This is a genomic window from Bradyrhizobium brasilense, from assembly GCF_029714345.1.
Lineage (GTDB): Bacteria > Pseudomonadota > Alphaproteobacteria > Rhizobiales > Xanthobacteraceae > Bradyrhizobium > Bradyrhizobium australafricanum.
On the sequence record NZ_CP121669.1, the window covers coordinates 3,440,475 to 3,551,827 of the forward strand.

Consider the following 111,353-nt stretch of genomic DNA (forward strand, 5'->3'; position numbering starts at 1 on the left):
CGGCGTGGCGCTGATCCTGACCGCCGCCGACGTCGCCGAGCTCGGCGGCCTGCCGTGCCTGTTCAATCTCGAGACCGATCCGTTCACCGCGCCGCCTTATCCGATCCTCGCCAAGGACGAGGTGCGCCATGTCGGCGACGCGGTAGCCTTCGTGGTCGCCGATACCGTCGATCATGCCCGTGACGCGATCGAGGCGATCGACGTCAAATGGACGCCGCTGCCGGCGGCAGTCGGCCTCGTCAATGCGGTGAAGAAGGACGCGCCGCAGGTGTGGCCGGACAAGCCCGGCAATGTGCTGTTCGATGTCTCGATCGGCGACAAGAAAGCCGCCGAGGACGCGTTCGCCAAGGCGCATGCGGTGGCCGAGATCACCATCGTCAATCCGCGCGTCATCACCAATTTCATGGAGACGCGCGCCGCGGTCGCGGAATACGACGCCAAGAAGGATCATCTGACGCTGACGATCGGCAGCCAGGGCAGCCACCGCCTGCGCGAGATCCTCTGCGACATGATCCTGAAGATGCCGAAGGAGAACATGCGGGTGATCTGCCCGGATGTCGGCGGCGGTTTCGGCACCAAGCTGTTTCCCTATCGCGAATATGCGCTGATCTCGGTGGCCGCGCGCAAGCTCAAGAAGAGCATCAAATGGACGGCTGAGCGCTCCGACCATTTCATGGGCGACGCGCAGGGCCGCGACAACCTCACCACCGCGAAGATGGCGCTCGCCGAGGACGGCAAATTCCTCGGCATGGATGTCGACCTGATGGGCGACATGGGCGCCTATCTCTCGACCTTCGCGCCCTACATCCCGCATGGCGGCGCCGGCATGCTGCCTGGCCTTTATGACATCCAGGCCTTCCACTGCCGGGTCCGCACCGTGTTCACCAACACGGTGCCGGTCGATGCCTATCGTGGCGCCGGCCGCCCGGAGGCCGCCTATGTCATCGAGCGCCTCGTCGATGCCGCCGCGCGCAAGCTCGGCATGACGCCGGACGCCATCCGGCGCAAGAACTTCATTCCGCCGAAGTCGCTGCCCTACACGACCGCGACCGGCAAGGTCTACGACTCCGGCGACTTCGTCGCGCATATGAAGCGCGCGATGGAAATTGCCAACTGGAAGGAGTTTCCGAAGCGCGCCAAGGCCGCCAGGAAGGACGGTCTGGTGCGGGGCATCGGCATGGCGAGCTATGTCGAGGTCTGCGGTACCATGGGCGAGGAGACCGCCAATGTGGCGCTCGATCCCAACGGCGATATCTCGGTCCTGATCGGCACGCAGTCGAGCGGGCAGGGCCACCAGACCGCCTATGCGCAGATCGTCGCCGAGCAGTTCGGCGTGCCGCCCGAGCGCGTCCATGTGCTGCAGGGCGATACCGACAAGATCGCGACCGGCCTCGGCACCGGCGGCTCGGCATCGATTCCGTCCGGCGGCGTCAGCGTGCAACGGGCGACGCATGATCTCAGCAACAAGCTGAAAGAGCTCGCGGCGCAGGCGCTGGAGGCCGGCGCCGGCGACCTCGAAATCGCCGACGGCCGCATCCGCATCGCCGGCACCGACCGCTCGGTCAGCTTTGCCGATCTCGCCAAACGTCCTGGCGGCGATACGTCGAAGATGAATGCGAGCGCGACCTTCGCCAGCGCCGACGGCACCTATCCGAACGGCACCCATCTCGCCGAGGTCGAGATCGATCCCGCCACCGGCATCATCAAGATCGTCAGCTACGTCATCGTCGACGATTTCGGCGTCACGCTCAATCCGCTGATGCTGGCGGGCCAGGTTCACGGCGGCGCGATGCAGGGCATCGGGCAGGCGCTGATGGAGCAGGCGGTGTACAGCCCGACCGACGGTCAGCTCGTCACCGGCACCTTCATGGACTATGCGCTGCCGCGCGCCTCCGACGGGCCGTCCTTCGTGTTCGAGACCCATAACGTGCCCTGCACGACCAACCCAATGGGCGTAAAGGGCGCGGGCGAGGCCGGCGCGATCGGCTCGTGCCCGGCGGTCGTCAACGCGATCGTCGAGGGGTTGCATCGCGAGTACAAGATCGACCACATCGACATGCCCGCCACGCCTGAACGGGTCTGGATCGCGATCCGCGAGGCGCAGCGCCGCCATAATCTCTGATAAATTGTCGCAGGCGGAATGAAGATTCCGCCTGCGGTGTTTTGCAAACCAGGCCGGCCGCAGATCGCGGACCGGGACAAACGGAATTGAGGGGTAGCCGATGAAGCGGATCGTCGTCATTGCTGCGGTGCTGGCGTTCAGCGCCGGTGCGGTCGTCGCACAGCAGGATCAGGTCAAGCAGACCCAGGCCCAGATGAAGGACAACGGCAAGAACGCGGGCGCGCTGGCGGCCATGGTCAAGGGCGAGAAGCCCTACGATCAGTCGACCGTCAATGCCGCGTTGGCCCAGTTCGAAGACACCGTCAAGAAGTTTCCGACGCTGTTTCCCGAGAGCACCAAGGGTCTCAAACCGGAGGGCGACTACTCTGCGTCGCCAAAGATCTGGGAAGACAAGGCCGGCTTCGAATCCCATGTTGCGAGCTTCGCCAAGGCCGTCGCCGATGCCAAGGGCAAGATCAAGGATCTCGACACGCTGAAGGCGGAGCTGCCGGTGATCGGCAAGCAATGCGGCGGTTGCCACGAGACATACCGTATCAAGAAGGGCTGATCGCCGTTCGGTCAATGAAAAAGGGCGGACGCTTTGAGGCGTCCGCCCTTTTTTTGTGTCGGCCGTTTCTTGTTGGAGTGCGTTCGCGACGATTGCTTGGTGACGGATTACTTCGTCACTTGTTATTTGGTCACTTGGCCGCGGATCTCACCGCCCGGATTGGCCGCGGTGTGAACGTTGACATAGTACTTGCCGGCGAGCAGATCGGCGGCCTGCGCGTCAGTCAATGTTGCGCTGCCTTCGACCGGGCTCGATGTCGCGTTCGGGATGGCGACCGCGACACCGGAATTCTTGCCGGCCTCGGCGGGGCCGTGGAAATGCGCGGCGGTGGCCGGACCCGACAGGCCGGAATAGGTCAGTTTCCAGCTCAGCTTCTTGCTGGCGGCATCGTAGTCGATGTCGGCGGTGCCGGTGGCGGTGCTGGTATTCGGCGGCACTTCGCTCTTGCTGTCCAGCTTCGCCGTGAACTTCTCGGCAAAGGCAGGACCGGCGAAGGCGATGGCGGCGCCGAGCGTCAGCGTGGCAAGCAAGGTCTTGTTCGACATGGTTCTCTCCCCTTTGACGTCACAGGATGGTTGCAATCTTCAAACAGCAGTTTTTCGGATTTATTCCCCAAATGGATCGTGGGTGCGGCAAATTTGATGCGAGCTTGTCCGACTGGTTGCCATCATACTGGTCCATGAATTGACGCGACCAATGACGGATCAGTGAATGCTGCGACGAATTTTCCTCCTGGCGATTCTGGCCGGCGCAATCGGCTTTGGCGTGTTCTGGTGGCTGACGATCCCCGCGACCGTTGCCGCCGACGCGCTGCCTGCCTATCAGCCTGACCTTGCCAATGGCCTCACAACGTTCAATGCCGGGGGATGTTCCTCCTGCCATGCCGTGCCGAAGCAGGACGACCGCACGAAGCTCGGCGGCGGGCTCGCGATCCCCTCGCCATTCGGCACCTTCTATGCGCCGAACATCTCGCCCGACCCGAACGACGGCATCGGCCGCTGGAGCGAGGTCGATTTCGTCACTGCAGTCATGAAGGGCACGTCGCCATCGGGCGCGCACTATTTCCCGGCGTTTCCGTACCCGTCCTATCAGCACGCCAAGGTCAGCGATGTGCGCGACCTGTTCGCCTATCTGAAGACCTTGCCGCCGGTCACCGGCAAGGTGCGCAATCACGATTTGCCGTTTCCCTTCAACATCAGGCGCAATGTCGGGGTCTGGAAATTCCTATTCATGAACGGCAAGCCGTTCATCGCGGATGCAAGCCGCTCGGCGCATTGGTACCGCGGCGCCTATCTCGTCAACAGCTTCGGGCATTGCGCCGAGTGCCACAGCCCGCGCAATGTCCTCGGCGGCATCGTCACCGCGCAGCGCTTCGCCGGTGGTCCGAATCCGGAGGGCGAAGGCTGGGTGCCCAACATCACGCCGAGGGGGCTTTCGGACTGGAGTGTGAAGGATATCGCCTATTTCCTCGAGAGCGGCCAGACGCCGGACGGCGATAGCGCGGGCGGATCGATGGTGCGCGTGATCCGCAACACCTCGCAACTGTCGCCGTCCGACCGCGACGCGATCGCCGAGTACATCAAGTCGCTTCCGCCGGTCGAGGGACCGCCGAAGCCGGTCAAGAAGGAGAAGGAGAAGGAGTTGTAAAGCGGGATGGGTTTGGTTGAATCGGCTCGTCGCGGTTTCGGTTCACCTCTCCCAAGGGAGAGGTGAACTTTCGACGCCGTTCAAGCTCGACCTAATCTCATCATGCTCTCGCGGGCACGTCCTACTTCGCGCCGAACGCCTTGAAGGTGATGATCGTGAGGGTGTCCTGGATGCCCGGGATCACCTGAACCTTCTCGTTGATGAAATGGCCGATGTCGGTGTCGTGGTCGACGTAGAACTTGACCAGGAGGTCGTAGTTGCCCGCGGTGGAATAGATCTCGGACGCAATCTCGGCCTCCGCCAGCGCGTTGGCGACGGTGTAGGACTGGCCGAGCTTGCATTTGATCTGGACGAAGAAAGGAACCATCAAAGTCGTCTCCGGGGATTTCCGCGACTATAGGCCCAAAACGGGCGGCCAAGGCAAGGGGGCGAGGCAGGTGGTCAAGGTGAGGCCAACTTGCGGTAAAGTCAGGCGAACTTGCTGCCGATCGGCGGCCGGGCTAGGACAGGCCATGGTCTTGTTCGTGATGGTCTCATTCGTATCAACCGCCGGTGCTGCAAGATGACGCCGGTCGCGCTCACCATTGCCGGCTCGGACTCCTCGGGCGGGGCCGGCATCCAGGCCGACCTCAAGAGCTTTGCCGCGCTCGGGGTCTATGGCGCCTCCGCGATCACGGCGCTGACCGCGCAGAACACCACAGGGGTCAGCGGCATCCATCCGGTGCCCGCGTCATTCGTCACCGCCCAGATCGACGCGGTGTTCTCCGACCTCGAGGTCGGCGCGGTCAAGATCGGCATGGTGGCGCAGGCCGACACGATCGCTGCGATCGCCGATGGGCTGAGGCGCTGGGCGCCGCGCCATGTCGTGCTCGATCCGGTGATGGTCGCAACCTCGGGCGATCGGCTGCTTGCCGCCGAGGCGGTCGATGCGCTGAAGGTCCTGCTGTTTCCGCTGGCCTCGCTGATCACGCCGAACCTGCCGGAAGTGGCGGCGCTCTTGAACGAGCCGGTTGCCTCAAGCGAGGCCGACGTCGAGCGACAAGGCAAGCGATTGCTGGCGATGGGATGTCGCGCGGTGCTGGTCAAGGGCGGCCATGGGCACGGCGCCGAGAGCATCGACTATCTGATCGACGCCGAGCACAGCGTCGCGCTGGCTGCGCCGCGGATTGCGACCGCCAATACGCATGGCACCGGCTGCTCGTTGTCCTCGGCAATCGCAGCAGGGCTCGCGAAGGGCGAGAGCATGGAGACCTCCGTGCGCAACGCCAAGGCCTGGATCACGCAGGCGATCGCCGAAGCCGATCGCTTCGCCGTCGGCCACGGCCATGGGCCGGTGCATCACTTCCACGGATATTACTGATGCTCTTGTAGCCCGGATGGAGCGCAGCGAAATCCGGGACCAGTTCATCCGCGGATGCAGGACCCCGGATTGCGCTTCGCTCCATCCGGGCTACGCATTCGATCGCTTCGTTGTTCCATCGCGCTGTGCAGGCAACACAACGCCTCTTCCCCACAGCCGCGACCGCCGATGTCGCCAGATTGTCGCACGCTGCTGTTATCCGCAGGGCAGGGGCGTACTGCTGATTCTCGTTAACTGTTTGTGGGGCCTTGGGTCGCGGGGATCGTCATCGCCTTGTCACAGGAATCTGTTAGGTGCACAGGCATGGGAAGTGACTCCTTGAGTGAAGAAAGTCCCGAGCGGCACTTTCGCACTTTGTTTATCTCCGATGTCCATCTCGGAGCCCGCGGTTCGCAAGCCGACCGCCTGCTGGACTTCCTCCGCTCTCACGATGCCGACACGATCTACCTCGTTGGTGATATCGTCGACGGCTGGGCGCTGAAGTCGAACTGGTACTGGCCGCAGACCCATAACGATTTCGTGCAGAAGATGCTACGCAAGGCGCGCAAGGGCGCCAAGGTGGTCTACGTGCCGGGCAACCACGACGAGTTCCTGCGCAAATATTACGGCACGCATTTCGGCGGCATCGACGTGGTGGAGAACACCGTTCACACCGGCGCCGACGGCAAGCGCTACCTCGTGATCCACGGCGACATTTTCGATCTCGTGGTGCAGAACGCGCGCTGGCTCGCCCACCTCGGCGACAAGGCCTACGACTTCGCGATCCAGATGAATCGTTTCGTCAACTTCTTCCGCAAGATGTTCGGCGTGCCGTACTGGTCGCTGTCGCAATGGGCCAAGCTGAAGGTCAAGAAGGCGGTGAACTATATTGGCGCGTTCGAGGCGACGCTTGCCGGCGAGGCGCGGCGCCATGGCTGCGACGGGGTGATCTGCGGCCACATCCACTACGCGACGATTCATGACGAGCAGGGCATCCGCTACATGAATTGCGGCGACTGGGTGGAGAGCTGCACCGCGCTCGCCGAGCACGAGGACGGCCATTTCGAGATCATCACCTGGACCGACCCGGTGCGCCGGATCGCGCCGGTTCCGCGAGTGACGGCACGCGCTGCATGACGCATATCCTGGTCGCGACCGATGCGTGGCATCCCCAGGTCAACGGGGTTGTCCGCACGCTGACCATGATGGCACAGGCGGCGAAATCGCTCGGCGTCGAGGTGAGCTTCCTGACGCCGGACGAATTCCGCACTTTCGCGATGCCGAGCTACCGCGATCTGAGGCTGGCGCTGCCGTACCGGGCGAAGGTCGCAAGTCTGATCGAGGCGGCGAGGCCCGACAGCATCCATATCGCGACCGAGGGCCCGATCGGGCTTGCGGTTCGCCGCTACTGCCGCAAGCGCGGCCTCCCGTTCACGACGAGCTTCCACACCCGCTTCCCCGAATACGTCTCGGCGCGGACGCCGGTCCCGGAAGCCTGGGTGTGGCGCGCATTGCGCTGGTTCCACCGGCCGAGCCGGGCGGTGATGGCGGCGACCCCGGCGCTGGCGGCCGAGTTGCGTCAGCGCGGCTTCCGCAACGTGGTGCTGTGGTCGCGCGGCGTCGATACCTCACTGTTCCATCCGCGCGACGTCGATCTCTGCCTGCCGCAGCCGGTCTATCTCAGCGTCGGCCGGGTGGCGGTGGAGAAGAATCTCGAGGCCTTCCTCGATCTCGATCTGCCGGGAACCAAGGTCGTGGTCGGCGACGGCCCGGCGCGGGCGGCGCTGGAGCGGAAATATCCGGACGCCGTGTTCCTCGGTGCTCGTCATGGGGAAGAATTGGCTGAGATCTACGCCGCGGCCGATGTGTTCGTTTTCCCGAGCCGGACCGATACGTTTGGTCTGGTGCTGCTTGAAGCGTTGGCGAGCGGCCTGCCGGTTGCCGCTTTTCCGGTCACCGGTCCCCGCGACGTGATCGGCGCGGCGCCGGTCGGGGTGCTCGACGAGGATTTGCGCCATGCCTGCCTGGATGCGCTCAGCATCCCGCGGCAGGCCTGCGTCGATTTCGCCGCGCTCCACACCTGGCAGGCGTCGGCCCGGGTGTTCATCGATCGCTGCATGAACGTCCGCCCCGCGCCGCCGGACGGCGAGGGGGAGGCGCTCGAATTCGGTGCCGAAGAGCACCATTTTGTGGCTCTGCCGGCGACCCAGCCGACCTCACGCTAGTCAGGTCACGCTAAAGCGTCTTGCCCGCCAGCCCGGCGCCGCGATACAAATCGCGAATGACGGACACCGTTCTCAATCCACCCGTCGCTGCCGCGGACATCGATGCCGCCGCAAGGGTGGTCGCGCCGTTCGCGGTGCGCACGCCGCTCCTGACCTTCCCCGTTCTCAACGAACGCGTCGGCAGCCAGGTTTTCCTCAAGCCCGAAATGCTGCAGCGGACCGGATCGTTCAAGTTTCGCGGCGCCTTCAACAAGCTCGCCTCGATCCCGCAGGACAAGCGGAGCGGCGGCGTCGTCGCGTTCTCCTCGGGCAACCACGCCCAGGGCGTCGCCGCGGCGGCCAAGATCCTCAACATGCAGGCGACCATCGTGATGCCTGCGGACTCGCCGATCACCAAGCGCGAGCGCACCAAATCCTATGGCGCCGAAGTCGTGCTCTACGACCGCGATCGCGACGACCGCGAGGCGATCGCCAACGGCATTGCCGGCAAGCGCGGCGCGACCTTGGTGCGCCCCTATGACGATCCCTTCGTGATCGCGGGCCAGGGCACCGCCGGCCGCGAGATCGCCGAGGACATGGCCGCGCTCGGACTGACGCCCGACATCGTGGTCGCGCCGGCTTCAGGTGGCGGATTGATCGCCGGCGTCGCAACCGCGGTGAAGGCGAAATATCCGCAGGCCCAGGTGATCGTCGCCGAGCCCGCGGGCTATGACGATCACGCCCTTTCGCTCAAGGTCGGCCATCGCGAGGCGCATGCGGTTGCGCCGCGCACCATCTGCGATGCGCTGATGGCGATGATGCCGGGCGAACTGACCTTCGCCATCAACAGCAAGCTGCTCGCAAATGGCGTCAGCGCCTCCGACGACGAGGTCGGCGCCGCCGTCGCCTTTGCCTATCGCGAGCTCAAGCTCGTGGTCGAGCCCGGCGGCGCGGTCGGACTCGCGGCGCTGCTTGCCGGGCGGATCGATGCCAAGGGCAAGAACGTCGTGATCGTGCTGTCGGGCGGCAATGTCGACGCCGACCTGTTCGCGAAACTGGTTGCCTGACACCGGGTTAGGCACAAATGCTGCCGCGGTACATGAGCTGGCTCACGTTGCGTGCGCAGGTCCATGGGACATGAATGCTTCGCGCGCCAGTCGTCGTGCGCGGGTCAAGCCCGGCAATGACAGGATATGAACAGTCGAGGTTACGAGAAGAACGCGATCTTCTCGGCCTGGCTCATGCGTCGGATCGGCGCGAGTGGATCGTTGGCCGCGACGCTTGGCCTTTTCAGAAGACCACTGGCGATGATGGTCGAGCCAAGTGAGATCTCCGCTGCGGGAGCAGGGGCAGGCTCAACGGCGGACGGGAGAGGCGGCGGCATCACCAGAGTCTCGGCAATCGGCGCTGCCGCTCGCGGCGGCGGCTCCATCTTGACTTCGGCTCTGACCTCGACCTTCGGCGCGGGCGCCGGTGCAGGCTCGGGCTGAATGGCCGGCGCAGCTACTTCGGGCTCGGCGGCCATCGCTTCGGCGACGCGCATTTCCTCGGCGATAGCCTCCTCGTCGATCGGATCGGGCGCACCCATCTCCATCGCGATCAGGTCGAGCACCGCCTCGTCATGGGCGTCGGCCGTCGCTTCGTCGGTGACGCGGGCGAGTTCCGCGGCTTCGGCTTCGGCCAGCGCGGCTTCAGCTTTGATCCAGGCTTCGCTCGGCTGCGGCATCACGGCCGTAGCGGCCTCAGTGCCGGGCACGGCGGCGGGAATCGCGGCTTCGACGTTCGGCGCCGCAGCGGCCTCCTGAGGCGGCGCTGGCGGCGTAGCGGCCATATCGGGAGCTGCACTTTCGGCCACCGGTGGCGGCGCGGCGGCCGCTGCCGGCGGCTCCGCAACCGGCGCCTCGGCCACAGCAGGCTCGGCCGCAGGCGTCGCCGCCTCGTCCGGATCGAACTCGCCGAGGCGGCGGGCCAGCGCAGCGAAGGCGGCATCCAGCACGGCCTTGGCGTCGTCCATCGAGACCTCGGCGGCGCCAGCCTCGATCGCGCTGATCTGCGAATCGATGATGTCGCAGATCCGGCCGTCATTGCCGATCTCGCGCAGCCGCCAGGATATCTCCCTGATCACTCGCACGCCCTTACGCACCGGCGCGAGGCTTTGCTCGAAGCTGATGCCGTCGAGCGCGGCGATGGCGGAGGCCTGGGTTGCTTCGATCGCGCCGCGCAGGGCGGCCAGCGCCTGCGCCAGCTGCTCGTCCCTGATCGCCGCGGCGGCGGCTTGCCGCTGCGCGCTGAGGCTTTCCTCGATCCGCGCCACGGCATCGAGCACCATGCGGGTATCGGCATTGCGGTTGCGCTTGGCGTATTCGCCGAGGAACCAGCGGCCCCGCGAGGTCTCCATGAAGGCCGCGCTGATCGCGGCATAGTCCTCCTCGCTCGGCAGGGCCGCGCGGGCGGATATCGGCGATAGGGCGAATGCTTCTTCGGCCATCACAATCTCTCCGCGCAAATCACTGCGCGTTACGCTAACGATCACCACGATATCGCGCGAATCGCAATTGAATTGATGTCTTCCGAATCACAAATCCCCATTGCAGCAAGGATTGCATCGCGGCGATTCGCGCGCAGCCTAGCGGCATTCTATGCCACGCTGTTCGGCATGACCGGGGTTCATCTGCCGTTTTTCACGGTGTGGCTGAAGGCGATCGGCATCGACGCCACCTGGATCGGCATCATCACCGCGGTGCCGCCGGTGACGCGCTTCACCGTGCTGCCGCTGGTCACCGCGGCGGCGGAGCGGCGTCAGATGCTGCGCGGGGCGATCATCGCCACCGGATTCGCCACGGCGTTCGGCTTTGCCGTGATCGGCACCCAGCACCAGCCGTTCGTGCTGCTGGCGATCTATGCGCTGACCTGCTGCGTCTGGACTCCGATGGTGCCGCTCACCGACGCCTATGCGCTGCGCGGCGTCAGGCAATTCGGCCTCAGCTACGGACCGCTGCGGCTCTGGGGCTCGGCCGCCTTCGCGGTCTGCGCGCTGCTGAGCGGCTTCCTGCTCCGCTATGTCGCGGAGGTCGACCTGATCTGGATCATCACCGCCGTGACGGTGCTCGGCACGCTGGTCGGGCTGACGCTGCGGCCGCTGGGCCGTCCAGTGGCGGCCGCCGCGCCGGCGGCCGGCGCGCCAAAACTGCTGCGCAATCCCAGCTTCCTTGCCATCATCGTCTCCTCGGCGCTGATCCAGGGCAGCCACGGCGCCTATTACATCTTCGCATCGATTGCCTGGCAGCAGGCCGGCTTCAGCGGCCTGACGATCGCGTGTCTCTGGGTGCTCGGCGTGATCGCCGAGATCGTGCTGTTTGCGGCCTCGCCGCGCTTCACGCTGCCGTCGGCTGTGCTGGTGATGATCGCGGCCGCTAGTGCCGCGGTGCGCTGGGCGATCACCGCGCAGGACCCGCCGCTTGCGGTGCTTGCAGTTGTGCAGCTCGGACATGGACTGAGCTTCGGCCTGACGCAGGTCGGCATCATGGGCCTGATGGTGCATCACGTGCCGGTTCACGTGATGGCGCGCGCGCAGGGCTATCTCACCGCCTGCGGCGGCATTGTCGCGAGCACCACGGCGATCGTCAGCGGCATGGTCTATGCGCGCTTCGGGCTCGGCGTCTACGACATGATGGCCGCAATGGCGGCCACGGGCGGGCTCGTGATGTGGCTGGCGCGTAAGCGTCTCACGGGTTAGCCCCAGAGCGCGGCGTCGGGCGGATAGACCAGGCTGCCCTCGTAGCGCAGGCCGTGGTCGCGGTCCTTCGCCAGCAGCAGCGGACCGTCGAGATCGACGAAGCGCGCGGCTTGCGCGATCAGCATCGCCGGCGCCATCGCGAGCGAGGTCGCGACCATGCAGCCGATCATGATCTCGAAGCCGAGCGCACGGGCGGCGTCCGCCATCGCCAGCGCTTCGGTCAATCCGCCGGTCTTGTCGAGCTTGATGTTGACGGCGTCATAGCGGCCGCGCAGGCCGGCAAGCGAGCCGCGATCGTGTACGCTCTCGTCGGCGCAGACCGCAACCGGCCGCTTGATCCGCGCCAGCGCCTCGTCCTTGCCCGCCGGCAGCGGCTGCTCTATCAGGGTGACGCCGGCATCGGCGCAGGCCGCGAGATTGGCGGCGAGGTTGTCGTCGGTCCAGGCTTCGTTGGCGTCGACGATCAGCTCGGATCGAGGCGCCGCCTTGCGCACGGCGGCGATCCGTGCGCCGTCGCCATCGCCGCCGAGCTTGATCTTGAGCAACTGACGATGCGCGGCCTTTGCGGTGGCTTCCGCCATCGCCTCTGATGTCCCGAGCGAGATCGTATAGGCGGTGGTCCGCGGCTCCGGCGCGGGCCGGCCGAGCAGGTTCCAGATCCGTTTGCCGGCGCGTTTGGCCTCAAGGTCCGCCAGCGCGCAATCCAGCGCATTGCGGGCGGCGCCGGCAGCCATCCCGGCCTGCAAGGCGATCCGGTCCATGCCATTGGCGAGTGGCGCCTGTAGGGCCTGGATCGCCTGCAGTGTCGCCTCGGGCGATTCGCCATAGCGCGGGTAGGGTACGCATTCGCCGCGGCCGGTGAGGCCGCCCTGGCTCACCTCGGCCACCACGACGACAGCCTCGGTCTTGGTGCCGCGGCTGATCGTGAAGGTCCCCGCGATCGGCCAGCGCTCGATCCGACTGCTCAGGGAAATCGCTCCGGGAGGGGTGGAAGTCATTTTAAAGTCTACTATTTCCTGAACCGTAGCTTGCGACGCGCAACCAACTATGGCTGTTTAGCGACAGATTCGACAAGCCGATCCGGCAGCGCCAGATCAGCGTTTGCGGCAGCCAGCCGGCTTGAGGGGTGGGCAAAAGGTGAGCGGCGACCCGACACTGGAGCGGATAGCCCAAGGCGAAGGACTGGCGTTGTGCGCGGCGGGCAACTGGACGGCCCGCTTTGCTCCTGCGCTTGAGCGGATCGTCTCCGACGCCGAGAAGCTGCGCGGCAGCCGCCCGCACATCTTCATCGACGTGTCGCAGGTTGCGAGCCTCGACACCTTCGGCGCCTGGCTGATCGAGCGGCTGCGCCGCAGCCTGAGCGACGCCTCCGCCGAAGCCGAGATCGCCGGCCTCTCCGCCAATTATTCCAGCCTGGTCGACGAGGTCCGCCGGGTCGGCCCCGCGCCCAGGGTCGTCAGCGACCCGCTGTCGATATCGGGCATGCTCGAGCAGATCGGGCGCACCGTGGCCGGGATCGGCAGCACCATCATCGGCCTCGTCGACATGCTCGGCGCGGTGCTGGCGGCCGCCGGCAAGGTGCTGATCCATCCGCGCAGCTTCCGCCTGACCTCGACGGTGCATCACCTCGAACAGGTGTGCTGGCGCGCGGTGCCGATCGTGGTGCTGATCACCTTCCTGATCGGCTGCATCATCTCGCAGCAGGGCATCTTCCATTTCCGCAGGTTCGGCGCCGACATCTTCGTGGTCGACATGCTGGGCGTGCTGGTGCTGCGCGAGATCGGCGTGCTGCTGGTCGCGATCATGGTCGCGGGCCGTTCAGGCTCGGCCTATACCGCCGAGCTCGGCTCGATGAAGATGCGCGAGGAGATCGACGCGCTGCGCACCATGGGCTTCGATCCGATCGAGGTTCTGATCCTGCCGCGCATGCTGGCGCTGGTGCTGGCGCTGCCGATCCTGGCCTTTCTCGGCGCGATGGCCGCGCTCTATGGCGGCGGCTTGGTGGCCTGGCTCTATGGCGGCGTCGATCCGGAGGCCTTCCTGCTCCGCCTTCGTGATGCCATATCGATCGACCATTTCATCGTCGGCATGGTCAAGGCGCCGGTCATGGCGGCGGTGATCGGTATCGTCGCCTGCGTCGAAGGCCTTGCGGTACAGGGTTCGGCGGAGTCGCTCGGACAGCACACCACCGCGTCGGTGGTGAAAGGGATATTCTTCGTGATCGTGATGGACGGCGTGTTCGCGATCTTCTTCGCCTCGATCGGGATGTGATCATGGCGGAAGAGGACAACGACGCCATCATCCGGGTCCGTGACATTACGGTTCAATTCGGCAACACGCGGGTGCTCGACGGCCTCAACCTCGACGTCAGGCGCGGCGAGATCCTCGGCTTCGTCGGGCCCTCGGGCGCCGGCAAGTCGGTGCTGACGCGCACCATCATCGGGCTCGTGCCGAAGGTCGCCGGCCGCATCGAGGTGTTCGGTGTCGATCTCGACGCCGCAAGCACCTCGCAGCGCCGTGCCGTCGAGCGCCGCTGGGGCATCCTGTTCCAGCAGGGCGCGCTGTTCTCCTCGCTCACGGTGCGCCAGAACATCCAGTTTCCGGCGCGCGAGTATCTGCGGGTCTCGCAGCGGCTGCTCGACGAGATCATGGTGGCGAAACTGGTGATGGTCGGGCTGAAGCCGGAAGTCGCCGATCGTTATCCGTCGGAATTGTCGGGCGGCATGATCAAGCGCGTCGCGCTGGCGCGCGCACTCGCGCTCGATCCAGAACTCGTGTTTCTCGACGAGCCGACCTCGGGTCTCGATCCGATCGGCGCCGGCGATTTCGACGAGTTGGTCCGCACCCTGCAGCGCACTTTGGGGCTGACCGTTTTCATGGTAACCCACGATCTCGACAGTCTTTACACCGCGTGCGACCGTATCGCCGTTTTAGGGAACGGTAAGATCATTGCTGCAGGATCGATCGCCGACATGAAGGCGTCGCAGCATCCATGGCTGCAGCAATATTTCAACGGCAAGCGCGCCCGTGCCGTTGTGGCCTAGCCCATGATCCCGGAACCTGAAGCCGACTTTCGGACGAGATCATGCGCCAACAGGGAATTCGATGGGCTCGAGCGCAGCCGGCTGCGCGAGGGCCCAAGAGTGATTAACGCGAGCAAGTGATGGAAACGCGGGCGAACTACGTCTTGATCGGGGCTTTCACGCTGGCGGTGATCGCCGCCGCGTTCGGTTTCGTGCTGTGGTTCCAGAGCCTGCACACCACCAAGCAGCGCAGCCCCTTGCGGGTGATCTTCGAAGGTCCGGCGTCAGGCCTGCGCAACGGCGGCAACGTCAATTTTAACGGTATTCGGATAGGGGAGGTGGTCTCGGTGAAGCTCGACAACCCGCGACGCGTGGTTGCGCTGGCGATGATCGAGAACAACGCACCGCTCCGCAAGGACACCCTGGTCGGTCTCGAGTTCCAGGGCCTCACCGGCGTCGCCGCGATTTCGCTCAAGGGCGGCGAGGAGGCCGCCCCGCCGGTGCCGCTGGACGAGGACGGCATCCCGGTTCTGACCGCCGACCCGAATGCGCTGCAGGACGTCACCGAGGCGATCCGCGCCACCCTGCAAAACGTCAACCGCATCGTCGCCGACAATCAGCAGTCGGTGAAGAATTCGCTGAAGAATCTCGAGGTCTTCACCCAGGCGCTGGCGCGCAATTCCGAGAAGATCGACAACGTCATGCTCAAGGTCGACGGCGTGATGGGCAAGGCCGACAGCCTGATGCTGGGCCTCAATGCGATCGCGGGCGGCAACAATGGCAGCGAGCTGAACCTGATGGTGAAGTCGATCCGCGAACTCGCCGAGGACCTCGACAAGCGCTCCAATCTCCTGATCAACGACGGCCGCAGGACGCTGTCCGACATCAGCCGCGCGGTGAATAATTTCGACCGCAACCCGAGCCGGGTGATCTTCGGCGGCAGCAACAATGCCGCACCCGAGCCCGCGCCAGCTCCGGCCGCACCGGGGCCGCGGCGGCGGCAGTGACGTGACAGGCGACTGGTGCGTGGCGAATAGCCAACAGCCAATAGCCAATAGCCAATAGCCAATAGCCAATAGCCTTCCTTCTCTGCCAGACCCGTCATTGCGAGCCAGCGGGTCGCGCGAACGCGCGCCCGATGACAGGCTCCGCGAAGCAATCCATCGTTCCGCATGCCCGGCGCGATGGATTGCTTCGTCGCTTGCGCTCCTCGCAATGACGCCGGTTAGTTACTGGCACGCGGGTGCCACAGCGAGACTCTGCGGCGTCGCCCCAAAATAAAACGGAGGCCCTTCGGCCTCCGTTTCCGTTTCCATTTGCTATTCGCTATTCACCAGCTTACCCCAGCCGTCCCGCGGCGTGCGCGAGCAGGGTGTAGACCAACCCGGTCTCCGAGGTGAGGTGGCTGCTCAGCTCCTGCTGGCCGCGGCCGTCGCGGGCGACTTCGTCGAGCAGGCGCTCGAACTCCGCGATGTAGCGGTCGACCGTCTGCTTGAAGCCGCGGTCGGCGCGGTACTTGCGGGCCACCTCATCGAAGGCCTTCTGGCCGGCCGGCGTGTAGAGGCGCTTGGAGAACGCCTTGTTCTCGCCGCGCTGGTAGCGATCCCACATCTCGGCCGCAAGCGTGCGGTCCATCAGCCGGCCGATGTCGAGCGACAGCGACTCCAGCGGATTGACCGGCTGCTGCTGCGGACGCGGGCGCTGCTGGGCGTCGCGGCTCTGCGGGGCAGGCGGCGGTGCGTCGCTGCGGTTGAGCAGGTCGGATAGCCAGCCGTCGCCGTTGTTGTTGTTGGAGCCTGCCGGGCTGACCGACGGGGCCTCGGTGCGGCGCGAGCTCGCCATGCCGAGGTCCGGCGGCGGCAGCGTCGAGGCGCTGTTGCCGTTGTCCCGCATCCGCACATCGCCGCGGCCGCCGGCGGCAGCCACCACCGGCTCCTCGTGGCGAACGCTGGCGCGGTTGGTCGAGACCACGTCGAGTCCGCGGCCGTGATGAGCGACGATGCGGTTCAGCTCGGCCAGCGCCTCGATCTGGTCGACGATCACCTTGCGCATCTGCGCGGTGTTCTCGGCGGCCTCCTGCGGCATCTCGAGCACGCCGCGGCGCAGCTCGTTGCGGGTGGCCTCGAGCTCGTTGTGCATCTCGCTCGCCATCTGCTTCATCGCCGTGACCATCGCGGAGAACTTCTCCGTCGATTCCTTGAACATCGCATCGGTCTCGGCGTTGCTCTGCTGGTAGAGGTCGTTCATGGCGTCGACGGTCTGCTGACGCTCGTTCTCGGCCGCCTGGCGCACCGCCTCGAACTGCCTGCTGATCGCAGCCGAACCGGCGCCTGCGGTCTCCGCCACCACACGGGCGATGTCGCGGGCGCGTTCCTCGGCCGCTCCGAGCGATTCATCGAGCAGCCCGGTGAAGCGCGACAGCCGCTGGTCGAGATCGGTGGTGCGCAGGTCGATGGTCGTGACCAGCGCTTCCAGCGCCGACTTGCGCTCGCTGACGGAGGCCGTCGTCGAGCGGTTGGCCTGCTCGACCACGGCAGCCGCATCGATCAGCGCCTTGCCATGGGTCTCGAACTGGCTCGACAGCTCGCCGAGATCTTCCAGCGCCTTGCCGGTCTTGCTGTTGAACACCGTGAGCTGGTCTTCCAGCGTCTGGGTTGCCACGCCGTTGCGCGAGGTGACGTCGTTCATGGCGGACACGAAGTCGGCCACGCGGGTCACCAGCGCGCGCTCCAGCGAGTTGAGGTTGTCGTGGGCGCCGGTCAACACTTCCTGCAAGAGGATGTTGCCTTCGCGCAGCCGCTCGAACAGCGCGACCGTATCGGTGCGCAGGATCTTGCTGGTCTCCTGCATCTCCGTGACGGCCGAGATCGAGACTTGGCGCGACTGGTCGATCGCCGCGCGCGAGGCGTGCTCGAGCTCCTTGAGCGACTTCGCCACCGCGCCGGTCGCCTGATCGCCGGCCGAGGTGATGTTGCGCGCGACGTCGCTGCCGTGGGCCGACATCGTCTGCGAGAAGGCGAGGCCGCGGGTTTCGATCGCCTTCAGCGCATCCGCGGTGGCGCGATCCATGTCGCTCGACAGCTGCGTGGTCTTGGCGGTCAGCGCCTCGACCAGCGAGCCGCGGCGGCCGTCGACCATCTGCGACAGACGCTCGGTCTGCTGCTGCACATAGGTGACGATCTCGTCGGTCTTGCCGGTCATCGCCGAGCCGAAGGCGCTGGAGGCCGACAGCACCGAACGTTCGATGTCGGCGGAGGTCGTCTTGACCTTGGTCGAGACCTCGTTGGACATGGTGATCAGCGCGGCCTGCGCGTTCTGCGCCGAGGTCTGGATGTTGTCGGTGGTCTTGACCGTGACCGCACCCAGCGCGCGCTCGATATCGGTCGAGAGCGTGCGGATCTGGGCGGCGGCATCGGCGGAGGTCGCCGCAAACGAGCTCTGGGCCTCGCGGGCGCTGCCCAGGATGGTCTGCGCAGTCTCCGCGCTGGCCGTGGTCAGCGAGCGCTCGATCTCGACGGAGATCTCCCGGATCTGGCTTGCGGCCTCGCTGGAGGTTGCCACGAACGAGCTCTGGGCATCGCGGGCGCTGCCGAGGATCGCCTGCGCGGTGTTGGTGCCGACCGAGGTCAGGGTGCGCTCGACATCGACGGCCAGCGACTTGACGTGGTTGGCTGCTTCCGTCGACGCGGTGACCAGGGTGTTCTGCGCCTCGCGGGCGCCGGCCGTCAGCATCTCGACGGTGCCGGAGCCGGCCATCGACAGCGCACGCTGGATGTCGGCGGCAAGTGCCGACACCTTGGTCGCAGCCTCGGTCGACGCGTTGACCAGGGTGCTCTGGGCCTCACGCGCACCTGATGTGATCGATTCCGCGGTGGCGGAGCCGGCCATCGACAGCGAACGCTCCATATCGGCCGCGAGCGAGCGGACCAGATCGGTGGCCTCGGTGGATGCGCCGGCCAGCGTGCTCTGGGCCTCGCGGGCGGAGGCGACGACGGCTTCCGCGGTGGCGGAGCCCGCCATCGACAGCGAGCGTTCGATGTCGGCCGACAGTGTCCGGACCAGGTTGGTCGCGTCGGTCGACGCGCCGGCGAGCGTGCTCTGGGCCTCGCGGGCGGAGGCGACGACGGCTTCCGCGGTGGCGGAGCCCGCCATCGACAGCGAGCGCTCGATGTCGGCCGACAGCGTGCGCACCAGATTGGTGGCGTCGGTCGACGCGCCGGCCAGCGTGCTCTGGGCCTCGCGAGCGGAGGCGACGATGGATTCCGCGGTGGCGGTGCCGGCGGTCGAGAGCGAGTGCTGCACGTCGGCCGCGAGCGTGCGGACCAGATTGGCGGCTTCGGTGGATGCACCGGTAAGCGTGCTCTGGGCCTCGCGAGCGGAGGCGACGACGGCTTCCGCGGTCGCGGTACCGGCCATCGAGAGCGAACGCTCGACGTCGCTGGCGAGCGACTTGACCTGGCCGGTGACGTCGGTCGACGTCGAGATCAGCGTGGTCTGGGCCTCGCGGGCACCGGTCATGATCGCCTCGGCGGCGGCAGAGCCGGCCATCGACAGCGACTGCTCGACATCGGTGGCCAGCGACTTGACCTGGCTTGCGGCCTCGACCGAGGCGCTGACCAGCGTGGTCTGCGCGTCGCGGGCGCCGGACAGCACGGAGGCTGCGGTGGCGCTGCCGGCCGCCTGCAGCGTGCGCTCGACATCCTCGGACAGCGCCTTGATCTGCGAGGCGACGTCGCCCGAGGCCGAGACCAGCGACACCTGGGCATCGCGGGCGCTGGTGAGGATCGAGTTGGCGGCGCTGGTGCCGACGGCGGTCAGCACGCTCTCGACCTCGGCCGAGCTCAGCTTGAGCTGGTTGCCGACGTCCGCGGACACCGTGAGCAGCGCCTGCTGCGCGGTGCGCGCGCCGGTCTGGATGGTTTCGCTGGTGTTGACCACGAGGTTGGTCAGCGAGCGCTCGGCATCCTCGACATGGGACTTGATGCTCGACGACAACAACTCGGCGCGGGACATCAGGTCGTCGCTCGCCTGGCGGCCGCTGCTCTCGATGCGGCCGGCGACGGCCTCGACGCGCGAGCCCAGGAGGTCCTCGAACTGCGCGACGCGGGTGTCGATGTCGCCGGCGATGACGCCGACGCGGCTCTCGATGCCCTGCTGGATGTCGGCGAACCGCGCCGAGATGGTGTCGGTCAGGTTCGCGCTGTGACCATTGATGGTGTCGGCGAGGCGGGTGCTGTGGCCGTTGAGGGTGTCGACCAGGCGGACGCTGTGGCCGTCGATGGTCTCGGTGACGCCGTTGATGCGATGGTCGACCGCGGCGATCGCCTGCACGGTGCCTTCGGTCAGGGTGGTGGTGAGCAGGCCAAGCCGCGAGTCGATCGACTGGATCGCCTGGGAGGCGCCGTCGGTCAGCTGGGTCGCGAGCGTGCCGAGATGGCCGTCGATGGTGTCGGTGACCGACTTGGCGCGGCTCTCGAAGGTGACCTCGAGGGACTTCATGCGGCCGTCGATCGCATCATCGAGCGATTGCAGACGGCCGTCGAACGAGCCGATCTTGCTGGCGAGCGAACTATCGAACGACGACAGCTTGTCGGTCAGCGAAGTGTCGAGATTGGTGACGCGGCTGCCGAGCGTGGTCTCGAACTGCAGCAGGCGCTGGTCGAGTGAGGCGGTGATTTCGCCGCTGTTGGTGGTGACACGATGGTCGAAGGTGTCGACATAGGTCTTCAGGCTGTCGGCGATGTCCTGGGTCCGCTGGCCCATGCGCTCGACGATGTCGCCGCCGAAGGTCTTCACCGTGCGGTCGAATTCCGAGATATGGCGGGTGATCAGCGCGCCGAGCGTGCCGGAGTCGCGTGCGAATTTCTCGGCGAGCTCGCTGCCGTGGTTCTTCACCAGGTCGTCGAACGCGCTCATCTGCAGCGACAGCGAGTCGTGCGCGGTCTCGGTCTGGCCCACCACCTTGGCGACCAGCGAATTGACGGTGACGTCGAGCGCCTCGCTTGCCTTGTCGCCGGACGTCATGATCTGGCCGGCGAGGCGGTTGCCGGCATCGTCGATCTTGCTGACGAGGTCGTTGCTGCGCAGCTCGAGCTCGAGCAGCAGCGAGTCGGCGGAGTTCTTCAGGGAGTCGTGGACCTCTTCGGTCCGGTCGGAGATGCCGTCGACGATGACGGACGAACGCTGCTCGAACTCGCCGGTGATGCGGTCGATGCGCTCGTTCAGCAACTCGTGGACGCGATCCGCCAGATCGACGAACTCGTCATGGACGTGGCCGGTCTTGAAGTTGAGGCTGGTGGTCAGCCGCTCGGAGGCGTCCATCACCGCGCGCGTGGTTTCGGCGCTGGCTTCCTCGAGGCGGTCGAGCAGGTCGCCGCCGCGCTCGCCGAGCGCGAGGATCATGTTGTCGCCGGCATGGCTCAGCGCGGTGGTGATGTGCTGGCCGCGCTCTTCCAGCGCGCCGGTGATGCTCTTGGCGACCTCGTCGACGCGCGAGGCGATCGCGTCGGAGATCAGCGCGATGTCGTGGCGCAGGTCGATCTGCACGCCGGAGATCGCGCTGCGGACCTGCTCGGCCTGGCCGACCAGGTTGTCGCGCTGGTGGGCGATGTCCTGCAGCAGTGCGCGGATGCGCACCTCGTTGTCGGAATAGGCGCGTTCCAATGCCGCGACCTCGTTGGCGACGAGGGTCTCGAGTTCGCCGGCGCGCGCGATCGCGCGCTCGACGCCGTCGCCCATCGCCGCGACTTCGCGGCGGATCGCCTGGCCGACCGTCACCATGGAATCGGCGGCGGCGTTTTCCGGCTCGGAGAATCGCATCGCGACCTGCGCCATCGATTGCGCGATCATCTGCATGCGCTGACCGTGCGCGGCGAGGCTGGCGAGATAGTAGAACAGCAGGATCGGCACGGCGAACAGCGCGGCAAGGCCGGCGAGCACCAGGACGCCGGTGCCCTGGGCCATCGAGGCCTGCAGGGCCGGCCAGAACGCGATGGTGAGGATGACGCCGCCCAGCAGCCAGGCGCCGGAGCAGACAAAGAACAGCGTGAAGGCGTTGCGCGCGCGTCCTCCCTGCAGCGTCTGCAGCATCTGGCCGATGGTTTCGCGATCATCATTGGCGGCGCGGCGCGGCGCGCGCGGTTCTTCGATCGGCTCGAACGCCGAACGATCGGAATTACTCGGACGGGACTCGAACGATGTGGCTGAAAAATCGGCGGCGGGCGGCAGGTTCGGCGGCGCGGCGCCTTCGTTGAGGGGGCTGCGATTCTCCGCGCCCTGTTCGCTGATGTTGAGGGCTTCCTGGATGGCAGAAAGCGCGACTTCGGTGGGATCTTTGACCTTCTTGGGAGTGTTCGCCATGTTCAGTCTGAGCCCTCTCACTATTTTACGCGTCGGCGAGCCTGCGATCGTCCCCACGCAAGCTCGAAGCCGGTGCCCACAAGCGGAGCGCAAGCCGGCCCCCTGGGCGGCTTGTCCGCTACATCCGCAAACATCCTATTGGGAGAGCGATGCGAATGAAATGCTTGCGATTAATACTTTCTTAATCATCGTTAACAGCTTTGCGCCATAAGGCCTTATGGGCACTCGAAATTCCGGCTGTAGAGCGCCGATTGTGTCCGGAAATTGTCCAGAATCGGGCGGTTTTGCCGATCATCCCAACAACAATCCGTTAACCAGTTTCGTGATTGGCTGGGCCAAAGATCCGCCGGCGAGGGCCCGGCGGAGACGACAGGGACAGGCCATGCCGCTTCACCTCGAACGGGTCGAATGGACGCAATCGCCGCCGCTGGCTCCCGGCGCCGGGCCGATCGACGTCGATCATCTTCAGCGCATGACGCTGGGCGATCCGGGCCTCGAGCGGGAAGTGCTGGCCATGTTCTCGACCCAGTCGGCCCGGATCCTCGGTGAACTGGCCGCCTTGCCGCCGGAGGCGGCGACCCATGTCCACACCCTGAAAGGATCGGCGCGGGCGATCGGCGCCTTCGGCGTCGCCGAGGCTGCTGCCCAGTTGGAGACCGCGCTGAGCGGCGGTTCCGATGCGGCCCAGCCGCTTGCCGCGCTCGGCGCCGCGATCGCCGAGGCACGCACGGCGATCGAGCTGATCCTGGGCCGCTCCTAGGCGTCCGGCGTCTCGGCGGCCCGCTGCGAAGGCTTGGGCGGCTTCCCAACCGGCGGGCAGGTTTTCGGTCTCCGCGCTAGCGCTGTGCGGATCGACCCGTTATACGACTGCCCGGGACCTTTCCATCCATCGTCCGGCGCATTCCGGCAGCACGAGCAATCATGGCCAAAATCCACTTTATCGACCATTCCGGCGAGAAACGCACAGTTGACATCGAGAACGGCGCGACGGTGATGGAAGGTGCAATCCGCAACGCCATTCCCGGCATTGAAGCCGAATGCGGCGGCGCCTGCGCCTGTGCGACCTGCCATGTCTATGTCGATGAAGCTTGGCGCGAGAAGGTCGGCGCGCCGTCGCCGATGGAAGAGGACATGCTGGATTTCGGCTTCGACGTGCGTCCGAATTCGCGGCTGTCCTGCCAGATCAAGGTGACCGACGATCTCGACGGACTGGTCGTGTCGACGCCGGAGCGGCAGGCCTAGGATCCCTTATTCGCCGTCCGGATTCACTCCGCGACGGACCCAGCGGCGGAAGTTCTGCTTGACCTCCGCCGGCAGCGGCGTCGGCCGGCGCGTGGCCTCATCGATCATCACCGTGACCGCCTTCGCCGACGCCACGCATCTGCCTTCCGAAAACACCACCTGGTCGAAGGTGGTCGATGTGCGTCCAAACTTGACGAGACCGAGCCCGAGCTCGATCTGACCCGGCCAGTGCAACTCGGCGCGGAAATGGATGTCGAGGCGCACCATGATCCAGCCGAGCCCCGCCGGCATCAGCCCCATGCTGCGGTCCTTCACCAGCGTGACGCGGCCGGTTTCAAAATAGCTCGCATAGACGGCGTTGTTGACGTGCCCGTTGGGGTCGAGATCGGCAAAGCGCACATTGTCGGACAGGCGGTAGGGAAAGTCTTCCAGGCGCGGCGCATCGTCAGCACGAACAGGGGCATTCACGAGGGGGATCTCCGTCGGTTTCCCGTCCATACAGCCGACTTGCGCAGGCTCGGCAAGGGGTTGCCGCGCCAGCCGCTGTCCCTATTATGCATGTCGCGATCCGGCCCACTTGGCTGGACAGGCGAAAAAGCCGTCCAGTCGATTTCAACTGAAAAGAAGCGGACATGAGCGAAGCGATCAAGACCGATGTGCTGATTATTGGCGCGGGCCCCTGCGGACTGTTCGCCGTGTTCGAACTGGGCCTGCTCGACATGAAGGTGCATCTGGTCGACATCCTCGACAAGATCGGCGGGCAGTGTGCCGAGCTCTATCCCGAGAAGCCGATCTACGACATTCCCGGAATTCCCTTCGTCACCGGTCAGGGCCTCACCGAACAACTGCTGGAGCAGATCAAGCCGTTCAATCCGACCTTCCATCTCAACGAGATGGTGGAGAGCATCGAGAAGATCGGCGATCCCTTGTTCCGCGTGAAGACCGATGCCGGCAAGGAGTTCGAGTGCAAGGTCGTCGTGATCTCGGCCGGCGGCGGCTCGTTCCAGCCGAAGCGCCCGCCGGTGCCGGGCATCGAGGCCTATGAAGGCACGTCGGTGTTTTATGCCGTGCGCAAGATGGAGCAATTCCGAGACAAGAACATCCTGATCGTCGGCGGCGGCGACTCCGCGCTCGACTGGACGCTCAATCTGCATCCGATCGCCAAGCGCATCACGCTGCTGCACCGGCGCGACGATTTCCGCGCGGCGCCGCACAGCGTCGAGCAGATGCGTGCGCTCGTTGCCGACGGCAGGATGGATCTGAAGATCGGCCAGGTCACGGGGCTCGAAGGCGCCAACAGCCAGCTCTCGGGCGCGGCGCTCAAGGGCAACGACAATGCGGTCTCGACGATCGCCTGCGATACGATGCTGCCGTTCTTCGGACTCACCATGAAGCTCGGCCCGGTCGCGAACTGGGGCGTGGCGCTGGAGAACAATCTGGTGCCGGTCGACACCGCGGCGTTCGAGACCAACGTGTCAGGCATCTTCGCGATCGGCGACATCAACACCTATCCGGGCAAGCTCAAGCTCATTCTCTCCGGCTTCCACGAGGGTGCGCTGATGGCGCAGAAGGCGCACCGCTACGTGTATCCGGACAAGCGGCTGGTGTTCCAGTACACAACCTCGTCATCGAGTCTGCAGAAGAAGCTTGGGGTGAACTGATTTCACTCGAGCGGAGACCAGTGCCAGGGGCATGGGCCATTTCCCGCGCGGCTCCTGCGCGGCGCGGGTACTGGAACGCTCCGTGAAATGGCCGTAGTCTGCTTGTAGTCGAGTTGGTCGATTGATCAGGTGATGATGATGCGGAACACGCTATCCAGACTTCGGCTGATCCTCGCGATCGCCACGGCCTTTGCGCTAGCTGCTCCGCTTGCGGCCTCGGCGGCCGACCCGTCGGCGGCCGGCCTGTGGCAAAAGGTCGAAGACGGCAAGCCCGAGGGCTGGTTCCTGGTGATCGAGCGCAATGGCCTGTTCGAAGGCATGATCGCAAAGATGTTCTCATCGCCCGGCGATCCGCCCAATCCGGTCTGCTCGAAATGCACCGACGATCGCAAGGACATGCCGTGGCTCGGCATTCCCCTCATCCGCGACATGAAGCGCAACGGGCTCGCCTATGAAGGCGGCAACGTGCTCGATCCGCGCAACGGCAAGGTCTACAAGGCCAAGATGACGTTGAGCGCCGATGGTCAGACGCTGACGATGCGCGGCTTTCTCGGCATCTCGCTGTTCGGCAAGGATGAGGTCTGGACCCGGCTGCCTGACACCGCGGTGGCCCAACTCGATCCCGCGATCGTCGCCAAATACCTGCCGGCGCAAGCCGCGGTGGCGAAGCCGGCGGCGCCGGTGCCCGCGACGAAGCGGCACTAACACTTCTCTCTCGCTAACGCTCCGATCTGCGCACGCTCACGCTCCGCTCTTGCGTGGCAGCGGCAGCGTGAGCGTTCAACGCTGTCCCGTCGGTGCAATCGGCATCGGCAGTGGCGCGACCGGCTCGGTAATCACTTCGGGCACAGCGGTGTTCAACTGCAGCACTGTGGCGGCCGCGGGGACCGCGGCATCGGCCATCGCCGCATGGCCTTCGGCGCTCGGATGCACCGCGCCGCCATACACCGCCGACAGGATGCCCCATGTCGCGTCGTGGATGTCGCTTGGCTGCATCGAGGACGGCAGGCCCTGCGGGTAGGTCATCGCCGTGAAGTAGCTGTCATTGGCGTCGCGGATCCAGCGCGCGCGCGGCAGATAGGCGCGGTATTCGCCGGCGCTGCGGCCGCATTTGAGCGGCTGGTTGGCGGCGGCGACGATGTCCGACACGAAGCTGTCGCCATTGGCGGCGAAGCAGTCGCGGTCGAATTCCGGATCGGTCGACGCACGCGCGCAGAAGCCATGGCTCGCAAACGCGTCCTGATGCGCATCGACGAAGGTCATGCGGTCGGCCTGCGGATTGCGGCAGATGATGCCGGACTGGCACTGCGCGATCGCCTTGAGCTGCGGCAGGAACTCGTTCTGCACGAAGCTCGAGACCGACGCGAGGCGGTTGGGATCCGCATTGAACGAGGGATGGATCTCGAAGCCGGCGCGGCCGCCGGGGCAGGGCGCGCCGCCATTGGCGAGCGCCGGATTGGCATAGGCCGTGTAGATCACGTGCGAGAGATCGCCGCCGACCAGCGGCTTCAGCGCATCGCGCAGCTTGGCAAAATCGGCCGGCAGGTCGCGCGCCAGCGCCGAACGGGCATCCTCGACGCTGGCCATCGAGCCGCCGCGGCTGAACAGCGTGCGCTCGGTCGGCGTATCGACGATCACGTTGGCGACGAGGCCGGAGAAGTAGATGTCGTTGGCGCCGATCGACAGCAGCACGAGGTCGAGGGTGCGGTCGGGCTGACGGCGCTTGGCGGCGGCGAGTGCCGTGCGCAGCTCCGCGATCTGGCCGTTGACGGTGCCCGAGCAGGTGTTGGCTGTCTTCGTCGGCAGGCATTCCCGCGCCTGCTGTGAGCCGAGCAGGCCGTCGGCGATGGTGGCGCCGGTGCAGGCCAGCGGCAGATAGGTCACCGCGATGTGCGGATATTGCACGGCGAGCGCGAGCGCCGTGCGGGTCTGGTAGCTGTACAGCGACCGGTGACAGGCCGAGTTGAGCCACAGCGCGCTCTGGCGCTGCCAATTGGTCAGGGTGTCCGGTGCTTCGCAGGCGCGGCCGCCTTTGTAGCCGGCGCGGCTCGGCCGGTAATATTGCGCTCCGCCGAGATAGGAGCGGAAGCAGAACCCCTCGTCGGAGAGCGCAATCGCGCGGTCGGGATTGCCCTCGCCGGATGCGATGCTGTCGCCGAGCCCCGCGATCAGCAAGTCGCGTACCTCGATCGGCGTCGTTACGCGCTGGTTGGCGTCCGAGCCGCTTGCGACGTCGACGGTCGCGACCGTGGTGCGGCCGTAGCGGACGCGCAGGTTGATCGGCTCGGCGCAATCGAATGTCGAGGATTGCGGCCCATCGCCGTCGTCGAACGACCAGGCGCAGGTCGCGCCGACCGGAACCGGCCCGGTGAGCCGTACGACGATCGGATGATCGATCGGCGTCAGATAGCTTTCCTTGACGTTATCGCGCGTGCAGGGCTCGCTGACGCGGCCCTGCAGGTCGATGCAGAGCCGGTTCACGGTGTTGCGCGCCCAGCCGCGGCCGTCGCTTTGCAGTTCCAGCGTCTGTTCCGAGGCCAGCACGCTGCGGCCAAGCCCGCTCTCGACATGCAGGCGGAAGTCGCGTTCCTCGCGGAACAGGCGGAAGCGGTTGCGGACCTCCCAGGAGATCTGCAGCTGGTTGTCCTGCGCGTCCGCGGCCGATGCGAAGACCGCGGCCAGCGCGCTGCCGAGCAGCACGCTGCAGACCGTCACCCGAAACGAAAATCGAACCAAAAAGCCAATCATGGCGCGGTTTGACGCGAGCGGTACGGCGAAAATAAGAGAAGCGGCCGCGAGGATCGAAAATCCGGGGTCGAGGGCCCGCACAGGGGCCGATAACGTTGTCCGTTACCGTTTCAGCTGCCTGACCCGCTGCTGCCGGCTTTCGATCGGTTGCCGCACGGTCGCCGAAGCCGTGCAGGCTTGGCTTAGTCGTTTCCGCTCTTGCCAAGGCTGCACCACGTTGAGCCAGAGCTCGCGCATGCCCATGATCGAGATCGAAATCCCGAACGGGATCAGGAAGTAGAGGATGCGGAACACGACCAGCGTCGCCAGCAATTGTTCCTTGCTGAACTCCGGCAGCGCCACCAGCATCGCGGCGTCGAACACGCCGATCGAGCCGGGGGCGTGGCTGGCGAAGCCGAGCAGCGTCGCCAGGATGAACACGACCGCCAGCGAGACGAAGTCGATATGCGGCTCGGTCGGCATCAGCAGGTACATTGCGAGCGCGCAGAAACCGAGATCGACCACGCCGATCAGGATCTGCAGCAGCGTCAGCTTGGCCGAGGGCAGCACCACCTTCCAGCCGTTCTGGCCGAGCTCGCGGCGCTTCTCGCCGGTCAGGAGCCAGACGAAATAGGCGCCGATGCCGGCAAGACAGCCGAGCGCGATCAGCCGGTTCATCGCCGGCGGCAGCAGGTCCATCGCCGACGCCGCCGCCGGGTGCCAGGCCATGCCGAAGCCGAGCACGAACAAATTGCCGAGCCAGAAGGTCAGGCCCGACAGAAAGCAGATCTTGGCGACGTCGATCGCGGAGAGGCCATAATCGGAATAGATCCGGAAGCGGATCGCGCCGCCGGTGAAAACCGTGGCGCCGATATTGTGACCGATCGTGTAGCTCGTGAAGCTCGACAGCGCTGCGATGCGGTAGGGGACATGGATCTTGCCGATCGTGCGCAGCGCGAAGAAGTCGTAGAAGGTCAGCGTGCAGAACGCCCCGACCACGCAGAGCGCCGCCAGCGCGATCCGGTGCGGCGCGATGTTGGTGAGCGCGGTGAGAATGATGCCGGTATCGACGCCCTTCAGGGTGTGAACAAGCGACGTGATCGCGAACGCGATGATCAACACACTCGCGGCGATCCCGAGCCGTTTCCAGCCGATCTTTTCCTTGAAACCACGCCCGAGCGTGGTCAGCAGCCGAAGCATTCATCCTCCCGGCGGGGCGGCAAATTTCAGTGGGACCCGGTCACGGACGGCGACGGGTGACGGGCAAACGCACCGTACGCGACGACCCATAAGGCAAAACCGATGCGTTGTGCAGCCCTTGACAAGCCAACCTTCGGCCCTCGTCCAGCGTCATTGTCATATTGGCTACATATGTTCTCGCTCTGCGGAATGTGAGTCGCAGGACCGCGATGGGGCCACTGCATGTTCCGCCGTTTCAGGCGGTTTCGCCGGCTTTTTTGCCGATTTTGCGGCCGTCCCGGCGCCGATGCGGGTTCGTTGGCGCGAGGCGAATGGACGATATGCATCAGCATGGGGACGGCTGAGCCGGCTGTGACGTTTACCAAAGTGTGAAGTCGACGCGCGGATGCGCATGATCCGCCCTGCGCTCGGGCCGGTGAGCGGCGCGAGGGCGGTCCGTAGGTCTATTGAGGCAAAACGCCGCGCAAGCGGGCCGCTGTCGGACAGATCGGCCAGGCACGAGATTTCACACTTCGATCCGTGGCGAAGTGTTGCGGCGAAACGAAGGCCTATGTCTCGCATTGGTTGCCGAGAGCAAGGACGAGGCCATGCAACAGACATCCCTGAACGTCCGGCACATGCCGGACCGCCGTGCAACGTCGCATCGGCAAACGAGCGGGCTCGCGGCGACGTTGACGCTCGCCGCGATGAGTCTCGGCTATGGCGTCGTGCAGCTCGACGTCACCATCGTCAACACGGCGCTCAACGCGATCGGCGCCTCGCTCGGCGGCGGCGTCGCCGAACTGCAATGGGTGGTCAGCGCCTACACGATCGCCTTTGCGGCCTTCATCCTGACCGCGGGCGCGCTCGGCGACCGGATCGGCGCCAAGCGCATCTTCATGGCCGGGTTTGCGATCTTCACCGCGGCATCGGTTGGCTGCGCGGTCGCGCCTGATGCGGTGACGCTGATCGCCGCCCGCTGCGTGCAGGGGCTGGCCGCGGCCATCCTGGTGCCGAACTCGCTGGCGCTGCTCCGCCATGCCTATGAAGACGAGAAGGCGCGGGGACGCGCGGTCGGGGTCTGGGCCGCGGGTGCGAGCCTTGCGCTGACCGCCGGCCCGTTCGTCGGCGGCGGACTGATCGCGCTGGTCGGCTGGCGCGCGATCTTTCTGGTCAACCTGCCGATTGGCCTCGCCGGCTTGTGGCTCGCCTGGCGCTTTGCCAGCGAAACCACGCGTCATCAGCAACACCGGCTCGATCTGCCGGGTCAGGTCGCGGCGATCGCCGCGCTCGGCACGCTGGCCGGTGCGCTAATCGAAGGCGGCGCGCTCGGCTGGGGCAGCCCGTTCGTGGTCGCAGGCTTCGCTCTCGCCGCCGTCTTCTCCGTGCTGTTCGTCTGGCGTGAGGCGCGCGCGCCGCAGCCGATGCTGCCGCTCTCGCTGTTCCGCCACCGGATGTTTGCCCTGACCTCGCTGGTCGGCCTTCTGGTCAATGTCGCGTTCTACGGCCTGATCTTCGTGCTCAGCCTCTACTTCCAGCAGGTCAACGGCCTGTCGGCGTTCGCCACCGGCCTCGCGTTCGTGCCGATGCTCGGCGCCGTGCTGCCCGCCAACCTGATCGCGCCGCATGTCGCGGAGCGGATCGGCGCGCCGGCGACAATCGCGCTCGGCGCCGCTCTCTCCGCCGGCGGATGTCTTGCGATGCTGTTCATCGGCCCCGGCACGAGCTATCTCGCGATCTGCCTGCAATTGCTGGCCGTGAGCGGCGGCCTCGGCCTGCTGGTGCCGCCGCTGACATCGGCGCTGCTCGGCAGCGCCGAGCCGCAGCATGCCGGCATCGCGGCCGGGGTGTTGAACGCGACCCGGCAGACCGGCAGCGTGCTCGGTGTCGCGCTGTTTGGCTCGATGGTCAGCCGATCCGCGGCCTTCATCGCCGGCCTGCATGCGGCGCTCGTCATCTCCGCCGGCGTGTTGCTAGCGGCCGCTGCGCTGATCTGGATCGGCGCATGGTCACAGGCTCGGCGTTGAGACGAACTGCCGCGAGGGATCTCCGCTCGCCCTGACCCGATCGCCTGCATTCAAGGCTTTTTCACCATGCGTGGAACCTTGCTGCGGTGCGGTTACCGTTCCTACACGAATGCGCCTGTTCTTATAGGTCCATAAAGGGGGCCTATATGTATCGCGTTCTGACTTGTCTCACTTTGGAACATGACTGGCGGCTGGTCGTCCTCGGCGGGGTGATCTGCCTGCTCGCCAGCGCCGTCGCGATCAGCCTGTTTCACCGTGCCCGCGCCGCACAGGGGCGTGCCCGCGAGATCTGGATCGGCCTCGATGCGGCGGTCGGCGGTTGCGGTATCTGGGCCACCCATTTCGTTGCCATGCTGGCGTACGATCCCGGCATCGAGGCCGGGTACAACATTCCCATCACGCTGCTGTCGCTGGTGCTCGCGGTTGCGATCCTGGCCGTCGGATTGGCCGTCGCCACGCTCGATGGACGCTGGCGGACGGTTGCGGCCGGTGGCGCGATCGTCGGCGCCGGTGTCGCGGCGATGCATTACACCGGCATGCTCGGGCTGGAGCTGCCCGCGCGCATCCTCTGGTCGCCCGGCATCGTCGCCTCGTCGATCGCGTTCGGAAGCCTGTTCGGCGCGCTCGCGCTCGTCGTCGCCACCCGTGGCGAACGTTTCGGCACCACGGCCGCCGCGACCGGTCTTCTGACCGTCGCGATCGTCTCGCATCATTTCACCGCGATGGGCGCGGTGACGCTCGTTCCGGATCCGACGATCGTTTCCGGCGGACTTACGGTCTCGCCGCGCGTGCTCTCGTTCATGACCGCCGTTGCGGCCTTCGCGATCCTCGGCCTCTCGCTGATCGCCTCGATCCTCGACCGTCGCGCCAAGACCGAGCTTCACAAGCAGAAGGTGGTGCTCGATACCGCGCTCGAGAACATGTCGCAGGGGCTTTGCATGTTCGATGCCGACGGCCGCATCATGCTGTTCAATGAGCGCTACACCGAGATGATGGGGCGCAGTCGCCTGCCGCTGCAGGGACGCCTGCTGATCGACGTCCTGCAGGACCTCCATTCCATCGGCGAGTGGGACGGCGATCCCGAGGAGTTCTGCAATGCTCTCGTCGCCGAGGCAAAGGCCGGCCACAGCGCGACGCGGATCGTCAGCCGCAACGAGCGCGCGATCCGCGTCGTCGACCAGCCGATGAAGGGCGGCGGCTGGGTTGCGACCTTCGAAGACATCACCGAATGGCAGCAGGCCCAGGAACAGATTTCGCACATGGCGCGGCATGACGCGCTGACCAATTTGCCGAACCGGACGCTGTTCCGCGAGCAGCTCGAGAAGGCCTCGAGATTGGCCAAGCGCTCCGACCAGCTGGCCGTGCTCTGTCTCGATCTCGATCATTTCAAGGAAATCAACGACACGCTCGGACATCCGATCGGCGACGCGCTGCTCCGCGAAGTCGCGCGCCGGCTCGGCGAATGCGTCACCGAGCACGACACCGTGGCGCGGCTTGGCGGCGATGAATTCGCCATCGTGCAGTTCTGCAGCAATTGCGAGCCGTCCGTCGTGTCGTCGCTGGCAAGTCTCGTGGTCGAGCGGATCGCCGCGCCCTACGAGATCGGCGGCCATCAACTCGTGATCGGCGTCAGCATCGGCATCTCGCTCGCGCCCGAGGACGGCAAGGATCCCGACGAATTGCTGCAAAAGGCCGATCTTGCGCTGTACCGCGCCAAGGCCGACGGCCGCGGCACCTATCGCTTCTTCGAGACCGGGATGGACGCGCGTGCGCAGGCGCGCCGCCTGCTGGAGCGCGACCTGCGGCTCGCGCTCGAACATGACGAGTTCGAGGTCTACTATCAGCCGATCCGCGATGTCGCGGGCGATCGGATCGTCGCCTTCGAGGCGCTGGCGCGCTGGAACCATTCGCTGCGTGGCCTGATCGCGCCGAACAATTTCATTCCTGTCGCCGAGGAAACCGGGCTGATCGTTCCGCTTGGCGAGATCGTGTTGCGCAAGGCCTGCGCGGATGCCGCGGGCTGGCCCGAGGCCGTCGCGGTTGCCGTCAATCTCTCGCCGGTGCAGTTCAAGAACCCGAGCCTGGTGTCGTCGGTGAAGGCGGCGCTGCAAGCATCGGGCCTGCCGGCGGACCGGCTTGAGCTCGAGATCACCGAATCGGTGCTGCTGCAGAACAGCGAGGCGACGCTCGCGGTGCTGCATGAGCTGCGCGGCTTCGGCGTCCGCATCTCGCTGGACGATTTCGGCACCGGCTATTCCTCGCTGAGCTATCTGCGCAGCTTCCCGTTCGACAAGATCAAGATCGACCGGTCCTTCGTCACCGACCTTGCGACACGCGAGGACTCGATGGCGATCGTGCGCGCGGTCACCGGCCTCGGCAAGAGCCTCGGCATCGTCACGACCGCCGAAGGGGTCGAGACCGATACCCAGTTCGATCTGCTGCGTCGGGAGGGCTGCACGCAGGCGCAGGGCTATCTGTTCAGCCCGCCGCGGCCGGCAGCCGACGTCGCCAAGATGTTGCGCAGGGTGCCGGAACGGTCGGTCGCCTGAGTTGGAAGGCTAGCTCAGCTCTTGCGCAGGGCAAAATAGGCGCCGCAGAACGCCATCAATGCGCCGAGGCACAGGGCGGCAAGGCCTGCGAGCACGGCGGATATGGTCGAGACCGTGCTCGGCGCCGACGCGGCCTGGCCGGCACCGGCCAGCATCAGCACGCCGACGACGATCAGGAAGTTACGCATCCGCTGCGGGATCTGGCCGGCCACAGCGCTGTGCATCAGATTGGCGGTGAAGTAGCCGCCCGAAAACCCGACGGTCGCGATCAGCCACCACGCAATCGCCGCGCCAGCCGGCATGAACTCGTGGCTGTCGGAGCGCCACAGGCCGCCGAGATCGAGCCCGTAGCGCGCGCCGAGCATGTGCACGGCAAGCGCCAGCAGCACGCCGGATATCATCGCGCCACCGAGGATGAGGTAACGCGGAAAATAGGTCGTCTCGGGCATGGCTCGCTTGTAGGATAGCCGTGACGTCCCGCGCAAGCGCGTGGATGGATTTGGACGGGTGGAACGGCGGCTTGCCAACAACGTTGCAGGATCGGTCGGAGGCAGGCGAGGGCACGGCAGTGCGCTATGCCTACAAGGCCTCTTTGATCGGCTCGGCGCACCAGTTCGAGCTGACCGAGGACGGGCTGTCGTGGCGGATCGCCGGCCGGTCGGGCGTGTGGGACTATGCCGACATCTCCGCGGTGAAATTGTCCTATCGCCCGGTCTCGATGCAGCAGCAGCGGTTTCGCGCCGACATCGACAACGCCAAGGGCGGGCGGATCGCGATCCTCTCGACCACCTGGCAGACCGCGACGCTGGTGGCGCCGCAGGGACATCTCTACCGCGACTTCATCGTCGAGCTGCATCGCCGGATGCAGGCGGCGGGCAGCAACGCCAGGCTGGTCGGAGGCCTCGGACCGAAGACGTACACCGCCGCGCTGGCGCTGCTGGCCTGCCTTGCGGTGGCAATGATCGGATTGCTGCTGACGGCGCTGCTGACCTCGAACTGGATGGGGGCGCTGTTCCTGGTCGGCTTTGCGGCGCTGTTCACCTGGCAGGTCGGCGGTTTCGTCACGCGCAACCGGCCGCGGCGCTACAGCTTCGATCAATTGCCCGATGCGCTGCTGCCGAAGGCGGTTCGCAATCAGTGAGGCAGCGGTTCGCGCGGCCGGACTGTAAGCGGGCTGTAAGCAACGCGCTGTAAACTCGGCGACGGATTTGCTTTTGGCTGGAGGGTCAGATGACAATCCGGACCCCATTTATGGCTCTATGCCTTGTGCTCCTGAGCATCCCGCCGGCTCTTTCCAAGGGCAGCGTGGGCAACAAACATGATCCGCTTGATCACAATCACGTCGACAATCTGCCGCCCGACGTGCGGCAATACGTTGCCGGAATTTGCAGGGGGACGCCGGTCGCGCAGCACGACCTTGCGACCTACTCGCCGCAAGAAAAGCGCTGGCGGATAAACCTCGAATATCTGCAGTGCGGCGTGATCGGTGAATATCGCAAAGGCAATCAGTGCCTGGACGTGGACTTCGTAGCCGAGGGCGCGCATTTTCGTCTCGTGAGAAAGACGTATGCGGCCTGTGGCTTTTGATGCTCCGGCGCTCACTGGAAATGGGCCGCTGCGAGTGCCACTCGTATCCAATTCTGGACTGCGGCGCCGCTTCGGAGTGAACGTGCGATGTCACTCCGTCGAGTCAAAATCCTCTTCGGTCGCGCTCAGCATTCCCGCCAGTGTCCGCAGGCCGAGGTCGAGCTGCTCCATCGGCGGTGCGGCCAATGCGAGCCGCACCGCATTGGGCGCGTGCCCCGGCGTGGCGGCAAAGGTCGTCGACGGCGTCAGCGCGATGTCGCGGCGCGCCGCGGCGGCGACCAGGGTCTGCGAGCGCCAATGCGGCGGCAAGGTCAGCCAGAGATGATACGACTTCGGATTGGTCTGGATTTCGAAATCGGCCAGATGCTTCGCCGCCAGAAGCTGGCGGCGGCCGGCATCGATCCGCTTCAGCCGTGACAATTCGGCAGCGGTGCCGTCGGCCATCAGCCGCTGCCCCGCGGCGAAGGCGTAGCCCGACGCGGTCCAGCCGCCCGAGCGCACCGCGGCCATGATGCTCTCGCGCAGCCGCGGCGGCGACACGATGAAGCCGAGCGCGAGGCCCGGCGCGACCTTCTTCGACAGGCTGTCGAGCACGATGCAGCTGTCGGGCGCGAGCGCGGCGAGCGGCGCCTCATCGTCGAGGAATCCGTAGACGCCGTCCTCGATGACGACGAGGCCGAGCTTCTCCACCACCCGCAACAACTCGGCGCGGCGCTCCGGCGGCATGGTGATGCTGAGCGGGTTCTGGATCGTGGGCTGGACGTAGATCGCGGACAGATGCGCCTCGCGATGCGCTTTCTGCACCGCATCCGGTCGCACGCCGTGTTCGTCCATCGCGAGCGGCACCAGCGAGATGCCGAGCCGCGCGGCGATGCCCTTGACGAACGGGTAGGTCAGCGCCTCGACGCCGCAGCGTCCGCCGGGCGGCACGACGGCGGCGAGCGCGGCGGCAATGCATTGCCGGCCATTGGCGGTGAACACGATCTGGTCGGGATTCGGTGTCCAGTTCTTGCGCGCCAGAAATTCCGAGGAGATGGTTCGTGCCGCCCGCGTGCCAAAGCTGGTCGCCGGCCGCAGCGCGCCCTCGAGCACCTCGGGCCGCTCCAATCCTTCGAGGCTCTTGGCGATCATCGTCGCCTGGTGCGGCAGCAGCGGGTAGTTGAACTCGAGGTCGATGCGGGCCCCGCGCGGCTCGGTCGGGGCCGTGATGCCGCGGCGTGCCTCGCCGGACACGAAAGTGCCGCGGCCGACTTCACCGACCACCAGCCCGCGCCGCAACAGCTCGGTGTAGACCCGGCTCGCCGTCGAGACGGCGATGTTGCGGTCATAGGCGAAATGACGCTGCGGCGGCAGCCGGTCGCCTGCCTTCAGCGCGCCGCTGGCGATCTCGGCGGCCACCGCATCCGCCAGCTTCAGATATTCGAACCTCGACATTATTGCACCGAGAGCAATGTTTTACTTGCTCCGAGCAATGTACCGGATCATTTAGGAGGGAACAAGCCCATGATTGCACCGAGGAGCGCGCAAGCAATCCGAGGTCCCGACGGCGCAGGCGCTGAAACAGCATTTGCGTCAACGGCGTAGCTTTGTCTATGGGCAGCGAAGGAGATGACAATGTCAGCGATATCCTCAGCCGCCGCGGCGCCCGCGCGGTCCAGTACGTTGGGCGGATTGCTCCGATTGCTCCGAGTGTGGGGCGATGCACTCGCGACCTATTGGGTACGCCGCGAGGCGATCAAGACGCTGCGCCAGCTCGATGACCGGGCGTTGCGTGATATCGGACTCTCGCGCTGCCAGATCGAGACCGCCGTCACCGGCGACTTCGACCTCGAGTTGGTGCGGATCCGTTAAGATGCCGGTGCTGCGCTAAAGCATGATCCGGAAAAGTGCGAAGCGGTTTTCCCTCGGGACAAACGCGGGACGCGTTTGCGCGGAGATCATGCTCAAACAAAGAGCTAAAGCGCGATGACGATTCAACCCAATCACGTCGCGCTTTAGAGCCGGGCGCCGACCGCCGGTTGCAGAATTCACCGAAACTACACCAAAGAAGCGGAAGAGTCCCGTCTCGTCACCGCCGTCGCTCCAAGGTTGTGACGCTCTATGCTAGCCTGTTAGCTGCGTACGCTAGCGTTGAGTTGGGGACCGATGGCCGCTCGCAAATTGTCGCAAGGGCAGGCCCCGACCCGGGAAGCGCGTCGCCGCTGGCATGAGGAGCGATCGCTGCGCTGTGCGATCCGGTTGGCCCGCATGGGCTACTGGGAGTCGCAGAGTGCCGCCGCGACCGATCTCTGGATATCGCCCGAGCTCGCCGCCTTCTACGAATTCGACACCGCCGACGGCTACATCCCCATCGCCACGGTGCGCGAGCGCTATCTGCCCGAAAGCCGGAAGCTTCTGGAGGCGCATTACGCGGCCTGCTGGGCGGAGGGGCGGCCCTATGCGGTGCGGACGAGACTCCGCAGTTCCGATGGCAGCCTGCTTGACTGCGTGGTGCATGGCGAGCCGGAATTCGACGCGGACGGCCAGGTCCGACGCGTGTCAGGCATCGTCCGCGACGTCACGGAGGAGACCTCCGCGCTGCGGCGCCTGGCGGAGAGCGAGCAACGGCTGGCCGATTTTGTCTCGACCGCCTCGGACTGGTGCTGGGAGAGCGACGCCGAACATCGGCTGCTGCCCTATCCCAAATCGCTTGCCGGCAATGCGGCGTTCCAGACGGTGGCCGCTGGCAGGAAGGCGCGCTGGGAACTGACTTATGCGCCCGAGGACGGGGAGGCGATGGCGCGGCACCGGGCCGATATGGAGGCCCATCGCCCTTTTCGCGACTTCACCTATACGCTGATCGGCAAGGACGGCTCGCGCGTCAGCATCTGCACCAGCGGCAAGCCGATCTTCGCCGATGACGGCAGCTTTCTCGGCTATCGCGGCACCTCCAGCGACATCACCCAGCTCAGCGCGGCCAAGGCGCTGCTCGACCAGCGCACGCGGGCGCTGGAGGAGGCCCACCGCCTCGGCAAGATCGGCACCTGGAGCTTCCGGCTGGACAGCGGCCGCACGATCTGGGCGCCCGAGCTCTACCAGCTTCTCGGCTTGCCCGACACGTTCGAGCCGACCGATGAGAACATGAGGCCTTATTTCCTGGACGGCGACGCCGACCGCTTCCGGGACGTGCAGAAACGGGTGCTGCGCACCCGCCGGACCGAGGCCACCGACCTGCGCATCCTGCACGCGGACGGCATGCCCCGCGATCTGGCTGTGATCTGCAAGGCGGAGGTTGCCCACGACAAGGTCATCGGCATCATCGGTACCGTGCAGGACGTCACCGAGCGCAAGGAAGCCGAGCGCCAGCTCGAGCAGCTCGCCTACAGCGATCCGCTGACCGGCCTTGCCAATCGCGCGCTGTTCACGCGCCAGCTCGCCGCCTTGACCGAAGGCTGCTCCCAGGGAGGCCGGACTGGTGCGCTGCTGCTCATCGACCTCGATCGCTTCAAGGAGGTCAATGATTCCCTCGGCCATGCCGCCGGTGACGAATTGCTGATCAAGGTGGCGGCTGCGTTGCGGCAGGACTTGGGGCCGCGCGCCTTCATCGCCCGGCTCGGCGGCGACGAATTCGCCGTGCTGGCGGATGGATGCGACACGTCCGACGCCGCGCTGACCGGGCTTGCCGATCGGCTCGTCGGCAAACTGTCCGGCCCCGTCGATCTCGCCGAGGGCGAGGCCTCGGTCGGCGCCACCATCGGCATCGCCCGCCTGCCGGAGCACGGCGCGACGGCGGAGACCGCCGTGCGCAACGCGGACCTCGCGCTCTACATGGCCAAGGAGGCCGGGCGCGGCCGGGCGCAACTGTTCGAGCCGGTCTATGCGCAGGCGGTCGATGAAAGGCTCGATCTCGGCCGCCACCTGCGCCACGCGGTAGAGGCCGGCGCCCTCGATGCCCATTACCAGCCGCAGGTGGATCTGAAGACCGGCCGCGTCACCGGCTTCGAGGCGCTGCTGCGTTGGGCCCATCCCGAGCGCGGGCCGATCTCGCCGGCGGAGTTCATCCCGATCGCCGAAAGCTCCGGCCTCATCGTCGACCTCGGCCTGTGGGTGCTGCGCGAGGCCTGCCGGCAGGGCCGCACCTGGCTGGATGCCGGGCTGCCGCCGCGCTCCATCTCGGTCAATGTCTCGCCGGCGCAGATCTGGAGCGTGGATTTCGAGACCGCAGTCGCGGCCGTGCTGGCGGAGACCGGCTTTCCGGCGAAGCTGCTCTGTCTGGAGCTCACCGAAAGCCTGTTCGTGGATCATACCGAGCAGCGGATCAGTCGCACGCTGACGGCCCTGTCGGGTCTCGGCGCCCGGCTGGCGCTCGACGATTTTGGCTCGGGCTATTCCTCGCTCGGCTATCTGACGCGCCTGCCTTTCGACTGCCTGAAAGTGGACCGGGCCTTCGTGGATGGCATTTCCACCGCGCCGGAGAAGCGCAAGCTGCTCGGTGGCATCATCGCCCTGTCGCACGGACTGGGCATGACGGTCGTGGCGGAGGGCGCCGAATTGTCCGCCGAACTGGACGTGCTCGGCGGGCTCGATTGCGATGTGGTGCAGGGCTTCGTGTTTTCTCCGCCCATCGCCGCCGACAAGGCGCCGCTGGTGGCCGCCAGCATCGAGCGCGAGGCGCGCCGGATGCAGCCGAAACGGAATCGCCTCTAGGCGAACACCGCTTTGGCAGCATTCTTTTTGTGCGCGGCTTTGCCTCGATGGTGGCAGCTGACCAATCAGCTGGGCCGTGTACTCACAAATCGGAGTTGGATGAGGGGCGCTTGATGTCCGCTCTCACCCTGACAGCCGCGAGAAGGCGGACCTCGCCGGAGGTTCGAGAAGGCCTGGAAGGCTGCGATCGGGCCCCGTCCGCTCTTGGCCCGCTCCACTCCCGGAAGCGGATTTCGGTAAACCGATCTGCGATATCGAAAGGCCGGAGGAGACGGTGTTGGGCGGCATGGACGCCGCCCAACACGATCATGAATCTCATTTTGCCATTGCCGTCCTGGCGGCCTCGATTTTCGCCTTCACGGAATCGAGGTTGAAGCTCGCGCCCTTCTGCATCGGTGGAAACTCGACTGCGGTCATGGCCAGCTTCTCGACCTCCTGTTGAACGAACACGAAGCGCCAGAACTCATATTTGAACCAGTCGAAGTACTGTTGCGCGCCGTATTTGGTCCCGCTATCGGGCCAGCCCGTTCGCTCGAACGGATCCAGGCGAAGGTTGGTCAGGTAGGGCACGTCAACCTTGCTTTTTTCGCCCAGCCAGCCCCCCGGTTGGTCGATGAAACGATACTTGTAGTCGTCGATGCGCACAGCCCCGAGTTCGCTCTCGCCGAAGTACCAGATTTCGTGTCGGTTCGACGGCCCCTTGCCGGTAATCATGTCCATCTGATTATAACCGTCCAGATGGCACTTGTAGGTACGGTCCCCGATGTGCTTGCCCTTCTTCAGTTCCTCGACAATGTTCGGGTTGCCGGCAGCGGCCAGCAAGGTCGGGAACCAGTCCAGCCCGGAGATGATGCCGTTCTCGACCTTGCCGGCCGGCACTTTGCCCGGCCAGCGGATCATCGCGGGCGCGCGAAAGCCGCCTTCCATGACCGTACCTTTGCTTTGAGCGAACGGTGTCTGTCCGCCATCCGGCCAAGTGAAGACCTCGGTGCCGTTATCAGTGGTGAAGATGACAATGGTGTTGTCATCCACGCGCATGTCCTTAAGCTTTTGCATTACGATGCCGACATCGTCGTCAAGCTGTGCCATGCCGGCTTCATGAATCGACCAACCGTTCTTGGAGTTGCGCATTGCCTGATACTTTGGCGACAAATGCGTGACGATGTGCATCCGAGTCGGATTGAGCCACAAGAAGAACGGCTTGTTGTCGGCTTTAGCCTTTTCAATGAAACTCAACGCAAAGTCTCGAATTTCATCGTCCACAGTTTCCATCCGCTTGGGATAGAGCGTTCCGGCGTCCTCAATTCTTTGCTTGCCGACCTTGCCCCAGCGCGGATCCACGGTGGCATCGTCCACATTGGTTGCCCACGAATGGATCATGTTGCGCGGACCGACGGTGTTTAGCAGCTCCTGCGGATAAGCGGGGTGGGCCGGGTCTTCCATCGCGTCGAGATGATACAAATAGCCGAAGAACTCGTCGAAGCCGTGCACTGTCGGCAGAAACTCGTTCTTGTCGCCAAGGTGGTTCTTTCCGAATTGACCGGTGGCATAGCCCATGCCTTTGAGCGCGGTGGCAATGGTCACGGCCTCCGCCGGCAAGCCTGTGGGAGCGCCGGCCTGACCGACCGTTGTCATGCCGGTGCGGATCGGTAGCTCGCCGGTGATGAAGTTGGCGCGGCCTGCGGTGCAACTCGCCTCGGCGTAATAATCGGTAAACAGCATGCCTTCTGCGGCGATCTTGTCGAGGTTCGGCGTCCGGCCAGCCATCATGCCGCGATGGTAGGCACCGATATTCCAGATGCCGATATCGTCCCCCATGATGACGACGATATTGGGCCGCTGTCCGGCCGGTGCGGGCGCCGGAGCCGGCGTTGGTTGCTGCGCCTGCGCGAAGCTTGTCGCCGCGACGGCAGAGAGTGCTGAAGCGGCGACCAGCGAACTACCGCTCAACAAGAGATCGCGGCGTTTCAACCCTGCGCTGTTCGGCCCCATATTCATCTCAGGCTTTTCCGGAATCGTGTCGTTACTCATGACGTGATCCTCTTCCTGGTGATGCACCTGAAGCCGACACGGCTTGCTGAGGTGTCGATCGGCTCGGCATGACGCGCGGCCGGACGATAGCGGCGGCATTGGCTGGAAGTGCAAAGATGCGAGCCGCCTTTAAGCATCTTGCGTGGAATCCTCAGGTTCGGCTGATGAGAGCCGTAGCTCGCGCCCTCGGACCGGCCGCGAGGATCTTGCGGGATGAAGCAGGCTTTCGGGGCGTCTGCGTCGTGCTTTTGGTGGACGCCAATCGGCGGCCCATTCCCAAACACTGCCGATCATCTCATGAGGGGCGTGGCCATTGACCGGGAATGCGGTGGCGGGCGAGGTGCGTTCGAAGCCATCAGCCACCAGATTGGGTACGCCTGCCGCAACGCCAACGTCGTGCATGGGCTACTCGCAGTGACCGAGTTTCAAAGTTACGAGCGCCGCCCGAGCAAGAATCTATCGGCAGCTTTCTAGTCCGCCGATGCTGCGGGGACGTGTTTAACGCCTTGGTCAGTCAAAAGACGATCGAGTATCTGAAGTGCGGGGCCGACAATGCAGCGTCTACGAACCAGACAAGACAAGATGCTTCCTGCAACGCATCGTTCTCATGTTGATCTAGATCAATCGAGCCAGGTCGCCTCTTCCTTGTCGAGAGCCTCTGACGACTATGCAGAAAGTGCCAACTGTGGCGTCGTGAACACAGCCTTTCAATAAATGGCCGACTGAACGCAAGTATGCTGATTTCACATGGACCAACGGCGGCGTCAGCTTATTCTTTCCGAGTTTCTACCCCGCCGGAGCAATGGCGGGATCGCGAGAGTCGGGGGCGGCGATGCGGTACCTTGGACCGGGCTTGGGACGCAGATTTTTCTCGCAGTGGCATTTGAGTATTGGGGCGCTCGCCGCTCTGCTGGTGCTATCCACCCAAGCGGCACGCGCCGATGAAAATGGCATCAGCTTTTGGCTGCCCGGATTTTTTGGCAGCCTCGCGGCTGTTCCTCAGCAGGCGCCGGGCTGGTCGGTGACCACGGTTTATTATCACACCTCTGTTTCCGCCGGCGGCGACGTGGCGCGGTCGCGCGAAATCACGCTTGGCCGCTTTCCCGCGAATCTGACAGCCACCGTGAACGCGAACGTCAATGCGAATGTGAATCTTGGACTTGTCGCCGGGACTTACACCTTTGCAACGCCGGTGCTGGGCGGTCAGGCCTCTGCCAGCCTGTTGGCGACCTACGGCTCCAACTCCACGTCGCTGGCGGGATCGCTCGTTGGGACATTGACGGGACCGGGCGGCGGCACGTTCCCCTTCTCCCGGTTTGACAGCATCGACAGCTCGCTCATTGCATTCGGCGACCTGATCCCGCAGTTCGCGCTGCGCTGGAATGCCGGTGTCAACAATTACATGACGTACATTACCGCCGACCTTCCGGTCGGCGCCTATCAGTCGGACCGCCTGGCGAATTTGGGGATTGGGCACTGGGCGGTCGACGCGGGCGGCGGCTACACCTATTTCGATCCAAAGACCGGGCATGAATTTTCGACGGTGCTGGGATTCACCTACAACTTCGTCAACCCCTCCACCCAATATCAAAGCGGCGTCGACATGCACCTCGACTGGGGCGCATCGCAATTCCTGACCAAGCAGTGGCAGGTTGGCCTCGTCGGTTACCTCTATCAGCAGCTCGGCTGCGACAGCGGCTCCGGCGATCGCGTCGGCTGCTTCCGGTCGCGCGTGGCCGGTGTCGGCCCGCAGGTCGGCTACATTTTTCCGGTCGGAGACATGCAGGGATATCTGAACCTGAAGGGCTACGGCGAATTCGCCAATGAAAATCGGCCAGCAGGCTGGAACGTCTGGCTGACGTTCAATCTTCAGCCCGCGGCGCCAACGCCGCCGACATCCACAAGGCCCAGATTCACGAAATAGCAGTGCCGGTGACGCTGCCACCGGCGCCGTGCTGAAGGCTCAATCTCGCGCGGCGGTAGCGACGCAATCAGCCAATGGACACTCCGCGAGCGTGCGGACATGTCCGGGTTGGAGCCAAAAGGCGAAGAACTCTACGCGAGCACAATGCGTCCGCTTCCGGGTGCATCGCGACCAATCGCCGTCGGTCAGCGCTTCATCGAGCCTGACCGCCGAGCCGTAGTTTCAGCGCCTGACCGAAGTAGGTAGTGGCACTGGAAGAAATCCACGCCTCATCCTAAAATGAGATCATGTACCCACGCTGGATGGAAATCGCTGGATACGTAGCTCTCGCCTTCGTCGGGACAGCGGTGTTGGCTGCTCACATTTTGATTTTCATGCCTCACCCTTAAAGGCATGTGCTGTATCAACAGGCTTGTGGCGTTTGGGCCATCATACCGGACAAACGCGCTGCCAACTGCTTCGCGTTCATCCAACTCGCGTCAATCCGGCTGTGGCTACGCGCTAATGAGTCCACGTCCTGGTTGGATTAAAGCAGGCTGAGATTAGGCTGCGCCCGCAAATTGGGCGCGTTCCCTTTCCCGCCTGCGACGTGTAGGGCGAGGGGACGTGGGCGCAATTTCGGAATATTGGAAGAATATTCCTGAGTTGCCCGACGTGTCAAGTCGCCCTGGCCGAGCGCCGGCAGCCGCCGGCTGCTTTGCATGGGGTTGTTTTCGATATTTTGGCAGCGCCGCCTGCGGCGGCCCCGTAACTCATCCCGCTTTAGTGCCGCACCACCAGCACCGAGCATTTGGCGTAGCGCACCACGTGCCCGGCATTAGAGCCGAGGAAGTAGGTGCGCATCGCCGGCCGGTGCGAGGTCATCACGATGAGGTCGGCCTTCATGGCCGCCGCCTCCTCGAGGATCTCGTGATAGATGCCGCCCTGGCGGACCACGCCCGAGATGCGGGAGGGCGCGATGCCGGATTCGCGCGCGACGATCGCAAGCGCCTCTTCCGACGTTTCGCGTTGCTGGCTGTCGAAATCCGCCGGCACATATTCGGCGAGCATCACCGGCGTCATCGGCAGCACGTTGAGCAGACGCACCGCCCCGTTCCATGTCTGTGACAGCGTCGCGGCGGTTGCGATCGCCGGCTTCGCCAGATCGGTATCGGCGAGGTCGATCGGAACGAGAATGGACTTGTACATCTGCGCCTCCTGTCCGCGATTGGTCTGGAGCCGTTTGGTCCCTGTGCCGGGACGCGCGCCTTCTTTTTCTTGAAGTCGGTCTGGTATCGACGCGAACCGGTCCCCCTGTCGCGCAGAGGTCAATATAGCATGGCGGCGCGGCGCTGTCCGCTTGCGTCAGCTGCGCGAGGCCTGCTTCAACAGTTTAGGGCTGACGAACAGGACGAGCTTGCCGCGCCGGAACGAGACGTCGTTCCAGTCGTCGGTCGCGAAGTCGAAGACGGCGAGCCCCGAGGTCGGCAGATTATCGCCGAGCGCGCGCTTCGCGGCCTCGTCGCCGCTGCCGGTCAGGGTCAGCGCGAGCTCGTGCATGCCGGGGTTATGGCCGATCAGCATCAGCCGCTTCGGATCGGTGACCGAAGCCATCCGGATCGCGGTCAGCAATTGCGCCGGATCGGCGCCGTAGAGGTCCGGCACGAATTCGACTTTCGGCGCAGGCCCGGCGCCCTTCAGCGCCTCGCGCACGATCTCCCAGGTCTGCCTGGTGCGGGCTGCCGGCGAGACCAGCGCCAGATTGGGCAGGGGCGGATGACGGGCGATCCAGCCGCCGATCTCCGCCGCGTCGCGGTGGCCGCGCTCGTCGAGACGGCGGTCCTGGTCGTGCCCCGAAGGCGCGTCGTGTTCGGTTTTGGCGTGACGCAGCAGCAGCAAACGGCGCATGGACTTCCATTCTCGATTCGGTCAGGTCGAATTAATTCTACAGGCTCATGCCCTGGACAAGGTGACAAGCGCCGCAGCGGTCCGTAAGAAACGCCATGAGCGAGAGTTCCACAAGTGCGGCAGACGGCCCCGATCAGGCGGCCTCGCCGTTCCGCGACCGTCTGGCCTTCGACCTCGATGTCGATATTTGCGTGGTCGGGGCCGGGCTGGCCGGCCTGACCGTGGCGCGTGAGGCGGCGCGACTCGGTGCGAGCGTTGCGGTGCTCGAGGGCCGCCAGATCGGCTGGAACGCCTCCGGTCACCATCTCGGCACCGTGATGCCGGGATTCGGCCTGCCGATATCAGATGTGATCGAGCGCGTCGGCCTCGACGATGCCCGCGAATTGTGGGCGCTGTCGAAGGAGGGCGCCGACTATGTCCGCGCCACCGCTACCGAGGATTTGATCCCGGGCATCAAGCCGAGCGATGGCGCGCTGGAAGTCTCCAATGTCGATGTCGGCGAGGCGCTGATCGGCCGTCTGCAGACGCTCGGCGAGGATTTCGCGACCGAGGTCGAGGGCTGGCAGGTCGATCGCGTGCGCAGCGCGCTCGGGACCGGCCGCTATTTCCACGGCATCTATTATCCGAAGGCGTTCCAGATCGATGGCCGCAAATATGTGCACGGCCTCGCCGCGCTGGCGACGCGGGCGGGCGTGCGGATCTTCGAGGAGACGCCGGTCGTCAGCATCGATTTCTCGGGCATCCGCAAACGCATCGTGACGCCGACGGCGCGGCTGCGGGCCAACCACATTGTCCTCGCCGGCAATATCCATCTCGGTGCGCCGTTGAAGCGGCTGTCCGATACGCTGCTGCCGGTGTGGCGCTACGCGGCATTGACCGAGCCGCTCGGGGAGCGGTTGGCCGAGACCATCGCCTTTCCCGGCTCGGTCGTCGACAGCGACGGCATCGACCATTTCCGTGTCGTCGATGGCGATCGGCTGTTGTGGGCCAGCCCCGAAACCACCTGGGACGCACGGCCGGAGCGCCTCGGCTCGGCGGTGCAGCGCCGCATCGCCACGGTGTTTCCGCAACTCGGCAAGGTTCCGGTCGCGGAGATGTTCGGCGGCGCGGTCGGCGTCACCGTGCACGGCATGCCGCAGATCGGCCAGTTGCGCCGGGGCCTGTGGGTGGCGAGCGGCTTCGGCCGGCAGGGACTCAACACCTCGGCGCTCGCCGGGCAGCTGATCGCGCGCAGCATCCTGTGGGGCGACGATCGCTGGCGGCTGTTTTCGCCGTTCGAGCTGGTCTGGGCCGGCGGCACCACCGGCCGCGTCGCCGGTCATTTCGTCAGCCTGTGGGCGAGGGGGGCCTCGTCCGTGGCGGGTGTTCTGGCGCGCTACCGCGAGGGTGCACGTGCGAAGGAGCGCCTGCGCGAGGCGCGGCTCGCCGAGGCCAATCTCAGGGCGGGAACCCGGGGACCGGCACCCCGCCGTCCACCCCCGTCGGCAGTCCGGCCGGCGCGTCCGCCCGCGCCCAGGCAGATCGAGGACGGCGAGGCGGCGTATCCGGATGCCTCGCAAGAAAGTGAGCGGATCTCCGACGGGCGGATGTAACGTCCGCCGGCGGGGTTCGTATCTGTTGCAGAACCTCGGGGCGCGCCCCCGTGAGCCGTCCGCACCGGAGATGATTGATGATCGATCGCCGCATCCTGCTTGCTTCCGCCGCCGGCCTGTTCGGCTTCGCCGCCTTCCGCTGGCTGCGCGCCTCGCCGGCGCAGGCCGCCGAGAAATTCGAGATCGAGAAGACCGACGCCGAATGGCGCGCCCAGCTGACGCCGCAGCAATACGAGATCCTGCGCAACCAGGGCACCGAGCGGCCGGGATCGAGCCCGCTGCTCAAGGAGCACCGCAAGGGGACATTCGCCTGCGCCGGCTGCGACCTGCCGCTGTTCTCGTCCGAGACCAAGTATGAGAGCGGCACCGGCTGGCCGAGCTTCTACAAGCCGCTGGACAATGCGGTCGGCACCACGTCGGACCGCACCTTCGGCATGGTGCGCACCGAGGTGCATTGCCGCCGCTGCGGCGGCCATCTCGGCCACGTCTTCGACGACGGCCCGAAACCGACCGGACTGCGGTACTGCATGGACGGATTCGCGCTGGTGTTTCACCCGGCGGCGCCGTCGGCGACCTGACATTCCTTCCCGGCAATTGTTGCCGCTCCCGGCAAATGTGCCCCGGTCGAACGACCGAGGCATTTTTTTCAAGCGGATGATTTTGTTACGTTTTGTTTCGTGGCACGACCTTTGCGACATGCTCCGCCGATGCGGCCATTCCTGTGATTGCCAGCCGCCGGGAATCGAATTGGAGAACATGTCATGGGTATCTTCGGCGCTCTCACGACGGCTGTCGGTGGCTTGCGCGCGGGGTCGTACGCGCTCGAAAACATCTCCGGCAACATCGCCAACTCGCAGACCACCGCCTTCAAGCGCATCGATACCTCATTCCTTGACCTCGTCCCGCAGACCGCCCTGACCGCGCAACTCGCCGGCGGCGTCACCGCGCAGTCCCGTTCGACCAACTCGGTGCAGGGCGACGTCCAGTCGGCATCCGTCGCGACCTTCATGGCGATCAACGGCAACGGTTTCTTCGCGGTGCAGAAGCCCGGCAGCTTCACCGACGGTGCCCCGGTGTTCGACGGCGTCGACCGCTATACCCGGCGCGGCGACTTCCAGCTCAACAAGGACGGCTATCTCGTCAACGGCGCCGGCTACTATCTCGAGGGCGTGCCGATCGACCCGACCACCGGCAACCCGGCAGGCTCATCGCCGCAGGTGCTGCAATTCAAGAACGACTTCCTGCCGGCGCAGCAGACCACCAAGATCGACTATCGCGCCAACCTCGCGTCCTATCCCTTGACCACCGCGCACGACACTTCGGTTCCCGGTTCCGAGCTGATCCGGCCGGGCGCGTTCAGCAGTGGAAACAATCCGTTGGTGCTGGGCACGCCGGCTGCGCCGTATACCGATTCCGCCATCACCGGCACCGCGCAAAACAACAAGGCGACGCCGTCCGTGGCCATTACCGCCGCGACCCTGCTTTCGGGCGCAGCCGGCACCGATTCGATCAATACCAACTTCAGCGCCGGCTCTGCGGGCCCGCCCGTCGTGCCCGCCGACACGATCACGGTCAACGGCACCGTCATCACCTTCGTGGCGTCGGGGGCGACCGGCAACCAGCTCAACGTCACCGATAGCATCGGAACGCTGCTTGCGAAGATCGACGCGATTACCGGTACCACGACGTCATCGACGATCAGCGGCGGCAAGATCACCTTGCACTCCGGCAAATTGGCCGATCTCAACGTGACGAGCTCGAACGCGACCGCCTTTGCGGCGCTCGGCTTCACCGGGTCGGCGGTTGCGGTTCGCGGCGGCGGCGGCACGGTCGGCACCGGCCAGGTCATCGGCAACGACAACTCGACCTTCCTGAACGAATCCGTCTCGGGTGGCGCCGTCACGGCCTACGACGTCTCGGGCGCGCCGGTGAACCTGCAATTCCGCTGGGCCAAGACCGACAGCTCCTCGCTGGGCAGCGGACATACCGACACCTGGAATCTGTTCTATCAGGTCAATCCCAATGCGACCGGCACGCAGGTCTCCTGGCAGAACGTCAACGTCAACTTCACCTTCGCCTCGAACGGCCAGATGTCGCCGGCGATCTCTTCGGTGGCGCTCACCAATGCCGTCGTCAACGGCGTGTCGCTCGGCAGCCCCGTGATCAATTTCGGCTCCGGTGGCGTGACGCAGTTCGCCGACGCCAACGGCAACGTTCAGGTCAACCAGATCCAGCAGGACGGTTTCCCCGCCGGCCAGCTGCAGTCGGTCAGCGTCTCCACCAACGGCCGCATCGTCGGCAACTACACCAACGGCCGCAACATCGACCTCGCCGAAATCTCGGTGGCGACCTTCAACGGCACCAACTTCCTCAAGCGCATCGACGGCGGTGCGTTCGAGGCGACCGACGAGTCCGGCGCGGCGCTGTTCGGCAAGGCCGGCACCATCGTCGGCTCCTCGCTCGAGAGCTCGAACACCGACATTGCCGACGAATTCACCAAGCTGATCGTGACCCAGCAGGCCTATTCGGCGAACACCAAGGTGATCACGACGACCAACTCGATGGTGCAGGACCTCCTGAACGTGGTGCGCTGATCGCGTCGTTGCTGCACGTGTGAAGAAGTAAAGGCGAGTACACATCATGGGTTTGAGCCAAGCCCTTTCCACCGCGATGTCGGGCCTGCGCGCCACGCAGGCCTCGCTCTCGCTCGTGTCGTCGAACGTCGCCAACGCGGAGACGCCCGGCTACGTCAGGAAGACGCTGAACCAGACTACCGGCACCACCGGCCAGTTCGGATCGAGCGTCCTCATCGCCGGCGTCAACCGCCAGCTCGACGAATTCCTGCAGACCCAGCTTCGCACCGAGACGTCGGGCGCGGCCTATGCCGACGTCCGCTCGGATTTCCTGGCCAATCTGCAGGGCGTGTACGGCAATCCCGACTCCACCGGCACGATCGAGGACGCCTACAACAAGTTCCTGACCGCGCTGCAGGGGCTGTCGACCAGCCCGGAATCGCAGTCGGCCCGCATCGGCGTGATCAATGCCGCGCAATCGATGGCGCAGCAGCTCAACGCGACCTCGCAGGGAATCCAGACGCTGCGCGCCAACGCCGAGGCCGGCATCAGCGACTCCATCAACAGCGCCAACAATGCGTTGCAGCAGATTGCTCGCCTCAATGTCCAGCTGGCGGCCAATGGCGGCACGACCGACGCCTCGACCGCGGCATTGCTCGATCAGCGCGACCGCTACGTCACGCAGCTCTCGCAGCTGATGGACATCCGCACCGTCACCAACAGCCAGAACCAGGTGAGCGTGTTCACCAATTCCGGCGTGCAGCTGGTCGGCACCGAGGCCGCGACGCTCAGCTTCAACGCCCAGGGCACGATGACGCCCAACACGTTGTACAATACCGACCCGACCAAGAGCACGGTCGGCACCATCACCATCACGTTCCCGCATGGCGGCACCTATGACATGGTGTCGACCAACTCGATTCGCTCCGGCAAGATCGCCGCCTATCTCGAGTTGCGCGACAACACGCTGGCGCAGGCCCAGACACAGATCGATCAGTTCGCCGCCGCGATGTCGAGTGCGTTGTCGGACAAGACGACCGCGGGCACCGCGGCGACGGCGGGGGCGCAGTCCGGCTTCGACCTCGACCTCTCGGGGCTGCAGAACGGCAACACCATCCACGTCTCCTACAAGGACAACACCACCGGCCTCACGCACAATCTGTCGATCATCCGCGTCGACGATCCGAGCGTGCTGCCGCTGAGCAATACCGCGACCGTCGATCCGAACGACGAGGTGCTGGGCATCGATTTCTCCGGCGGCATGAGCTCGGTGCTGTCGCAGCTCAACGGCGCACTCGGCGGAACCGGCCTGCAATTCTCCAATCCGTCCGGGTCGACACTGCGCGTGCTCGACGACGGCGCCGCCAACAAGGCCGATGTGACCGCGGCGTCGGTCACGTCGACGGTTTCGTCGCTGACCTCGGGCGATCCGCACCTTCCGCTGTTCACCGACAATGGCGGGCTCTACACCGGCGCGATCACCGCGAACGGCTCGCAGACCACCGGCCTTGCCGCGCGCATCAGCGTCAACACCGGCCTGATCGGCGATCCCTCGCGCATGGTGGTTTACTCGACCAATCCGCAGACGCCGGCCGGCGACACCACGCGCGCCAACCTCGTCCTGAACCAGCTGTCGAACGCCTCGTACAGCTATTCGCCGCAGACCGGCCTTGGCACGTCAGGCGCGCCGTTCACCGGCACGCTGCTGAACTTTGCCAAGCAGTTCATCAGCCAGCAGGGCGAGTCCGCGACCGCCGCGAAGCAACTCGCTGACGGCCAGGACGTCGTACTGAACACGCTGCAGACCAAGATGGACTCGACCTCCGGCGTCAACATGGACGAGGAGATGGCGCATCTGCTTTCGCTGCAGAACGCCTATTCCGCCAATGCGCGCGTGATGTCGTCGATCAAGCAGATGTACGACGCGCTGCTGCAGCTCACGTGAGGGTAACATGTCGATCGACGGCGTCAGCGGCAGAACTTCCTATATCGGCACCACGATCCTCAACCTGCGAAATCAGCTCAATGACCTGACCACGCAGCTTGCGACCGGCAAGGTATCGACCACCTATGCGGGGCAGGGGCTCGATCGCGGTTTCGCGCTCAGCCTGCGCGCGCAGATCAGCGGCATCAACGCGTTCTCCGATACCGCCACCAACCTCAACACGCGCCTGAGTGTCGCGAACCTCACCTTGCAGGGCCTGTCCGACGTCGGGACCCAGGTGAAGAACGCCGCGACGACGGCGACGCTGACGCTCAACGACAGCGGTCAGACCTCGGGCCAGATCACGGCGCAGGCGGCCTTCGCCAACGCGGTCGCGATGCTGAACAGCCAGTCGGGCGACCGCTATCTGTTTTCCGGCCGTGCGATGGATACGCCGGCCACGGTGTCCGCCGATACCATGCTCAAGGGCACGGCAACCCAGGCCGGGCTCTCGCAGCTCATCAATGAGCGCAAGCAGGCCGATCAGGGCGCCGGCATGATGGGCCGCCTGAGCGTCTCGTCGCCGCCGGCGACCACGACGGTCACGAGTATCGCCGAGGACGGCTCGCCGTTCGGCCTGAAGCTCTTGTCGGTGCAGTCGTCGTTGACGGGCGGCGCCACGGTGACGCAGCCGACCGGCACGCCGAAATCGGCTTCGGTCGATCTCGGCGCCGTCAATCCGAAGGACGGCGACAAGATCAAGTTCAACTTCACACTGCCCGACGGCACCACCGAAGCGATCGAACTCACGGCGACGACGACGAACCCGCCGCCCGCCGGCTCGTTCCTGATCGGTACCGACACCGCGGCGACGACGGCCAACCTGCAGTCGACGCTGACCTCGTCGATCAAGACGTTGAGCGACACGTCGCTGGTCGCGGCGTCCGCGGTCGCGGCATCGAACAATTTCTTCAATCCGGTCGCGACCGTCTCGGGCGCCGCGGTCAACAACCGGAACACGCCGCCGGCGCCGATCAGCGGCGCCACGGCGCTGTCGGGGGCGGCGGGCACCGACTCGCTGTCGACGAGCTTTGCCGCCGGCGATACCATCACGGTGAACGGCACGCCGATCACCTTCGTGGCCTCGGGCGCCACCGGCAACCAGGTCAACGTCACCGACAGCGTGCAGACGCTGATGGCCAAGATCGACCAGATCAGCGGCACCAAGAACCCGTCGACCATCAGCAACGGCGCGATCACCCTGCACGGCGCCGACGGCGAGAGCCTGTCGATCTCGAGCTCCAATACGGCCGCACTCGGCGCGCTCGGCATCGCCAACAACACCACCGCAGCGCCGGCGCCGCTGAGGGTAGGGGGACCGCCGTTCGACACCGCCACCAACCTGGTCGCGGGCACGCCCGACAACACCGTCTACTGGTACACCGGCGAGGATGGCCCGGGGTCGGCGCGCGGCACCGCGGTCGCCCAGGTCGATCAGTCGATCACCGTGCAGTATGGCGCGCGCGCCAACGAACAGGCCTTCCGCTATTTGCTGCAGAACGTCGCGGTGTACGCAGCCGTCACCACCAACGCCAGCAACCCGAATGCGAGCGCGCAGGTGACGGCGCTCGCGCAGCGCGTGAGCGCCAACCTCGCCCCGCAAAACGGTCAGCAGCAGATCCAGGACGTGCAGGCCGAATTCGCCGGTGCCCAGACCGCGACCAAGGCGGCCACCGATCGGCAGACCCAGCTCAAGGGGATGGCGGAAACGATGCTCGACTCGGTCGAGGGCGTCAATCAGGACGAGGTCGCGACCAAGATCCTGGCGCTGCAAACCAGCTTGCAGGCGTCGTACCAGACCACGTCGATGCTGTATCAGACGACGCTGCTGAAATACCTGCCGATCAGCTGATCGCGCGCCCCTGAACTCCAGCCAGCAAAAAGGCCTCCGCGCGGAGGCCTTTTTCGTTCAGGCGAGTGGGGCTGGAGCGTTCTCAAGCGAAGCGGACGCCGGTTCGCGTGAAGAAAGCGCGTCAAAACAAGAGGCTTTACGCGCTCTTGCGTGTGTCGTCGCGCTCGGCGTTCTGCTGGTCGCGCGCGGTTTCCAGCAGCTTCTCTTCGTGTGCGATCAGCTTCTTGGATTCCTTCAACGCGTGATAGAGGTCGCCGTTGAGGATGAAGTTGTTGACGCTTTCGATGAAGGGCCACGCGCTCGGCATCGCGGTGATGATGTCGCGCACCAGACTGAAATAGGTCGGGTGGTGCGCCATCGGGTCCGGCGACAGATACATCAGCTGCACGGCCAGATAGATCAGCTTCGCCGGCGTGTCCGCGGTCTCGGGCGTCAGGATATCCTTCTCGCGCAGGATCGGGATGCGGTCGCCGTCGATCAGCAGGCGGGCGCGCTGGTCGGTGTTGGTGATCACGCAATTGCCGACGATGATGCGTTCGTTCGGTTTGAGTTCGACCTTCAGGGCCATGACCGTTCTCCTTTGCCTGCAGTCGCGCGACGTCTTCGCTGGCGGAGCGAAGTGGTTCGGCACTGCTTAGCAGCCGCCGTTGCGGGCAGGGGCCGATGCGACAGTGATCCTTTCCCATGATGGTTAATGCTTGGTGAACGAGAGGCGGGCGCTGGCGTCGTTATCTGGCCGGAATTGTCAGTCGTCTCAGTAGTTTTCAGGGTGAACCTCGCCCAATGGCGACAATTTTATTCTTCGGCCTTTGTCTCAAATGCCGCGCCGGAGATTTCGTTTTCCTTCGCGGCCAGACCGCAGGATCGGCCATCCGCCCGATCAGAAAGGATTGGAGCGGCTTTTTCCTCAGTTTCACACCAGAAAGGTATGAAAATGTCCGATATCATTCTCTCCTCCTCGGTTCGTCAGAACCTCCTCTCCCTCCAGTCCACCGCCGATCTGCTCTCCACGACGCAGAACCGCCTTGCCACCGGCAAGAAGGTCAACACGGCGCTCGACAACCCGACCAACTTCTTCACCGCGCAGGCGCTCGACAACCGCGCCAGCGACATCAACAACCTGCTCGACGGCATCGGCAACGGTGTGCAGGTGCTGCAGGCCGCCAACACCGGCATCACCTCGCTGCAGAAGCTGGTCGATACCGCGAAGTCGATCGCCAACCAGGTGCTGCAGAGCCCGACCGGCTACACCACCAGGTCGCAGGTCACCTCGACTGCGGCGCTCGGCGGCACGTCTGCCAACCTCGTCGACGGCACCACGATCAAGAGCGGCGACGTGCTGGCGATCGCGGCTTCGGCCGGCCAACCCGCCTTCAGCTTCACCTTCGGGGCGAGCACGTCGCTGGCGCAGCTGAACACGTCGCTGGCGGCCAGCAACCTGACGGCGAGCCTCGACAGCTCCAACAAGCTCGTCATCACCACGACCAATGACGCGGCGTCCTCGACGATCGGTGCGGTGACCTTCACCAACACCGGCGGCGGCACCGCGACCTTCAGCGCGGCCGGCACGGCCCCGGTTGCCGACCAGGCGTCGCAGTCGGCGCGCGCCGCTCTGGTGACGCAGTACAACAACACCATCGCGCAGATCACGACCACGGCGCAGGACGCCTCGTTCAACGGCATCAACCTGTTGAACGGCGACAGCCTGAAGCTGACTTTCAACGAGACCGGAAAGTCGACGCTCAGCATCACCGGCGTCACCTTCAATGCCAGCGGCCTCGGTCTGAAGGCGCTGACCGCCGGCACCGACTTCCTCGACAACAACTCGGCGAACAGCGTCATCTCGTCGCTGAGCTCGGCGAGCTCCGCGTTGCGCAGCGAAGCCTCGACGCTCGGTTCGAACCTGTCGATCGTGCAGATCCGTCAGGACTTCTCGAAGAACCTGATCAACGTGCTGCAGACCGGTTCGTCCAACCTGACGCTGGCCGACACCAACGAGGAAGCGGCCAACAGCCAGGCGCTGTCGACCCGCCAGTCGATAGCGGTCTCCGCGCTGGCGCTCGCCAACCAGAGCCAGCAGAGCGTGCTGCAACTGCTCCGCTAAGCGCGCCGGCAATTGCTTCGAGAACGGCGGGGGAAACCCCGCCGTTTTCTTTTGTCTCCGGGATATTACGGTGTCTGTCCATGCCGTCAGAACGACGCATTTCGTAACGCCTGCTAACCATATTTAAAGGCGCCGGATGCATAAATATCGGGCGCTAGAATTGCGTCTTCGCGGCTCGAGAAATCCGCATCCCATCGAGGTCATTGAATGTCGAATGCAGCCCAGGCCTACGCTCGTACCTCCACGACGACGGCGTCCCCACGTGAAATCGAAGCGCAGGCGCTGTTGAAGGCCGCGCGGCAGCTGCAGGAAGTCCAGACGAACTGGAACGGTCCCGACAAGGCGCTCGATCACGCGTTGCTGTTCAACCGCCGGCTGTGGTCGATCTTTCTCAGCGCCGCGCAGGGCGACGACAATCCGCAGCCGCTCGAGATTCGCCAGAACATCGCCAATATCGGCGTGTTCGTGATGAAGCAGACCGTCGACATCCAGATGAATCCGGATCCGGCGAAACTGAAGTCGCTGATCGATATCAACTGCAATATCGCTGCCGGCCTCTCGGGTCGCGGCTGATCGATCGATTCCTGACGGAGCCCTCGGCATGGCCGACGTGTTGAGCATCCTGTCGGCCAACTACAAGGCCGCCGGCCTGACGGTCCCGTCGAAGACGCCCTATGTGGCCGTCGATCCGAACCTCTATGAGGGCAGCTGGAGCGGCAAGTACGCCAACAACAAGTCGTTCAACATCTCGGTGTCGAACGTCGATGGCTTCCGCGCCAAGGTCCACTACCAGAGCGACGGCACCAGCAAGTATCAGGACGTGCTGATCAAGGATGGCGGGTTCAGGATCGGCGATACCAAGTTCGCGCTGGTGCAGCAGGGGACGGCGTTGATCGCCAACGTCGTCACCGATCCGGCCACCGGCGCGACCTATCTCGACAAGGCCTACGCCACGCAGAAGACCTGAGCGGTCGTTGCTCCGCGCCTAGGCGCGGCGATCGGTGGCGCGCACCCGCGTCGGCGCGTCCTTGCTGAGATCGAGCGCGTGGAAATAGGCGCGGCGGCGCAATACGGCTTCTTCCGGAAACTGCCTCACCACCAAATTCGTGCGATTGTCGACCACCTGATAGACCACGGCGCGCGCGTCGCGGTCGATGATGACCTGGTCGCTGACCGACGGAGCCTGATTTGAAATCGATGCGTTGACGGCGTTGGGATCGATGGTGACGCGCACGCTCGGCTCCGGAGCGGTGACGCTCTGGCTCGCCGGCAGTTCAGTCTTGACCGCCTTCTGCGCCGTATCGCTCGTGGGAGAGACCATCGGCGCCGCGACCGGTGCCCCCACCGGCTTGATGTTGAAATCTGTACTCATGGCAGCCTCGTAGTGCACAAGCACTAGTTTGCTTGAGTCAAATCCCAACCCCTCACGATCCGCAACTCTACGGGGAACCTCTCAATAGGCTGTTAGAAAACACGCTGAATGCCGCGCTGCCGGGGCGGCATCGAATTGAGCTAAATTGTAGGCGTAGGCGTCAGAGCGTGCGGCTGATCGCGATCGGCGTCATGTTGCGGGGGCCCGGCGTGGCGCGCTGTCCGCTCGCGGTATAGGTGTTCGGAATGTTGCGGCGCTGCACCTCGGCATTGACGCCGCGCACGATGCCTTCGGAGACGGCATGCGCCGTTGCAAGCACGGTCAAATTGACCTGCAGCATGGCGCGGAACGTCTCGTGATGACGGCGCAGCGTCGCGAGCAGCTCGGGATCGGTCTGCGACAGCATCTTCTGCATCGATTTCAGATGCTCCACCGCGAGCATGTAGCGCCGCGACAGCTCGGACTTCTGCGGCTCGAGCCGCATGCCCTCGCGGATCTTGCCGGCGCGGACGAACTCGGTCTCCTGCTCGATGACGGCGAGCAGGCCGCTCATCACTTCGGTCAGCTCGTTGGCGAGACGCGCGACGTCCGGCGGCGTCGACGTCGCGGACCGCGCGGCGGAGGCGGATGCTGCTGGCCGCGGCTGCTGTGGACGCTGGTTCATCGCACTGCTCCTTGAAACCCTAGCTCTTGTTCGCCTGCTGCAGGATCAGCGAGCGGAACACTTCGTTGGAAATGCCGACGCCGCCGGCCTTGGCGAAGTTCTTCGAGTATTCGTCGGTCAGCATCGACCGCCATGCGCCGGTGCCGACGGTGTCGCCGTACGGGCCATCGCCCTTCAGGCCGGTCGTCATCTGCGAGAACATCGAATTCAGGAACATCGATTCGAAATCGGTCGCGGTCGCCTTCGCCTTGGCGGCCTGCTGCGGCGTCACCTTCTTCAGCGCGTCCTGCAGCACGGGATCGGGGCGGCCGTTGAACATCGGCATCAACGCCTTGTTCGGCATGCTGCCGGTGGTGCTGTCGATCAGACTCGCCATCACATCACCTCGATGTCGGCTTCGATCGCGCCGGCGGCCTTGATCGCCTGCAGGATGCTGATGAGGTCGCGCGGTCCGATGCCGAGGCCGTTGAGGCCGTCGACCAGCTGCTGCAGCGAGACGCCGTCCTTGACCACGGCGAACTTCTTGCCGTCCTCGCTGACGCCGACGCTGGTGCGCGGTGTCACGACTGTTCGGCCGCGCGACAGCGGATTGGGCTGGCTGACCTGCGGACTCTCGGAGATCGAGACGGTGAGATTGCCCTGCGCGACGGCGACGGTGGCGACGCGGACGTCGCGGCCCATCACGATGATGCCGGAACGCTCGTCGATCACGATCTTTGCCACCAGATCGGGATCGACCTGCAGCTGCTCGATCTCGGTCAGGAAGGCGACGACGTTGCCCTTGAACTCCGTCGGGATCGCAAGCTGCACCGTGGAGGGATCGATCGGCTCGGCGGTCTTGACGCCGAGATAGTCGTTGACCGCAGCAGCGATCCGCTTGGCGGTGGTGAAGTCGGCGTTGCGCAGCGCGAGGCGCACATTGGGCAGGCGGTTGAGCGCGAACTCGATCTCGCGCTCGATGATGGCGCCGTTGGCGATCCGGCCGACGGTCGGCACGCCGCGCACGACACTGGCGGCGGCACCTTCGGCCGCGAAGCCGGCGACCGCCACCGATCCCTGCGCCACCGCATAGACATTGCCGTCGGCGCCGAGCAGGGGGGTGACGAGCAGGGTGCCGCCCTGCAGGTTCTTGGCATCGCCGAGCGCCGAGACGGTGACGTCCATGCGCGTGCCCTGGGTGCCGAACGCCGGCAGATTGCCGGTCACCATCACGGCGGCGACGTTGCCGGTGCGGATGGTGGCGCCGCGGATGTTAACGCCCATGCGCTCGAGCATCGCCTGCAGCGATTGCTTGGTGAAGGGGATGTTGTTGAGCGTATCGCCGGTGCCGTTGAGGCCGACCACGAGGCCGTAGCCGATCAGCTGGTTCTGGCGCACGCCCTCGATATTGGCGAGATCCTTGATCCGCGACGTCGCGGCCGCCGGCATGACGGAGGCCGCCAGCGCCAGCAGCGCGGCGCAGGCCACTCCGAACAGATTTGCGATGCGGATGCCGGGCATCCCGATGCTCCCCTCAAACTGAACTCGCGGATTGCGCGACACTCCCATGACGGCGATCCGCCATTAACCATGCGAGCTGCGTGCCACTCCGCTTCGCTTCGGCAATGTGTTGATATATTTATCGAAATTGTCTGACCGTCGTTTTGCTCCGGTTCGCCAGGGAGCGCGAAACTGCCGCGCGGCGGCAGAAATTGCCGGGTCGTTTACGCGTCGTTAACCATAAAACAGCGATGCTCGGCCCATTCAGGCCTGCGGGATCATCACGACGATGCGCATCTACGGACCGAACGGCACCACGCTTGGCACGTCCACCAGCGCCACGCGGCGCACCTCGTCGAGCGGCTTCTCGCTGCCGGATGCGACGACCGCGCAGGAGGAGGTGCGCTCCACCGCGGCGCCGAAGGCCGCCGCCAGCCTCGATGCGCTGCTCGCGCTGCAGGGCGTCGAGGACCCGACCGAGCGCCGCAAGCGCTCGGTGGCCCGCGGCAAGGGCGCGCTCGACGTGCTCGATGCGCTCAAGCTCGGTCTGCTGTCCGGCAATTTCGATTCCTCCACGGTGAACCGGCTGCGTGACGCCGCGGCGAGCCTGAAGGAATCTTCCGGCGATCCCGGTCTCGATGCCGTGCTCGGTGAGATCGAACTGCGCGTCGAGGTCGAGCTCGCCAAGGCCGGGCAATACTAGGCTCCTCCCGATCAACTCACCTGTCCCACGCCGCCATTGCCTGCGGTGCCTCAGGCCGCTAGCGCCTTGCGCTGCGCGTCGTAGCGGCGCTGCGCGGCCAGCACGTCCTTCAGATTCCGTTCGGCCCAGTCGCGCAGCGGATCGACGGCTTCGGCGAGCGTCGATCCGAGCGGCGTGATTGAATACTCCACCGTCACCGGCACCGTTGCGATCGCCCGGCGACGCAGCAGCCCGTCGCGCTCCAGGCTTTTCAGCACCTGCGACAGCATCTTCTGCGAGATGCCTTCGATCGCGCGTCGGAGCTGGTTGAAGCGCATCGGCTCGCTGCGCAGCAGCAGCAGGATCAGCACCGCCCATTTGTCGCCGACCCGGTCGAGGATCTGGCGCGTCGGGCAATTGGCGGCATAGGCGTCCGGCTTGAGGCTCGTGGCTTTCATCGCGGTTACTCCGGCGTGATCAGGTGAGACGAGAGTGCCTTCTTCACACCTACATCCATTTCGCTATCTAGTCACCATTGGAAACCATCAATCGGAGACTTGAGATGAAGATCGCCATCGCCGGCGCGTCCGGCCAGGCCGGCTCGCGTATCACCGCGGAACTCGCCCGCCGCGGCCACGCCGTCACCGCCATCGCCCGCAACCCGGAGAAGATCGCCGGCCTGCCCAATGTCACCGCCCGCAAGGGTGACGCGAACGACCAGGCCGCCTTGGCCGCGCTGTGGGCCGGCCACGATGCCGCGATCAGTTCAATCCATTTCCTGGTCAGCGACCCCGCCAAGCTGATCGGGGCTGCCAAGGCATCCGAAGTCGGCCGCTATCTCGTGGTCGGCGGCGCCGGCAGCCTTGACGTGGCGCCGGGCGTCCGCCTGGTGACCACCCCCAACTTTCCGCCCCAATACAAGGCCGAGGCCTCCAAGGGGGCTGAATTCCTCGACCTGCTGCGCCAGGAGAAGGACCTGAACTGGACCTTCTTGTCGCCCTCGGCGCTGTTCGTGGCGGGCGAGCGGACCGGCAAGTTCCGCCTCGGAACCGACCAGCTCCTGACCGCAGCCGACGGCAAAAGCTCGATCTCGTTCGAGGATTTCGCAGTTGCACTCGCCGACGAAATCGAGCGTCCGGCCCATATCCGCCGGCGTTTCACGGTCGGTTATTGAGGGGGCAGGGCCGTCCCCGGGCAGGCCGGATAAGTTTGCCTGTGCAAGGCCTTGGGGGCGGCCCTCCTTTCGCGGTGGCAGATATTGTCTGTCACATGACGTGGCTATATAAGGCGCCGCGCGGAAGGGTTGTGTTCCCTCCGCCTGACAGGGACATGGCTGCCTTTGGAAAAGCTGAAGAACTACCGGCCGACTGAAAAAGAGCCTTTCATGAATGAGCGGCAGCGCGACTATTTCCGCGCCAAGCTGCTGGCCTGGAAGGATGAAATCCTCCGCGAATCGAAGGTCACGTTGCAGACGTTGCAGGAAGAGAACGTCAATCATCCCGACCTCGCGGACCGAGCGTCCTCGGAAACCGACCGCGCGATCGAACTTCGTGCCCGCGACCGTCAGCGCAAACTGATCTCCAAGATCGACGCGGCGCTCCAGCGCATCGAAGACAACACCTACGGCTATTGCGAAGAGACCGGTGAACCGATCTCGCTGAAGCGGCTCGAAGCCCGCCCGATCGCAACGCTGTCGGTGGAGGCGCAGGAACGCCACGAGAAGCGCGAGAAGGTCTATCGCGACGAATAGTGGCGACGGATCGCCACGGATTGCTACCGGCGCGTACCGGTTGTACGTTCGCGCCGCTATGATGACACGCACTCTCAACATCGCTTCGGTGTTTTTCCTGGGCTGATCCCGCTTCCTCCTGGAAGCGCTGAGCGGCCCCACGAGCTTTCGCTCCTGGGATTCCAGTGAAACCGAATGAGCCGGTCAGGTTCCGCGCAGCGCGGAGCATCGATGGCTGGCGACAGTTTGAGAGACAATCATGACCCATCGAAACGACGCGCGTGCGCTTGACGGCGCGCAGATCGAGCAATTCATCCAACAGGGCTTTGTCCGGATCGACAGCGCCTTTCCCCGGGAACTCGCCGACCGGGGACGCGCCATCATGTGGCGCGACTTGTCGCGCAGCGAGCACGACCCTTTGACTTGGACCCAACCGGTGATCCGGTTGCCGGGGTACGGCGGCACGCCGTTTCGCGAAGCGATCAACACGCCGCTGCTGCACCGGGCGTTCGACCAGATCGCCGGTCCCGGCCACTGGCGCCCGCGCGCCGACATCGGAACCTTTCCGGTGCGCTTCCCGCATCCGGACGATCCCGGCGATGCCGGCTGGCACGTCGACGTCAGCTTCCCCGGCGAGGATTGCGACCCGAACGAGCGCAGCGACTTCTCCGCCTGGCGGGCCAATGTCGTCTCGCGCGGCCGGGCGCTGTTGCTGCTGTTCCTGTTCTCCGACGTCGGCGAGGACGATGCGCCAACCCGGATCAGGGTCGGCTCGCATTGGCCGATGGCCCGCTACCTCGCGCCGGCGGGCGAGGCCGGGCGCGCACGGATGGTGCTCGACGATGTCGGCGCCGACTGCGAGGTCGCGCTCGCGACCGGGGAGGCCGGCACGGTCTATCTGTGTCATCCGTTGCTGGTGCATGCCGCGCAGAAGCATCGGGGCACGACGCCGCGCTTCATGGCGCAGCCATCGCTCGCTGCCGGCGAACCGTACCGGCTGGAACGTGCGGACGGTGCGTATTCGCCGGTCGAGATCGCGATCCGGCAGGCGCTTGGCATGAAGTGAAGTCCGATGATGCGCCTCGGACCCGCAAGCGGGAGAGGGAATGTAATTCCTATGTCGAAACGGTTTATGGCGAGACGACGTTCAGGTCAGTCCGGCTCCGAGCGTCGTCGTGCTTGCCGCGCTATTGCGGCGCGGGCCGAACGTCTTCGACCATGCCAGCAATTCGCGGAACGCCGGCGTCAGGCTCCAGGCCGAATCCGTCAGCTCGTATTCGACCTGCAGCGGCTTCTCGGCGAGCACCTTGCGCGCCACCAGGCCGTCGCGCTCGAGCTCGCGCAGCTGTGCGGTCAGCATGTGCTGGGTGATCGGCGCGAGCGCGCGGCGCAGCGCGCCGAACCGCACGCCGCCATTCATCAGCGTGAACAGGATCTCGAGCTTCCATTTTCCCCCGAGCGCGTGGATCGCGTGCTTGAATTCGATCAGCACATTGGGGTCGGTGGGGCAGCTCTCGCATTCACCGCCGTCACACATATCGCTGGTATTGTTTTCCATACCGGTCTCGAATTTCATCCTACTTGTCCAAGGTCAGATAGTGACCAGATGCGGCCTGTGCAGGGCGGGCAGTGCAATGTTGGGCCCATCCGCCGAACCATGAAGAGGGCAGGGACATGAGCACGGTTTTGGTCACAGGCGGATCGGGTTTCATCGGCGCGCATACCATCCTGCACCTGCTTGCCGACGGGCATGCGGTGCGAACGACGGTGCGCAATCCGGGTCGCAGCAACGACGTGATCGCGATGCTGCGCGAGGGTGGCGCGCTGGCGCCCGACCAGGTCGGCTTCGTCACCGCCGACCTGCTGCGCGACGACGGTTGGCGCGAGGCGGCCACCGGGTGCGACTACGTGCTGCATGTCGCATCGCCGCTCGGCGCCTATGTGCCCGAGGACGAGAACGAGTTGATCGTCCCGGCGCGGGAAGGCACGCTGCGGGTGTTGCGCGCCGCGCGTGACGCCGGCGTCAAGCGCGTGGTCGTGACGTCGTCGTTCGCGGCAATCGGTTACGGCCATCCGCCGCAGGCAGCGCCCTTCAACGAGACCGTATGGTCCAATCTCGATGGCGAGGGCGTGCAGGCCTATCCGAAATCCAAGACGCTGGCCGAGCGCGCCGCCTGGGATTTCGTCGCGCGCCAAGGCAATGGCCTCGAGCTTGCCGTGGTCAACCCCACCGCGGTGTTCGGCCCGGCGCTCGGTGCCGATTTCTCCGAGTCGATCGGCATCATCAAGGCGCTGCTCGACGGCGCGATGCCGGCGGTGCCGCGGATCCATTTCGGCCTCGTTGACGTCCGCGATGTCGCCGACCTGCATCTGCGCGCCATGATGTCGCCCGAGGCCAGCGGTGAGCGCTTCCTGGCGGTCGCCGGCGAGACCATGTCGATCCTCGGGGTCGCCCGGGTGCTGCGCGCAAAGCTCGGCAGCAAGGCGCGGCGCGTGCCGCGGTTCCAGGCGCCGGACTGGATGATGCGGCTCGCCGCACGGCGCAACCCGATGGCCCGTGCCGCGCTCCCGCTGCTCGGCAAGGTGCGCCGCGCGACCAGCGCCAAGGCGCAGCACCTGCTCGGCTGGCGCCCGCGCGGCAATGAGGAGATGATCGTCGCGACCGCCGAGAGCCTGATCCGGCTCGGCCTCGTCAAGGGCTGACGGCAGCTCCCGTGCAGCGTGCTTGCCAGACGCGTCGGCGAGTGCTGAATTGCAGCCAGCAGACGGAGGCGCCACCGCGCCGCCGAGAACACCAGGGAGGCTGCGCAGATGGATCGGGTCCTCGCGGCCGCAAAGGCGATTGCCAGCGCGCGCCGCAGCCGGGCGCCGCTCAAGGCGCTTCCGAAGGACGTGGTGCCGCGCGACGAGGCCGAAGGCTATCAGGTGCAGTACGCGCTGCACGCTCTGATGCAGCCACACGTCGGCAGCCTCGTCGGCTACAAGATCGGCTGCACCAGCGCGGTGATGCAGGAATATATCAACATCCCGCACCCCTGCGTCGGTGGCGTGTTCGAGAAGGTCGTGCATGACAGCGGCGTGCGGCTGCCGGCGGCCGAGTTCGTCCATGTCGGCGTCGAGTGCGAGATCGCGGTGCGGCTCGCCCGCAATCTCGCTCCCAGCGAGGCGCCGTTCACCGCCGAATGGGTCGCGGAAGCGATCGATGCCTACTATCCCGCGATCGAGATCGTCGACGACCGCTACGTCAAATGGGAGACATTGGGCGCGCCGACGCTGATTGCCGACGACTTCTTCGCCGCCGGTTGCGTGCTCGGGGAGGAGGTGCCGCGCATCACCGTGCCCGATCTGCGCGCGGTCGCGGGACGCGCGATCGTCAACGGCAAGGAAGAAGGCCGCGGCACCGGCGCCGACGTGCTCGGGCACCCCCACAACGCGCTCGCCTGGCTCGCCAATCATCTCGCTACTGAAGGCCGCGGCCTGCATGCCGGCCAGATCGTGCTGACCGGCAGCCTGGTCAAGACGGTGTGGCTGAACGCGGGCGACACGGTCGTGATGGAGCTCGACGGCCTCGGCAAGGTGGAAGCGACATTCACCTGAGGCGACGTTGTGCGAGCCTGGCTCCACATAAAGATGTCGTCCCTGCCTAGTGCGCAATTGCGCACGGGAGCAGGGACCCATAACCACGAATGCTGATTGTTGCACGGCGCGGGAACGACGAGCGCGGTTCACGACAACCGCCGGGGGGTATGGGTCCCTGCTTTCGCAGGGACGACACCGAGTGTGCAGCGCGACCTTGACCTGACTTTTACTGAATTCACCTGACTTTCAAGTCGCCGGACGTTTGACGTCGGTGACGAGCTCGACCTTGCCGTCGGTCAGCCGATAAACTGCGCCGACCACCCTGAGCTTGCCCTGATCGACCGCGGCGCTAAGGATCGGCGTCGCCGATTTCAGCTTCGCGACGTTGTCGATGACGTTCTGCCTGATGGCGTTGGCAAGGCGGTCGCCTCCCTTGCCCTCGGTCGCCTTCACCGCCGGTGCGATCGCATTGACCAGCGAGGGCAGATGGCCGGGCAGGGTGGTGTTGTCCTTCAGCGACTTGATGGCGGCGTCGACCGCCCCGCAGCTGTCGTGGCCGAGCACCATGAACAGCGGCACGTTGAGCACGGCCGATGCATATTCCAGGCTCGCGATGGTCTCGTCGCTGGCGAAATTGCCGGCGATGCGGCAGACGAACAGATCGCCGCGGCCGGTGTCGAAGGCGTATTCCGGTGCGATGCGGGAGTCCGCGCAACTCAGGATGCCGGCGAACGGATTCTGTCCGCCGGCCAGCGCCTCGCGCTCGTGCTTGAAATCATGCCGCCGCGAGACGCCTTCGACATAGCGGTGATTGCCCTTCACCAGCCGCTCCAGCGCCGCGTCCGGCGCCAGCACATTCTGCGGCTTCGGCGGCGATTTGGTTTCCTTGGCGGAAACCGGCGGGGCAAGGGCGAGGCTGGCGGCGGTGCAGGCCGCGGCAGCGAGGAAGCGGCGCCGGGAGGTCTGGGTGGGAGCTGTGATTTCGCAAAGCTGGCACATCAAAAATCTCCGTAAAATTATCCGGGAATAGCGATCGCGTCCGTGCAAAGGTTGTAGATCATGCGCAGTGCCACCGCAACGACACGGTTTCATGCTCGGTCCCTGCTCCCATGTGCAATTGCGCACTAGGCAGGGATGACGGTGAGGACGAGTCGCAATTCAAGATGTCAAACAGCGCGGTGTGATGACCCGCTAAAGCGAAAGCGGGTGATCCAGTATTGCAGAGACGGCTGTGCTTGAGCCGAGAGGCCGCGGCGTATTGGATCGCCCGGTCCCGTCTTCGCCAAGGCTTCGGCGAGGCCATGCATCCTTGGCGCGCCGAAGCTTCAGCGGAGGCGGCGAGCCGGGTGATGACAGAGCGGATTCCACACACACGATCGTCGTCCTGGCGAATGCCAGGACCCACCACCGCACCTGATGATGAAAGGGATCGTGGCTCAGCATCGCGCAACAACTCTCATTTGGGGTAATGGGTCCTGGCTTTCGCCAAGACGACATGGAATGTGTTGCGCGTTGTGAGTCAAACTTCCGCATTCTCGCGACATGATTTGCCCGAGCTTTGCTCTTCGTTCCGCCCGGATTTGCCCGACGGGCCGATCGGCGCCGCCGGATAACCTGCGGGTTATGAAAGGCGCGGGCGGTCTTGTCGTGCCATCGCGCCGGAAAAACTCAGGTGGCGCGGCCGCTGTCGAGCCGCCGAAGTTTGCGATTGACTCATCCATAGCTGGCTGGCTATACGTCAATCCATAACCAACGGGTTATTGATCGCAAATGCCGGACGCTCATGACATCCTGTTTCGAACCCTCGCAGACCCGACCCGCCGGGCCATCTTCGAGCGCCTGTGCCGCGAGGGCGAGCAGACCGTCGGCGCGCTGACGGCCCGCGCCAGGATCTCGCAGCCGGCGGTGTCGAAGCATCTCGGTGTGCTGAAGCAGGCCGGACTGGTGCGCGACCGCCATGAAGGCAGGCAGACCCATTACAGCGCGCAACTCGGCGCGCTGGCGCCGCTGATCGACTGGACCAGCCAGATGGCGGGCTTCTGGCAGAACCGGTTCGACCACCTCGAAGATCTCCTCAAAAGGATGGACCAATGAACAAGACCACCGCTGAAACGCGCTCCGCGATCGTCGAGCGTGAATTTCCTCATCCGCCGGAAAAGCTCTGGCGCGCGCTGACCCAACCGCATCTGATGGAGGAGTGGCTGATGAAGAACGATTTCAAGCCGGAGGTCGGGCACAGCTTCAACCTGCGCGGCGAGTGGGGCGGCGTGCTGGACTGCAAGGTGCTCACTGTGGAGCCGCACAGGACGCTGTCCTACACTTGGAATTTCGCGCATGCGGATGCCGCCTACAATCTCGAGAGCGTCGTGGTCTTCACGCTGACGCCGACGGCGACCGGCACCCATCTGCGCGTCGAGCAGTCCGGCTTCCAGCCGCATCAGAAGCAGGCCTATGGCGGCGCCCATGCCGGATGGAAGCAGTTCCTCGAGAATCTCGATCAGCTGATGGCGCGGGAAGGTTGACGGTCTCTCTCTCGTCATTGCGAGCCAACGGGCCGGCGCATAGCGCCGCCCGATGACAGGCTCCGCGAAGCAATCCATCGTGCCGCATACACGGATAGATGGATTGCTTCGTCGCTTCAGCGCAAAATTGCTCTGCAATTTTGTCGCGAGCTCCTCGCAATGACGATTGTGCATACATCATCCAACAGGAGGTCACATTGAACTGGAACAACTGGATCCGGCAATCGCACCGCTGGCTCTCGATCGCCTTCACGGTTGCCGTCATCATCAACATCGTCGCCATGGTCCTGCAGCAGCAGGCGGTCTGGATCGGCCTGCTGGCGCTGTTCCCGCTGATCTTCATGCTGCTCAGCGGCCTTTATCTGTTCGCGTTGCCCTATCTGTCGCCGCGGCGGATCGCGAGAGGCTCGACCTCGGCGTCCTGAGTGTGGTTGCATGGAGGCTCAGAACGCGAGGCAAGAATAATGACGGCATCGGAACGTATCGACCGGATGATCGAGGATCTCACCGACTGGCGCGGCAAGACGCTCGCCAGCCTGCGCAAGAGCATCCTCGCCGCCGATCCTGAGATCATCGAGGAGTGGAAGTGGATGGGCAGCCCGGTGTGGTCGCGCGACGGCATCATCGCGGTCGGCAATGCCCACAAGGGTAAGGTCAAGCTGACCTTCATGTATGGCGCGCAGCTGCCGGACCCCGACAGACTGTTCAACACCGGCTTCGAGGGCAATGCGCGGCGCGCAATCGATCTGTTCGAGGGCGACAAGGTCAACGCCCCTGCGCTGAAGACGCTCATTCGTGCCGCGATCGAGCTTAACCAGGCCAAATCCAGGAAATCTGCGAAGAAGCCGGCGAAGAAGGCCGCGGGTACCCGCGCAACCGCGAAGAAGAAGGCGTGAGCTGCGCCGCCATGGTGCTGGCGATCCATCCGTGATGATCAAGACCAGGCTCGCCACATTGTCCGATGCGGCCGTCATCTCCGCGCTGTTGACGGCCGACAGCGGGGAGCACGGCGGCATGCTGCTCGGGCAATGGCCGCGCGAGGTGATCGAGACGCGCATTGCAAGCGGGCAATCGATCGTCGTCGCGACCGACGATGAGGGCAGGCTGCTCGGCGCGCTCCTGACGTCGGAGAAGGGATATGGCGAGGCGCCGCCGGTGCAGGCCATGCTGAAGGCCTGGCCGGGGCGAGAAGATGCGTATGTCTATGGTCCGGTGTGCGTTTCGCGGGACGCGCGCGGCCTTGGCGTGCTGGAGGCGTTGTACGCGAAGCTTCAGGCGACGTCCCCCGGCCGCGAGGCAATCCTGTTCATCAGGGAAGACAATCCGCGCTCGCTGAAGGCGCATCTGCGCCTCGGCATGCGCGAGGTCGCGCGATACGACTTCGGCGGCAAGGTCTTCATTGTCCTGAGCGACAGGCTGGATCTCCGTCAGTAGCCGGGCCTTCGCGCATGGGAGCCCAACTCCCCCTTTCAGAGATATAACGAAATAAACCGTTCACTATTGGACATGAAATCCATCCGGTTGTAGCGGTGTACCGACGCAACTTAACCAATGATTGCTAAACCTGTGGCTGTGGAATGAGCGGGTCTCGTGTTGAGACGCCCGCTGGAATGGCAGTCGGAATGCTCAGTCATTTGGTTGGTCCGTCACCGATCGTGTCGTCGGCGGACATCCTTGCCCTGCGAAGGGTCTCTCCAGAGGCCAATGCTGCGGCAGAGACATCTCGGGGAACCCACCTCTACAAATGGAGCATGTTCGGCTCCTGGCTTGTTGTCGTGGCGGCGGGCGGCTTCACCGGCTTCCTGCTTTGGAGATTTCGGGTCGCGATTGACGCCAGGGATCTGGCGCTGTTTTCCGGCATGATGGCGTTCCTCATCATCGTCCATGTCGTCTATGGCAAATGGCGTTCCGCGCCGACACTCTCTCATCTGGGCGGAGCTGTCGCCGCTACTTGCTGGTCAATCATGGCGGCTGCGGTCATCAGCCTCGTGGGCTTGCGATACAAGTTCCCCTTGATCGATGACGTTCTTAGTAACGCCGATCGTGCCGTCGGGGTCGACTTGCCGTCCATGATCGGGTGGTTTGCGGCTCATCCCTTGCTGTCCTATCTGCTATCTGTAGCTTACGACAGCTGGCTGCTCCAGCTTGCCGCACTGTTTCCGTTCCTGGCCATGATGGGACGCTTCAACAAGCTCTGGCAGCTGGTATTCGTGTTCAGCCTGACCGCGATTGTCGCTGCGACGTTTTCAGTGTTCTGGCCCGCCAGGGGAGCTTTTGCTTATTTCCACCATCCCATAGAGGTGCTTGCGCAACTTCCCGACGGCGCCGGAATCTATCATCTCGCGAAGTTCGAGTATTTTCGCAATGCGGCGTCTCCGAACGTGTCGTTTGGAAATCTGCAAGGCGTGGTGACATTCCCGTCGTTTCACACTTGCCTCGTCCTGATGACGATTTGTGCGACGACAGGGACGAGATGGCTGTTCGCCATCACGTTGATCTGGAATGCGCTTGTGCTGATCGCAACCGTTCCGATCGGCGGGCACTACGTCATCGATCTGTCTTGCGGTGCACTGCTGTGGCTGGCCGCGATGGCGGTTGAGGCGATGCTCGGCAGATCGTACGCCACCGTGCGCGGAATACCGGTGCCGGAGGCCGTGTCCGCCTAGCACGCGATCGCAGAGCCGGTCAGCGAGGCGATATCGCCCCTGTTTGATGCCGGCGGCGACTTGCAAGCTGAACCCGCCGAGCGTGGATCCGGCAAATCGGAGAGGGGGAGCAGACTTCAATGGATTGGGAAGCGCTTTGGGAAGCTCTGCTGGGCTCGTTTGTCCCAACGCCGACGGGCTCGAGCTTGCTCGACGCTGCCCCAACCGGAATCTTCCGCTCACCGCTTTTCTGGACGTGGATTGCGCTGCTCGCCGTTATGATCGGGCTGGCATACACGATCATTCACATCGGCATTCGGTCATCGCCGGCGTTGCTATGGCTCGTACTGCTCGTGGATGCCGTGGCTTGGGTGTTGGTGCGGCGCGCGCTCAAATGGCGCTACCCGATCTAGCGATCGGTTCGGCGATGAGGCCGCCGATGGTCCGCGTCGCGCTTGCTTGCAGCCACGCTAGGCCGAGATGTCGACCGCTTGGCCCGCCTTGCCGGCGTTCTTCTGGAACGCCTGCTCGATCAGCTCCTTGATCTTCTGCTCGACCGCGGCGCGCTGATCCGGCGTCATGTTCTTGAGGTCTTCTTCCGACATGCCCATGCTTTTGAGGATGTTCGCGCGCATCCGGTCCATCGGGCTCATCTGCGCGTATTTGAGAAACTTCTGCTCGACGGTATCGCCGAGCGAGCTGCCGCCGGTGGCGTCGGCGGTCAGCGGTTTCTTCAATGTACCAGTCGTCATGCTGGCGGTGACCGATCCAAGGCCCGAGATCGACGTCATCTGCGCGCGCAGTCCCGATTGCAATGCTGCAATCGTGGAGCAAATGGCGTGCCATCCGTTGCAGCCGTGATTTCAAGGGGATCGCGAGGCCGCCATGCGCGCACGACGCGCCGCGGGCAGCTTCTGCCGGGCGAAGTTTGCCGGGCGCTGCCGTCAGGCTATGGTGTGCACGATCACGGGACCAGCGACTGCAGTGGCCTGGCCGACCAGCAATGGGCCGAGATTGTCATCGATCCAGGCCAGCGCGCGGCGATTGGCCTCTTCGGCGCCGGCATGGTTGTTGAAGACGCTGATCGCGGTGACCGTATCGTCGCCGGCATAGACCACGTAATAGGCCATGAAGCCTTCGACGTCGCTGATGATCGGGATCGCGCCTTCCTTGATCCGGCGCGCGAGTTCCTCGGCGCTACCAGTCTTCGCCTTGGCGTGACGGATGGCGGCATACATGCGTTCCTCCTTCCGGCTGCATCGATCGGGCTGCGCTTCGCGCATGCGCGATCGTACGCCGGACCGGGTGGCGACGCCATCGGGATTGCGGACGGATTAGCTGAAACGCCTGCTCACGACCGTCGTGCGTCGGTCGGGGAGCTTTGGCAGCCTTGCCACACCGGCGCGCGTTGTCGTGGTCCTTGGGCCGGGGGCGGGCTCCGGCTCCTGTTGCTGCAGAAACAGCGTGGCTTCGAACAGCACGCCGGGGGCCTGCTTGGCCGTGCCCGAGCACACCGCCCGGTTGCCGTTGAACGAGCCGGTCAGCTGCGCCTCGACCTCGTCGCATCCGAAAACGGTGGTGAACGGGCCGTCGGCATAACGGTGCGTCGTCAGCGTCGCCGTGAAGCGGTCCTGATCGAGCTGATAGGTGCCGCCATAAATGAACATGGCGTCACCGCCCGAGATCCTGCCATTTGCAAGCTGGACTATTCCGGTGCCTTCGCCCCGCGGCGTCCGGAACCACGCCGCATATCGTCCGTCTCTTTGCATGACCGTCATACAAACAGAAAACCCTGCGTTGTCGTCTCCCTACGTTGCAAGCGCCGGGACTTCTACTGTGCGCTGCTGCGAGGGTTAACGAACCGACAAGGCGATGGCGCGACTTTCGTGAAGCGGTATCGGACTGGTGCGCGGCGACCGCGCCGGCGCACGCCACCGGTCACAAAAAGCCACGACCCTCGCCAGGGGAGCTAGCGAGGGCCGTGTTGGTACACCGCGCCGCGCCTAGGTTCGCGACGAGATGTGGGAGCTCGTAAAGGTCCTACTCAGGCATGATCCGTTTCCGAAAACCGGTTTCCACTCTTGGATCATGCCGTTAGAAGGGCAGCAGCACGTCGAGAACCTGCTGGCCGTAGCGCGGCTGTTGCACGTCGGTGATCTGGCCGCGGCCGCCATAGGCGATGCGGGCCTGGGCGATCTTCGAGGAATCGATCGTGTTGTCGCTCTGGATGTCCTCCGGGCGCACGATGCCGGCCACGATCAACTCGCGGATTTCGAAATTGACCCGGATCTCCTGCTTGCCCTCGACCACGAGATTGCCGTTCGGTAGCACTTGGGTGACGACCGCGGCGACGTTGGTCTGCAACGCTTCCTGGCGGTTCACCGAGCCCTTGCCGTCGCTGGAGGCGGTGGAGTCGGCGGTCAGGATGCGGCCGGGCAGGATCTTGTTCGGCTGCGTGATGGTCTGCGAGCCCAGGAAGTTGGTGACGCCCGAATCCTCCGAGTTGGTTCGGCTGCGCTGGGTCTCGTTGGCGATCGCGGCCTTGTCGGTGAAGTTCACCGTGATGGTCAGGATGTCGCCGACGCGCGCGGCGCGCTGGTCCTTGAAGAAGGCGCGGGAGCCGCTGCGCCACAGCGAGTTCGGGCTGTAGGAGGCGACCTCGGGCTTCGGCATCGGCATCTGCACCGGCTTGTAGCCGGGCTGGGTGGTCGGATTGTCGATCGACGACAGCTTCGGCTGCTCGCCGATCTGGGAGAGACGGTCGATCGACGAGCAACCGCTGGCGATCGTTCCGAGCGCGAGCAGCGCACCGGTCAGGACGAGGCGGTTGATGCGGTACTGGGACATGAACTTTACTCGGCGTTTGGTGCGACTGAACTCAGCTTGACGGAAGCGGCATTGGATTCGGTGGCGTCGGCGGTCGGCGCCGGGCGCGGGGTCGCGACCGAGATCGAGACCTCGCCGCGGCCGGTGACGACGCCGGAGACGGCGCGCTTGGACTGCAGATTCATCACGCTGACGGTGTCGCCCTCGGCGCCGCCATCCATCGCCTTGCCGCGGATCGTCAGGTAGAGGCCGGCGGTGCGGTAGATCAGCGTGACGTTCTGGTCGCGGGTGACGAGATCGGGCTTCGCGAGGTCGGCGACGCGCAGCGCCTGGCCGGGGCGGAGCTGGCGGCGGACCTGCATGCCGACGGCGCTGTCGCGCACCGCCGCGTCGTTGCCGATTTCGGCTTTCGGACGGCGCTCGACGATCACGTCGGAGGCCTTCAACACGTCGCCGCGCTCGACATTGCGCGTCAGCACGGCGGCCTCGATGGTTTCGATCGCGGTTCCGGTGAAGCGCAGCTTCGATGGCGCGGCGCCGGCGTCGTTGCCGATCTCGAAGGTCAGGTCGAAACGCGTCGAGCGCGGGTCGTAGCGCACGGCGATCGGCTGCATCACGCCGGTATTGGTGGCCTCGAGGCGGATATCGCCGGGATCGCGGTCGAAGGTCAGCGCGATGTTGCCGGCCCTGCCGAGCCCGTGGCGGCCCTCCAGCGCGCGCGACACCTGCTGCTCGATCTCCTTGCTGTCGATGGTGCGCGCCAGCCGGGTGACGGTGATCTCCTTCAGCTCGCGGGTATCGACGCCGATCACCTGGTGCGAGCGCAACACGTTCAGCACCTGCGCGACCGGCAGCGTGCCTGTCGTGCCGAGGTCCGGCGCGCGGTAGACCGCGACGCTGCCGGCGCTGCCGGCATTGTCGATGAGGTCGCCGACCCGCACGATGTCGTCGGCGACCGTGATGCTGGCGCGCAGCGTCGGCACCGCGATGGTCTCGCGGCGACTTTGCGCGGCAGTCGAAGTCATCGAGGCTGCAAGAAGCGCGGCTGCGATCAGGAGTGAGCGGGCGATCATCGACATCATCCTCAGCGGAACAGGTTGGAGGTCGACTGCATCATCTGGTCGGCGGCGGAGACCACCTTCGAGTTCATCTCATAGGCGCGCTGCGCGGCGATCAGGTCGGAGATTTCCGAGACCACCTCGACATTGGCCTGTTCGAGGTTGCTCTGCTGCATGTCGCCATAGCCGTCGGTGTTGGCGGTGCCGTCCTGCGGCTGGCCGGAGGCCGGCGTTTCCACGAACAGGTTATCGCCGATCGGCATCAGGCCGGCCTTGTTGATGAAGCGGGTCAGGCCGATCTGGCCGATGTTGGTCGATGCGGTCTGGCCCGGCAGCGTCACCGAGACCTGGCCCTGCGCATTGATGGTGAGGCCGGATGCGTTCTGCGGGATCGTGATCGTCGGTTGCAGCAAATTGCCCTGCGCGTTGACGATGCGGCCCTGATTGTCCATCTGGAACGAGCCGTCGCGGGTGTAGGTGAAGGTGCCGTCCGGCATCAGGATCTTGAAGAAGCCTTCGCCGCGGATCGCGATGTCGAGATCGTTGCCGGTCGGCGACAGCGTGCCCTGGGTCATCATGCGCGGCGTGCCGACGGTCTTCACGCCGCCGCCGAGGTCGATGCCCATCGGCATGATGGTGTTCTGGTCGGAGGCCTGCGCGCCGACCCGGCGCACATGGTCGTAGATCAGGTCCTGGAACGCGGCGCGCTGCTTCTTGTAGCCGGTGGTGCGCAGGTTCGCGATGTTGTTGGAGATCACCTGAACGCTGAGTTCCTGCGCCGCCATTCCGGTCGCAGCTGTATAAAGTGCGCGCATCGGTCAATCTCCCGGATCAGTTCGGCACGTCGGCGAGCTTCTCGATCGCCGATTTGTGCAGGTCGCTCTGCTGCTGCAGCAGCGAGGCGATTTGGGTGTAGGTCCGCGTGATCTCGATCATGCGGCTCATCTCGACGACGGAATTGACGTTCGATTTCTCGATGAAGCCCTGGCGGATCTGGGCCTTGGTGTCCGGCAGCGCTTGCGTGCCTTCGCCCGGCGCGTAGAGGTTGGAGCCTTCCTTGAGCAAGCGCTGGGCCTGCGCGAACGAGACGAGGCGCAGCTTGCCGCGGATCGAGTCGAGGCGGGAGGTGCCCTCCAGCACCGTGATGTTGCCGTCGGCGGCGATCGAGACGTCGTGGTCGGTTTGCTGGAAGGTGATCGGGCCGGCGGTGCCGAGCACCTGGTAGCCCGAGGCGGTGACCAGCTGGCCGCGATTGTTGATCTGCAGGCTGCCTTCGCGGGTGTAGCGCTCGCCGCCCGGCGTCTGCACCACCAGGAAGGCATTGCCGTCGATCGCGACGTCGAGCGGGTTCTTGGTCTCTTCGGTCGGGCCCTGCGAGAAATCGTGGAAGGTCGCGCGGTCCTGCACGAAGGAGACGCGTCGGTCGGAGGAGGCGAAATTGTCCTCATGCGCGTTCGAGGACAGATATTCCTGGAACAGCGACCGGTCGGCCTTGTAGCCGTTGGTGTTCATGTTCGCGATGTTGTTGGAGACGACATCCATCTGCCGTTCCAGCACCATCTGCTTCGATAGGCCGACCAGAAGCGTATTCTGCATCGGTGGTTCTCCCCTGTGAGGCGATCCGAATGCAGGTTCTCCCAAACCTTCACGCCGGACCCGTCGGTAACCATTGGGTTCTCCCAAACCCTCAGGTGACGCCGTGCTCTCAGCGAAAGCCGTGCCAACTTGGAAAATTCAAATATTTGAATGGCTTAGGTGTTTGTCTGGAGGCCCGGTAGGGCGGCAGAAAGGTCTTGTTGACCATGTTTGCCCGGCAGTTTTTTCCTAGTGGATGGTAAATCCTAAGCTTCCGTTAACCATTATGACCCTAGCGTTGCCATTATTGGGGCGCGTATGCGCCGGCGGCATTTGTATCGCGTCTTCAGGCCAAAGCTGGGGCAAATCGCGTTCGCATCCTTCGGGTTGAAGCGAGCGGACGATGGCGGACGAGGAAAAGACGGAGAGCGGCGAGGGCGCGGCCGCACCGAAGAAGGGCAAGCTCAAGCTGATCATTGCCGTCGTCGGCTTCCTCGTCGTGCTCGGCGCGGGCGCCGGCGGCTGGTTCTTCTTCATGCGCGGCCACGGCGAGGAGCAGCACGCCGAAGCGCCGCCGCCGAAGCCGCCGAGCTTCGTCGACGTGCCGGACATGCTGGTCAACCTGGTCGGCGCGCCCGGCGAGCGCGTGCAATATCTCAAGCTGAAGCTCGTGCTCGAGGTCAAGGAAGAGAAGCAGGTCGAGGCGATCAAGCCGGCGCTGCCGCGCGTCACCGACCTGTTCCAGACCTACATGCGCGAGCTGCGCCCGAGCGACCTCAACGGCTCGGCCGGCCTGTTCCGCCTCAAGGAAGAACTGACCAAGCGCGTCAATCTCGCGCTGGCACCCAACCAGGTCAACGCGGTGCTGTTCAAGGAAGTCGTGATCCAGTGACGGGGCGGATGTAAAGCCATGGCCGGCAACGACCAGATGGACCAGGACGCCATTGCGGCGCAGTGGGAAGCCTCGCTCGATTCCGAGGATCCCGCGGCGGCCGCGGCGGAAGCCGCCAAGAACGAGCTCACCGAGAACATGGCGCTGCAATGGGCCGCCATGGTCGAGGACGGCAGCCGCGACTTCGGCAGCAAGAGCACCAATGGCGAGCGCGTGCTGTCGCAGGAGGAGATCGACAATCTCCTCGGCTTCACGGTAGGCGACGTTAGCCTCGACGACCATTCCGGCATCCGCGCCATCATCGATTCCGCGATGGTGTCCTACGAGCGTCTGCCGATGCTCGAAATCGTGTTCGACCGCCTGGTGCGGTTGATGACGACCAGTTTGCGCAATTTCACCTCCGACAACGTCGAGGTCTCGCTCGACCGCATCACCTCGGTGCGCTTCGGCGACTACATGAACTCGATCCCGTTGCCGGCGGTGCTCTCGGTGTTCAAGGCGGAGGAGTGGGAGAACTTCGGGCTCGCTACCGTCGATTCCAGCCTGATCTATTCGATGATCGACGTGCTGCTCGGCGGCCGCCGCGGCCAGACCCAGCTGCGCATCGAGGGCCGGCCCTACACCACGATCGAGACCAACCTCGTCAAGCGCCTGGTCGAGGTGGTGCTGTCGGATGCCGAGCAGGCGTTCCGGCCGCTGTCGCCGGTGACCTTCACGATCGACCGGCTCGAGACCAACCCGCGCTTTGCCGCGATCAGCCGCCCGGCCAATGCCGCGATCCTGGTGCGCCTGCGCATCGACATGGAAGACCGCGGCGGCAATGTCGAATTGCTGCTGCCCTACGCCACCATCGAACCGATCCGCAACGTGCTGTTGCAGATGTTCATGGGCGAAAAGTTCGGCCGCGACCCGATCTGGGAAGGCCATTTCGCCACCGAAGTGGCGCAGGCCGAGATCTCGGTCGACGCGGTGCTCTATGAGGCCGATATCCCGCTGAAGGAGCTGATGAAGCTCAAGGTCGGCGACACGCTGCCGCTGGATATCCGCTCCGACGCGCTGGTCTCGGTGCGCTGCGGCAACGTCACCCTGACGGAAGGGCGCATGGGCCGGGTCGGCGACCGCGTCGCGATCCGCGTCACCAAGAATTTGCGTAAACCCCAAACCACCTTCGCGATGTTCGAGAAGGCGGACGAGCGGACCAAGATGATGGAGGCACCATGAGTCATGTGCTTGGACTAGCAATCGAGAGTCTGGTGGCCGTGCTGCTGATGCTGACGATCGGCTATTGCTGGCTGCTCAACAAGCGCCTGCAGCGGCTGAAGGCCGACGAGCATTCGCTGAAGGCGACGATCGCCGAACTGATCACCGCGACCGAGATCGCCGAGCGGGCGATCGGCGGGTTGAAGCACGCGGTACGCGACGTCAACGAGAACCTCGGCAACCAGCTCGATGCGGCGACGCAGATGTCGGCGCTGCTGAAGAACCAGCTGGCGGAGGGCGACCACGTGGTGCGCCGTCTGTCCAAGATCGCGATGGCCGCGCGGCCGTCCGAGCTCGCACAGGCACCGGCGGCTGCGCCCGCCGCGCCAGCGGCGCCGGCGCCCAGGGTCTCGGCCGCACACGCGGTTGCCGCGGCGGCTGAAGCCTTCACCGAGCGCAGGAGGGCCGGCGGCCTCGCTGCATGAAGTTGCTTCGTGACATCAGAGTGATGCCCGTGGTGCTGGTCGCGATCTTCGGCCTGATGGTGCTGAAGGTCGCCGGCCTCGTGCTCGATGGCGGTTACGTGTTTGCCGACGATACGCCGCCGGCCGGCCCGGCTGGCCCATCTTGGGCGCAACAGAATTTCAACTTCCCCGGCGCCGGCAAGGCGGTGGTGGACAGCAAGATCAAGGCCGATCCCGGCGACATCACGGGATCGGTCGAGCACAAGGACGCCAAGAAGGACGAGGCGCCGAAGCCGGCCGCACCGGCCGCGGAGCCGTCCAAGCCCGATGGCGTTGTCGTCAATCTGGATGCGCCGCCGCAAGTGTCGGCATCCGAGCGTGCGATCCTGGAACGGCTGCAGGCGCGCCGCCAGGAGCTCGAGACGCGCGCGCGCGAGGTCGAGATCCGCGAAAGCCTGCTGAAGGCCGCCGAGAAGCGCATCGAGGCCAAGGTCGAGGAGGCCAAGGCCAATGATGCCAAGACGAATGCCGATGCCGCGGCAAAGGCGGAAGCCGATGCCGCGCGCTTCAAGGGCATCGTCACCATGTACGAGAACATGAAGCCGAAGGACGCCGCGAAGGTGTTCGATCGTCTGGAAATGAACGTGCTCTACCAGATCGCCTCGCAGATCCAGCCGCGCAAGATGTCCGACATCCTCGGCCTGATGCAGCCGGAAGCCGCCGAACGGCTCACGGTCGAACTCGCCCGCCGTGCCAGCGGCGACAAATCGGCTTCGACCGACGATCTTCCCAAGATCGAAGGCAAGATGCTCACGCCGAAGACGAATTGATGGGAGCTATCGGAAAGTCCGCCAATTGGCGGTGGCCTGGTCAGCCGTAAGCCAGATCCGACTTAACACCGGGTTGCCTGCATCGCATCCATATCATCGCGATGAGGGTCGCGCACATGAACGGACCGACGGGCACGAGTGCGACCGGATAGGTAAACCCCGCCAGGACAAGCACGCCGAACCCGATCCGTAGTTCGGAGCGATTCGAGAGAAGCGAGCCATGTTCGGCCATGGGCGCGTTCATGAGAAAGATGAGCGCGAGAGCCAGTAGCGCCGTATCGTAGATCGCGAAGTAGGGAGATACGAGCAACGTCGCGACGAGCAGGCTCGCGGCCTTGACGGCGAAGCTGACGTTGCGGCGCCATATGATCAGCGTCCACGTCGCGGCTGCCGCAGCGACCGCGACGTGCAGTGCCATGGCCGATCCATAGCCAAAACCGGCAAACCGAAGCACGCCGTAGACGCTCTGCAGTTTGTACCAAGCCAGCGTGCCGGTGAGATGGAACTGCGTCGTTGCGAAGACGGCGGCCTCACGGAACCCCTCAAAAGTGTCCCAGCCGAAGGTAAGCCCGGTAAGCAGCAAGAGCACCGGTGTCACCAAACTGGCTGTGATGAAGACGGTCCAGCGTCCAGTAGCGATCAGAATGAGGGGAAGCAGGACGCCGTATTGCGGCTTGAAGATCAGCAGCGCAATCAGGAAGCCGCTGAAGATCGGACGCCGGTCCAGCGTCAGCAGAATGGCGCCGAGCAGCGATGCCGCGAGCAGGGAGCTCTGGCCGACGATGAAATCGTACAGGACGGCCGGCACGGCGAATGCCAGCAGCAGTACGGCGAAGCGCGGCCGGATGGCGGAAACAACGAGCGCCCAGCACAGCAGCTTTGCGGTGCTCCAGATCCAGAACGCGGTCGGAAACGGCAACAGTGCCAGCAGTGTCGCCGCAAAGAGAAAAAACGGCGGGTAGAAAAACGGTATCGGCACTTCGTAAACGGGGAACGGAGCGTCGTTCAAGCTGGGATGTATTTGAATGATCGCTTGCCGCAACCGCGGCCAATCGTAGGCGGTGGCGGCATGGCCATCGAGAGCCATTTTCCCCGCGCTCCAAAAGCACGAAAAGTCGAGCCCGGTCGCGCCGGTACCGTCAACGACTTTCGGTAACACGCAGTACAGGGTAAAGCCCAACACGATGAGGCAGGCAATGGCCAATGCACGGTCGTATCCGCTGCGCTCCGCACGGGCGCGCGCCATTCCAAATCCGTTCATGAAACTGCCAGAAACTAAGAATTGCTTGAAATGCAAGCGGTTGTATACCGCAACTGGCGGTGGCGCAAGCGAGTGGCCGATCTCCCTGCGGCGTTGGGTTAATCGCCGGGAGTTCCGCCCATGCCTGGTGGACCGGGGGTAATCCTCTCGATGCAGACGCGGATGTTCGCCGCCTCCGATGGTGTGGGCTCGACGGGGTCTCCGCGAAGCCAAACGCCTATCGACGCCGAGAAGCGTGCGCCCGTTATGGTAGCCTTAAACGGTAGCGTTAAGTTGCAACCGATTTGTCATTCTGGAATTGAAGTCGCTATGTCTCAAGGTGGTGTTTTGGGAATTGCCAATGCTGAAAGACATGCCATGGCTCACCGCGCCGCGCGCCCGATTATACGTGAGTGGCGTCGCAATTGTGCTGGTGCTGACCCTTGCGAGGTCGCTCTTGCTATTTTACCGCGATGGCGGCTATGGCGCGAACAACTTTCTGCTCGGCTCGGACTTCCTGACGTTCTGGGCGGCCTCGCTTCAGGTTCTGGCCGGGCATCCCGCCGAGGTTTATGTGCCCGAATTGCATTTGCTCGCGGAAGCTCCATACCTGCGAGAGGGCTACGAGGCGTTCTTCTATCCGCCGACGATGCTGCTTTTGTGCGTGCCGCTCGCGCTCGCGCCGTATTTCGTCTCGCTGTTCGTGTTCATTGGTATGACGGCGGCGTCGTTCGCCGCGGTGATCTGGCGTATCTTGCGTACGCCTTGGTGCCTGGTCGCGATCCTCGCTTATGCGCCGGTCTATCTTAATGCCGTGGCGGGGCAGAACGCCTTTCTGACGGCATCGATCCTTGGGTGCGGTCTCAACATCATGGACCGGAGGCCAAAGCTCGCGGGCGCGATCCTCGGGCTGATGGTGATCAAGCCGCACCTGGCGCTGGCCGTGCCGATCGCCTTGATCGTCACAGGTCGCTGGCGCACCCTGATCTGGGCAGGCATGTCGTCGATTTCGCTCGTCGTGCTGTCCGCGCTGCTGTTCGGCCTGGATACATGGCTCAACTTCCTCGACGTCTCTCACTCGGCCCGTCAGGCTCTCGAGAACGGCGACGTCGAGTTTTCATTGCTGCAGAGCGTTTACGCGACAGCGCGCCTGCTCGGCGCCGGCGTCAACACGGCCTTTATCATTCACGGCCTCGTGGCGCTGGGCATGACGTGTGTGCTGGTCTGGATGTTGCGTCAGAAGATCAGTGCTGCGACTGAACGTTCGATCATCGTGCTCGCCTGCCTCCTGATTACGCCGTTCTGCCTGTTCTACGACATGCTCATCATGGCGCTGCCGCTGGCCTGGATGCTCCGCGACTGGTTGAAGGTCGGCTTTCCGGCCTGGTCGAAAATGGTGCTTGGCGTGACGTTTCTCGCGCCGATGGTCTTCTACCTACCTGTCCTCTATCAGCTGTCGGTCGTGAAGCCGCTGCCTTTTGGTTCTCCGGTCATCATCCTGTTCTGCTGGTTGCTGGTCCGGGAGAGCACGCAGACGCGGCAAGCGGCGCATGGCGAGCGAGAGGTCGCGACGGTCTGAGTTCGGAGCATCTCACGCGAGCGCTGCGCGGCCGTCGACCTTCGCCATTGTCGTCGACCCCTTGGTGTGGCCGATGGCTTCCTGGAAGTCGTTGTGCCGCGCGCCGGCTGCTTTCGCCTCGGTGCAGCCGCAGGCGCGCATATCGCGATTCCAGATGTCCGAGGGAATGCCTGCCGTCTTCGCAGCGGCGCTGCCACACGTCGCCGAAGCGCGTTGTCCGAAACGGATAGCCGGTGTGGCTGAAGCGGATGTCCTCCGCCTTCGATGCGATGGGGCTCAACACCGTCTGACGCCGCCGAAAGTCAAACCGAGACCGAAGAGTCTCCGATCGCCCCTGTGTCCCGAAGAGGGATACGAAGGCCTTTTTGCGTTTCGGCGCCAGCTCGCAGAATCAGAATCGTCGCAGGCACCATTGCTAGGCCGATGATGACGTCGGTGAGATAGTGGCCGCCTGCGGTCAGCGCCGACGCGATCATGACGATGTTCAGCGCCAAATAGGGGATGAACAGGAACGTGCCGCGCGCGGACAAGATGAGGATTAGGCCGAGCGCGGCATGGAATGAAGGGAACTGCACGATGCCTGTGACGTGGCCTAGGTCGATGATATGCATCGCGCCGGAGCGGATCGCATAGAAGTCTGGCAGGTAGTAGGCGCTCGTCAGCCGCGCGACGCCGTAATGAGCCCACGCCCCCTCTGCTGGCAGCAGCATCGAAAGTGGGATGATCAACAGTAGTGTGACCGCGAAGAGCCGACTGAACTCCCTGGCACGCTTTGCCCGTCCGGTCGCGCCAAGCGCGACCAACAGCACCAAGACTTGAATGACGATGGTGTCGTAGATCAGATCAAGAGCCCAGCCGATGGTCGGGTTCGAAGTCTTCGTCCAATCGAAGAATGCAAGCCAATCGAAGCCGAGCGCGCGATCAGTCGCCGCGAGAGTGTCGTCGACGAGAGGAAAGTGGACCGAGGCGACGAGATAGCTCAGAACGATTGCGACGACGTTGAAGGCGGCGAGCCGTGCGGATGTCGCTGCAAAGGACGCCAGATGCCGGTCCGGCTTGACTGTGCTGTAGACGACGCCGAACGCAATCAGCGCGAGAAAACCCGTGCCCATGACGGGGCTGACCGATATCTGAAGCCCTGACAGACGCAGCCAGGTGGCATCGATCGCGGCAATGGCCGCGATAATGCGCCAAAGACCAGGATCGTTGATGGCTTCGGCTTGTCCGGAATCTGCTGATGTCGTCAGCGCCGATAGCGCGGGCGGCCCCATTCCAATCTCACTCGTCCAATTTGCTGGTTCTTGAAAATGGCGGCAGGCTATCACTACAACCGGAGCGCGATCAATGCCGATGGTTGTGCCGCGGTGGCGGCTTACCCACAGGATTAATTATCGATATTTGGGGGTTGACCGGACGTCGGAGGCTCTTTGAGATCCATCCGATCCAGGCGGTTTGTCGATGCGCCGATCAACGCTTCGACACCAAGCCCTCAAATTCTTGAACTGCCAGTAGCGCATGCGCACGCCCTGGCGCACAAAACAGCCCTGTAGACATGATCAAAGCCGGAACCTGGGGCGCACAATGCCCCGCGCACACGACAGTGACCCTCAAATGAGATCGATGGGTTTGCGTTAACAGCTCCTTAACGCCGCCCGATCCAAGATCGGGAGGCGTGGGCGAGGCGCTTCGCGCTTGGTGTGGCTGGGGTCCCGAGAAGACGTTTCGAGATGGCGCGAACCGCTGCCGCTGGAACATGGTCGCTAGGCCGCGCCTGGGCGCGGACCGCGCGTCTGTGCCTGCTTGCCGCCGGCCTTGCGCTTACAACCCTTACATTTCCGACCGCGGTGCGCGCCGAAGACCCGGTGCCCGGTGAGGCGACATTCTCTGCCGCGAACGGCTATGCCCGGCTGGTGCTGAAGTTGAAGGAGGATGTCGAGTCGGAGGTCACGACCGCCGGCTCGATCATCGTGATCCGCTTCGGGCGACCGGTCGATATCCCCGTCGAGAAACTGCAGGATGCGGTGCCCAGCTATGTCGGCGCCGCGCGCCGCGATCCCGACGGCTCGGCGATCCGTCTGTCGCTGGCGCGCCGCGTCTCCATCAACACCATGACCGCCGGCGAGCGCATCTTCATCGACTTCCTGCCCGACAGCTGGACCGGCCCGCCGCCGTCGCTGCCGCAGGAGGTAATCCGCGAGCTTGCCGAGCGCGCCCGCGCCGCCGAGCGCCTGCTGCGCATGCAGCGTGCCGCCGACGCCGCCAGGAAGAAGCCGCCGGTCCGGGTTCGCGCGCTGGTGCAACCCACCTTCGTCCGCTTCGTGTTCGAGGTGCCCGACGGGGTCAGCGTCTCCTCGGTGCTGAACGAGCAGAAGTTGACGCTGTCGTTCAATTCGGTCCTGACTTTCGACCTTGCCGATGCCAAGGTCGCCGCCCCGCCGAATGTCGCGTCGATCAGCGCGCGCGCCGATACGGACACGTCGGCAGTCGACGTGTCGCTGATTGGCGATGTCGACGTGCATTCGTTCCGCGACGAGAAGAACTACATCGTCGACGTCGCCTTCCAGCAGAACGAGCAGCAGCAGGCGGCAAAGCCCTCACTGAGCTCGTTGTTGCCGGCGCGCGCCAAACCGAAAGGCGCCGCGGCGATCGCGCCGGTGACATCGGAAAGCATCGCCCAGCAGGCCAAGATCGAGATCAAGCCCGAACAGTCCAAATCCGAACCGGCGAAGTCCGAGCCTGCCAAGTCCGAACCGCAGCACTCTGAGCCGCTCAAGCCGGAGCAAGCCACGAGCGAGCAACCGGCGGCCGCGCCCGCCAAAACGGAGCAGCCCCGATCGGAACCATCCGATCCGGAGCTGCCGAAAATCGCGGCCGCACCTGCGGCCAACGCCGAGAACGCTGCTGCGCCGAGCCCGCCGCACGATGGTGGTGCCGGCTCTGTGGCGGAACAGAACCCGGCGCCGGTGACCGACGCGCCGAAGCCGGTGCCCGCTGTCGCCGCCGCGCCGGCGATGGAAGCGCCGAAGGCGGCTGCGGCGCCATCGCCGCCTGCTGCCGAGGCCCGTGCCGGCGGCAAGCCCGCGGTCGAGGCCCAGCGGGATAGCGACGGCTTGCGCGTGACATTCTCATTCCCCGGCGCGACGCCGGCGGCGCTATTCCGCCGCGCCGACACGGTTTGGATGGTGTTCGACACGGCTGAGGCAATCGACGTCGATCCGGTCCGCGCCAAGGCCGGCTCGTTGATATCGGATGTCAGCCGGATCGCGCTGGAAAAGGGCCAGGCGGTGCGGTTCCGCCTCAACCGGCCGCAGATGCCGTCGCTCGAAAGCGACGACCGCTCGCGTGGCGTGAGCTGGACGCTGACCTTTGCCGACCGCGTGCAGAAGCCGCCATTGCCGCTCACCGTGGTACGCAACATCTCGGAGCCCTCACTCGCCAATGTCAGCGTGCCGCTCGCCAATCCGGGCCAGCTGCACAGACTGGTCGATCCCGACGCCGGCGATACGCTCTGGGTGGTGACGACGCCGCCGCCGACCCGTGGCATCATCAAGCGGCAGGATTTCGTCGAGCTGTCGCTGCTGGAATCGATCCACGGCGTCGTGGTTCATCCGAACGCGGACGACGTCAAGGCCGAGGTCGGCGCCGACAAGGTGATGCTGGGCCGGCCGGGCGGCCTGACGCTGTCATCGGCCGACGTCGCCGCCGAGCGCGCGACCGCGGCGGTGAAGCCGCTGTTCGATCCGGACGAGTGGCGCAAGAACCAGTCGGACACGTTCCTCAAGCAGCTCGACGGCCTGATTGCGGCGACGGCGTCGGCCAATGCCGAGCAGCTGCCGCAGGCGCGGCTCGATCTCGCCGACTTCTACATGGCGCGCGGCATGTACCAGGAAGCCCATGCTGTCGCCAATCTGATCCTGTCCGAGAGCAAGCGCGGCAGCGAGACGGCGTCGGTGGTGATGGTGCACGCGGTCGCCAGCATCCTGATCGGGCACCCGGCGCAGGGCCTGAAGGATCTCGCCAATCCCGTCATCGGCAACGGTTACGATTCCCAATTGTGGAAGGGGCTCGCCTTCGCCCGCGAGGGCAAATGGGCCGAGGCGCGCGAGAAGTTCAAGAACGCCGAATTCGCGGTGGCGACGCTGCCGCCCGATTTGCAGCGCATCGTCACCATGGACTCGATGAAGGCCTCGCTCGAGGTCAAGGACTATGCCGGTGCCGCGCGGCGCAAGAGCGATCTCGACGTGGTCGGCGTTCCCGGCGAGCTGAAGCCCGCGGTTGCGGTGCTGCGCGGCCGGCTCGCCGAGGCCCTCGGCCAGGAGAAGGATGCGCTCGACGCCTATCGCTTCGCCGCCAATTCGGCCGATCGCCAGGCTGCCGCCGAAGGCAGGTTGCTGGAGACGCTGCTCAAGCAGAAGCGCGGCGAGATCGGCCGCGACGATGTGCTGAAGGAGCTCGAACTGCTGTCGATGCTGTGGCGCGGCGACAATATCGAGCTGAAGACGCTGTATGTGCTGTCGAAGATCTACGCCGAGACGGCGCGCTATGCCGACGCCTTCGCGGTGACGCGTGCCGCGACCCGGCTGCAGCCGAATGCGCCGGAATCGCGCCAGGCGCAGGATGCCGCCTCGGCCTTGTTCGTGCAGCTCTACCTCGGCCCCAAGGGCGACGAGATGGCGCCGATCGATGCGCTCGGCACCTTCTACGAATATCGCGAACTGACGCCGATCGGCCGCCGCGGCGACGAGATGATCCGCCGTCTCGCCGACCGCCTGGTCGGTGTCGATCTGCTCGACCAGGCCGCCGACCTCCTGCAATACCAGGTCGACAAACGGCTCGAAGGTGCGGCCCGCGCCCAGGTCGCCGCGCGCCTTGCGATGGTCTATCTGATGAACCGCAAGCCCGACCGCGCCGTTGCCGCGCTGCGCTCGACCCGGATCGCGGATCTCTCCGGCGAACTGCGCCAGCAGCGGCTGCTGCTCGAGGCGCGCGCGCAGAGCGACGTCGGCCGGCACGATCTCGCGCTCGACATCATCTCGAACATCACCGGCCGCGAGGCAATCCGGCTGCGCTCCGATATCTATTGGGCGTCGCGGCACTGGCGCGAGGCGTCCGAGCAGATCGAGCTCTATTATGGCGACCGCTGGCGCGACTTCACCCCGCTCAACCCGGGCGAGAAGGCCGACATCATCCGCGCCGTGGTCGGCTACGCGCTTGCCGAGGACGCCATCGGGCTGTCCCGGTTCCGCGAGAAATACGCGCCGCTGATGTCCGGCGATGCCGACAAGCTCGCCTTCGACTCGGCCAGCAAGCCGGTGGCGACGTCCAGCGCCGAATTCGCCCAGATCGCGCGAATGGCCGCCAGCGTCGACACGCTCGACGGCTTCATCCGCGAGATGAAGACCCGCTTCCCCGACGCCACCGCCCGCGCGCCATTGCCCGATCCGGTCGCGACCGGATCGGTGACTGACAAGCCAAAGGTCGCGCCGGTGAGCGCGCTGCCGGCGATCAAGGGCGAGCGCCGCGCCAGCGCGGCGCCGTAGCAGCGCTGGCGCTCACGGCCCTGCAGACACCCACGCGGTCGAAATGATCCCGGTGGCGTCGAGCGCGATCCGCCAATGCGAGGCACCGTTGGCGTGCCGCACACTGTAGACATCCTCGCCCTGCGCGCCGACGCCGAGGAAGCGGGTGGATTCGATCGCGCCGAGGTCGGCGAGGAAAGGCTGCAGGTGTGGCAATTGCTCGCGGGTCGCCGCGGCGAGCGCGGGGGCCATGTCCGCATAGTCGGGCTGTCCCGATGCGACCCCCTCGATCAGGCGGCGGAGTGCGGCCTCGGTTCCGGGAGCCGGCGACTGGTTCTTCACACGCTCCGCGGTGCGATCCGCAATCTGCTTCGCGCTTGCAGCGTCAATGCGCGGCATCGGCTTGTCGCCATTTTGATGCAGGATCAGTGACGCCGCCTGACCGTCAGCCGCGATGACAAAGCTGATCTGCGCGTCGACCTCCCCGGCGAAAAATTCGGTCTGGCTCTCCGCAAAGAACGGTACGGCACGTTGCCCGGTGAGCTGCACAGCCAAGTGGTGATCCTCACGCATCACACTGAGGACGGCTTGCTCGCTGAGCTGGTAGAAGCCGGCATAGCGGTCGAGCACCGCCGCAGCGACTGCGATCTCTTGCCGCACGACGTCCGGCGGCGATCGCGGAGCGGAAGCCGGCACATCGGCGGATCCGCCGGGGGCCTGTATCCGTGCCGCCAGCGTGTTCCAGTCGCGCTGGCCGAACAGTTTGGCGATCAGCTCCAGGCTGTCGCTGTGGGTGAGGGGGATCGATTTGGCGCCGAGCGCTTCGCGCAGCGTCTGCGCCATGGCCTTGGCATCACGAAAGTCGCGCATGGGATCAACCTTTGCATCGACGAACGGAAAGCGTCAGGGGCTTGCGTTGCTGACCCGTTCGTGCGGGCAAAGGAAGCCTGAAACATGGCTTGATACCTTCACCGTCCCCGGGTGGGATGCAAGCGGCGGGTGGTATCGACCCTGCCGAATGTTCGCCGGGGACGAGCATTTTGTCAATTGCAACTGGTTGTGATCGCACGCGTGCTCTCGACATCGTGCCGTCAAATCGGCAACCATGGCGTCCGTTGCACAGCGCCGGGAGGACGTCGTTACATGAGCAAGCCGATCAAGACCGAAGCCGAACTGATCGCGATGGCGCGGGTCGAGCTGAAGGCCCATGCCGACTGCCCCGACGGCATCGACATCTCCGTGCTGCGCGACGGCGACAGCTGGGAGTTTCGCGCCAGCGCCGATGACGCCACGGTGGCGAGGCCCGGCTATCCCGAATGCGTCGCGATGCTGGTGCAGATCGGCGACCATCTCAGCAAGCAGTATGACGTGAAGGAGTAACGGCGACCGCGAAGCGGGGGGATCGATGGACCGCATCGACGCCATGAAGGTCTTCGTTGCGGCGGTCGACGAGGGCAGCCTCGCCGGTGCCGGGCGGAAACTGCGGCGATCGCCGGCGGCGGTCAGCCGGGCGATCGCTTTCCTTGAGCATCATGTCGGCGCCGAGCTGTTACATCGCACGACACGCTCGCTGAAGCTGAGCGACGCCGGCCAGCGCTATGCGGCGGCGTGCCGGCGCATTCTGACCGAGCTCGAGGAGGCCGATATCTCGGCGGGCGGCGAGCGGTCGGTGCCGCGCGGCACGCTGACCGTCACCGCGCCCGTCGTGGTCGGCGAGGATTTGCTGCGGCCGGTGCTCGATGCATTCATGACGGACTACCCGGCGGTGTCGGTGCGGCTCGTGATGCTCGACCGCACCGTCAATCTGATCGACGAGGGGATCGACGTCGCGCTGCGCATCGCCCATCTCACCGATTCCAGTTTCATCGCGATCAAGCTCGGCGAGGTGCGCCGCGTGGTGGCGGCATCGCCCGGCTATCTCGCGCAGCATCCGCTGATCGCCGAGCCGGCTGATCTGGCGAAGCACCAGATCATCGCCATGACGCATTTCGGGCTCGACTCCTGGAGCTTCCCGCCGGCCGCGAAGTCGAAGATCGCGCGCGCGGTCCAGTTCACGCCACGGCTGGTCGTCAACACGGTGCGCGCGGCGGTGGCCTCGGCCAGCGAAGGACACGGCGTCACCCGGCTGTTCTCCTATCACATCGCCGAGGAAATCCGTGACGGCCGGTTGCAGATCCTGCTCGCCGGCGACGAGCATCCGCCGCTGCCGGTGCATCTTTTGGCGCCGCAGGGCCGCTTCGACGTGCCGAAGGTGCGCGCCTTCGTCGATTTCGCGACGCCGCGGCTGAAACGCTATTTCGAGCGGCTGTCGCGCGAGGCCAGCAAGGCTGGCGCCATTCGTTCGCGGCGCGGAAGAGTGTCTGCCGAATAGCGGACATTCGCGCGGAAAGCGGATGTATCTAGCTTCTTCTCCATCGAAGCGGCGCTGGGTCGCTTCAGCAACAGATGGAGAGAGATCATGGGTGCAGAGCAGAAGGTTGCCATCATCACCGGTGCGTCGCAGGGCCTCGGCGAGGCCATCGTCAAGGGCTATCGCGACCGCAACTGGCGCGTCGTCGCGAATTCCCGCAGCATCAAGCCGTCGACCGACAGCGATGTTCTGACCGTCGCTGGCGACATCGGCGATCCCGAAGTCGCCGACCGCATCGTCAAGCAGGCGCTCGGGCGCTTCGGTCGCATCGACACGCTGGTCAACAATGCCGGCATCTTCCTTGCCAAACCGTTCACCGACTACACCGACCAGGACTACGCGCAGGTGCTGGCGACCAATCTCAACGGCTTCTTCTACATCACCAGGCGCGCCGCCAGGGAGATGGAGAAGCAGGGCTCCGGGCACATCGCGCAAATCACGACCAGCCTCGTCGATCACGCCAACAGCAACGTGCCCTCGGTGCTGGCCTCGCTGACCAAGGGCGGCCTGAACGCCGCCACCAAGTCGCTCGCGATCGAATATGCCGCCAAGGGCATCCGCGTGAACGCGGTCTCGCCCGGTGTGATCAGGACACCGATGCACGCGCCGGCAACGCACGACTTCCTCGCCAAGCAGCATCCGGTCGGACGCATGGGTGAAGCCAAGGACATCGTCGACGCCGTGCTGTTCCTGGAAGGCGCGGGCTTCGTCACCGGCGAGATCCTGCATGTCGACGGCGGCCAGAGCGCCGGTCATTAACGAGCACGATCCGGAGAGTGCCATGCCTATCGTCACCATCCAGGTCACGCGTGAGGGGACGGCGCCGGGGGCGTCGTCCACCACGCCGGAGCAGAAGGCTGCATTGATCAAGGGCGCCAGCGAGTTGCTGCGTGACGTGCTCGGCAAGCCGATGGAGTCGACGTTTGTCGTCATCGAGGAAGTCGACACCGATAATTGGGGCTGGGGCGGACTGCCCGCGCTGGACTATCGCAAGAAGCTCGCTGCAGCTGCGGCGTCCAAATCTTCCCGCTGAAGGCTTTCCCCAAACCGAATGTGCACCTCTCCCGATCGGGAGAGGTGAGCCGTGATCGCTGCGAGCGATTGCTGCGATCGCAACTAATCATTTTTCACGAACGGCCGGAGGGCCTACTGCGATGTCAATGTCAGCCAATGTCGATCATCACAGGCGCCAGCACGCCGCGCCGCATCGGGATGCAGGCGGGCCGCTGTGGCTGTCCGCGGCCGCAGGATTATGTGCCTCGCTGGTCGGGCTCGGGCTGGCGCGCTTCGCCTACACGCCGTTGATCCCGGCATTGATCGCCGCAAAGTGGTTCACGCCGGCGGAAGCGGTCTATCTCGGTGCCGCCAACCTTGCCGGTTATCTCGCCGGCGCGCTGATCGCCCGCGATCTCGGCGCGCGGATCGGCTCGGTATGGGCGCTGCGCGGCATGATGGTGCTCGCCGCGATCACCTGCTTTGCCTGCGCGGTGCCGATCTCCTTCGTGTGGTTCTTCGGTTTCCGCTTTCTCGCCGGCGTCAGTGGCGGCGTGATCATGGTGCTGGCGGCGACGGCAATCCTGCCGCATACCGCGCCGAGCAAGCGCGGCCTGATCGGCGGCGTGATCTTCGCCGGTGTTGGCCTCGGCGTCGCCGCGTCCGGAACACTGGTGCCGCTGTTGCTGCAGCAGGGCGTCAAGCAGGCCTGGTACGGCCTTGGCGTCCTGTCGGCGGTGCTGACACTGGTCAGCTGGAAGGCGTGGCCTGCCGAAGCTCCCGCCGCGCGAGGCGTTGCGGAGCAGCCCGTCGCGTCGCATGGCCTGCGCTCGCCGTTGGTGATCGCGCTGTGCCTGGAATATGGCCTCAATGCGCTGGCGCTGGTGCCGCACATGGTGTTCCTGGTCGATTTCGTCGCGCGCGGGCTCGGGCAGGGGATCGCGGCGGGATCGCATTACTGGGTGCTGTACGGCATCGGCGCTGTGGTCGGCCCGCTGCTGACCGGACATCTCGCCGATCGCGCCGGCTTCGCTGCGGCGCTGCGCGCGGCGTTCCTGATCGAGGCGGTTGCGGTCGCGCTGCCGGCCGTGACGACGTCACCGGCAGTGCTGATCGTGTCGAGCCTGATCGTCGGCGGCTTCACGCCCGGCATCGTCCCGCTGGTGATCGGCCGCATCCACGAGCTGATCCCGCATTCCGCGGCGAGCCAGCGTTCAGCCTGGGCGCAGGCCACCACGACGTTCGCGCTGTTCCAGGCGGCGGGCGCCTACGGCCTGTCCTGGCTGTTCGCGCGCAGCGGCGGCGACTATGCGCTGCTGTTCGTGATCGGCGCGGCCGGAGTGGCCGTCGCGTTGGCGATCGAACTGTTCGGCGTCGTCGGACTGCGGCACAAGTCCAGCTAACCGCGTAGCGCTTTGGTCAAGACCGCGACGAGGCGATCGACATCGGCCTCGTCGTTGAAAACGTGCGGCGAGATCCGCATCCGGCCGAGCCGCAGCGCGACATGGATGTTCTCTGCGGCGAGCCGCGCGATCAACTCCTTCGGGATGCCGCCCGCCATGCCGAGGCTCAGGATGTGCGGCGCACGCACGCTGCGCGCCGGCACGTTGAGCCCGAGGTCACGCACACGGCCGGCGATCCGCTCGTTGAGCATCGCGAGCCGCGCGCTGACGGCAGCGGCGCCCCATTCCGCCATCATCTCCATGCCGATCGAGGCCATCTCCAGCGTGATGAAATGATCGCGCTCGCCCATGTCGTAACGCGTGGCGTTGTCGACATAGTCGAGATCGCCGAAATAGACCGGGTTCTCGGAGTTGACGTTGCGGCGGCCGCTGGAGGTCTGCTCCAGCGGCACGCCGTTCTGGTGGCGTTTTGCAATGTAGAGGAAGGCGCGGCCGTAGGGGCCGATCAGCCATTTGTAGGTCGGAAACATCACGGCGTCGGGGTCGAGCCTTGTCACGTCCATCGCCACGACACCCGCGCTCTGCGTCGCGTCGATGACGAACATTGCGCCGTGCCGCCGCAGCGCGGCCTGCACCTTGTCGACGTCGATCATGCCGCCGTCCGACCAGTGCACCGAGGAGATCGAGGCGAGGCCGACCGGCGGCGCGCCTGGCCGCTCGATCGTTGCCAGCACCGCCGATGTCCAGTCGCCGTCGGCGGGCTGGCGTACAGTGTCGACGACGAAGCCCTGCGCCTCGGCGCGGGCATGCCATTCGAGGACCGGCGAGGAATGGTCATTCTCAAGCACGATGACGCGCGTGCCGCGCGGAATGCTCAGCGCCTTCGCCACCGTCGCGACGCCGTAGCTGATCGCGGGGATCAGCGCGACATCGTCTGGTGCGGCGTTGATCAGGCGGGCGGCCGCGCTACGGGCGCGCTCGTGCTGGCGGCCGGCAAATCCTGCATCGATCGTCCAGGGCTGGCCCTTGCGTCCGACCGCCGCACGGCCGGCCTCGAGCGTCTTCAGCGGCAGCGGGCTGTAGGACGCCGAATTCAGGTAGCAGACCTCGCGTGGAATCTCGAACAGATGGCGCTGGGAGGGAAGCATGTCGTCTCGTTTGCTGGAATTTGCGGATCATGACGTGGCGCCGAAGAGCGCGCGCTCAGCCGTCATACTGGTCCGGCCCCATCGCCCAAGGCGCCTGGTCGTAGCCGTTGGCGAAGGAGCGGTTGGTCTGCGCCGGGTTGCGATTGACCAGCGGCCGCAGAAACATCGGATGCGTGGCGCTGCGCACCTCGTGCTCGACGGTGAACAGATGCCGGCCGTCGGCCGGATCGACGATATCGCAGAAGCGGTACTGGTATTGATTGTCTTCGCGGGAGACCAGATTGCGTTCGCGCAGTCGCTGGTAGGGGCCCGAGAAGTCCGTGATGTAGATCTGGATGTGATGGCCGTCGAATTCGCCCTGCGCCGCGTCGCTCTCGCGGAATTGCAGATACTGATCGTTGCCGACTTTTGCGCGCGCGACGACGCCGTCGCCGTTCACGACGCTGGCGGGGATGCCCATGATCTCAGGATAGAACCGGCTGATCGCCTCAGCCGTGCCGCGCGGCACCTCGAACTCGACATAGGGCATGCCGAGGGCGATGCGCCCGAAACGTTCGGCGTCCGGTTCAAAGCAGCGTAGCCGGTTGCCCCAGGGGCAGATGGCCTCGACGTGATCATTGCGCTCGCGATAGCTGAACGCGGTGTCCTCGAGCTTGGGCGCGACCGCGGCGAGCCGCTGCAGCAGGGCCTGCCGCCCGGCGATCACGATGCCGGTGTGGCCGCGCAGCACCTGCTGGCGGCCGCTCGGCAGGTGAAACTGGCTGCGGCCGACATTCACCCACATGTTGCTGTCGGAGACCATCAGATAGGGATCGCGCGTCAGCCCGATGCCGGCGACGTAGAACAGCGTGGCGAGGCGCTGGTCCGGCACCTGCACGTTGACATGTTCGAGATGGATGGCGTTGCCGAGATCTTCTGCGGCGCGGTCGAATGGCTGCTGCACGGCGCGGCTCCCTGGATGCGGTGCCGCGCATGATAGTGCAACGGTGTGGCCGATCCAGCTGACGGGCCATGAATGTTTCGCAGGGCGCTACCCCCCGTAACTCTGCACCAGGCTGCCGGCGACCAGGGCCCAGCCGTCGACCAGCACGAAGAAGATCAGCTTGAACGGCAGCGAGACCACCACCGGTGGCAGCATCATCATGCCCATCGACATCAGGACCGAGGCGACCACGAGGTCGATGATCAAAAACGGCAGGAACAGCAGGAAGCCGATCTCGAAGGCGCGTTTCAGCTCGGAGATCATGAAGGCCGGCACCAGGATGCGCAGCGACATCTCCTCCGGCGTCGCCGGCGGCGGCTCGCCGGAGAGGTCCATGAACAGCTTCAAATCCTTCTCGCGCACGTTCTTCTGCATGAAGCCGCGCAAGGGGACCGAGGCGCGCTGCAACGCGTCCTCAACGCCGATCTGGTTGGCGACCAGCGGCTTGATGCCGTCGTCATAGGATTTCTGCAGCACCGGCCCCATCACGAAGGCGGTGAGGAACATCGCAAGCGCGATCATCACCGAGTTCGGCGGCGCGGTGGCGGTGCCGAGCGCGGTGCGCAGCAGCGACAGCACGACCACGATGCGCGTGAACGACGTCATCATGATCAGGATCGACGGCGCGATCGACAGCACCGTCAGCAGCGCAATCAGCTGGATCGCGCGCTCGGTCACGCCGCCATTGCCGCCGCCGAGATTGATGCTGATATCCTGCGCCATCGCCGGATCAGCGAGGGATCCGGCGGCGATCAGGACAGCGATGAAAAAAACTCTACGCGGGACTGCCCCTGGTCTCACGAAGGATTCTTCGGTCGGCCGAGCAGCGAGGCCATCTCGTCCTCGAGATTCTCGAACCCGCTCTTCTGTCCGCCGGCGGGCGGGGCGGGCGGCTCGTTGCGCTGCGGGCGCGCCGGCGGCGCCTCCGGCGCAACCGGCGGCGCGACGGTCTCGCCGGCGCCGGTCGGGCGGCGCAGCGCCGCTTCGAGCCGTTGCGCCATCTCGGCGAGATTGGCGTCGGCGTTCGATGGAGGCGGCGGAGCCGGAGGCGCCTGCGTTGCAGCCGGCGGCGGTGCCTGGGGAGGCGGTGGCGGCGGCGTCACGGCGCGCTCGGTTGTGCGCAGCGGTGGCGGTGCCTTCGGCGGCTCGGCGGCACGCGGCGGACGCGGGACGACCGGCTCGGAGCGCGGCGGCAGGCGTGGCGGCATCGGATCGGGCCGCGGCTCGCCGCGTTCGGGCGTGAAGCCCGCGAGCGGATCGCTGCGACGCTCGGCGATCGGCGGCGGGGGCCGGCGTAGCTCGTCGGCGAAGGAGGGCCGCGTCTGACGCGGCGGCAGCTCCGGCTCGGGAAGGTCGAAATTGTCGGAGCGGGCGGCTTCGCTCTCGTTCCAGGCTGCATCCGGAAGCGGCGCCACGCGCGGCGGCGCGGCATCGGCTGCGACCGCGGGGCGGGTCGACATTTGATCGCGCGCGGGCATCGCGCGGACGATATTCGGCTCGACGACGATATCGGTGGGGCCGCCGATCATCAGGAGATGCTCGATATTGTCGCGGCGGACCAGCACCAGGCGGCGCCGCCCGTCGACGGCGGCAGCGTCGATCACCGCCAGGCGCGGCATGCGTCCTCGGTTGGCGTTGGCCCCGAGGCGGTTTCCGGCGAAGCGGCGGACGAGCCATGCGGTCACGCCGATCAGCGCCAGCACGACAACGAATGCCAAGACGAATGTAATGACCTGCATATTGGAGTCCCCGGCCATCTTGGCCTTCCTCAGCTTTCGCCATCAACGGGCGCGGATTGATAGGTGCGGTTTGCGCAGCGAATCGCGCCCGAGATTCGCCTTATTTCTTAATTCCCAGCGGCTTGCAGCCCACTGTTCTATTAATAAACCAAGAATCGCTTGTCCCAAAACGACTTCTCAGCGCCCCACGCTGTCTTGGTTTGTGCTGGTTAACGCAGCATTCGTGGCGAAAATGCGCTCGCAGGCTGCAGTTGCGGCGTTCTCCACGGATCCGTCCGGCATTTTAACCACCCGTTAACCATACACCGGGCAAATTCTGCCTACCTCGGAAGAGCCCAGAGGTTAACGGAGCCGCGGCGATGGCCATGAACGATCTCCCGATCCTGTCGGCGTTGCGCACCAAGATGCAGTGGCACCAGGAGCGCCAGCGGGTGCTCGCCGAGAACATTTCCAATTCCGACACGCCGAACTTCCGGCCGCGCGACCTGGTCGAGCCGAAGTTCGACCGGGCCGGCGCCACGGTCGGCGGCGGCGTGGGGACGCTGCCGATGATGCAGACCAGCGCCACCCACATGGCGGCGTCCGGCGCGCCCGACAGCTTCGACAACGATCGCGGCAAGAGCGGGTTCCAGACCCGTCCGGCCGGTAACGCGGTCAATCTCGAGGAGCAGATGCTGAAAGTGTCGGCCAACCAGATGGACTATGCGGCCGTCACCTCGCTCTACAGCCGCAGCCTGCATCTGCTGAAGACTGCGATCGGCAAGGGCTAGAGCAAGGGTTAGCCCGCCTGACGGCGGCAGGAGGATCCCATGGCAGATGGAACAAGCGATTTCGCCCGCTCGATGAGCATCGCAACCTCAGGCCTGCGGGCGCAGGCGGGGCGCATGCGGGTGATCTCGGAAAATATCGCCAATGCCGATTCGACGGCGCAGACCGCGGGCGGCGATCCCTACCGCCGCAAGGTGCCGACCTTCTCCTCCACGCTCGATCGCACGCTCGACGCCCAGGTCGTGGCGCTGGGCCGGATCCGCCCCGACCAGTCTTCGTTCCGGGTCAAGCACGAGCCGGGCAATCCGGCGGCGGACGCCTCGGGCAACGTCAAATATCCGAACGTCAATGCGATGGTCGAAATGACCGACATGCGCGACGCCCAGCGCTCCTACGAGGCCAACCTCAACATCATCAGCGCGACGCGGCGGATGATCCAGCGCACGCTCGACATCCTCAAGTCCTGACGCAACAAGAACAGGGAACGTAAATCATGGCTTCACCGACAGTCGCCGCCAACGCCTACGCCAACCTCGCCAAGATGATGGAGCGCGGCGGCGCCGAGAAGGCCGGGCAGGCCGTCGCCGGCCCATCCTTCAGTGCGCTGCTGAAGGACTCCGTCGGCAGCGTCCTGGAGGCGGGCAAGAAATCCGACGCGCAGACCATGGCGATGACCTCGGGCAAGGCGAACGTGATGGATGTGGTGACGGCGGTCGCCGACACCGACGTTGCGGTATCGACGCTGGTCTCGGTGCGCGACCGCGTGATCCAGGCCTATGAAGACATCATGAAGATGCCGATCTGACGTCGCTTGCGACGTCATCCCGGGGCGATGCGCAGCATCGAGCCTCAGATGTGCAATTGCACATCAAAGATCTCGAGGTTCCGGGTTCGATGCTTTGCATCGACCCCGGAACGACGGTGCAAACAACTGACAGCGAGAACTCAACAATGACCGGCCCCGAAACCCTCGACGTGGCGCGCGATGCGATCTGGACCATCGTGGTGGTGTCGTCGCCCCTGATGGTGGTCGGCCTCGTGGTCGGCGTCGTGGTGTCGCTGTTCCAGGCGCTGACGCAGATCCAGGAACAGACCCTGATCTTCGTGCCGAAGATCCTCGCGATCTTCGTCACATTGCTGCTGGCGCTGCCGTTCATGGCGGACTCGCTCAGTAGCCACATGATGCGGATTTCATCGCGAATCATCGGCGGTTGATGCACTAATGCCGCAGTCATGCGCATCGATGTCTCCCTGCTGCCGGCGCTGGCCGCGATCTTCGTGCTGGTCTTCGCGCGCGTGGGCGCGATGGTGATGCTGCTGCCCGGTTTCGGCGAGAGCAACATCCCGGCGCGGGTCAAGCTGTCGATTGCGCTATTGCTGACGCTGATCATCCTCCCCCTGCATCGCAACGCCTATCATGTCGACCTGACGTCGATCTCCTCGCTCGGCGTCCTGATGGTGCATGAGCTCATCATCGGCATCGTGCTCGGCGCGACCGCGCGGGTGACGTTGTCGGCGCTCAACGTCGCGGGCTCCGTGATCGCGCAGCAGCTCGGCCTCGGCTTCGTCACCGCGGTCGATCCGACCCAGGGGCAGCAGGGCCAGATCATCGGCAACTTCCTCACCATCCTCGGCCTCACGCTGCTGTTTGCGACCGACAGCCACTATCTCGTCATTGCGGCGCTGAGCGAGAGCTACCGCATTTTCTCGCCGGGCGAGATCATGCCGACCGGCGATGTCGCAGCGCTTGCGACCTCGGCCTTCTCCGCCGCCTTCAAGATCGGCCTGCAGCTGTCCGCGCCGTTCCTGGTGTTCGGCCTGGTCTTCAACATCGGGCTTGGCGTGCTGGCGCGGCTGATGCCGCAGATGCAGGTCTATTTCGTCGGCGTGCCGCTCTCGATCATGGTCGGGTTCCTGATCTTCGGCGTCGTGCTCGCCGCGATGATGAACACCTATCTCGACTATTTCCTCGGCGTCATGCGCCAGCTCGCTCCGATGAATTAGGGGGAGAAGCAGTGGCGGACGATACCGAAGACAAAACAGAAGACCCTACGCAAAAACGTCTCGATGAAGCCCTCGAGAAAGGTGACGTTGCCAAGAGCCAGGAGGTCAACACCTGGTTCGTGATCGCCGGCGGCACCTTGGTGCTGTCGACCTTCTCGGGCTCGATCGGCAGCGGCATCTTGATGCCGCTGCGCAACCTGATCGCCAATTCATGGATGATCCGCACCGACGGCGCCGGCCTGCTGGCGCTGACACAGTCGCTCGGCTACGCGGTGGTCGCCGCGATCGGCGTGCCGTTCCTGTTGCTGGCGCTGGCCGCGATCGCGGGCAACATGGTGCAGCATCAGCTGGTGTGGTCGGGTGAGCAGCTGAAGCCGAAATTCTCCAAGATCTCGCCGGCGGCCGGCTTCAAGCGGCTGTTCGGCAAGCAGGCGGTGGCGAATTTCCTGAAGGGCCTGTTCAAGCTGATTGCGCTCGGCGCCGTGATGGTCGCGGTGCTGTGGCCCGACCGGATGCGGATGGAATCCTTCCTGCGGGTCGATCCGGCCGAGCTGCTGCCCGCCATCACCGGCATGACGGTGCACCTGTTGGCGGCGGTGGTCGCCATCCTCGCTGCGGTCGCTATCGCCGACTACTTCTTCCAGTACCGGACCTGGTACGAGCGTCACAAGATGTCGCTGCAGGAGATGAAGGAGGAGTTCAAGCAGTCGGAAGGCGACCCGCACGTCAAGGGCAGGATCAAGCAATTGCGGGTCCAGCGCGCCAAGAAGCGTATGATGGCCCAGGTTCCGAAGGCCTCGGTGATCATCACCAACCCGACCCACTATTCGGTGGCGCTGGCCTACGACCGCAGCATGTCGGCGCCGATCTGCGTCGCCAAGGGCGTCGACAATCTTGCCTTCAAGATCCGGGAGATCGCCAAGGAGCACGACATTCCGATCGTGGAGAACGTGGCGCTGGCCCGGGCGCTCTATGCGACGGTCGAGCTCGACCGGGAGATCCCGGTCGAGCACTATCACGCGGTTGCCGAAATCATCGGCTACGTGATGCGGCTGAGGCGCGGCCTGTCCGGCCTGCGGCAGTAAGGGGCGGAAAACCCGCTTGAAATGCGCGTAACTTGCGAAATTGCCGCCTGTTGGACTTGCGTTTTCGGGTCCGATTCAGGCACTCAGGGGCGAGGTGGCCGGCCGGTCGCCTTCGTGATGCAGACGAGCCATGTCTCTCCAGATGACCGCCGATAGCAACGATCCTTCCGTGACCGAGCCGTTCGTGGCCCACGGGCCAGCGCGGCGGAACGGCAGCATCCTGCTGGTGGTCCTGATCGCCGCCGGAATCGTCGCGGTGGCGGTCTGGCTGATGACCATCGGCCGCACCGAGGCGCAGCCCTATATCCTCGGCGTGCTGGCGCTGCTCGCCACGGTCGGGCTGTTCAACCTGTTCGCCCTTGCCGCCGGCATCATCCGCTTCTCCGACCGCGCCACCGATGATCCGGTGATGGCGCGGATCGCCGACCAGGCCCAGGAAGGGCTCGTCGTCACGGACTCCCGCGGCCACGTGGTCTATTCCAACGCCGCCTATCTCACGCTGACCGGCGCGGCCGGGCCGCAGGACGTCCGTCCGGTCGAGCGCGTCTTCATCGGCAACCCCGACGTCTCCGAGGCGGTGTTCCGCCTCTTGAAGGCCGCCCGCGAGGGCAAGCGGCAGCAGGAGGAGGTCCGCGTCGCCGGCCACGAGGCCGGGCAGGGCCGCTGGCTGCGCCTGCGGGTACGCCCGCTCGGCGAGGGCAAGCGCGATGCGAAATACGCGGTTTGGTCGATCGCCGACGTCACCCGCGACCGCGAGCGCCAGGAAGACGTGTTCCAGGAGCTGCGGCACGCGATTGAATATCTCGATCACGCGCCATGCGGCTTCTTCTCGGTCAATCCGGCCGGCGAGATCGCCTATGTCAACGCCACGCTGGCCAATTGGCTGGACTACGATCTGGCCGAGATCGGCTCGGGCGGCCTGAAACTGACCGACATCGTCTCGGGCGACGGCGCGGCGCTGTTGACTTCGATTGCGGCGGTGCCGGGCGAGGTCAAGACCGAGGTGTTCGACATCGACCTGCGGATGCGCGGCGGCAAGACCGTGCCGGTGCGGCTCTATCACAAGCTCGCCTTCGGCGCCGACGGCGCGGCGGGCGCGTCGCGCACGCTGGTGATCAGCCGCGCCCGCGACGAGCATTCCGATCCGGAGCGCGCCGCCGAGGTGCGCTTCATGCGCTTCTTCGACCATACGCCGATGGCGATCGCGACCGTCGATCGCGGCGGCAATGTGGTCGGCGCCAATGCGCGCTATGCCAAGCTGGCGCAGGGCCTGAACGGCGACGGCGGCGCCGCCAAGTCGATCTTCCGCGCGGTCAATCCGCGCGACCGCGGCCTCTTGATCGCCGCGATCAACCAGGCGGCCGAGGGCCAGGGCGACATCGCGCCGGTCGAGGTGATGCTCGACGGGCCCAAGGAGCGCTTTGCCCAGTTCTTCGTCACCACCGTCGAGAAGGATGAGCGCGACGCCGAGACCGCGATCGTCTACATGCTCGAGACCACCGAGCGGCGCGCGCTGGAAAACCAGATCAACCAGTCGCAGAAGATGGAGATGGTCGGCCAGCTCGCCGGCGGCATCGCGCACGACTTCAACAACGTGCTGTCGGCCATCATGATGGCCAACGACTTCCTGCTGAACGCGCACAAGCCGACCGACCCGTCGTTCCAGGACATCATGCAGATCAAGCAGAACGCCACCCGCGCCGCGACGCTGGTGCGGCAGTTGCTTGCATTCTCGCGCCGCCAGACGCTGCGGCCGCAGGTGCTCGATCTCGGCGATGCATTGAGCGACCTCACCATGCTGCTGCGCCGGCTGATCGGCGAGAAGGTGAAGCTCGACCTCGTGCATGGCCGCGACCTGTGGCCGGTGAAGGTCGACGTCTCGCAGTTCGAGCAGGTGGTGGTCAATCTCGCGGTCAACGCGCGCGACGCGATGCCTGACGGCGGCAAGCTGATCATTCGCACCGCCAATGTGCCGACCGAGGAGGCCGCCCAGCTCGCCAACAAGGGCATGCCGGCGGCGGACTATGTGAAGATCGAGATCGCCGACACCGGCACCGGCATTCCGGCCGAGATCATCGACAAGATCTTCGAGCCGTTCTTCTCGACCAAGGAAGTCGGCAAGGGAACCGGCCTCGGCCTGTCCACGGTCTACGGCATCGTCAAGCAGACCGGCGGCTTCGTCTATGTCGATTCCGTGCCGGGCGGCGGCACCACGTTCCGGATCTATTTGCCGCGGCATCGCCAGCAGCAGGAGGTCGCACCGGAGGCCCAGGCCGGCAACGGTGCGGCCAAGGAAACCGCCGCCGCCACGGAAGCCGCCAAGCCGAAGCCGGATCTGACCGGGCAGGGCACCATCCTGCTGGTGGAGGACGAGGACGGCCTGCGCTCACTGAATGCGCGCGGCCTGCGTTCGCGCGGCTACAGCGTGATCGAGGCGGCGAACGGCGTCGAGGCGCTGGAAGCGTTCGAGGAGAAGAACGGCGCCGTCGATCTCGTCGTCTCCGACGTCGTGATGCCGGAGATGGACGGCCCGACGCTGCTGAAGGAAATGCGCAGCCGCAACGCGGAGCTGAAGATCATCTTCGTCTCAGGCTATGCCGAGGACGCGTTCGAGAAGAGCCTGCCGGAGAACCAGCAGTTCGCGTTCCTGCCGAAGCCCTTCACGTTGACGCAGCTGGTCGCCGCGGTGAAGGAAACCATGACGGCGAACTAGCCGGTTGCCGCGGCAACCGGCTTTACTTCTCGCAAGTGCGAGGTGAAATTCCGCGGTAACTGCGGTTGAAACCGGGCCTCATCCCGCGGTAGGACGCGCCGTCGCATCCACAAGGACCATAGTGTCACATCTCCGCGACCGAGGGCCGCAGCCGCGGTTCCCGTTTCCCGCTTCACTTTTAACCGGCCCTGCCCATCTTAGGGGCGTTTCCCCATGCCGGGGAATCCTTTGAGGAAACCAACATGAATTTCTCGCAACGCACGCGTGGAATTGTTCGGGCGATCGCCGTCGCGATGGCGCTGGCGCTGCCCGTGATGATGACCGTTTCGGCGGCCGACGCCCGCGTTGGTGGCGGCGGCTCGCGCGGCTCGCGGACGTTCTCCGCGCCGCCCTCGACCAACACGGCGCCGGGCTCGGTTGCGCCGATGAACCGCACCTTCAGCCAGCCTGGTAGCCCGAACATGGGTTCGCCGGCGGCGGCGAATTCCGGCGGCCTGTTCGGTCGCGGCGGAATGGGCCGCGGTCTGCTCGGCGGCCTGGCCGCGGGCTTCCTTGGCGCCGGCCTGTTCGGCATGCTGTTCGGCGGCGGGCTGTTCTCGGGTCTCGGCGGCCTGTCGTCGATGCTCGGCCTCTTGCTGCAGATCGGCCTGATCGTGCTCGTGGTTCGCCTTGCGATGTCGTGGTGGCAGCGCCGCAACACGCCGGCGGCCGCCTATGCGGGTGGCCCCGACGTCGGCCCCGGTCCGCAGGCGAACGCCCGCTCGGGCTTCGGCTTCGGGCTCGGCGGCGGATCGAATGCGCCGGTCGAGATCGCGCCTGGCGACTATGAGACGTTCGAACGGCTGCTGGGCGACATCCAGACCGCGTGGTCGAACGAGGACATCGCGAAGCTGCACACGCTCGCGACGCCGGAGATGGTGTCGTACTTCTCGAAGGATCTCGAGGAGAACAAGGCGCGCAACGTCACCAACAAGGTGACCAATGTGAAGCTGCTGCAGGGCGATCTGGCGGAAGCCTGGCGCGAAGGCGACAGCGAGTATGCGACGGTCGCGATGCGCTACTCGCTGGTCGACACCACGCTCGAGCGCGGCACCGGCCGTCAGGTCAGCGGCGGCACGCAGCCGGAGGAGGTCACTGAGGTTTGGACCTTCGTGCGCCAACGCGGCGGCAATTGGGAGCTTTCGGCGATCCAGCAGACCAACTGATCGGTTGCCGGAGAATGACAGATACAAAGCGCCGCGGCCTGGTCCGCGGCGCCTTTGTTTTGTGCATTCATTCACATGTCGCGGCGCCGGAATATCCAGAGGGCCTGCGGGTTGATCTCAGCGGACCATAACAACCATCGGGAGGATTGAGATGAAGATCGTTGCGCAGATCGCGGTTCCAGCCTGTCTTGCGTTCGTCGTCGTGGCGGCGCCGCCGGCGGCGGCGCAGACCGCCGACACCAGCTTCTTCCTGACCAGCAACGGCATCGGCAACGGCGGCAATCTCGGCGGGCTCGCCGGCGCCGACAATCATTGCCAGACACTGGCGCAGGCCGCCGGCTTCGGTGCGCCGAAGACCTGGCGCGCCTATCTCTCGACCCAGGCGGCCGACGGCAAGGCAGCGGAGAATGCGCGCGATCGTATCGGCAAGGGACCATGGAAGAATGTAAAGGGCGTCGTGGTCGCCAAGGACGTCGCCGACCTGCACAGCGCCGGCAACAATCTCACCAAGCAGACCGCCCTGTCCGAGAAGGGCGAGGTCGTCAACGGTGCCGGCGACACGCCGAACCGCCACGACGTGCTGACGGGGTCGCAAGCAGACGGTACGGCATTTGCGGCCGGCGAGGACCGTACCTGCAAGAACTGGACAAGCAGCACACAAGGCGCCGCCATGCTCGGGCACTTCGACCGCAAGGGCCTGCGCGACGACGAGCCGTCAAAATCCTGGAACACGTCGCATCCCTCGCGCGGTCCCGACGGCGGCTGCTCCCAGGCTGACCTGAAGAGCACCGGCGGCGACGGCCTGCTGTACTGCTTCGCGGCGAACTGAGAGAGCGCATCTGCTTCGTCATTGCGGGCGCACCGACGCAATCCATCCTGCCGTACGCACGGAGCGATGGATTGCTTCGTCGCCTCGCGCCTCGCAATGACGGGATAGTGCGATCGCGCTCAGCTCTTCCTGCGCTTGACGGTCTTCTTTGCGGTCTTCTTCGCAGCCTTCTTTTTCTTCGCGGTTTTTTTCTTCGCCGCGAAATAGGCTTCGACCTTCTTCGAGGAATGTCCGACGGCTGCGACCGCGGTCTTGAGCCGGGCAGGGGTCACCTTGAACTTCTTCGACCAGTAGCGGACCTCGTAGGGCTCGCTGATCGCGATCCGCGCGCGGTCGGCGGCCTTGTGGCGCTGCTCCTTGAAATGGGCTTCCACCTTCTTGGCGGAATGCCCGACCTTCTTGACCGCGGCCTTCAGCTTCGCCGGCGTGACCTTGAACTTCTTGGACCAGTACGCAACTTCGTAGGACTCGCTCAACGCGATCAGAGCGCGATCTGCCGCGCCCCGCTTCTTCTTGCTGTCCGCCATAAGATGATCCTTCATCGAAGATTCGACGTTGGAACCTTAGCAGCCTCTGTGCGGTTCGCACAGGCAGCGGTGCGCGATGGACGATCTGACCGCAGCGTGGCTACGATCGAGGTGAAGCGAACCGATGCGGTGAAGTTTTCGGAGGTAAGTGCATGCACTATCAGCTTTACTACTGGCCGATGATCCAGGGCCGCGGCGAGTATGTCCGCCTCGCGCTCGAGGATGCGGGCGCCGGCTACACCGATATCGCGCGGGCCAAGGGCGGCATGGGTGCCATGACGAAGATGATGGAGGCACACAAGGGCACGCCGCCCTTCGCGCCGCCGTTCCTCAAGGCCGGCAGTCTCGTGATCGGGCAGACCGCCAACATCCTGCTCTATATCGGCGCGCGCCACGGCCTGGCGCCGAAGGCGGAGGGCGGAAAGCTCTGGGTGCACCAGCTGCAGCTGACGATCGCGGACTTCGTGGTGGAGATCCACGACACCCATCATCCGCTCGGGCCATCGCTGTATTACGAAGACCAGAAGGCTCCGGCGAAGAAGCGCACCGAGGAGTTCTGGGATTCGCGGGTGCCGAAATATCTCGGCTATTTCGAGGATCTCGTGCAAGCCAACCGCGGTGCGTTCGTCACCGGCCGCCGGCTGACCTACGCCGACCTGTCGCTGTTCCAGATCGTGGAAGGCCTGCGCTACGCTTTTCCGAAGCGGATGGCGGCGTTCGAGAAAAAGATCCAGCGGCTGATCGCGCTGCGCGATCGCGTCGCCGAGCGGCCGAACGTCAAGACGTATCTGGCGAGCGAGCGGCGGATTCCTTTCAACGAAGAGGGCATTTTCCGGCGCTACAAGGCGCTGGATTTGTGATCGCGGTCATTCCGGGGCGCGAAGCGAACCCGGAATCTCGCGCCACAATCTCTGGATTCCGGGTTCACGCTCCGCGTGCCCCGGAATGACGGCGTGGAAGGCTACCGGCTCCGCCCATCCACCGGCGTCATCGCGATCTTCGACAGATCGATGCCATCGATGCAGCTGACATTCAGCGCCACGATGTCGGTGCCGTCGGGCTTCTTGCCGCGCGCGAACACGTCGACGCCGCAATCGACGCAGAGTTGATGGCGGATCGCATGGCGGTTGAAGAGATATTCCTTGAGGTTCTCGGCGCCGGCGCGAAGCTGGAAGCTCGACGGCGGCATGAACACGAAGTGGAGGCCCTTCTTGGTGCAGATCGAGCAGTTGCAGGCCGTCACCATGGCCATATCGGTGGTGCATTCGAAGCGGACCTGTCCGCAATGGCAACCGCCGGTGTAGGTCTTGCTTTCTGCCATGATGATCCCTCACCACAGCCCGGGCACGAGGCGGTAGCGCACCCGTGCCGCATAATCGGCGTAGCCTGACAACCCCGTCACCAGCGCGCGCTCCTCGATCCGGGTGCGGATCGCAAACATCACGAAGAACACCGGCACGAAGGCGAGGCCCCACCAGGAGCCGAGCGTCAGCGGCACGCCGATGAAGAACAGCATCACGCTCGTATACATCGGATGGCGGACCAGCGCGTAGGGACCGGTCGAGATGACGTGATGGTCGCGCTCGGTCTGCACCTTCACGACCGGCGCGGCGAACGAGTTGGTGCGGAACACCCACAGGATCGCCACGGTCGAGACCAGATACAGCACAAGCCCGAGCACGATCAGCGGCACGCCGTCATTGACGCCGTCAAAGCGCCGGTCGAGCCCCATCGCGACGAACCACAGCACGGCAACGACCAGGAACACCAGCATGAACCGCTTGTCCTCGGTGGGCTGGCCTTCACGCGCGGTGAGGCGCATGCGCTCGGCCAGCAGCCCGGGATCGACCTTGGCGAGCCACAGCCCGCAGGCCGGGCCGATCACGGCCGAGGCGATCAAATAGGCCCATGCGCCGGGCCAGTGCAGCGTACCTGCGAAGGCAAACAGCAGCACGGCCATGGCGATGACGAAGAAGGTATTCTGCAGAAGGAGCTTTGCGATCATGAGCGGCTCCGCGCGATTCCAGTCGATATTATCGCACCGTTTTCCCGGCAAACATGCGACCGCAGCGATCAACTTTCGGAGCAGGCGAGACGTTCCAGCGTCACGACTGTCTTGACAATCATATAAGCAATTGCTTATATATTTTCATGCCCGCCGCCACGCAGCTGACCGATGTGTTGAAGACCCTCGCGGACCCGACGCGGCGGGCGGTGTTCGAGCGGATTGCGCGGGAAGGCGAGATCGCCGCGACCGGCCTGGTGCAGGGTTCAAAGGTGTCGCAGCCGGCGGTATCGCAACATCTGCGCGCGCTGCGCGACGCCGGGCTGGTCGCCGAGCGGCGCGAGGGCCGCCATATCCATTATCGCATCGCGCCGAAGGGGCTCGGCCCGCTGATCGACTGGCTCGGCCATTACGAGACGTTCTGGGCCGAGCGCTTCGCAAATCTGGAACGGCTGTTGAAGGAGAGTGAGTGATGGGTGAGACGCACGCGATCACGGTCGAGAAAATGCTGCCCTACGCGGCCGAGAAGATCTGGCGGACGCTGACGACGAGCGATCGGATCGCGAAATGGCTGATGCCGAACGATTTCGTGCCGGCCGTTGGCCATCGCTTCAATTTCCACACCAAGCCGATGGGCGACTGGGACGGTGTCGTGCATTGCGAGGTGCTGGATTGCGATCCGCCGCGCCTGTTGCGCTACTCCTGGAAGGGCGGCGCTGATACCAATCCGGAATACGGCTCGAAGCTCGATACGATCGTCACCTGGACGCTGACGCCGGTCGAGGGCGGCACCCATCTGCGGATGGTGCATGACGGCTTCGTGCTGCCGGGCAACCGCTTCGCCTTCGACATGATGAGCCCGGGATGGGGCCGGGTGCTCGACGCCATCGCGCGCATCACCAGCGAAGGCTGATCACTCGTTGTTGCCGCGACGAACCGTGATCGAGGCGTCGGTCTTGTTGCGGGTGCATTCGAGGTTGAGGCGGCGATAGCGCATCGTGATGGTGTTGCCGCGCAAGATGCCCATGCGCTTCAAGCAGCGCGAGGTGCCGGTGACGGCGTCGTCCTTCGGCACGGTGAAGATCAGCGCCGTGGCGGAGCCGACCAGGTTGAAGAACTCCGACTTCATCTTGCGATCGGTCTTGGCGTAGAGCTCGATCGAATAATCCTTGCCGCGGCAGCCGAGCGACAATTCCTTCGCCGCCGGGTGCGTGAGGTAGGTGATGTTGGCGGCGCTGAAATTCACCTTCAGCCCGTCGATCTGGCCGGCGAGCTGCTTGGCGATGTCCACGCAGGGATCGGCATGCGCAGGCGCTGCAACGAAAACCGTCGCCAGCGCGATCAGCGCGGCCGGCAGAGTGGAGCGGATGCTCAAAGGCAAGCGTCGGCGCAACGATGCTGTCACGAAATACCCCCCGCGGTACGAAAGTACGCGAAGCTACATGCAGGCTCCCGAGGAGCGCGTCAATATGGCCACGTCAGGACGCGCACCTGCCGTCCTGCGCTTTGGAAGCCCCAGCGGCCCGGCGCTCGCAATCATTGCCATAGGTCTTGCCGTCGCAGCCGCATACGGGCTTGAAGATCTTGTTGCAGATCGTCGGGCGGAACGCGCAGGTGCCGGTCTGGTCGAAGCGGCCACAGGTCCCGGGCCTGAACTGGCAGAACTGGCCGCGACTGCCGCATTGCAGTCCGGCAAGGCCGCCGCACGGCTTGCCGAGGCGGGCGGCATCGGCGCCGGTCGGGATCGCGATCAACAAGGCCAGCGCCGCGAACCAGACGAAAAGCGCTGTCTTCATGAAGGTCTCCTGATGGCTTCCTGATGGTTTCCTTGGCCGTTCCGCGGCTTGCCGGCGTTGTGGCAACCTGGGATTACGATGGCATGAAACATAGCACGTGGATTGCCAGTCCCGCGCATGGCTGGAAGGCGGCCCGCTTCCCTTTCCTTTGTCGGAAAAAGGCTTAGAACGGCTCTACATTGCCGGCGGCCCCGCGGCCGGCACCGGCCTTTCGAAACCGACGAGCAACTCATGAACGCCCCCTCAGCCTTTCCCGACCAGCAGAAGCCCGTTCCGCCCTACAAGCACACGCCTCTGTTCCCGCTTGGTGCCGACACCACGCCCTACAAGAAGGTGACGAGCGAGGGCGTCCGGGTCGAGAAGGTGTTGGGCAAGGACATGCTTGTGGTGTCGCGGGAGGCGCTGCGCGCGCTTTCCGAGGCCGCCTTCGGCGACATCAACCACTATCTGCGGCCGGGCCACCTGAAGCAGCTCCGCTCGATCCTCGAGGACAAGGAAGCCAGCGACAACGACAAGTTCGTCGCCTTCGACTTCCTGAAGAATGCCAACATCGCGGCCGGCGGCGTGCTGCCGATGTGCCAGGACACCGGCACCGCGATCATCATGGGCAAGAAGGGATGCAACGTCATCACCGACGGCGACGACGAGGCCGCGCTGTCCGAAGGCGCGCGCGATGCCTACCTGCGCCGCAATCTGCGCTACTCGCAGGTAGCTCCCTTGTCGATGTATGAGGAGAAGAACACCGCCAACAACATGCCGGCGCAGTGCGAGATCTACGCCGAGGGCGATGATGCCTACAAGTTCATGTTCATGGCCAAGGGCGGCGGCTCGGCCAACAAGAGCTTCCTGTTCCAGGCGACGCCCTCGGTGTTGACCAAGGACCGGCTGCTCGCCTTCCTGAAGGAGAAGGTGCTGACGCTCGGCACCGCGGCGTGTCCCCCGTACCACCTTGCGATCGTGATCGGCGGCACCTCGGCCGAGCTCTGCATGAAGACCGTGAAGCTCGCCTCGGCGCGCTATCTCGACGCGCTTCCGGCCCACGGCTCGGCCGACGGCAATGCGTTCCGCGATCTCGAGATGGAGCAGGAAATCCTCAAGATGACGCAGTCGCTCGGCGTCGGCGCGCAGTTCGGCGGCAAATATTTCTGCCACGACGTGCGCGTGATCCGTATGCCGCGCCACGGCGCCTCGCTGCCGATCGGGCTCGGCGTCTCCTGCTCGGCGGACCGCCAGGTGCTCGGCAAGATCACCAAGGATGGCGTCTATCTCGAGGAGCTCGAGCACAACCCGGCGCAGTATCTGCCTGCGGTGGAGCAGTCCCTTGGCGGCGAGGTCGTCAAGATCGACCTCAACAAGCCGATGAAGGAGATCCTGGCGACGCTGTCGCAATATCCGATCAAGACCCGCGTCTCGATGACCGGCACCATGATCGTCGCGCGCGACTCCGCGCATGCCAAGCTGCGCGAGCGGCTGGAGAAGGGCGAGCCGCTGCCCGACTATTTCAAGAACCATCCGGTCTACTACGCCGGTCCCGCCAAGACGCCCGATGGCTACGCCTCCGGCGCGTTCGGCCCGACCACGGCGGGACGCATGGATTCCTTCGTCGACCAGTTCCAGGCGGCCGGCGGCTCGATGGTGATGGTCGCCAAGGGCAACCGCGCGGTCGCGGTGCGCGAGGCCTGCAAGAAGCATGGCGGCTTCTATCTCGGCTCGATCGGCGGCGCCGCGGCGAACCTCGCCGAGCACTGCATCAAGAAGGTCGAGGTGGTCGAGTATCCCGAGCTCGGCATGGAAGCGATCTGGCGCATCGAGGTGGTCGATTTCCCGGCCTTCATCATCATCGACGACAAGGGCAACGACTTCTTCAAGGAATTGAATCTCGGTTGAGGATCCGGGTTGATCGCGGTCGGCCTCGACGGGTTCTCCAAAGGCTGGGTCGCCGTCACCATCGACGGCGACCAGCGTACGATTTCCTTTCACCGCGACATTGCGGACGCGCTTTCGCGTCCGTTCGATCGCGCCGGGATCGATATCCCGATCGGTCTGACCGATGACGGCGAGCGCGATTGCGACCTTCTCGCGCGCGCAAGATTGCGCCCGCACACCTCGCGCGTCTTCACCGGCGCGCGGCGCTGGCTGTGGCAGCAGTTTGACGATCCCGATCTCGCGAATGCGGAAGCACTGCGCCGCGGCCAGACCCGTGTGTCGCGCCAGCTCTGGCATCTCGGCAACAAGATCATGGAGGTCGACGCGTTCGTGCGCGCGAACGCCACGCGCGATGTCCGCGAGGTGCATCCCGAACTGGTGTT

109 protein-coding genes and 1 pseudogene (2 of these 110 cut by a window edge) are annotated in these 111,353 nt (G+C 65.1%); 68 read left to right on the forward strand and 42 right to left on the reverse strand.

Annotation, left to right across the window (positions count from 1 at the left end):
- On the forward strand, positions 1-2,122 hold the 3' portion of the coding sequence (locus QA635_RS15925) for a xanthine dehydrogenase family protein molybdopterin-binding subunit (protein ID WP_283070220.1). 188 nt of this gene lie to the left of the window's left edge; the window shows 2,122 of its 2,310 coding nt (coding positions 189-2,310); its start codon lies off the left edge, out of view; its stop codon occupies positions 2,120-2,122.
- A 100-nt stretch (positions 2,123-2,222) separates the two neighbouring features.
- Positions 2,223-2,669: a c-type cytochrome gene (locus QA635_RS15930; RefSeq protein WP_283070221.1), complete on the forward strand. Its 447-nt coding sequence runs from the start codon at positions 2,223-2,225 to the stop codon at positions 2,667-2,669.
- 122 nt (positions 2,670-2,791) lie between these two features.
- Here the strand turns inward: QA635_RS15930 and QA635_RS15935 are convergent, their stop codons facing one another.
- Positions 2,792-3,214 (reverse strand): CHRD domain-containing protein, encoded by a 423-nt coding sequence (locus tag QA635_RS15935; RefSeq protein ID WP_057016700.1) that lies wholly within the window; start codon positions 3,212-3,214, stop codon positions 2,792-2,794.
- A gap of 166 nt (positions 3,215-3,380) precedes the next feature.
- Between QA635_RS15935 and QA635_RS15940 the strand changes: the two genes are divergently transcribed.
- Positions 3,381-4,316 (forward strand): c-type cytochrome, encoded by a 936-nt coding sequence (locus QA635_RS15940; protein WP_283070222.1) that lies wholly within the window; start codon positions 3,381-3,383, stop codon positions 4,314-4,316.
- A 121-nt stretch (positions 4,317-4,437) separates the two neighbouring features.
- Here the strand turns inward: QA635_RS15940 and QA635_RS15945 are convergent, their stop codons facing one another.
- Positions 4,438-4,683 carry an Lrp/AsnC ligand binding domain-containing protein gene (locus QA635_RS15945; protein ID WP_016845986.1) on the reverse strand — a complete coding sequence of 82 codons (246 nt, stop codon included), beginning with the start codon at positions 4,681-4,683 and terminating at the stop codon, positions 4,438-4,440.
- 195 nt (positions 4,684-4,878) lie between these two features.
- Between QA635_RS15945 and thiD the strand changes: the two genes are divergently transcribed.
- The 4 genes from thiD to QA635_RS15965 all read left to right on the forward strand — a co-directional run bounded on the left by thiD (position 4,879) and on the right by QA635_RS15965 (position 8,926).
- Entirely contained in the window at positions 4,879-5,676 is a 798-nt protein-coding gene (thiD, locus tag QA635_RS15950; protein WP_283070229.1) for a bifunctional hydroxymethylpyrimidine kinase/phosphomethylpyrimidine kinase, read from the forward strand.
- Between the two features lie 303 nt (positions 5,677-5,979).
- A complete protein-coding gene (locus QA635_RS15955) occupies positions 5,980-6,792 on the forward strand; it encodes a UDP-2,3-diacylglucosamine diphosphatase (RefSeq protein ID WP_283070231.1) in 813 nt (270 codons plus the stop codon).
- Positions 6,789-7,880, forward strand: coding sequence for a glycosyltransferase family 4 protein (locus tag QA635_RS15960; RefSeq protein WP_283070233.1), 1,092 nt, complete (start codon positions 6,789-6,791; stop codon positions 7,878-7,880). Before QA635_RS15955 ends, QA635_RS15960 begins: the two co-directional genes overlap by 4 nt.
- 56 nt (positions 7,881-7,936) lie before the next feature.
- A complete protein-coding gene (locus tag QA635_RS15965) occupies positions 7,937-8,926 on the forward strand; it encodes a threonine/serine dehydratase family protein (RefSeq protein ID WP_076825738.1) in 990 nt (329 codons plus the stop codon).
- A gap of 140 nt (positions 8,927-9,066) precedes the next feature.
- Here the strand turns inward: QA635_RS15965 and QA635_RS15970 are convergent, their stop codons facing one another.
- The gene (locus QA635_RS15970) at positions 9,067-10,347 is read right to left on the reverse strand and encodes a hypothetical protein (RefSeq protein ID WP_283070234.1); all 1,281 of its coding nucleotides are present in this window, start codon (positions 10,345-10,347) and stop codon (positions 9,067-9,069) included.
- Positions 10,348-10,422: 75 nt separating this feature from the next.
- Between QA635_RS15970 and QA635_RS15975 the strand changes: the two genes are divergently transcribed.
- Positions 10,423-11,595 (forward strand): MFS transporter, encoded by a 1,173-nt coding sequence (locus QA635_RS15975; RefSeq protein ID WP_283070235.1) that lies wholly within the window; start codon positions 10,423-10,425, stop codon positions 11,593-11,595.
- Here QA635_RS15975 and dgcA read toward each other — a convergent pair.
- Positions 11,592-12,593, reverse strand: coding sequence for an N-acetyl-D-Glu racemase DgcA (gene dgcA / locus QA635_RS15980; RefSeq protein WP_283070236.1), 1,002 nt, complete (start codon positions 12,591-12,593; stop codon positions 11,592-11,594). The genes QA635_RS15975 and dgcA overlap by 4 nt on opposite strands.
- 139 nt (positions 12,594-12,732) lie before the next feature.
- Between dgcA and QA635_RS15985 the strand changes: the two genes are divergently transcribed.
- The 3 genes from QA635_RS15985 (at position 12,733) to QA635_RS15995 (ending at position 15,625) form a co-directional block, all read left to right on the forward strand.
- Positions 12,733-13,866 (forward strand): MlaE family ABC transporter permease, encoded by a 1,134-nt coding sequence (locus QA635_RS15985; protein WP_283070238.1) that lies wholly within the window; start codon positions 12,733-12,735, stop codon positions 13,864-13,866.
- A gap of 2 nt (positions 13,867-13,868) precedes the next feature.
- Positions 13,869-14,639 (forward strand): ABC transporter ATP-binding protein, encoded by a 771-nt coding sequence (locus QA635_RS15990; RefSeq protein ID WP_259193919.1) that lies wholly within the window; start codon positions 13,869-13,871, stop codon positions 14,637-14,639.
- Between the two features lie 119 nt (positions 14,640-14,758).
- Positions 14,759-15,625 carry an MlaD family protein gene (locus tag QA635_RS15995; protein WP_018272595.1) on the forward strand — a complete coding sequence of 289 codons (867 nt, stop codon included), beginning with the start codon at positions 14,759-14,761 and terminating at the stop codon, positions 15,623-15,625.
- Between the two features lie 331 nt (positions 15,626-15,956).
- On the opposite strand, the gene QA635_RS16000 is transcribed toward QA635_RS15995, so the two are convergent.
- On the reverse strand, positions 15,957-21,977 hold the full coding sequence (locus QA635_RS16000; protein ID WP_283070240.1) for an apolipoprotein A-IV repeat region-like domain-containing protein: 6,021 nt from the start codon (positions 21,975-21,977) through the stop codon (positions 15,957-15,959).
- A gap of 382 nt (positions 21,978-22,359) precedes the next feature.
- Between QA635_RS16000 and QA635_RS16005 the strand changes: the two genes are divergently transcribed.
- Together QA635_RS16005 and QA635_RS16010 are read left to right on the forward strand one after the other, a co-directional pair.
- Positions 22,360-22,737 (forward strand): Hpt domain-containing protein, encoded by a 378-nt coding sequence (locus QA635_RS16005; RefSeq protein WP_283070241.1) that lies wholly within the window; start codon positions 22,360-22,362, stop codon positions 22,735-22,737.
- A 161-nt stretch (positions 22,738-22,898) separates the two neighbouring features.
- On the forward strand, positions 22,899-23,219 hold the full coding sequence (locus QA635_RS16010) for a 2Fe-2S iron-sulfur cluster-binding protein (protein WP_016841525.1): 321 nt from the start codon (positions 22,899-22,901) through the stop codon (positions 23,217-23,219).
- 6 nt (positions 23,220-23,225) lie between these two features.
- On the opposite strand, the gene QA635_RS16015 is transcribed toward QA635_RS16010, so the two are convergent.
- The gene (locus QA635_RS16015) at positions 23,226-23,687 is read right to left on the reverse strand and encodes an acyl-CoA thioesterase (protein ID WP_076825837.1); all 462 of its coding nucleotides are present in this window, start codon (positions 23,685-23,687) and stop codon (positions 23,226-23,228) included.
- A 164-nt stretch (positions 23,688-23,851) separates the two neighbouring features.
- Between QA635_RS16015 and QA635_RS16020 the strand changes: the two genes are divergently transcribed.
- Positions 23,852-24,880: an NAD(P)/FAD-dependent oxidoreductase gene (locus QA635_RS16020; protein WP_283070244.1), complete on the forward strand. Its 1,029-nt coding sequence runs from the start codon at positions 23,852-23,854 to the stop codon at positions 24,878-24,880.
- A gap of 138 nt (positions 24,881-25,018) precedes the next feature.
- Complete coding sequence (locus tag QA635_RS16025; protein WP_026193022.1) at positions 25,019-25,585, forward strand: DUF2147 domain-containing protein; 567 nt, start codon at positions 25,019-25,021, stop codon at positions 25,583-25,585.
- Positions 25,586-25,660: 75 nt separating this feature from the next.
- On the opposite strand, the gene QA635_RS16030 is transcribed toward QA635_RS16025, so the two are convergent.
- On the reverse strand, positions 25,661-27,628 hold the full coding sequence (locus QA635_RS16030) for an SGNH/GDSL hydrolase family protein (RefSeq protein WP_425249159.1): 1,968 nt from the start codon (positions 27,626-27,628) through the stop codon (positions 25,661-25,663).
- A gap of 102 nt (positions 27,629-27,730) precedes the next feature.
- Positions 27,731-28,807, reverse strand: a complete 1,077-nt coding sequence (locus QA635_RS16035; protein WP_028337716.1) for a lysylphosphatidylglycerol synthase transmembrane domain-containing protein — start codon at positions 28,805-28,807, stop codon at positions 27,731-27,733.
- 587 nt (positions 28,808-29,394) lie between these two features.
- On the opposite strand from QA635_RS16035, the gene QA635_RS16040 reads away from it, so the two are divergent.
- Together QA635_RS16040 and QA635_RS16045 are read left to right on the forward strand one after the other, a co-directional pair.
- On the forward strand, positions 29,395-30,813 hold the full coding sequence (locus tag QA635_RS16040) for an MFS transporter (RefSeq protein ID WP_425249160.1): 1,419 nt from the start codon (positions 29,395-29,397) through the stop codon (positions 30,811-30,813).
- A gap of 146 nt (positions 30,814-30,959) precedes the next feature.
- A complete protein-coding gene (locus tag QA635_RS16045; protein ID WP_283070246.1) occupies positions 30,960-33,362 on the forward strand; it encodes an EAL domain-containing protein in 2,403 nt (800 codons plus the stop codon).
- A 14-nt stretch (positions 33,363-33,376) separates the two neighbouring features.
- Here the strand turns inward: QA635_RS16045 and QA635_RS16050 are convergent, their stop codons facing one another.
- A complete protein-coding gene (locus QA635_RS16050; RefSeq protein WP_168855013.1) occupies positions 33,377-33,811 on the reverse strand; it encodes a hypothetical protein in 435 nt (144 codons plus the stop codon).
- A gap of 44 nt (positions 33,812-33,855) precedes the next feature.
- Here QA635_RS16050 and QA635_RS16055 point away from each other — a divergent pair, with 44 nt between their 5' ends.
- Together QA635_RS16055 and QA635_RS16060 are read left to right on the forward strand one after the other, a co-directional pair.
- Positions 33,856-34,503: a hypothetical protein gene (locus QA635_RS16055; RefSeq protein WP_425249161.1), complete on the forward strand. Its 648-nt coding sequence runs from the start codon at positions 33,856-33,858 to the stop codon at positions 34,501-34,503.
- An 89-nt stretch (positions 34,504-34,592) separates the two neighbouring features.
- A complete protein-coding gene (locus QA635_RS16060) occupies positions 34,593-34,949 on the forward strand; it encodes a hypothetical protein (RefSeq protein ID WP_283070249.1) in 357 nt (118 codons plus the stop codon).
- Between the two features lie 90 nt (positions 34,950-35,039).
- On the opposite strand, the gene QA635_RS16065 is transcribed toward QA635_RS16060, so the two are convergent.
- Positions 35,040-36,383, reverse strand: a complete 1,344-nt coding sequence (locus QA635_RS16065) for an aminotransferase-like domain-containing protein (protein WP_283070251.1) — start codon at positions 36,381-36,383, stop codon at positions 35,040-35,042.
- Between the two features lie 180 nt (positions 36,384-36,563).
- On the opposite strand from QA635_RS16065, the gene QA635_RS16070 reads away from it, so the two are divergent.
- Positions 36,564-36,800 carry a DUF1127 domain-containing protein gene (locus QA635_RS16070; protein ID WP_233475178.1) on the forward strand — a complete coding sequence of 79 codons (237 nt, stop codon included), beginning with the start codon at positions 36,564-36,566 and terminating at the stop codon, positions 36,798-36,800.
- A 396-nt stretch (positions 36,801-37,196) separates the two neighbouring features.
- Complete coding sequence (locus QA635_RS16075; RefSeq protein ID WP_283071667.1) at positions 37,197-39,635, forward strand: sensor domain-containing protein; 2,439 nt, start codon at positions 37,197-37,199, stop codon at positions 39,633-39,635.
- Positions 39,636-39,950: 315 nt separating this feature from the next.
- Here the strand turns inward: QA635_RS16075 and QA635_RS16080 are convergent, their stop codons facing one another.
- Together QA635_RS16080 and QA635_RS16085 are read right to left on the reverse strand one after the other, a co-directional pair.
- Positions 39,951-41,633, reverse strand: coding sequence for an arylsulfatase (locus QA635_RS16080; RefSeq protein WP_425249190.1), 1,683 nt, complete (start codon positions 41,631-41,633; stop codon positions 39,951-39,953).
- Between the two features lie 29 nt (positions 41,634-41,662).
- Positions 41,663-42,035, reverse strand: a pseudogene (locus QA635_RS16085) (formylglycine-generating enzyme family protein); the annotation flags it as partial.
- A gap of 484 nt (positions 42,036-42,519) precedes the next feature.
- Here QA635_RS16085 and QA635_RS16090 point away from each other — a divergent pair.
- Positions 42,520-43,590, forward strand: a complete 1,071-nt coding sequence (locus QA635_RS16090; RefSeq protein ID WP_425249162.1) for a SphA family protein — start codon at positions 42,520-42,522, stop codon at positions 43,588-43,590.
- 762 nt (positions 43,591-44,352) lie between these two features.
- On the opposite strand, the gene QA635_RS16095 is transcribed toward QA635_RS16090, so the two are convergent.
- Together QA635_RS16095 and QA635_RS16100 are read right to left on the reverse strand one after the other, a co-directional pair.
- Positions 44,353-44,778, reverse strand: coding sequence for a universal stress protein (locus QA635_RS16095; RefSeq protein WP_225160142.1), 426 nt, complete (start codon positions 44,776-44,778; stop codon positions 44,353-44,355).
- Between the two features lie 156 nt (positions 44,779-44,934).
- On the reverse strand, positions 44,935-45,477 hold the full coding sequence (locus QA635_RS16100; RefSeq protein WP_283070254.1) for a SixA phosphatase family protein: 543 nt from the start codon (positions 45,475-45,477) through the stop codon (positions 44,935-44,937).
- Between the two features lie 95 nt (positions 45,478-45,572).
- Between QA635_RS16100 and QA635_RS16105 the strand changes: the two genes are divergently transcribed.
- The 5 genes from QA635_RS16105 to QA635_RS16125 all read left to right on the forward strand — a co-directional run bounded on the left by QA635_RS16105 (position 45,573) and on the right by QA635_RS16125 (position 53,478).
- Positions 45,573-47,069, forward strand: coding sequence for an NAD(P)/FAD-dependent oxidoreductase (locus QA635_RS16105; protein WP_283070255.1), 1,497 nt, complete (start codon positions 45,573-45,575; stop codon positions 47,067-47,069).
- 77 nt (positions 47,070-47,146) lie between these two features.
- Entirely contained in the window at positions 47,147-47,647 is a 501-nt protein-coding gene (gene msrB, locus QA635_RS16110; RefSeq protein ID WP_283070257.1) for a peptide-methionine (R)-S-oxide reductase MsrB, read from the forward strand.
- Positions 47,648-47,830: 183 nt separating this feature from the next.
- Entirely contained in the window at positions 47,831-49,663 is a 1,833-nt protein-coding gene (locus tag QA635_RS16115) for a flagellar hook protein FlgE (RefSeq protein WP_225160145.1), read from the forward strand.
- A gap of 46 nt (positions 49,664-49,709) precedes the next feature.
- The gene (gene flgK / locus QA635_RS16120; RefSeq protein WP_283070259.1) at positions 49,710-51,587 is read left to right on the forward strand and encodes a flagellar hook-associated protein FlgK; all 1,878 of its coding nucleotides are present in this window, start codon (positions 49,710-49,712) and stop codon (positions 51,585-51,587) included.
- A gap of 7 nt (positions 51,588-51,594) precedes the next feature.
- On the forward strand, positions 51,595-53,478 hold the full coding sequence (locus tag QA635_RS16125) for a flagellar protein (RefSeq protein ID WP_283070261.1): 1,884 nt from the start codon (positions 51,595-51,597) through the stop codon (positions 53,476-53,478).
- A 136-nt stretch (positions 53,479-53,614) separates the two neighbouring features.
- Here QA635_RS16125 and flbT read toward each other — a convergent pair whose 3' ends face one another.
- The gene (gene flbT, locus QA635_RS16130; RefSeq protein WP_028337700.1) at positions 53,615-54,046 is read right to left on the reverse strand and encodes a flagellar biosynthesis repressor FlbT; all 432 of its coding nucleotides are present in this window, start codon (positions 54,044-54,046) and stop codon (positions 53,615-53,617) included.
- Between the two features lie 366 nt (positions 54,047-54,412).
- Between flbT and QA635_RS16135 the strand changes: the two genes are divergently transcribed.
- From QA635_RS16135 to QA635_RS16145, 3 genes are all read left to right on the forward strand, one after another.
- Positions 54,413-55,582 carry a flagellin N-terminal helical domain-containing protein gene (locus QA635_RS16135; protein ID WP_283070265.1) on the forward strand — a complete coding sequence of 390 codons (1,170 nt, stop codon included), beginning with the start codon at positions 54,413-54,415 and terminating at the stop codon, positions 55,580-55,582.
- Between the two features lie 207 nt (positions 55,583-55,789).
- Positions 55,790-56,155 (forward strand): flagellar biosynthesis regulator FlaF, encoded by a 366-nt coding sequence (gene flaF, locus QA635_RS16140; protein ID WP_016846762.1) that lies wholly within the window; start codon positions 55,790-55,792, stop codon positions 56,153-56,155.
- Between the two features lie 28 nt (positions 56,156-56,183).
- Positions 56,184-56,549 carry a hypothetical protein gene (locus tag QA635_RS16145; RefSeq protein ID WP_016846761.1) on the forward strand — a complete coding sequence of 122 codons (366 nt, stop codon included), beginning with the start codon at positions 56,184-56,186 and terminating at the stop codon, positions 56,547-56,549.
- A gap of 18 nt (positions 56,550-56,567) precedes the next feature.
- Here the strand turns inward: QA635_RS16145 and QA635_RS16150 are convergent, their stop codons facing one another.
- The 4 genes from QA635_RS16150 to QA635_RS16165 all read right to left on the reverse strand — a co-directional run bounded on the left by QA635_RS16150 (position 56,568) and on the right by QA635_RS16165 (position 59,118).
- Positions 56,568-56,954, reverse strand: a complete 387-nt coding sequence (locus tag QA635_RS16150; protein ID WP_028337698.1) for a hypothetical protein — start codon at positions 56,952-56,954, stop codon at positions 56,568-56,570.
- 160 nt (positions 56,955-57,114) lie between these two features.
- Positions 57,115-57,618, reverse strand: a complete 504-nt coding sequence (locus QA635_RS16155) for a hypothetical protein (protein ID WP_283070269.1) — start codon at positions 57,616-57,618, stop codon at positions 57,115-57,117.
- Positions 57,619-57,637: 19 nt separating this feature from the next.
- A complete protein-coding gene (gene flgJ, locus QA635_RS16160; RefSeq protein WP_425249163.1) occupies positions 57,638-57,994 on the reverse strand; it encodes a flagellar assembly peptidoglycan hydrolase FlgJ in 357 nt (118 codons plus the stop codon).
- The gene (locus QA635_RS16165; RefSeq protein ID WP_038385504.1) at positions 57,994-59,118 is read right to left on the reverse strand and encodes a flagellar basal body P-ring protein FlgI; all 1,125 of its coding nucleotides are present in this window, start codon (positions 59,116-59,118) and stop codon (positions 57,994-57,996) included. The genes flgJ and QA635_RS16165 overlap by 1 nt, the downstream gene beginning before the upstream one ends.
- A gap of 268 nt (positions 59,119-59,386) precedes the next feature.
- On the opposite strand from QA635_RS16165, the gene QA635_RS16170 reads away from it, so the two are divergent.
- Positions 59,387-59,800: a flagellar assembly protein FliX gene (locus QA635_RS16170; protein ID WP_057016669.1), complete on the forward strand. Its 414-nt coding sequence runs from the start codon at positions 59,387-59,389 to the stop codon at positions 59,798-59,800.
- 50 nt (positions 59,801-59,850) lie between these two features.
- Here QA635_RS16170 and QA635_RS16175 read toward each other — a convergent pair whose 3' ends face one another.
- Positions 59,851-60,237, reverse strand: coding sequence for a winged helix-turn-helix transcriptional regulator (locus tag QA635_RS16175; RefSeq protein ID WP_028337693.1), 387 nt, complete (start codon positions 60,235-60,237; stop codon positions 59,851-59,853).
- A gap of 104 nt (positions 60,238-60,341) precedes the next feature.
- Here QA635_RS16175 and QA635_RS16180 point away from each other — a divergent pair, with 104 nt between their 5' ends.
- The 3 genes from QA635_RS16180 to QA635_RS16190 all read left to right on the forward strand — a co-directional run bounded on the left by QA635_RS16180 (position 60,342) and on the right by QA635_RS16190 (position 62,574).
- Positions 60,342-60,953: an NAD(P)-dependent oxidoreductase gene (locus tag QA635_RS16180; RefSeq protein ID WP_283070272.1), complete on the forward strand. Its 612-nt coding sequence runs from the start codon at positions 60,342-60,344 to the stop codon at positions 60,951-60,953.
- Between the two features lie 210 nt (positions 60,954-61,163).
- A complete protein-coding gene (gene dksA / locus QA635_RS16185; protein ID WP_170991616.1) occupies positions 61,164-61,529 on the forward strand; it encodes an RNA polymerase-binding protein DksA in 366 nt (121 codons plus the stop codon).
- Between the two features lie 238 nt (positions 61,530-61,767).
- Positions 61,768-62,574 carry a phytanoyl-CoA dioxygenase family protein gene (locus QA635_RS16190; protein ID WP_283070276.1) on the forward strand — a complete coding sequence of 269 codons (807 nt, stop codon included), beginning with the start codon at positions 61,768-61,770 and terminating at the stop codon, positions 62,572-62,574.
- 81 nt (positions 62,575-62,655) lie between these two features.
- Here QA635_RS16190 and QA635_RS16195 read toward each other — a convergent pair whose 3' ends face one another.
- Positions 62,656-63,084, reverse strand: a complete 429-nt coding sequence (locus tag QA635_RS16195) for a winged helix-turn-helix transcriptional regulator (protein ID WP_225160156.1) — start codon at positions 63,082-63,084, stop codon at positions 62,656-62,658.
- A 98-nt stretch (positions 63,085-63,182) separates the two neighbouring features.
- On the opposite strand from QA635_RS16195, the gene QA635_RS16200 reads away from it, so the two are divergent.
- Positions 63,183-64,211, forward strand: coding sequence for an SDR family oxidoreductase (locus tag QA635_RS16200; RefSeq protein WP_283070278.1), 1,029 nt, complete (start codon positions 63,183-63,185; stop codon positions 64,209-64,211).
- 108 nt (positions 64,212-64,319) lie between these two features.
- The gene (locus tag QA635_RS16205; RefSeq protein ID WP_225160158.1) at positions 64,320-65,105 is read left to right on the forward strand and encodes a 2-keto-4-pentenoate hydratase; all 786 of its coding nucleotides are present in this window, start codon (positions 64,320-64,322) and stop codon (positions 65,103-65,105) included.
- A 228-nt stretch (positions 65,106-65,333) separates the two neighbouring features.
- Here QA635_RS16205 and QA635_RS16210 read toward each other — a convergent pair whose 3' ends face one another.
- A complete protein-coding gene (locus QA635_RS16210; RefSeq protein WP_092084928.1) occupies positions 65,334-66,086 on the reverse strand; it encodes a carbonic anhydrase in 753 nt (250 codons plus the stop codon).
- Between the two features lie 771 nt (positions 66,087-66,857).
- Here QA635_RS16210 and QA635_RS16215 point away from each other — a divergent pair.
- The 7 genes from QA635_RS16215 (at position 66,858) to QA635_RS16245 (ending at position 70,667) form a co-directional block, all read left to right on the forward strand.
- Positions 66,858-67,181: an ArsR/SmtB family transcription factor gene (locus tag QA635_RS16215; protein ID WP_016846748.1), complete on the forward strand. Its 324-nt coding sequence runs from the start codon at positions 66,858-66,860 to the stop codon at positions 67,179-67,181.
- On the forward strand, positions 67,178-67,609 hold the full coding sequence (locus QA635_RS16220; protein ID WP_225647911.1) for an SRPBCC family protein: 432 nt from the start codon (positions 67,178-67,180) through the stop codon (positions 67,607-67,609). Before QA635_RS16215 ends, QA635_RS16220 begins: the two co-directional genes overlap by 4 nt.
- A gap of 197 nt (positions 67,610-67,806) precedes the next feature.
- Positions 67,807-68,034, forward strand: a complete 228-nt coding sequence (locus QA635_RS16225) for a hypothetical protein (RefSeq protein ID WP_283070283.1) — start codon at positions 67,807-67,809, stop codon at positions 68,032-68,034.
- Between the two features lie 39 nt (positions 68,035-68,073).
- On the forward strand, positions 68,074-68,505 hold the full coding sequence (locus QA635_RS16230; RefSeq protein WP_283070285.1) for a DUF1801 domain-containing protein: 432 nt from the start codon (positions 68,074-68,076) through the stop codon (positions 68,503-68,505).
- Positions 68,506-68,539: 34 nt separating this feature from the next.
- Positions 68,540-69,043: a GNAT family N-acetyltransferase gene (locus QA635_RS16235; RefSeq protein ID WP_283070286.1), complete on the forward strand. Its 504-nt coding sequence runs from the start codon at positions 68,540-68,542 to the stop codon at positions 69,041-69,043.
- Positions 69,044-69,231: 188 nt separating this feature from the next.
- Positions 69,232-70,275: a phosphatase PAP2 family protein gene (locus QA635_RS16240; protein ID WP_283070288.1), complete on the forward strand. Its 1,044-nt coding sequence runs from the start codon at positions 69,232-69,234 to the stop codon at positions 70,273-70,275.
- Positions 70,276-70,394: 119 nt separating this feature from the next.
- Positions 70,395-70,667 (forward strand): hypothetical protein, encoded by a 273-nt coding sequence (locus QA635_RS16245; RefSeq protein WP_225160164.1) that lies wholly within the window; start codon positions 70,395-70,397, stop codon positions 70,665-70,667.
- Between the two features lie 57 nt (positions 70,668-70,724).
- Here QA635_RS16245 and QA635_RS16250 read toward each other — a convergent pair whose 3' ends face one another.
- From QA635_RS16250 to flgF, 7 genes are all read right to left on the reverse strand, one after another.
- Positions 70,725-71,045, reverse strand: a complete 321-nt coding sequence (locus QA635_RS16250; RefSeq protein ID WP_283070290.1) for a hypothetical protein — start codon at positions 71,043-71,045, stop codon at positions 70,725-70,727.
- Between the two features lie 153 nt (positions 71,046-71,198).
- Positions 71,199-71,492 (reverse strand): hypothetical protein, encoded by a 294-nt coding sequence (locus tag QA635_RS16255; protein ID WP_026193017.1) that lies wholly within the window; start codon positions 71,490-71,492, stop codon positions 71,199-71,201.
- Between the two features lie 96 nt (positions 71,493-71,588).
- Positions 71,589-72,032: a hypothetical protein gene (locus QA635_RS16260; protein ID WP_425249164.1), complete on the reverse strand. Its 444-nt coding sequence runs from the start codon at positions 72,030-72,032 to the stop codon at positions 71,589-71,591.
- Between the two features lie 316 nt (positions 72,033-72,348).
- Positions 72,349-73,101, reverse strand: coding sequence for a flagellar basal body L-ring protein FlgH (flgH, locus tag QA635_RS16265; RefSeq protein WP_028337175.1), 753 nt, complete (start codon positions 73,099-73,101; stop codon positions 72,349-72,351).
- A gap of 5 nt (positions 73,102-73,106) precedes the next feature.
- On the reverse strand, positions 73,107-74,162 hold the full coding sequence (flgA, locus tag QA635_RS16270) for a flagellar basal body P-ring formation chaperone FlgA (RefSeq protein WP_283070293.1): 1,056 nt from the start codon (positions 74,160-74,162) through the stop codon (positions 73,107-73,109).
- A gap of 2 nt (positions 74,163-74,164) precedes the next feature.
- On the reverse strand, positions 74,165-74,953 hold the full coding sequence (gene flgG / locus QA635_RS16275) for a flagellar basal-body rod protein FlgG (RefSeq protein ID WP_038376389.1): 789 nt from the start codon (positions 74,951-74,953) through the stop codon (positions 74,165-74,167).
- A 16-nt stretch (positions 74,954-74,969) separates the two neighbouring features.
- Entirely contained in the window at positions 74,970-75,734 is a 765-nt protein-coding gene (flgF, locus tag QA635_RS16280) for a flagellar basal-body rod protein FlgF (protein WP_016846737.1), read from the reverse strand.
- A gap of 382 nt (positions 75,735-76,116) precedes the next feature.
- Here flgF and fliL point away from each other — a divergent pair, with 382 nt between their 5' ends.
- From fliL to QA635_RS16300, 4 genes are read left to right on the forward strand one after another with little or no spacing between them, the layout of a single operon-like run.
- The gene (gene fliL, locus QA635_RS16285; protein WP_028339793.1) at positions 76,117-76,605 is read left to right on the forward strand and encodes a flagellar basal body-associated protein FliL; all 489 of its coding nucleotides are present in this window, start codon (positions 76,117-76,119) and stop codon (positions 76,603-76,605) included.
- Positions 76,606-76,623: 18 nt separating this feature from the next.
- The gene (gene fliM / locus QA635_RS16290; RefSeq protein WP_057018625.1) at positions 76,624-77,826 is read left to right on the forward strand and encodes a flagellar motor switch protein FliM; all 1,203 of its coding nucleotides are present in this window, start codon (positions 76,624-76,626) and stop codon (positions 77,824-77,826) included.
- Positions 77,823-78,290, forward strand: coding sequence for a DUF6468 domain-containing protein (locus QA635_RS16295; protein ID WP_283070296.1), 468 nt, complete (start codon positions 77,823-77,825; stop codon positions 78,288-78,290). The genes fliM and QA635_RS16295 overlap by 4 nt, the downstream gene beginning before the upstream one ends.
- Entirely contained in the window at positions 78,287-79,099 is an 813-nt protein-coding gene (locus QA635_RS16300; RefSeq protein WP_283070298.1) for a MotE family protein, read from the forward strand. The genes QA635_RS16295 and QA635_RS16300 overlap by 4 nt, the downstream gene beginning before the upstream one ends.
- Before the next feature lie 40 nt (positions 79,100-79,139).
- On the opposite strand, the gene QA635_RS16305 is transcribed toward QA635_RS16300, so the two are convergent.
- Complete coding sequence (locus tag QA635_RS16305) at positions 79,140-80,345, reverse strand: glycosyltransferase family 87 protein (protein ID WP_283070300.1); 1,206 nt, start codon at positions 80,343-80,345, stop codon at positions 79,140-79,142.
- Between the two features lie 355 nt (positions 80,346-80,700).
- Here QA635_RS16305 and QA635_RS16310 point away from each other — a divergent pair, with 355 nt between their 5' ends.
- Positions 80,701-81,918, forward strand: a complete 1,218-nt coding sequence (locus tag QA635_RS16310; protein ID WP_283070302.1) for a glycosyltransferase family 87 protein — start codon at positions 80,701-80,703, stop codon at positions 81,916-81,918.
- Positions 81,919-81,930: 12 nt separating this feature from the next.
- Here QA635_RS16310 and QA635_RS16315 read toward each other — a convergent pair whose 3' ends face one another.
- Together QA635_RS16315 and QA635_RS16320 are read right to left on the reverse strand one after the other, a co-directional pair.
- A complete protein-coding gene (locus tag QA635_RS16315) occupies positions 81,931-82,059 on the reverse strand; it encodes a hypothetical protein (RefSeq protein WP_283070304.1) in 129 nt (42 codons plus the stop codon).
- 161 nt (positions 82,060-82,220) lie between these two features.
- A complete protein-coding gene (locus QA635_RS16320) occupies positions 82,221-83,189 on the reverse strand; it encodes a phosphatase PAP2 family protein (RefSeq protein WP_283070306.1) in 969 nt (322 codons plus the stop codon).
- A 456-nt stretch (positions 83,190-83,645) separates the two neighbouring features.
- Here QA635_RS16320 and QA635_RS16325 point away from each other — a divergent pair, with 456 nt between their 5' ends.
- A complete protein-coding gene (locus QA635_RS16325; protein WP_283070308.1) occupies positions 83,646-87,458 on the forward strand; it encodes a tetratricopeptide repeat protein in 3,813 nt (1,270 codons plus the stop codon).
- A gap of 12 nt (positions 87,459-87,470) precedes the next feature.
- Here the strand turns inward: QA635_RS16325 and QA635_RS16330 are convergent, their stop codons facing one another.
- Positions 87,471-88,280 carry a glyoxalase superfamily protein gene (locus tag QA635_RS16330; RefSeq protein WP_341850426.1) on the reverse strand — a complete coding sequence of 270 codons (810 nt, stop codon included), beginning with the start codon at positions 88,278-88,280 and terminating at the stop codon, positions 87,471-87,473.
- 300 nt (positions 88,281-88,580) lie between these two features.
- Between QA635_RS16330 and QA635_RS16335 the strand changes: the two genes are divergently transcribed.
- The 5 genes from QA635_RS16335 (at position 88,581) to QA635_RS16355 (ending at position 92,243) form a co-directional block, all read left to right on the forward strand.
- Positions 88,581-88,817 carry a hypothetical protein gene (locus QA635_RS16335; RefSeq protein ID WP_283070311.1) on the forward strand — a complete coding sequence of 79 codons (237 nt, stop codon included), beginning with the start codon at positions 88,581-88,583 and terminating at the stop codon, positions 88,815-88,817.
- A 25-nt stretch (positions 88,818-88,842) separates the two neighbouring features.
- Positions 88,843-89,808 (forward strand): LysR family transcriptional regulator, encoded by a 966-nt coding sequence (locus QA635_RS16340; RefSeq protein WP_283070312.1) that lies wholly within the window; start codon positions 88,843-88,845, stop codon positions 89,806-89,808.
- A gap of 87 nt (positions 89,809-89,895) precedes the next feature.
- Positions 89,896-90,606, forward strand: coding sequence for an SDR family NAD(P)-dependent oxidoreductase (locus tag QA635_RS16345; protein ID WP_283070314.1), 711 nt, complete (start codon positions 89,896-89,898; stop codon positions 90,604-90,606).
- Positions 90,607-90,628: 22 nt separating this feature from the next.
- Complete coding sequence (locus QA635_RS16350; RefSeq protein ID WP_028337158.1) at positions 90,629-90,880, forward strand: tautomerase family protein; 252 nt, start codon at positions 90,629-90,631, stop codon at positions 90,878-90,880.
- 121 nt (positions 90,881-91,001) lie between these two features.
- Entirely contained in the window at positions 91,002-92,243 is a 1,242-nt protein-coding gene (locus QA635_RS16355; protein ID WP_283070316.1) for a YbfB/YjiJ family MFS transporter, read from the forward strand.
- On the opposite strand, the gene QA635_RS16360 is transcribed toward QA635_RS16355, so the two are convergent.
- From QA635_RS16360 to QA635_RS16375, 4 genes are all read right to left on the reverse strand, one after another.
- On the reverse strand, positions 92,240-93,391 hold the full coding sequence (locus QA635_RS16360; RefSeq protein WP_283070317.1) for an aminotransferase class V-fold PLP-dependent enzyme: 1,152 nt from the start codon (positions 93,389-93,391) through the stop codon (positions 92,240-92,242). The two genes, QA635_RS16355 and QA635_RS16360, sit on opposite strands and share 4 nt — an antisense overlap.
- A 55-nt stretch (positions 93,392-93,446) precedes the next feature.
- Positions 93,447-94,334: a hypothetical protein gene (locus tag QA635_RS16365; RefSeq protein ID WP_283070318.1), complete on the reverse strand. Its 888-nt coding sequence runs from the start codon at positions 94,332-94,334 to the stop codon at positions 93,447-93,449.
- Between the two features lie 87 nt (positions 94,335-94,421).
- Complete coding sequence (gene fliP / locus QA635_RS16370; RefSeq protein WP_063709685.1) at positions 94,422-95,174, reverse strand: flagellar type III secretion system pore protein FliP; 753 nt, start codon at positions 95,172-95,174, stop codon at positions 94,422-94,424.
- Positions 95,171-96,112 carry a flagellar biosynthetic protein FliO gene (locus tag QA635_RS16375; protein WP_283070321.1) on the reverse strand — a complete coding sequence of 314 codons (942 nt, stop codon included), beginning with the start codon at positions 96,110-96,112 and terminating at the stop codon, positions 95,171-95,173. The genes fliP and QA635_RS16375 overlap by 4 nt, the downstream gene beginning before the upstream one ends.
- 359 nt (positions 96,113-96,471) lie before the next feature.
- Here QA635_RS16375 and flgB point away from each other — a divergent pair, with 359 nt between their 5' ends.
- The 9 genes from flgB (at position 96,472) to QA635_RS16420 (ending at position 104,716) form a co-directional block, all read left to right on the forward strand.
- Positions 96,472-96,882, forward strand: a complete 411-nt coding sequence (gene flgB, locus QA635_RS16380) for a flagellar basal body rod protein FlgB (RefSeq protein ID WP_028337153.1) — start codon at positions 96,472-96,474, stop codon at positions 96,880-96,882.
- A 39-nt stretch (positions 96,883-96,921) separates the two neighbouring features.
- Positions 96,922-97,347: a flagellar basal body rod protein FlgC gene (flgC, locus tag QA635_RS16385; RefSeq protein ID WP_018272466.1), complete on the forward strand. Its 426-nt coding sequence runs from the start codon at positions 96,922-96,924 to the stop codon at positions 97,345-97,347.
- A gap of 26 nt (positions 97,348-97,373) precedes the next feature.
- A complete protein-coding gene (gene fliE / locus QA635_RS16390) occupies positions 97,374-97,685 on the forward strand; it encodes a flagellar hook-basal body complex protein FliE (protein WP_057018333.1) in 312 nt (103 codons plus the stop codon).
- Positions 97,686-97,831: 146 nt separating this feature from the next.
- On the forward strand, positions 97,832-98,095 hold the full coding sequence (gene fliQ / locus QA635_RS16395) for a flagellar biosynthesis protein FliQ (RefSeq protein ID WP_016844766.1): 264 nt from the start codon (positions 97,832-97,834) through the stop codon (positions 98,093-98,095).
- 18 nt (positions 98,096-98,113) lie between these two features.
- Complete coding sequence (fliR, locus tag QA635_RS16400) at positions 98,114-98,884, forward strand: flagellar biosynthetic protein FliR (protein WP_016844767.1); 771 nt, start codon at positions 98,114-98,116, stop codon at positions 98,882-98,884.
- Positions 98,885-98,895: 11 nt separating this feature from the next.
- Positions 98,896-99,969 carry a flagellar biosynthesis protein FlhB gene (flhB, locus tag QA635_RS16405; RefSeq protein ID WP_057018335.1) on the forward strand — a complete coding sequence of 358 codons (1,074 nt, stop codon included), beginning with the start codon at positions 98,896-98,898 and terminating at the stop codon, positions 99,967-99,969.
- Between the two features lie 142 nt (positions 99,970-100,111).
- Positions 100,112-102,682: a cell cycle histidine kinase CckA gene (gene cckA / locus QA635_RS16410; protein WP_283071674.1), complete on the forward strand. Its 2,571-nt coding sequence runs from the start codon at positions 100,112-100,114 to the stop codon at positions 102,680-102,682.
- A gap of 242 nt (positions 102,683-102,924) precedes the next feature.
- On the forward strand, positions 102,925-103,887 hold the full coding sequence (locus QA635_RS16415; RefSeq protein WP_283070328.1) for a Tim44 domain-containing protein: 963 nt from the start codon (positions 102,925-102,927) through the stop codon (positions 103,885-103,887).
- A gap of 151 nt (positions 103,888-104,038) precedes the next feature.
- Positions 104,039-104,716: a hypothetical protein gene (locus QA635_RS16420; protein WP_018272461.1), complete on the forward strand. Its 678-nt coding sequence runs from the start codon at positions 104,039-104,041 to the stop codon at positions 104,714-104,716.
- 119 nt (positions 104,717-104,835) lie between these two features.
- On the opposite strand, the gene QA635_RS16425 is transcribed toward QA635_RS16420, so the two are convergent.
- Entirely contained in the window at positions 104,836-105,243 is a 408-nt protein-coding gene (locus QA635_RS16425) for a DUF3606 domain-containing protein (protein ID WP_050387701.1), read from the reverse strand.
- A 152-nt stretch (positions 105,244-105,395) separates the two neighbouring features.
- On the opposite strand from QA635_RS16425, the gene QA635_RS16430 reads away from it, so the two are divergent.
- Complete coding sequence (locus QA635_RS16430) at positions 105,396-106,103, forward strand: glutathione S-transferase (RefSeq protein WP_283070331.1); 708 nt, start codon at positions 105,396-105,398, stop codon at positions 106,101-106,103.
- A gap of 101 nt (positions 106,104-106,204) precedes the next feature.
- Here the strand turns inward: QA635_RS16430 and QA635_RS16435 are convergent, their stop codons facing one another.
- Both QA635_RS16435 and QA635_RS16440 read right to left on the reverse strand, forming a co-directional pair.
- Complete coding sequence (locus QA635_RS16435) at positions 106,205-106,564, reverse strand: GFA family protein (protein WP_016844775.1); 360 nt, start codon at positions 106,562-106,564, stop codon at positions 106,205-106,207.
- A gap of 9 nt (positions 106,565-106,573) precedes the next feature.
- The gene (locus QA635_RS16440; protein ID WP_283070333.1) at positions 106,574-107,248 is read right to left on the reverse strand and encodes a methyltransferase family protein; all 675 of its coding nucleotides are present in this window, start codon (positions 107,246-107,248) and stop codon (positions 106,574-106,576) included.
- A gap of 146 nt (positions 107,249-107,394) precedes the next feature.
- On the opposite strand from QA635_RS16440, the gene QA635_RS16445 reads away from it, so the two are divergent.
- Together QA635_RS16445 and QA635_RS16450 are read left to right on the forward strand one after the other, a co-directional pair.
- A complete protein-coding gene (locus QA635_RS16445; RefSeq protein ID WP_028339820.1) occupies positions 107,395-107,721 on the forward strand; it encodes an ArsR/SmtB family transcription factor in 327 nt (108 codons plus the stop codon).
- Entirely contained in the window at positions 107,721-108,161 is a 441-nt protein-coding gene (locus tag QA635_RS16450) for an SRPBCC family protein (RefSeq protein WP_283070334.1), read from the forward strand. Before QA635_RS16445 ends, QA635_RS16450 begins: the two co-directional genes overlap by 1 nt.
- Here the strand turns inward: QA635_RS16450 and QA635_RS16455 are convergent, their stop codons facing one another.
- Both QA635_RS16455 and QA635_RS16460 read right to left on the reverse strand, forming a co-directional pair.
- A complete protein-coding gene (locus QA635_RS16455) occupies positions 108,162-108,623 on the reverse strand; it encodes a hypothetical protein (protein WP_283070336.1) in 462 nt (153 codons plus the stop codon). It lies immediately after the preceding gene.
- A 103-nt stretch (positions 108,624-108,726) separates the two neighbouring features.
- Positions 108,727-109,044, reverse strand: coding sequence for a Kazal-type serine protease inhibitor family protein (locus QA635_RS16460; protein WP_283070337.1), 318 nt, complete (start codon positions 109,042-109,044; stop codon positions 108,727-108,729).
- Positions 109,045-109,275: 231 nt separating this feature from the next.
- Between QA635_RS16460 and QA635_RS16465 the strand changes: the two genes are divergently transcribed.
- Together QA635_RS16465 and QA635_RS16470 are read left to right on the forward strand one after the other, a co-directional pair.
- Positions 109,276-110,931, forward strand: a complete 1,656-nt coding sequence (locus QA635_RS16465; RefSeq protein ID WP_283070338.1) for a fumarate hydratase — start codon at positions 109,276-109,278, stop codon at positions 110,929-110,931.
- Positions 110,932-110,940: 9 nt separating this feature from the next.
- Positions 110,941-111,353, forward strand: partial view of a DUF429 domain-containing protein gene (locus QA635_RS16470; RefSeq protein ID WP_283070340.1) — the 5' portion only. It continues 259 nt past the right edge of the window; 413 of the gene's 672 nt are visible here — the first part of the coding sequence; it begins with the start codon at positions 110,941-110,943; its stop codon lies off the right edge, out of view.

Bases quoted from the DNA above. Each gene is read 5' to 3' on its own strand.
- QA635_RS16135 (WP_283070265.1), top strand. From the start codon at position 54,413: ATGTCCGATATCATTCTCTCCTCCTCGGTTCGTCAGAACCTCCTCTCC.
- QA635_RS16435 (WP_016844775.1), bottom strand. From the start codon at position 106,564: ATGGCAGAAAGCAAGACCTACACCGGCGGTTGCCATTGCGGACAGGTC.
- QA635_RS16145 (WP_016846761.1), top strand. From the start codon at position 56,184: ATGGCCGACGTGTTGAGCATCCTGTCGGCCAACTACAAGGCCGCCGGC.
- flbT (WP_028337700.1), bottom strand. From the start codon at position 54,046: ATGGCCCTGAAGGTCGAACTCAAACCGAACGAACGCATCATCGTCGGC.
- QA635_RS16165 (WP_038385504.1), bottom strand. From the start codon at position 59,118: ATGCCCGGCATCCGCATCGCAAATCTGTTCGGAGTGGCCTGCGCCGCG.
- QA635_RS16255 (WP_026193017.1), bottom strand. From the start codon at position 71,492: ATGTATGCCGCCATCCGTCACGCCAAGGCGAAGACTGGTAGCGCCGAG.
- QA635_RS15940 (WP_283070222.1), top strand. From the start codon at position 3,381: ATGCTGCGACGAATTTTCCTCCTGGCGATTCTGGCCGGCGCAATCGGC.
- dksA (WP_170991616.1), top strand. From the start codon at position 61,164: ATGAATGAGCGGCAGCGCGACTATTTCCGCGCCAAGCTGCTGGCCTGG.
- QA635_RS16300 (WP_283070298.1), top strand. From the start codon at position 78,287: ATGAAGTTGCTTCGTGACATCAGAGTGATGCCCGTGGTGCTGGTCGCG.
- QA635_RS16180 (WP_283070272.1), top strand. From the start codon at position 60,342: ATGAAGATCGCCATCGCCGGCGCGTCCGGCCAGGCCGGCTCGCGTATC.
- QA635_RS16170 (WP_057016669.1), top strand. From the start codon at position 59,387: ATGCGCATCTACGGACCGAACGGCACCACGCTTGGCACGTCCACCAGC.
- QA635_RS16310 (WP_283070302.1), top strand. From the start codon at position 80,701: ATGCTGAAAGACATGCCATGGCTCACCGCGCCGCGCGCCCGATTATAC.
- QA635_RS16050 (WP_168855013.1), bottom strand. From the start codon at position 33,811: ATGCCCGAGACGACCTATTTTCCGCGTTACCTCATCCTCGGTGGCGCG.
- QA635_RS15930 (WP_283070221.1), top strand. From the start codon at position 2,223: ATGAAGCGGATCGTCGTCATTGCTGCGGTGCTGGCGTTCAGCGCCGGT.
- QA635_RS16195 (WP_225160156.1), bottom strand. From the start codon at position 63,084: ATGAAATTCGAGACCGGTATGGAAAACAATACCAGCGATATGTGTGAC.
- QA635_RS15970 (WP_283070234.1), bottom strand. From the start codon at position 10,347: ATGGCCGAAGAAGCATTCGCCCTATCGCCGATATCCGCCCGCGCGGCC.
- QA635_RS16105 (WP_283070255.1), top strand. From the start codon at position 45,573: ATGAGCGAGAGTTCCACAAGTGCGGCAGACGGCCCCGATCAGGCGGCC.
- QA635_RS15995 (WP_018272595.1), top strand. From the start codon at position 14,759: ATGGAAACGCGGGCGAACTACGTCTTGATCGGGGCTTTCACGCTGGCG.
- fliE (WP_057018333.1), top strand. From the start codon at position 97,374: ATGGCTTCACCGACAGTCGCCGCCAACGCCTACGCCAACCTCGCCAAG.
- QA635_RS15975 (WP_283070235.1), top strand. From the start codon at position 10,423: ATGTCTTCCGAATCACAAATCCCCATTGCAGCAAGGATTGCATCGCGG.
- cckA (WP_283071674.1), top strand. From the start codon at position 100,112: ATGACCGCCGATAGCAACGATCCTTCCGTGACCGAGCCGTTCGTGGCC.
- QA635_RS15945 (WP_016845986.1), bottom strand. From the start codon at position 4,683: ATGGTTCCTTTCTTCGTCCAGATCAAATGCAAGCTCGGCCAGTCCTAC.
- QA635_RS16250 (WP_283070290.1), bottom strand. From the start codon at position 71,045: ATGACGTCGATCTCGGGCCTTGGATCGGTCACCGCCAGCATGACGACT.
- QA635_RS16115 (WP_225160145.1), top strand. From the start codon at position 47,831: ATGGGTATCTTCGGCGCTCTCACGACGGCTGTCGGTGGCTTGCGCGCG.
- QA635_RS16360 (WP_283070317.1), bottom strand. From the start codon at position 93,391: ATGCTTCCCTCCCAGCGCCATCTGTTCGAGATTCCACGCGAGGTCTGC.
- flgA (WP_283070293.1), bottom strand. From the start codon at position 74,162: ATGATGTCGATGATCGCCCGCTCACTCCTGATCGCAGCCGCGCTTCTT.
- QA635_RS16155 (WP_283070269.1), bottom strand. From the start codon at position 57,618: ATGAACCAGCGTCCACAGCAGCCGCGGCCAGCAGCATCCGCCTCCGCC.
- QA635_RS16075 (WP_283071667.1), top strand. From the start codon at position 37,197: ATGGGCTACTGGGAGTCGCAGAGTGCCGCCGCGACCGATCTCTGGATA.
- QA635_RS16055 (WP_425249161.1), top strand. From the start codon at position 33,856: ATGGATTTGGACGGGTGGAACGGCGGCTTGCCAACAACGTTGCAGGAT.
- QA635_RS16325 (WP_283070308.1), top strand. From the start codon at position 83,646: ATGGCGCGAACCGCTGCCGCTGGAACATGGTCGCTAGGCCGCGCCTGG.
- flgK (WP_283070259.1), top strand. From the start codon at position 49,710: ATGGGTTTGAGCCAAGCCCTTTCCACCGCGATGTCGGGCCTGCGCGCC.
- flgC (WP_018272466.1), top strand. From the start codon at position 96,922: ATGGCAGATGGAACAAGCGATTTCGCCCGCTCGATGAGCATCGCAACC.
- QA635_RS16440 (WP_283070333.1), bottom strand. From the start codon at position 107,248: ATGATCGCAAAGCTCCTTCTGCAGAATACCTTCTTCGTCATCGCCATG.
- QA635_RS16465 (WP_283070338.1), top strand. From the start codon at position 109,276: ATGAACGCCCCCTCAGCCTTTCCCGACCAGCAGAAGCCCGTTCCGCCC.
- QA635_RS16305 (WP_283070300.1), bottom strand. From the start codon at position 80,345: ATGGCGCGCGCCCGTGCGGAGCGCAGCGGATACGACCGTGCATTGGCC.
- QA635_RS16420 (WP_018272461.1), top strand. From the start codon at position 104,039: ATGAAGATCGTTGCGCAGATCGCGGTTCCAGCCTGTCTTGCGTTCGTC.
- flaF (WP_016846762.1), top strand. From the start codon at position 55,790: ATGTCGAATGCAGCCCAGGCCTACGCTCGTACCTCCACGACGACGGCG.
- QA635_RS16025 (WP_026193022.1), top strand. From the start codon at position 25,019: ATGCGGAACACGCTATCCAGACTTCGGCTGATCCTCGCGATCGCCACG.
- QA635_RS16355 (WP_283070316.1), top strand. From the start codon at position 91,002: ATGTCAATGTCAGCCAATGTCGATCATCACAGGCGCCAGCACGCCGCG.
- QA635_RS16430 (WP_283070331.1), top strand. From the start codon at position 105,396: ATGCACTATCAGCTTTACTACTGGCCGATGATCCAGGGCCGCGGCGAG.
- QA635_RS16245 (WP_225160164.1), top strand. From the start codon at position 70,395: ATGGATTGGGAAGCGCTTTGGGAAGCTCTGCTGGGCTCGTTTGTCCCA.
- QA635_RS16235 (WP_283070286.1), top strand. From the start codon at position 68,540: ATGATCAAGACCAGGCTCGCCACATTGTCCGATGCGGCCGTCATCTCC.
- QA635_RS16200 (WP_283070278.1), top strand. From the start codon at position 63,183: ATGAGCACGGTTTTGGTCACAGGCGGATCGGGTTTCATCGGCGCGCAT.
- QA635_RS16210 (WP_092084928.1), bottom strand. From the start codon at position 66,086: ATGTGCCAGCTTTGCGAAATCACAGCTCCCACCCAGACCTCCCGGCGC.
- fliQ (WP_016844766.1), top strand. From the start codon at position 97,832: ATGACCGGCCCCGAAACCCTCGACGTGGCGCGCGATGCGATCTGGACC.
- QA635_RS15955 (WP_283070231.1), top strand. From the start codon at position 5,980: ATGGGAAGTGACTCCTTGAGTGAAGAAAGTCCCGAGCGGCACTTTCGC.
- QA635_RS16175 (WP_028337693.1), bottom strand. From the start codon at position 60,237: ATGAAAGCCACGAGCCTCAAGCCGGACGCCTATGCCGCCAATTGCCCG.
- QA635_RS16020 (WP_283070244.1), top strand. From the start codon at position 23,852: ATGAGCGAAGCGATCAAGACCGATGTGCTGATTATTGGCGCGGGCCCC.
- QA635_RS16240 (WP_283070288.1), top strand. From the start codon at position 69,232: ATGCTCAGTCATTTGGTTGGTCCGTCACCGATCGTGTCGTCGGCGGAC.
- flgB (WP_028337153.1), top strand. From the start codon at position 96,472: ATGGCCATGAACGATCTCCCGATCCTGTCGGCGTTGCGCACCAAGATG.
- QA635_RS16425 (WP_050387701.1), bottom strand. From the start codon at position 105,243: ATGGCGGACAGCAAGAAGAAGCGGGGCGCGGCAGATCGCGCTCTGATC.
- QA635_RS16040 (WP_425249160.1), top strand. From the start codon at position 29,395: ATGCAACAGACATCCCTGAACGTCCGGCACATGCCGGACCGCCGTGCA.
- QA635_RS16095 (WP_225160142.1), bottom strand. From the start codon at position 44,778: ATGTACAAGTCCATTCTCGTTCCGATCGACCTCGCCGATACCGATCTG.
- QA635_RS16260 (WP_425249164.1), bottom strand. From the start codon at position 72,032: ATGACGGTCATGCAAAGAGACGGACGATATGCGGCGTGGTTCCGGACG.
- QA635_RS16320 (WP_283070306.1), bottom strand. From the start codon at position 83,189: ATGGGGCCGCCCGCGCTATCGGCGCTGACGACATCAGCAGATTCCGGA.
- fliR (WP_016844767.1), top strand. From the start codon at position 98,114: ATGCGCATCGATGTCTCCCTGCTGCCGGCGCTGGCCGCGATCTTCGTG.
- msrB (WP_283070257.1), top strand. From the start codon at position 47,147: ATGATCGATCGCCGCATCCTGCTTGCTTCCGCCGCCGGCCTGTTCGGC.
- QA635_RS16460 (WP_283070337.1), bottom strand. From the start codon at position 109,044: ATGAAGACAGCGCTTTTCGTCTGGTTCGCGGCGCTGGCCTTGTTGATC.
- QA635_RS16205 (WP_225160158.1), top strand. From the start codon at position 64,320: ATGGATCGGGTCCTCGCGGCCGCAAAGGCGATTGCCAGCGCGCGCCGC.
- QA635_RS16350 (WP_028337158.1), top strand. From the start codon at position 90,629: ATGCCTATCGTCACCATCCAGGTCACGCGTGAGGGGACGGCGCCGGGG.
- QA635_RS16330 (WP_341850426.1), bottom strand. From the start codon at position 88,280: ATGGCGCAGACGCTGCGCGAAGCGCTCGGCGCCAAATCGATCCCCCTC.
- QA635_RS16190 (WP_283070276.1), top strand. From the start codon at position 61,768: ATGACCCATCGAAACGACGCGCGTGCGCTTGACGGCGCGCAGATCGAG.
- QA635_RS16100 (WP_283070254.1), bottom strand. From the start codon at position 45,477: ATGCGCCGTTTGCTGCTGCTGCGTCACGCCAAAACCGAACACGACGCG.
- QA635_RS16005 (WP_283070241.1), top strand. From the start codon at position 22,360: ATGCCGCTTCACCTCGAACGGGTCGAATGGACGCAATCGCCGCCGCTG.
- QA635_RS16030 (WP_425249159.1), bottom strand. From the start codon at position 27,628: ATGATTGGCTTTTTGGTTCGATTTTCGTTTCGGGTGACGGTCTGCAGC.
- flgF (WP_016846737.1), bottom strand. From the start codon at position 75,734: ATGCAGAATACGCTTCTGGTCGGCCTATCGAAGCAGATGGTGCTGGAA.
- QA635_RS15965 (WP_076825738.1), top strand. From the start codon at position 7,937: ATGACGGACACCGTTCTCAATCCACCCGTCGCTGCCGCGGACATCGAT.
- QA635_RS16060 (WP_283070249.1), top strand. From the start codon at position 34,593: ATGACAATCCGGACCCCATTTATGGCTCTATGCCTTGTGCTCCTGAGC.
- QA635_RS16445 (WP_028339820.1), top strand. From the start codon at position 107,395: ATGCCCGCCGCCACGCAGCTGACCGATGTGTTGAAGACCCTCGCGGAC.
- QA635_RS16125 (WP_283070261.1), top strand. From the start codon at position 51,595: ATGTCGATCGACGGCGTCAGCGGCAGAACTTCCTATATCGGCACCACG.
- QA635_RS15935 (WP_057016700.1), bottom strand. From the start codon at position 3,214: ATGTCGAACAAGACCTTGCTTGCCACGCTGACGCTCGGCGCCGCCATC.
- QA635_RS16000 (WP_283070240.1), bottom strand. From the start codon at position 21,977: ATGGCGAACACTCCCAAGAAGGTCAAAGATCCCACCGAAGTCGCGCTT.
- QA635_RS16375 (WP_283070321.1), bottom strand. From the start codon at position 96,112: ATGCAGGTCATTACATTCGTCTTGGCATTCGTTGTCGTGCTGGCGCTG.
- QA635_RS16010 (WP_016841525.1), top strand. From the start codon at position 22,899: ATGGCCAAAATCCACTTTATCGACCATTCCGGCGAGAAACGCACAGTT.
- QA635_RS16345 (WP_283070314.1), top strand. From the start codon at position 89,896: ATGGGTGCAGAGCAGAAGGTTGCCATCATCACCGGTGCGTCGCAGGGC.
- QA635_RS15990 (WP_259193919.1), top strand. From the start codon at position 13,869: ATGGCGGAAGAGGACAACGACGCCATCATCCGGGTCCGTGACATTACG.
- flgH (WP_028337175.1), bottom strand. From the start codon at position 73,101: ATGTCCCAGTACCGCATCAACCGCCTCGTCCTGACCGGTGCGCTGCTC.
- QA635_RS16215 (WP_016846748.1), top strand. From the start codon at position 66,858: ATGCCGGACGCTCATGACATCCTGTTTCGAACCCTCGCAGACCCGACC.
- QA635_RS16065 (WP_283070251.1), bottom strand. From the start codon at position 36,383: ATGTCGAGGTTCGAATATCTGAAGCTGGCGGATGCGGTGGCCGCCGAG.
- QA635_RS16335 (WP_283070311.1), top strand. From the start codon at position 88,581: ATGAGCAAGCCGATCAAGACCGAAGCCGAACTGATCGCGATGGCGCGG.
- QA635_RS16220 (WP_225647911.1), top strand. From the start codon at position 67,178: ATGAACAAGACCACCGCTGAAACGCGCTCCGCGATCGTCGAGCGTGAA.
- QA635_RS16450 (WP_283070334.1), top strand. From the start codon at position 107,721: ATGGGTGAGACGCACGCGATCACGGTCGAGAAAATGCTGCCCTACGCG.
- fliM (WP_057018625.1), top strand. From the start codon at position 76,624: ATGGCCGGCAACGACCAGATGGACCAGGACGCCATTGCGGCGCAGTGG.
- fliL (WP_028339793.1), top strand. From the start codon at position 76,117: ATGGCGGACGAGGAAAAGACGGAGAGCGGCGAGGGCGCGGCCGCACCG.
- QA635_RS16045 (WP_283070246.1), top strand. From the start codon at position 30,960: ATGTATCGCGTTCTGACTTGTCTCACTTTGGAACATGACTGGCGGCTG.
- QA635_RS16315 (WP_283070304.1), bottom strand. From the start codon at position 82,059: ATGCGCGCCTGCGGCTGCACCGAGGCGAAAGCAGCCGGCGCGCGGCAC.
- QA635_RS16415 (WP_283070328.1), top strand. From the start codon at position 102,925: ATGAATTTCTCGCAACGCACGCGTGGAATTGTTCGGGCGATCGCCGTC.
- dgcA (WP_283070236.1), bottom strand. From the start codon at position 12,593: ATGACTTCCACCCCTCCCGGAGCGATTTCCCTGAGCAGTCGGATCGAG.
- QA635_RS16340 (WP_283070312.1), top strand. From the start codon at position 88,843: ATGGACCGCATCGACGCCATGAAGGTCTTCGTTGCGGCGGTCGACGAG.
- QA635_RS16070 (WP_233475178.1), top strand. From the start codon at position 36,564: ATGTCAGCGATATCCTCAGCCGCCGCGGCGCCCGCGCGGTCCAGTACG.
- QA635_RS16230 (WP_283070285.1), top strand. From the start codon at position 68,074: ATGACGGCATCGGAACGTATCGACCGGATGATCGAGGATCTCACCGAC.
- QA635_RS16035 (WP_028337716.1), bottom strand. From the start codon at position 28,807: ATGCTTCGGCTGCTGACCACGCTCGGGCGTGGTTTCAAGGAAAAGATC.
- QA635_RS15960 (WP_283070233.1), top strand. From the start codon at position 6,789: ATGACGCATATCCTGGTCGCGACCGATGCGTGGCATCCCCAGGTCAAC.
- flgG (WP_038376389.1), bottom strand. From the start codon at position 74,953: ATGCGCGCACTTTATACAGCTGCGACCGGAATGGCGGCGCAGGAACTC.
- thiD (WP_283070229.1), top strand. From the start codon at position 4,879: ATGACGCCGGTCGCGCTCACCATTGCCGGCTCGGACTCCTCGGGCGGG.
- QA635_RS16080 (WP_425249190.1), bottom strand. From the start codon at position 41,633: ATGAATATGGGGCCGAACAGCGCAGGGTTGAAACGCCGCGATCTCTTG.
- QA635_RS16295 (WP_283070296.1), top strand. From the start codon at position 77,823: ATGAGTCATGTGCTTGGACTAGCAATCGAGAGTCTGGTGGCCGTGCTG.
- QA635_RS16150 (WP_028337698.1), bottom strand. From the start codon at position 56,954: ATGAGTACAGATTTCAACATCAAGCCGGTGGGGGCACCGGTCGCGGCG.
- flgJ (WP_425249163.1), bottom strand. From the start codon at position 57,994: ATGGCGAGTCTGATCGACAGCACCACCGGCAGCATGCCGAACAAGGCG.